A 115,343-nucleotide genomic window follows, 5' to 3' on the forward strand; every position below is an offset into this window, starting at 1 on the left:
TTTGACTTCTTCCGGTGTCATCCCTTTGACGGTGCCGTAAGTGCCGACCGGCATAAATGCCGGGGTCTCTACAACACCGCGTTCAAATACCAGGCGACCACGACGGGCGCGGCCATCCGTTTGTTGTAATTCGTACTTCACATAACCTCCAGCATCAGAGAAACAGTCTGGTGCGTGATTAAAAGGAGCGCATGATAGCAACTGATTCACCCGCGACACAAGCCAGCCAGCTCAAGTAGCACTTATCGTTATATGCATTATTCTATAATTTTGTGTGCCACTTTATTGATAATACTTAGTCGTCTTGCTGGATGGCATTAGCAGCGCGACATAGGCCGATATCGCCATAAAAAGTCATGCTTGAACTATACTTTTAATGAATCTGTGACACCGCAGATAGCCACCTATCCACCGACCTATTTTCATTATCCCTGCTGATAATACGGGGCAAAAAATGACAAAAAAACCGAATATCCTATTAGTACACGGCGCATGGGGCGACGGCTCTCACTGGCGTCATGTTATTCCTACGCTGCACAACAAAGATTATCCGGTATATGCAGTACAAAACCCACTGACATCGTTGGCGGATGACGTGGACCGAACAAGAAAGCTGGCAGCTTCATTGGCAGGCCCCACCATTTTGGTTGGTCATTCCTATGGGGGGATGGTTATTTCCCAACTTGGTGATTTACCTCATGTTGTTGGGCTGGTCTTTGTTGCCGCTTTTGCGCCGGATAAAGGCGAAAGTCTTGGCAGTATTTTCCAACTACGCGAGCCCCCTTCGGGGGCGGCCAATCTTGTTCCCGATGCGGATGGTTTTCTTTGGATTAAGCGGGACAAATTCCACGAAAGTTTCTGTCACGACTTAGACAAAAACGAAGCCATCATTATGACTGCCGCGCAAAAACCTACCTCAGGTCGTTGCTTTGAAGACACCTCGGCAGAACCGGCCTGGAAAACCATACCCAGTTGGTATCAGATTTCCAATCAGGACCATATGATACCGCCAGAAACTCAGCAGTGGTTTACAGAGCGGATGAAACCGAAGAAAACCATTCGTCTGGACTCCAGCCACGCCTCTTTGGCTTCCCATCCCAATGAAATCATTGCCTTGATTGAAGAAGCGGCCAAAGGCCATTAACCCACATTTACCCCGGAGACAGATGCAGCCTGGCTCCGGGTATTTCAGGGGGTAATCACCTATGCGGATTTAGGGGATATAATTCCCAGCAAAAAGGTCGGCATAAGGCTACTGATTACCCGCTTCCTCTTGGGATATCATTTCTGTGCTTGCCTGTGGATTACGGCTGATGAACATCGCATCGCCGTAACTGAAAAAGCGATATTGTTCTGCCACTGCCTGCTGATAAGCATTCATGGTATTTTTATAACCAGCGAAAGCAGAAACCAACATTATTAATGTTGATTCAGGTAAATGGAAGTTGGTTATTAATGCATCCACCACCTGATAGTGATAACCCGGATAAATAAAAATGCGAGTATCGCCAAAGAAGGGGGCAATCAGGCCGTCATCAGTGGCGTTAGCCGCACTTTCCAATGACCGGACTGATGTTGTGCCCACAGCAACAACGCGGTTGCCACGGGCTTTACAGGCCAATACTGCATCAACGACTTCTTGAGGCACTTCCGCATACTCAGAATGCATGATGTGGTCTTCAATGGTATCGACCCGCACCGGCTGGAATGTCCCTGCGCCAACATGCAAAGTCACAAAAGCCATCTCAATGCCTTTGTCCCGCAATGCCGCCAACATCGGCTCATCAAAATGCAACCCGGCAGTTGGGGCGGCTACCGCGCCTGGGCGCTGACTGTATACCGTTTGATATAACTCACGGTCAGCATCTTCATCAGGACGATCAATATAAGGAGGCAAAGGCATATGACCGACAGCATTCAAAATAGTCAAAACATCGCGCTCATCGTCAAAACGCAATTCAAACAGCGTGTCATGACGTGCCAACATGGTGGCCTGAATGCTCTCATCGTCGCCTAACAGCAACTCAGCACCCGGCTTGGGGGCTTTCGACGCTTTGACGTGAGCCAGAACACGGTGGTCATCCAACACGCGCTCCACTAATACTTCAAGTTTGCCGCCACTGGCTTTACGACCAAATAAACGCGCCGGAATAACCCGCGTGTTATTGAACACCAACAGATCACCGGGCACTAGCTTATCCAGCAAATCAGTGAAAATACCGTGCGTTAATGTTCCCGTCGGGCCATCCAGCGACAATAAGCGGCAACCGCTCCGCTGGGGCTGAGGATAATGGGCAATCAGAGATTCCGGGAGCTCAAAAGAAAAATCGGCAACACGCATGGTTTTCCACTTTATATCAGGACAGACCCGACCACCGAAAATGGTGGCCCGGTTCGCAAAAAATAGGCCGTTAGTCTAGAGCCCTCAAGGGCAGGCTGCAACTTAAAGTAATAAGGGTATATACTCAGCTGATGAATTTTCTTGCTCATCTCCATCTCGCCACCTTGGCTGACAGCTCTTTATTGGGCAATTTACTGGCTGACTTTGTCCGGGGTAATCCACAGGGTGAATACTCCCCTGAGATAGTCGCCGGTATCATGATGCATCGGCGCGTTGACGTCATGACCGATACTTTGCCGCTCGTGAAAGAGGCGCGAACTTATTTTAGTGCCGATTATCGCCGTGTTGCCCCTATCACACTGGATGTGCTGTGGGACCATTTTCTGGCGCGCCACTGGGATAAGCTGATGCCGGGCTGCACCCTGCCCGATTTTACTGAACACGCGCAACAGCAAATTTTGCCACATTTATCGCAAACACCGGCTCGTTTCCAGAACCTCAATGCTTATCTGTGGCCTGAGCGTTGGCTGGAACGTTATGCTGAACTACCCTTTATAGCTGATGTGTTACAAGGTATGGCAAATCGACGGCCCAAATTAGCCGCGCTTGCAGGCTCTTTTTACGATATAGAGCAACACTATCAGCCATTAGAACAACTGTTTTGGGCTTTTTATCCTGCCATGATGTTGCAGGCACAACAGAAACACATTTAGCTCAAAGCATCTCAATCTGTACGGTTATTGACACTAAGTCACTTGCGCTTTCTGCAATAATGGGTATCTTAGCAAGACTAAGAAACTAAAATCGCAATAACAATAGGTAAAAGCTATCACAGCGATTGGTATTTATCCCTTTATTCATTGCGCTTAAATACCTATGCTGTGCCGATACTTTTAAGACAACTGGTTAATCCATCCCTCATTAACAGGAGTAATTTATGGTTCTGGTCACTCGTCAAGCCCCTGATTTTACAGCAGCTGCTGTTCTTGGTAGCGGCGAAATCGTTGAAAACTTCAACCTGAAAAAACACCTGAACGGCCGCCCTGCCGTCCTGTTCTTTTGGCCAATGGACTTTACTTTCGTTTGTCCTTCAGAGTTGATCGCTTTCGACCACCGTTACGAAGAATTCCAGAAACGTGGTGTTGAAGTTGTTGGTGTTTCTTTCGACTCCGAGTTTGTACACAACGCATGGCGTAAAACTCCAGTAGATAAAGGCGGTATTGGTGAAGTTAAATACCCAATGGTTGCTGATATCAAACGTGAAATTCAGCAAGCTTACGGTATTGAACACCCAGACGCGGGTGTTGCACTGCGTGGTTCTTTCTTGATCGACAAAAACGGTGTTGTTCGTCACCAAGTGGTTAATGACCTGCCACTGGGCCGTAACATTGATGAAATGCTGCGTATGGTTGACGCCCTGCAATTCCACGAAGAACACGGCGATGTTTGCCCTGCTCAGTGGGAAAAAGGGAAAGCCGGTATGGGCGCATCTCCAGATGGCGTGGCTAAATACCTGTCTGAAAACGCCGCTAAACTGTAATAACCGCTTATGACGCCCCTGATTTGCTCAGGGGTCGCAAGCCCCCGGGTGTTTCGACGGGGAAAAGGCTGGCGTAATACTGTCGGGTATGACAAACAGCCCCGTATTAATTCACATTGATACGGGGCTTTTCTTTGCCGACTTCCTAAAGCAGACAACTTCAAACCCCCGCCACGAAATCTCTATAATTATTATTTCTAATCCTATCTTATCGCCCTTAAGCATATCGCTTTATTTTCAATCAGTTACTTTCATTTAACTTCATTTTAACTGAGCAAAAATCAGCCTATTAGCTCCCAAATAGCTGACTCCGCCACCTTCCGCCGCCAATTAATTAGCAGCCGCAAACATTTATTCTGCTATTAATTATTACTGATGTGTATTTTGTGCGCTCCATAAGCAGCACCTTTGCGCTATCAAACAAAAATGACCGGGTAATCCCTGGCGGGCAGGCAATAACAGGAGTGAGAATGAATTTGCAAAAATGGAACAGACCCTTGGCTGTATTGGCTTTTCTGGTCAGCGGGACACTGCATGCGGCCTCAACCCCGGCAGTAGAGGCGAAAAATGGCATGGTGGTGACATCCCAATATCTGGCGTCACAGGTTGGAACTGACATTTTAAAAATGGGTGGGAATGCGGTCGATGCTGCAGTAGCCGTGGGCTACGCGCAGGCGGTGGTGAATCCTTGCTGTGGCAATATCGGCGGCGGTGGTTTTATGACCATTCACCTTGCAGATGGAACGGACACATTTATAAATTTCCGTGAAACCGCGCCAGCCGCAGCCAGTGCCGATATGTATCTGGATAAAGCGGGCAAAGTGACCAAAGATGCCAGCTTGTATGGCTATTTGGCCGCGGGGGTGCCCGGCACGGTATTGGGGATGGACAGCGCGCAGAAGAAATACGGTAAATTGACGCGCCAGCAAGTGATGGCCCCGGCGATTAAATTGGCCCGTGAAGGTTTTGTGTTGACCCGCGCCGACACTGACATTCTGGATACAACCGTGAAGCGCTTTCGCCAAGACCCTGAATCTGCACGTATTTTCCTGCGCCAAAATGGGGAAGCGCTGCAACCGGGTGACCGCCTGATTCAAGCGGACCTGGCTGATACCCTGAGCGCAATATCCGCGCAAGGCCCGGATGCATTCTATCAGGGGAAAATACCTCAAGCTGTTGAAGCCGCAGCCAAAAAAGGTGGCGGCATTTTAACCGCAGCCGATTTTGCCAGCTATAAAATTACAGAAACTGCCCCCATCACCTGTAGCTATCGTGGCTATAAATTTGTCTCCGCCCCGCCCCCCAGCTCCGGTGGCGTGACTCTGTGTGAAACTTTGAATGTCCTTGAGGGTTATGACCTCAAAAATATGGGCTTTAACTCCGCCGCCTACATCCATACTCTGACGGAGGCGATGCGCCATGCTTATATGGACCGCAATACTTTCCTCGGTGATCCGGCGTTTGTTAAAAACCCAATAGACCGGCTGCTCAGCAAAAGTTATGCCGCTGATATTCGTAAGCAAATTGTCGCCAATAAAGCGACGCCTTCAGTAGAAGTGCAGCCGGGTATGCAGCCCCATGAAAAACCGGAAACCACCCACTACTCTATCGTCGACCATGAGGGCAATGCGGTTTCGACGACCTACACCGTGAACGGCCGCTTTGGCGCGGTAGTGATTGCACCCGGTACCGGTTTTTTCCTGAATGATGAAATGGATGATTTTACTGTCAAAGTGGGTGAACAAAACCTGTACGGTTTGGTACAGGGAGCCACCAATGCCATCGCCCCCGGTAAGCGCCCACTATCGTCGATGAGCCCAACATTGGTGACTAAAGACGGTAAGACATTTATGGTATTAGGATCACCGGGCGGCTCGCGGATCATCACCATTACCTTGCAAACAGCATTAAATATCATCGACCACGGCATGGCCCCTCAAGAGGCCGTGGATGCACCACGGGTTCATCATCAGTGGCTCCCGGATGAGGTCTACTACGAGCAGCGCGGCGTCTCAGCGGATAGTCTTAATCTACTGAAAACCATGGGATATAACATGGTTGAGCAGAATCCATGGGGGGCTGCTGAGTTGATTTTGGTCGGTTTAGCGGGTGTTGATGGGGTCAGCCCCGCCAACTCGGGTAATGATTCCGCGGTGTCAGGGAAAGTCCGTGAGGGCTATCTTTATGGGGCTAATGATGTTCGCCGCCCAGCAGGTGCCGCAGTCGGTTATTGAGAGTGATAATCTGGCATGATGCCAATCCCCCATCAATATAGCGATGGGGGAAATTAATTCGTGCTTTACATCACCACGGCAAGGTATGCCCTTGATAGTCAATAAAGCCGTGCCCTCCTTTGCCCGCAGCGCGTTCGATTTGGTCAACGACCCCTTTGACACTCGTCGCTATCGTCAGTGGGGCGGCGTCGCCGCCCATGTCGGTTTTTACCCAACCGGGATGAATAGATAACACGGTCAGCGACGGGTCGGCCACCTCAGCAACCAAATTGCGCGTCATCATATTTAATGCCGCTTTACTAGCGGAATACAACGGCTTATGTCCGGAAGCATTATGCCCCAGGCTGCCTAACTGTGAGGACATAAAAGCGAATACACTGTGGGCTGGATTGCGCTGTGGCAGCAGGCGCTGGGCAATACGGATAGGTGAAATCGCATTGGTTTGAAATAACTCGAGAATCTCCTCCGGTTTGGCATCAACCGCGGATTGATGCTCTGGCCCAGAGATACCGGCATTAACAAATACCAGGTCAAATATCTGGCCCTGCACCTGCGGTAAAAACGCGTTAATACTGTCAGGTTGGTTAATATCCAATGTTAACCAATGGGCGGCATGGGCGGCAGTATCTTTTGCGACACCACGAGTTGTCGCCGTCACTGACCATCCGCGGCGAGTAAGCTCATCAACTAACCCCAGACCCAATCCGCGAGAAGCCCCGATAATCAATGCCTGTCTTTTCGATGTGCTCATAATATTTTCCCTTCGGTGAATTTATCTGGTAACTGTCGATGTCCATCATATACATAGTATCTCAACCAAAGAAAAAGCGGCACTTAGCCGCTTTTAATATTGACAGTACCGCACCAATTCTTAAGTTAGCACTCACCAACACCACGCCATAGCGTCACACTTTCACCCGACAATTGCAGGTTAACACCCGCATCCGTGATATTCAGTTGGCCGCCCCCCGCCCAACATTGCCACTGTGCAACATTCAGTAAAGGAGAGCGCGGTAATAAAATATTGCTATCGCCGTGGCGCTGGATGGCCACCATCACCCGCTCACGCTGATAACTGCGAATGAATATTAGAGAATCACCATTGGCGTGAATAATCTGGCAGCCACCGCGCCGCAGTGCCAAACTTTGGTGCCGTAAAGCGGCCATTTGCTGACACAATTTCAGCAAATCATCATCCCACTGAGTCTCATCCCATGGGAAAGGTTTGCGGCAGAATGGGTCATTGCCCCCATCCAGGCCAATTTCATCGCCATAAAACAAGCAAGGCACACCAATCCAGCTAAACAGCCACACCAGCGCCATTTGCATGCGTTTTTTATCGCCATTGAGCAAAGTAATAAATCGGGCGGTATCGTGGCTATCCAACTGGTTAAATAAACGTAGCTGATGACCATGAGGTAAACCGGCACGGTATTCATCCATCCAATAAGCGCAATCCTCAGCACGGAGTTTTATTGGGTGATAAGCCACATCTTGCCCGGCTAGGAAGCTGCGCACTGGCAAGGCAAACCCCATATAATTCATTGCCGCATCCTCGACACCGGCATGCAGCCAATTCCGTGCATCGCCAAAGTGTTCGCCCAGAATATAGGCCGCTGGATTCTGGGCTTTTGCCGCCTGATAAATACCCGCCAGATGCTGTAAATTCCCTTGTGCGCCGCCCTCTTCTCCCAACATATGCACCACATCCAGCCGCCAGCCATCAATACTGTAAGGCGGTTTTAGCCAATGGCGCACTACACTGTCTTCAGCGCGGTAAATTTTATTGACCACCGCCGGATTGGCGAAATTGAGTTTTGGTAAGCTGGCATTGCCTTTCCAATCTAGCGCCCGCCCATCAGGGAAAAAATTAAACCAGCCGCGATAGGGGGAATCGGGGTGATGGCAGGCCCCATTCGCCCCTTGCTGATGGCGGTCAAACCAATGATGGGAATCCCCGGTATGATTAAACACCCCATCCAGCACCAATTTGATGCCCGCATCATGAGTTGCGCGACGTAATTGCAGGAAAGCCTGCTCGCCACCGAGGTAGGGATCAACCTGATAATAATCTTGCGTATCATATTTATGCACACTGGGCGCAGTAAAAATCGGGTTGAGATAGAGGGCGGTTACCCCCAACTGCTGCAAGTAAGGGAGTTTTTGACTGATACCGGCTAAGTCGCCGCCATAGAATGTCGACGCGGCATTCACATCATCAAGTGGTTGCTGCCAATCGCGGCGCGCAACCGGGTTACCGGCGGCATGATGGAAATAACTGCCATCCTGCACCCCATATTCTGCTTGGCTGCTAGCAAAACGATCAGGAAAGATTTGATAAAAAATCTGATCAGCCACCCAATCGGGGCCGCTATCAGGTAACTCAATAGCAAACTGAGCCAATTGTGCGGGCGGAACCACTGAAAAACCTAATGGGCCAAGCCACTGTTGATTGTCATTCCACAGCAATTTGAAACAATAACGCCGCACTGGCTGACCTTCATGTAATGGCAATGTCGCGCGATAACGCCAAAAACCATCGCGCCACTCACCCCGCATGGTCAGCAGCCACTCTTCATTATCTGGCTCACAGCGCAAAAAAACCTGGGTAGGCACATTTTCGCCCTGTAGCCAGAGTGTAATGTGTAATGCATTGCCCCGCTGACGGACGAAAGGCGCGACCGGTAGATGCCAACCACTCAGCATAAAATTCTCCTGCTTTAACCAAAACGATTGCTGTTAAGGCTATCTGGTGCAGGCATTAACGCCGCGACACATTCACCTGTATGAATATAACCGCTATCAACAATGCCACGTTATAAGCAGCAGCCCCTCATCTGTCAGCATAAATATGGGGGATGAGGCCAGGGGTGGAGAGAAGATTGTTCCATGGTAACGTGTCGAGCGAAATAAAAAAGCCGGGACATCTCCCGGCTTGATATGCGCTCTGGCGACACTTTTACTCTTCAGCGCTCGGCATAGCCGCTTTTTTCTTCTGATGGCTGACTTTGAAGTAATACCCCACCAGCAACAAGGCAATCCATACCAGCCCGACATACAATGAAACGCGGGTCGCCGGGAACCAACCAATCAGGCCGATGATAAATACCAAGAAAATGATAGCCAGCACGGAAGTCAAGGTGCCACCACGCAGCGGGAAATCCAACGCCTTAACTTGATCTTGGCTCAATGAGCGGCGGAAACCAATCTGGGAGAACAGGATCATAATCCACACCCAAACGGTGGCAAAGGTCGCCAGTGAGGCAATCACCAGGAACACATTTTCCGGCATGATGTAGTTCAGATACACGGCAATCAGCATGGCAAACATCATCACCAACACCGTGACCCACGGCACACCGCGCTTAGAAATAGCCGCGAAGGCTTTAGGTGCATGGCCCTGCTCAGCCATCCCGTTTAGCATTCGGCCCACCCCAAATACATCACTGTTAATAGCAGATAATGATGCGGTGATAACCACAAAGTTCAGAATACCCGCCGCCACAGTAATCCCCATGTGCTGGAAAGTCAGAACAAATGGGCTGCCGTTAGTGCCAACCTGATTCCATGGGTAAATCGACATAATGACAAACAGCGTGCCGACATAGAACATAAGAATACGCCATGGCACCGAGTTAATGGCCTTCGGAATAGATTTTTTCGGGTCTTCGGCCTCACCGGCAGTGATACCGATAATCTCAATCCCGCCATAAGCAAACATCACCAATTGCAATGACAGGATCATGCCGACAAAACCGTTACTGAAGAAACCGCCGTTGGTCCATAAATTATGGATGCCAGTCGGCTGCCCACCATTACCAATGCCCCAAACGATGATGCCAATACCGGCCAGAATCATGATAATAATGGTGGCGACTTTAAAGAATGAGAACCAGAATTCCAGCTCGCCGAACACCTTAACGCTCATCATATTGACTGCGCCAATGATAAGAACAACACTCAGCACCCATACCCAATGAGGCACATCAGGGAACCAGACCCCCATATAGATACCGAACGCGGTCACATCGGCAATAGCAACAATCAGGATTTCAAAGCAATAAGTCCAGCCGGTGATATAACCGGCCATTGGCCCGAGGTAATCTTGCGCATAGCGTGAGAATGAGCTGGCTTGCGGATTATTCACTGACATCTCACCCAAGGCGCGCATGATGATAAATGCCACCACGCCACCAATCAGGTACGCCAATAATACGCTTGGCCCAGCCAGTCTTATTGCATCAGCCGAACCATAGAATAAGCCGGTACCTATTGCTGACCCCAATGCCATAAAGCGAATGTGGCGCGTTGTCAGGCCGCGTTTTAGCTTATTTTTGACTGGTAATTCCATGAACTTTATCCCGTCTTTTTTCAGCAAAAAGCCACGGGGATGAGCCGTGGCTAAAAATATCCGATGACTGTGCAGTTATTGCTTAGCAGCAACTTCCTGACGACAGCACAGGCGATCGTACAACCCTACGACGACGAATACCAGTAGGGACGGCGATAACCATGCCAGACCTTGCTCAGCCAAGGGAAGATGCTGAGTCCATTCCGGCAGGAAATGGGCAAAAGTCGAGGCTTTTACCGCATCAAGGATACCGAACAGCAAACTGACCAACATGACTGGAGCCACGATACGGGAAGCATGATGCCACCAGCGCAAAGTGAAACTCATCAGCACCAGCACAATACAAGGTGGATAAATCGCCGTCAGCACTGGAATGGAAATCTGAATCAGGTGGCTTAGCCCCAAATTCGATACCATCATCGAGAAAATACCGAGGATAAACACCAATGTGCGGTATGACAGTGGCAAATACTGGGCGAAAAACTCTGCGCAAGCACAGGTTAGGCCGACGGCGGTCACCATACAGGCGATGAAAATCAAGGCGGCCAAGAACACACTGCCCAAACCACCAAAGGTGTGCTGAACATAAGCATGTAATACCACCGCACCATTTTGTGCCTCTGGCACCAGGCTACCACTGCTGGAACCCAGCTTAAACAAGCTCAGATAAACCAGAGTCAAACCAATACCGGCAATCAAACCCGCCCAGATGGTATAGCGCGTCAGTAACCCAGCAGAAACCACGCCACGTGAGCGGGCTGCATTAACAATGACAATACCGAACACCAAGGCCCCTAAGGTATCCATGGTCAGATAGCCATTGACGAAACCCGAAGAGAATGCGGCTTGTTGGTAAGCATCAGTGGCAGGAATCAACGGGCCGGCGGGCCAAATCAAGGCGGCAATACCCAAAATAGCCAGCGCCAGAATTTTCAGCGGCGCCAGAATATGCCCGACGGTATCCAGTAAACGCCCCGGATACAGCGAAATCCCGATGACCAGCGCAAAATAAACCACACTATAGATAAACAGTGGCAGCGGGCCATCACCGGTCAAAGGGGCAATACCCACTTCGAAAGAGACCGTGGCGGTGCGCGGGGTTGCAAACAGTGGCCCAACCGCCAGATAACAGACGGTAGCCAGAACTAGGCCCGCACCACGGCCGATTGGCGTACTCAGAGCATCAATACCGCCACCCACACGAGCCAGCGCGATAACGGTAATTACCGGTAATCCAACCGCAGTAATCAGGAAGCCCAAAGCGGCCCACCAAACATGTTCACCCGATTGTAAACCAACCATCGGTGGGAAGATGATGTTACCCGCGCCAACAAACAAGGCAAAGGTCATAAAACCTAATGCCATAATATCTTTAGATGATAAACGATGACTCATAGTGATGTGTGTTGCCTAGTTAAATGACCAAAAGAAAAAGTCCTAAGTTGTGGTCTTCCCGACGTGATGAAACGATACAAAGCTCTGATAAACGCAAACTCCGGCGGTTAATAAGCAATCAATTTCGTCAGTATGCAGTGTTTTTGAAGTTATTTGCAGGTGGAATAGGCCAACAACGGCGGTAAGTAGACCGTTTATAGCGGAGAAAGGCAAGTCTGGATCACAAAAGCAGAGCCTTCGTCCAGATAATTTAACCAAACCAGTCAATAATTCCAGATTTAGAAAAATACACGCCATATGATTTGTATCATTTATATCCAACTGTTAACAAATCAATCAGCAAAACCCAACTCTTTTCGAGTATGCTTCAGCATCTCAGGGGGCAGGGGCAAGTAGCCATCATGAGTCACACGTTTTTGCCCTTCTGGCGATAAAACACGCTCAAAAAAGGCCGCAGTCAGCGGCTCTAGCGGCTTACCCGGTACTTTATTGATATAAATATACAGATAGCGCGATAAGGGGTAGCGCCCATTTTTGACATTCTCGGCAGTCGGCATCACATAATCTTGGCCATTGGCAGCCAGTGAAAGTGATTTAACGCCGCTGTTTCGAAAGCCGATACTGGCATAGCCAATGGCATTTAATGAACCGGCGACCGCCTGCACCACGGAAGCCGACCCTGGCAATTCATTGATATTATTATCAAAATCACCATCACAGAGCACTCGCTGTTTGAAGAAACCATAGGTGCCAGAAGCTGAGTTTCGACTATAGCGCTGCAAAGATAGCGCCGCCCAACGTCCCGTCAACCCGAGTTCGCCAAAACGCTGAATACGCTGAGATTCGCCGCATCGGCGATTTTGCGAAAAAACAGCATCAAGTTGAGATAAAGTGATTTTATTCAGTGGGTTATCCTGATGAACAAAAACCACCAATGCATCTACCGCCACCGGGACAGCCAGCGGTGGATAACCATAACGTTGCGTAAATGCGGTGACTTCAGCAGCTTTCATTGGCCGGCTCATCGGGCCGAGTTGCGTCGCCCCTGCCGCCAATGCCGCCGGGGCGGTAGAGGAACCTGCTGCCTGTATTTGTAAGTTAACGCCGGGATAATGGCGATTGAAATCATCAGCCCATAAAAACATCAAGTTAGCTAAGGTATCGGAGCCGACACTGGAAAGATTACCGGACAAAGCATGAGGTTTTAGCGCCTGCACCTCTGCAACAGGCGAAACCGCGACAGGTAGTGCATAAGCCCCCCAGCAGCACCCGAGCAGAGCATGTAACAGTGCCAGTTTTCCCCATTTCATCAGCTTGGTGTCCATGCAATCTTAGGATTTGACTGCATTCTCGGTTAAAACCGGCGGAACAATCAACCGATTCGGCAAGGTAAAAATAAATCTCGTCCCCAAGCCGATTTCACTCATAATCTCCAAACGTGCCTCGTGATGGCTCAATGCATGCTTCACAATGGCCAACCCCAAGCCACTGCCCCCCGTCTGTCTTGAGCGGGCTTTATCCACCCGATAAAAGCGCTCGGTAAGACGCGGCAGATGCTCAGGGCCAATGCCCGGCCCATTATCACTTACCTGAAATTGTGCACCTTGTGCAGTGCGCTGCCAGCACACTTCAATCTTGGTGCCATTTGGTGTGTGATTGACCGCGTTATAGACCAGATTAGACACCGCGCTGCGCAGTTGATCTTCATTACCGAACACTTTGAGTTGCTCATTGATACGGAAAGTAATTTCATGACGCCCGTCGCTTAATGCTTGCACCTCATGCTGCAACATTTTCAGCATACGCGGAATATCGACCTGTTCATTCATATCTATACTTGGCGCAGCTTCAATTCGCGACAGCGTCAATAATTGTTTCACCAACCCATCCATACGTTTGGTCTGTTCCTGCATCGTCCCCAGAGCTTTATCCCGTAATGGCCCCGCCAACTCTTGATCGTGCATCATTTCCAGATAGCCCTGCAAGACGGTCAGAGGAGTGCGCAGCTCATGACTGACATTGGCAAAGAAATTACGCCGTGCCCCTTCGAGCTGGCGCATTTGGGTAACATCACGGGCCACCATCAGCAATTGCCCCTCAGAATATGGCATCACGCGGAACTCAACGTAATAACCATTATTCAGTTGCAGGGTCAATGGGCGGGAAAACTCTTGCTGCTGTAGGTACTGACTGAATTCAGGGTAGCGCAGCAAGTTAAGAATATGCTGGCCATTATCTTCCGGCCAACGGAACCCCAGCAATTGCTGCGCCAAACCATTACACCAGAAAATATTGCCATCAATTGTCGTCATAACGACTGCATCAGGTAATGATTCGGCACCGCTACGGAACCGCTTGATAAGTAAAGCCAATTCACGCCGCCGCCGCCGGTTGCGCAATTGCATCTGATATAAGCCGTAAAATAAAGGTTCCCAGCTCCAGCGCCCCGCAGGCGGAGTCATGCTGCGGTCTAACCACAGCCAATGAGATAATTTGAGTTGGTTATAGAAATTCCAGACCAGCGCCGCGATAACTGAAACCAATAATAGCCAAGGAAGGTGCCCGATAAAGGCACCTAACAATAATGCGGGCAGACAAAAAAGGGCCAGCTCTAACGCCAGCGTTTTCCATGATAAACGTTCTAACACAACGAATTCTCCGGCACTGAAAACTCAGTAGCGCGTTGAGAAACGGTATCCGGTTCCCCGGACAGTTTGTACCATTCTGTCATGGCCATCAATTTCAAGCGCCTTACGTAGCCGACGAATATGCACATCAACAGTGCGGTCTTCTACATAAACGTTAGTGCCCCAGACATAATTAAGCAACTGTTCCCGGCTGTAAACTCGCTCAGGATGGGTCATAAAGAAGTGCAATAACTTAAACTCGGTCGGCCCCATATCTAGCGCTTGCTCATTGGCCATCACTCTATGCGAGGAAGGATCTAAACTTAACCCTTGCATTTCAATCACTTCTTCAACTGCCATTGGTGAGATCCGGCGCATAACAGCTTTGATGCGCGCCACCAATTCTTTGGGTGAAAAAGGTTTGGTAATGTAGTCATCAGCTCCCACTTCCAAACCGCGCACTCGGTCTTCCTCTTCGCCACGGGCGGTCAACATCATCACTGGGATATCGCGGGTCAGCGCTTCACGTTTCATGTGTTTAATAAACTGAATACCTGAACCTCCAGGTAACATCCAGTCCAATAACACTAAATCGGGGAAAGGCTCCGATAAACGAGTCACTGCACTGTCATAGTCCTCGGCTTCTAACGGTTGGTAGCCATTCTGTTCCAACACAAAACACACCATCTCACGGATGGGGGCTTCATCTTCAACTACCAGTATGCGTCTTGCCATCATTAACCCTGCCAGTAAGTTAGTGGTCACTACTTGATTTCGGAAGCCATTATGCGTCACTTTTATGACATTTTTATGAAAAACATCGCGCTCTTGCAAGCAATAAGCATAGTGAAAAATTTCATGATAATTGTAAAATGCAGCACTCAAGTTTGCGAGGCGTCTCGGAGATTTCTCTCTCCCCCTGCTTTTGGCCGCGACATCCGGCGGGCAACGTTTATAATCAGCGCCATTATCTTAGAAAGACCACCTGCCATAGCGGGAGATTTATGCGCATTATTCACACCTCTGACTGGCATCTAGGCCAGCATTTCTTTACCAAAAGCCGTGCGCCTGAACATCAGGCCTTTTTGCACTGGCTTATTGAACAAATTGAAGAAAATCAGGTTGATGCGCTGATTGTAGCGGGTGATATTTTTGATACTGGCTCGCCACCCAGCTATGCCCGTGAGCTGTATAACCGTTTTGTCGCCGAACTCCAAGCAACAAGTTGCCAGTTGGTTGTGTTAGGGGGGAATCATGATTCAGTAGCAACACTGAATGAGTCTCGGGGTCTGCTTTCTTATTTGAATACCACCGTCATTTCTTGCGCTAATAGCAATCTGGATCAACAAGTTATTATTCTGAAAGACCGTCAAGGCCAACCAGCGGCCCTACTTTGCGCGATTCCTTTTTTGCGACCACGCGATTTAGTCACCAGTCAGGCCGGTGAATCCGGTGGGCAAAAACAACTGGCATTACAAGAAGCTATTGCCGCTCACTATCAGGCGCTTTATCAGCGGGCAGTGGTACAGCGCACTGAACTAGGGTTGCCCCTACCTATTATTGCCACCGGGCATTTAACCACCGTGGGGGTCACCACCACCGACTCGGTGCGTGATATTTACATCGGCACATTGGATGCTTTCCCGGCTCAAGCTTTCCCCCCGGCGGATTATATTGCGCTGGGCCATATCCATCGCGCTCAGCAAGTGGCAAAAACCGAGCATATCCGCTACAGCGGTTCCCCCATCGCGTTAAGTTTTGATGAGTTGGGCAGAGAAAAAAGTGTCTATTTGGTTGAGTTTGCTCAGCAAGCTTTAGCATCAGTGACCCCACTCTTCATCCCACAATTTCAACCAATGAAACTCGTCAAAGGCGATTTGGCGCAAATAGAGCAACAGCTAGCCGAATTTGCTCACCATCAGGGCTTACCGGTATGGCTAGATATCGAAGTCGTAACACAGGACTATCTCACTGATATTCAAAGGCGAATACAGGCACTGGCTGCGGAACTGCCAGTGGAAGTGGTACTACTACGGCGCAGTAAAGAGCAGCGCAATCACAGCATTGAACGCCAAGAAAAAGAAACTCTCAATGAGCTAAATGTCACGGATGTATTTGAGCGCCGGTTGGCGCAAGAGGCGGATTTAGCCGAGCCACGCCAAGAGCGCATGCGCCAAATGTTCAATCAAGTGGTGGAGGACATCACACAAGGTAAAGATGCTGCAGAGGAACAACTGACATGAGAATTTTAAGTTTACGGCTGAAAAATATTAATTCTCTACAAGGTGAATGGAAGATTGATTTCACTGCAGAGCCCTTTGCCAGCAGCGGATTATTCGCTATCACCGGCCCGACAGGGGCGGGTAAAACCACGCTGCTTGATGCCATTTGTCTCGCGCTATACCACCAAACTCCGCGTTTGAATGTCACTCCTAGCCAAAACGAACTGATGACTCGCCACACTGCGGAGTCGCTAGCTGAAGTTGAATTCGAGGTAAAAGGAACACGTTATCGCGCGTTCTGGAGCCAGCGCCGTGCCAAAAATAGCCCGGAGGGAAATCTACAAGCCCCTAAAGTTGAGCTGGCGCTGTGTGAAGATGGCAAAATCCTGGCGGATAAAGTGCGTGATAAGCTTGATATGATTGCTGCGATCACCGGACTGGATTTTGGCCGATTCACCAAATCGATGCTGCTATCTCAGGGGCAATTCGCCGCGTTCCTTAATGCCGATGCTAATGACCGCGCGGAATTATTGGAAGAATTAACCGGCACCGATATCTATGGGCGGTTATCTGAACATGTTTTTGAACAGCATAAGCAGGCCAAGCTCGCGCTAGATACATTGCACCAACGTGCCAGTGGTATTGAGCTTCTTAATGAAGAACAGCGTTTAGCTTTAGCACAACAATTAGATGCACTCAGTGAACAAGAAAAACAGTTCACCGCAGAGCAACACGTGAATCAAAACCAAATAAATTGGCTCACCCATTGGCAACAGCAGCAAAAAAATGTACTCGAATATCAACAACAACAGCAGCTCATTGAGCAAGAATATCAACAAGCACAGCCCGAACTGCAACGACTGGCCCGCAGTGAACCCGCTGAAAAGTTACGCCCCTTATTGCATGAGCGCGCACGTAGCCTACAGGATTTGCAGCAGATACAACTGCGTGTTACCACACTGACAGCACAACAAAAGCAACTTCAGACACAACTTACACCACTAGCCCACGCACTGGAACAGGCCAATCTTGCTCGCCAACAGCAAGCAGCTAGGCAGCATGAACAAGAAACACTGATCGAGCAAAAAGTCGTTCCACTGGATAACATTATTGCTCAACAGCAGCACGCATTAATGCTACTTGCCACACAACTACAGCAGTTACGCAGTAAAGAACAGCATGTTAAACAACAAGTTGAATTAAATGAGCAACAGTTAAAGCAAACCCACCAGCGCCAGCAGCAACTGACGGAGTATACCCACCAGCATGCTCATCATCAGCACTGGGAAAAAAATCTACCCTTGTGGCGAGAGCAATTTCGCCAATTACATATTCAGCAAAAACAATTGGTTGAAAGCGAGCAGCAATTACAGCAAGAAGTCGCATTGCTCAGCTCCTTACAACAGCAAATCGCCACACTAAATGAACAAGAAAAACAACAGCAAACCGCATTAGCCCAAGCCAATGCTCAGGCGGGCAGCATTCAGCAACAATTGTCAGCACTTGAACAGCAACAACCTTTAGCACAATTACACCAACAGCTGTCTGAACTCCAGCAACAGCGGCCAGTGCGACAGCAATTAGCCGCGTTATCACCGCTGGCACAACAAGTACAAGCGCTGCATGACAAACAACAGCAACAATTAGCAGGTCAACAACAGCAGCGACAACAACTCGAACAGCAGTTGGCAGAAAAACGTCAGTTATATAAACAACAAAAACAACATCTGACGGATCTGGAAGCTTTACTGGAGAGCGAAAAAAAAATAGTCAAGTTAGAGGCAGAGAGAGCCAAACTGCAACCGGGGAAGGCATGCCCATTATGTGGGGCATTGGATCACCCCGCTATTATTGAGTATCAATCTGTCAAACCCTCAGAAACGGCCATGCGAGTTGAAGAACTGCGACTTCAGGTTGAGCAGCTTTTCACTGTAGGAACAGAATTACGCACTCAGGTAGCAAATGCACAACAGCAGCAGTTACGCCTAGAGCAAGAGCTACAGTACAGCCAGCAGCAATTGACTGATTATCAACAACAATGGCAAACACTGACACAACCACTGGCGCTGACATTTGCCTTGAATGAACCTACGGCTTTAGCCGCCTGGCTACAGCAACAGGAACAATCAGAGCAAATCTGCCAACAGAGACGGACTGAATATGAACAGCTGAATCAGCAATATCAACAAGCTAAAGATATTCTGGCTCAGGTAGAACAGCAGCAGCAGAAGCATCAACAGCAATTAACATTCGTGATTCAGCGCCAACAAGATGCCCAGCAATCTCACCAGAAACTGCTTTTACAACAGCAACATCAACAAGCTGAGTGGGTAAAAACGCGCCAAGATTTTAGTCATACCCTGGCAGAACTATCACTATCGCTACCTGAAACAGACCAACAACAGAACTGGCTATCTCTGCGAGAAGAAGAAAATCAACACTGGCAGCAGTACCAACAAGAGCTGCAGCAGTTGGCTCTAGCCCAAAAAGCGCTGGAAACGCAGATTGAAAATGAGCGTCGCCATTTACAAGAATGCATTGACCAGCTCTCGGCGCTCAGCCAACAGCATCAACAAGCCGAAACCTTGTTCCAGCAACAACAGCAACAACGCCAGGCACTGTTTGGTGATATTCAGGTGACAGAGGCACGCCAGTTATTACGCCAACAGCAGCAACAGGCCGAGTTGACACAGCAGAATGCATCTCACGCGCTGCAACAGGCACAATCTCAACTTAACTTGCTATCCGGTGAGTTAGCGGCGCTGCTACAGCAAAAACAGCAAAGTCAGCTGCGCGCGGCTGCAGCCCAAACTGAATTACAACACGCATTGGCAGACAGTGAATTTAAGGATGAGGATGCCTTAACCAGCGCATTACTCAATGAAGAAGAAAGGCAACGTTTGCAGCAATTAAAGCAACAATTGAGCGAACGGCTGCAACAAGCACACATCCGCCAGCAGCAAGCCAGTGACGCGCTAGCACAACTTATACTCTCTTGCCCCGCAGGGGTCAGCCAAACCTCCGAATTGGCAATATTACAACAGCGGTCAGAGCAGTTACTGGCCCAACTGAAAGCCAATACATTACGGCAAGGCGAATTACGCAATCAGTTAGAAAGCGACACGGTTCGCCGTGGCAACCAACATACGTTATTTGAGCAAATTGAACGTAGTCAGCAACAATATGATGACTGGAGCTACCTCAATCATTTAATCGGTTCCAAAGAAGGCGATAAATTCCGCAAGTTTGCACAAGGTCTGACACTCGATCATTTAGTCTATCTGGCAAATAACCAACTCAGTCGGCTGCATGGCCGCTACCAACTGCAGCGTAAAACCAGCGATGCGCTGGAGCTGCAAGTGGTGGACACCTGGCAAGCAGACGCTATCCGTGATACCCGCACACTGTCAGGGGGAGAAAGCTTCTTAGTCAGTTTAGCCCTAGCCTTGGCGCTATCAGATTTGGTCAGCCATAAAACCAGTATTGACTCGCTATTCCTTGATGAAGGCTTTGGCACCTTGGATGCAGAGACGCTGGATACTGCACTGGATGCCCTTGATAGCCTGAATGCCTCAGGTAAAACCATTGGGGTTATCAGCCATGTCGAAGCAATGAAAGACCGAATTCCAGTGCAAATTAAAGTTAAGAAAGTCAATGGATTGGGGGTTAGCCGCTTAGATAATATCTTCCGAGTCAATCAAGACTGAAAATGGGGCGGTGCTGGGTAACAACACTCTCAACCACACCATAGTGTCAAGGCCGCAGGGCAGATGCTGGCCACAGCCAAGCGGCCCCTCGCACCCCACTAGAATCCCCGTGTAAAGCTTTACGAATTGGGGTTTCACACTCACCGCCAAATACCCAAGGGCTGATTAATGCAGGCAATGTTTTATACAGGCGGTCGACATTACTCATTCCGCCACCTAATACCACAACATCGGGGTCAAACAGGTTAATGACATGAGCTAATGACTTAGCTAGCCGCCGCTCATAATTCACGATGACCTGCTCAGCCTGTGCATCCCCCTGTGCAACCAACGCCATAATTTCATGCCCTTTGAGTAGCTGGCCACTTAAACGAAAATAGTCAGTAGCAAAACCAGTACCGGAGACAAAAGTCTCAATACAGCCTTTTTTACCGCAATAACAAGCGACCTCCTGCTGATAGCGGCGTTCTTCATCATCCTGCCACGGTAGCGGGTTATGCCCCCACTCACCGGAGATGCCATTACCGCCCGCATGCACACGCCCATCAATTGCAATACCAGAACCGCAACCTGTACCGATAATAGCGGCAAATACCAAGTGTTTGCCGGCACCTGCGCCATCTGTGGCCTCAGAAACAGCCAGACAGTTAGCATCATTTGCTAACCGTACCGGACGAGAAAGTAACGTTGCTAAGTCCTTATCCAACTCTTGCCCATTGAGCCATACCGAATTGGCATTTTTCACCTTGCCCGTAAAAGGAGAAAGTGTGCCGGGGATCCCCACGCCAACACTGCCCTGCTCCCCGGTAGCCTTTTCTGCATCCGCAACTAACGCGACCATCGCCTGTAAGGTTTGTTGATAATCGTGGCGCGGAGTATCAACTCGCTTGCGAAAAAGCTCCAGTCCATCATTAGCTAAAGCAATAACCTCTATTTTGGTTCCACCCAGATCTATACCAATGCGCATCGCGCTTTACCTCATCAACAGGATTATTCGTTGTATTGCGACGGTGTTAACTCACTTATCTCTACATCTATTGTGATATTTCAGGGCAATAATGATAATAAAAAGCGCTTTGTTTTATTCTGGACAACACATTGCCGCGACACAATCTTTGTCACTCGCAATTTTGCATTTTGCCTCGTTTTTCGCCCTTCAGATAAAAATCCGCCGCTGCGATTTGCCGGTCAGTTCGCTTTTTTTCTTATTCTTTTACTAGGGGACGACGCCTCAATTCGTTATCATGCCGCCCTGCGTTTGATTAACTCGCGCGCTCTGAGCGCGCCCGAGCCAGGGATAATACTATGCTGTGGTTTAAGAATTTAATGGTTTACCGTTTGAGCCGGGAAGTTTCACTGTCTGCGGATGAAATGGAGAAACAGTTAAGCGCCCTCAGTTTCACACCGTGTGGCAGTCAAGATATGGCAAAAACCGGTTGGGTATCACCGATGGGTTCACACAGCGATGCATTAACCCATACGGTTAATGGTCAAATCGTTATTTGTGCACGAAAAGAAGAGAAAATCTTGCCATCGCCAGTGATTAAGCAAGAGTTACAAGCCAAAATAGAGCGGTTGGAAGGTGAACAACATCGCAAACTGAAAAAAACTGAAAAAGACTCATTAAAAGATGAAGTTTTGCACAGTTTATTGCCACGTGCATTCAGTCGCTTTAACCAAACCTTCTTATGGATTGATACTGTCAATGACCTGATTATGGTCGATGCCGCCAGTGCCAAACGTGCTGAAGATACTTTGGCATTGCTGCGAAAAAGCCTGGGGTCTTTACCCGTGGTCCCTCTGACATTAGAAAATCCGATTGAACTGACTTTAACTGAGTGGGTTCGCAGCAAAGAATTGCCTGCCGGCTTTGCCCTGATGGATGAAGCTGAACTGAAAGCTATTCTGGAAGATGGTGGAGTGATCCGCTGTAAGAAACAGGATTTATTCAGTGATGAAATCGCAGTGCATATTGAAGCCGGTAAGTTGGTCACCAAGTTAGCGCTGGATTGGCAAGAACGTGTTCAGCTCGTTTTGTCTGATGACGGTTCATTGAAACGCTTGAAATTCTCAGATACCTTGCGTGAACAGAACGAAGATATTGATCGGGAAGATTTTGCACAACGTTTTGATGCTGATTTTATTCTGATGACCAGCGAGTTAGCGGCCCTGATTAAAAATCTGATTGAAGCCCTCGGCGGCGAAGCGCAGCATTAATATCTGCGGCGTCACGAACTAAGGGTATCGCCCTCTCTGCACGGAGAGGGCAAACTCAAAGAATAAATTAGCTCAAATACTTACACAAATACGAAGATGCTTCAGCAACTTGTAAATTAAATTCACTTTCCCCTGGGATATAGAAAGTCTCACCTGGCTTGAACACTTCCCAACCGGATGAACCAGGGATCAGCACTTTTAAGCTGCCGGTGATGACGGTCATCTCTTCCGGCTTAGCGGTACTGAATGTGTACTCGCCCTTTTCCATCACCCCAACGCTAGCCTGCCCAATGCTGTCACTGTCAAAACCAATAGATTTCACTTTCCCGGTAAAATACTCATTAAATTTCAGCATAGTTTTGCACCCGCGTCTTAATCAAAATTGAGCTTTCATATTAGAGTCACTACAAATGTTCTGTCACTGATTATTATGACGAAATGGGATCATAACCGGATTCACTGCAACAGTTGTGGAGAAAGCATACAATTTTGCCCTGCCGGGCCAATTTTCTGCTCGTAGCAAGTTGCTGTTAGGATAAAACGCCGCAACCAACCAATACCGCCACAGCATCAGAGTAAGGGTAAAGGTTGCTCAAGCGAAAAATCAGGAAGGATTAGAGATTGCGTAAAATGTATAGCGCCAGCGAGGTTTCAAAGATAACAATCAATATTGACCAAAATGCTGGCATAAAATTGGTATGTTGATGAATAAACGATTTGAAAGTTTTCATCGGCCTGCCTTGGTGGCCTTGCCTTGAGGGCATTAATTGACGTAAATAATTTACGTCAAAATGATTACGTAGGTGATAATTGTACGCTTCGTATAATTAACAGGCAATCAGGTCGGCAAGCTATTCACTCTATAAATAGCGTATCTTGCAATTTTACTGGCAGGCTGATTGAACCAACCCGCTACCTCACTTTTTCATCAACTAAAATCTGCAAAATATGCTCAACAACCTCTGCTGGCGGCTGAGTCGCATCTAGCACATGGTGGGCGACTTCCTGATATAACGGTTCCCGACTGGCCAAGACATCTAGCATTTCCTCAACAATCGGTTTACCCGTCAAACTTGGCCGCTGGGCATCTTCGGGATCTTCCGCCAGCCGCTCTGCCAATATCTTGGCTGATGCTCGCAGATAAATCACATTCCCGTGATGGCGCATAAATGTACGATTCTCATCAGATAAAACCGCCCCGCCCCCGGTCGCAACCACAGTTTTAGGTGCAGTAACTGTCTGTAGGGCCATGCTTTCCTGTAGACGAAAACCCGCCCACCCCTCACGGGCGACAATTTCGGCCACACTTGACTGCAAAGTTTGCTGCATAAATAAATCTGTATCAATAAAGCGATATCCCAACGCCTGTGCCAACGCTTTCCCTATTGTTGTCTTACCTGCACCGCGTGCGCCGACCATAAAGATAGTCTGTGTCATTACTTGAAAGTCCTTTCGCATCCGCTTTTGAGGATAAATTCTCGACATCAAAAAAACCGGCCACTCTTATTGACCGGATAAACTGGATTACACATCGCCCTGCATACAGGTGCAAATCATACCTATAATTGAGAGTAGTGCAAACGTTACAAGCATGTAAAATTAACTATACACCTAATAACAATGATATTTTATCATCACCCGATGCGCGCATTGATTCACATCAGGTGATGGCCGTAATTAAAAATCAATACTGGCACGTAATACAAACTGCCGGGGCTCGCCAACCGCTACCCGCAGATTACCACCACTGGATGGATAATAGGTTTTATCGAAGAAGTTTTTCACATTAAGCTGCCATTTCACGCGATAATGATTAATCGGTAATGAATAGGCAATAAATGCATCAGCCACTGTGTAATCATCCAAGGTAAAACTGTTTGCCGCATCACCAGCACGCCGCCCGACATAACGAGCCCCCGCACCAATTCTTAGGTCATCGCCACTTTGCCAGCCGGTAGCCCCCAATGCCTGCGTCAAGAACAGAGATGCACTGTTACGGGCAACATTGGCCATCTTATTACCTTTATTATCAGGATCTTGCGTTACTCTTGCATCAGTATAAGCATAAGTGGCAATGGCACTTAAATTATCCGTCAACTGCCCCGCAACATCTAATTCAACCCCCTGCGAGCGTACACGGCCAGCAGTGCGGGTGATGGTTTCACCATTCACTAATTCATTGACCATGACATTACGTTTGGCAATATCAAACAGAGCCAAAGTCCCCGTCACTCCATTAGTCCATTCCACTTTGCTGCCAATTTCCCAAGACTGACCTTGCTCCGGCGGCAATGAATCTATCTGGGTGGCGATGGATGAATTAGGTTTGAAAGATTCACTGTAACTACCATACAAAGAAACTTCTGGCGTCAGCTTGTAGACCACACCAGTGCGGGGCACTAATTTGCTGTCGGAGCTATCAGTATTGGTCATAAAAGGCCGACCTTTACCGGCAAAAACATCAAAATGATCGTAACGTAAACCTGCCAGTACAATCCATTTATCAGTCAATTCGATGGCGTCTTGCATAAACCAACCATAACTTTTCAGGTTTTCGCGCTGATCACTGTCTTTAGCACTGACTGCCGCCGAGGGTGGCATCAAACCATACACCGGATGATAGATATTAAAATTTGAATTCTTTTTACCCCGAATCATATCGCCACGATATGTGCGGTTATCCTCATAATCAAAACCAAAGAGCATCTGATGGCCAATGCTGGCTAGCGCAAAATCACCATTAAGTGTCATCTGTACGGCCTGAGCACGGCTAACTGCACTGGCCGTCGCATCCGCCTGACGACTTAATACGCCAGTAATGGGGTCTAACAATAATGCCCGAGCTTGATTATCACTATAACGATTACGGTTATAAGCGTAAGTCAGGGAACTCTTCCAGTTGTCATTGAGCAGCTGATCAATTTGCAGAGTGATATTATCCTGGTCACCACGAGTCGCATTATAGGCCTCATCAAAGCGGCGATCTCGTGGCGTATCCACCGGCTTGCCGGTGCGGCTATCAATAATGGTGCCGCGGTCAAAAGGCGTGAGATATTCCATATGTTCGTAAGCAACACGTACCGTGGTCATTTCACCAAACCACATGACTGAAGGTGCGACGACGGTTTGGCGATTCCGACCAAAATTGCGCCAATAATCAGTTTCATCATGATCAACAATCATCCGATAGGCAAAACCGGATTGGCCTAATGGGCCGGTGACATCTAACTGGCCACCGCCACCTTTGAAGCTACTGCCCCAACCCTCAATATGTGTTTGCTGCACTAACTGCGGCTTCTTGGTAATCATATTGATTACCCCACCCGGCTCCCCCATGCCATATAACATGGATGCCGGGCCTTTCAGAACCTCGACCCGCTCAGTGGTCGGCGTAAAATTACGCGCTTGTACCGAACGCACGCCATCTCGCAAGATGGAGCCATCGCGGTTATCACCGAACCCACGTTTGATGACAGCATCTTGCGTGCCACCTAATGTATTAGATTGGGTAATACCACTGACGTTATACAGCGCCTCATCAATGTTACGCACCGCCTGATCACGCAATACTTGTCGTGGAACCACATTAACCGCCTGTGGCACATTCAACAGGTTGGTTTCTGTACGTGTTCCAGTCACGTTCATGGTCGGCTGGTAACTTTGGGTGTCGGTGTCGCGTTGCTGGCCAATCACCACTATTTTAGTTTTTTCCTCGCCATTTTTAGCCGCTGTTTGAGTATCCGCAGCCTGGGTAGCAGGCCCCATAATCAGCAGCGGCAGGCCGCACCAGTGCAAATGCTGGCGCTTAATTATTTTCATTATCTCGCTGACTCCAATAAATCCCTGAAAAAGGTAATGGCAAAAATTGTTGGTATAATTGTTGGAAAGTACGTTGCGGATTAATATCGGAAAATAGCTCTGGATAGAAAGCGTTAGCGAACATTTCTACCGCCACAACATGGTAAGGACTGAGGTAGAAATTGTGCCAAATACTGTAGGCCCGGCCTTGGGTCACGGCATTAAGGTGGGAAAGAATCGGTTGTTCTGACAACACTTGCTGGAAGCTGTGTTGTGCCTGCTCAGCATTAACCAACGGCCCCAATTGTAAGCTAGAGAAGCGTTTTCCTGTTGGGCCTGCCATACCGGTAGCAATATAGATATCAGGATTAGCTTGCAGCACATTTTCTGGATTCAGTTCGCCGTAAACGCTATTAATACGAGAAGTGGCGATATTGTCGCCACCGGCAAAAGTAATCAAATCACCGAGACTGCCTTTAGAGGCAGTGGTGCAGCAACTTTCGCGTCGCCCGAGGTGCAAATGCAGCATGACAGTCGGTTTTCGCCCTGAATAATCAGCCAGGCGTTGCTGGATAAGCTGCATATGTTGCTGATAAAAATTGATAAATTGCTCTGCACGGGCCTGGCGATTCAGTACCTCGCCCAAAAGTTTAATGCTGGGGGCGGTGTGTTTTAACAAATCAACGCGTAAATCCACATAGATAACCGGGATACCGGCTTTTGTTAGGCCAGCCAACATCCCATCATCGTCTTCAGCACGAGCAAATCGCGGCAAAATAATCAGGTCGGGCTGTAATTGGATTAGACGCTCAATATTTATCTGACGAATGTTTCCGCTGCCGATTATTGGAATTTGCGCGATTTCAGGGAATTTTTGAGTATAAAGCTGCCAGCTTTGCGCATCGAAACGCTCAAGATCTGCGGGCCAACCAATCACACGTTGGGCCGGATTTCCCGGTTCTAATAACGCCAATGTATATAACATCCGGCTTTCACCCAAAATAATGCGCAGCGGGTTATCCGGCACAACCACCTGACGCCCGAGAATATCGGTGACACTTTTTGCCTGGCTACTGAAAGGAAGAATTAACAGGCAAAGAACCAATAAAGTTTGAAAATAGCGCATACATTTCACGTAATAATAAAAATCAAGCGCGCATGATAATTATTATCATTAGTATTTTCAATTTAATTGGCTGCAACATTAGCATATGGGCAAAAGTGGCTGAAAGTTACCCTCAATTTTACTCTTGGGAGAGAAAATTGTGCTTTGCACCTGATAATCCTCTGGTAAACCAGAGGGATGACACAGCACTGATGAGGGTAATATCAGGATTACGGCTCTAACGAGGCTGGCAAATATAGACCAAAGCAGGCGGAAAATTACGCACTACTCGTATTTTTTTCCAGGTGAAATAGCGGGATAATAAAGATTCGGAAAGATGGCTATATTGGAACAAAACCAAAACCCCCTTGTTTACCCGTAAACGCTGTTGGGCCTGCTGTAATATCCTGATACTTATCTTCGTGGGGATTGATAACAATGGCAGGCAGCAAAACACCACATCGTAATCTTGATCCAATTGTTCAGCGGATCGGAAAGCAATCTGCAAACGCGGATCGTTTATCTGATGTAACGCATGCACAAAATGTGGCTGAATTTCATAAGCCTGCAAGTGTGAGCTCGCTGACATATGCGACAAAATTCGCTTCGTGAGCACCCCGTCAGCAGCACCTAACTCAGCAATATTAAGGTTTTTTTTCCAATCAATCTGGTTCAGCATCGCCTGACATAACCAAGGCGAGGAAGGAGCCAACGTACCAACAGTACGTGGTGAGGCAATAAAACGCTGTAAATATGAAAACTGACTTTTAAAATTACGCCGGACAGTGTTTAACATAGCCGCTCCTCGGAAACCCGGATGGACTACAATAACATCTTATTTTCCTTAAGTTCTCATTAAGATTGTTCTAAGAGTTAACTATTTTCAGCATATAAATAGAAAAAATCTGGCTTTATGATTACGGCCAAGCACCAAAATAAATAAACCCGATATAACAATAAATCGCTATTGTCATATCGGGCTTATAACCAATACTGTATCTCTTCATTTCATTAACTATCACCTATGGTGAAAGATTAACGGTAAATCTCGGCACTGGCACTGTAATTACTTGAATCACCCGGGTTACTGATACCAATGATCCGGTAATGACTGGCACCATCAGCATCCGCTTTTGCATTCAGTGCCGATTCCACATCCATCGGTGAACCACTGACATTAGAAAGCGAAATAACTCCCATGCTTTGCAATTTCGTTGCTTGTTCTGAGCTGACTTCTTGCGCAGCCATAGTGGAGAATGAGGCGCTAGCAATAAGTACAGCGGCGATGACAGGTAATAATTTCATAATATGCTCCAACTACAGGTTATATGTCATTTCCTTGTGAGGTTAATTATGAGTGGGCCAATGCAAGGGGACGTAATGCTATGTAAAGAAGATCAATGATTGTGAGGGGAATAAGGAGGAAATAAATGAATATATGTCACATCAGAGAAGAAATGAACATAACAAAATGTGGACGTCGATATATTATACCGCCGCCCAAGGTTGTATTTACTTAACTGTGCCTGGCCACAATCATCATAATATCGCTGGTAAATGAGCCATCAGCTTGAATCTCATAATGATTAATCACGTTGTCAGATGCTAATTTTTGTAGCTCGCGGATTGCAGTCGTGAAATATGCCGGTGTACGCATTCTGGCAATCCAGCTACTGAACTCCAAATAGAGCCGATCAGCAGTCACTTCATTAATGACTAATCCTGCCTCGGTAAACAACGCTAGCCATTCACCCGGAGAGTAATTACGTACATGCGAAGTATCACGCAATACCTCCACAGTTTGCAGATAAATATCCAACACAGGATGACCGGGAGAGACCACATCCATAAATATCACTTTACCACCGGGGCGTAATACCCGCTTAACTTCGCGTAAAGCCCGGCCAACATCATGCCAGTGATGGGCTGAATATCGGCTGATAACAATATCAAAACTCTGATCATCAAAGGGTAACGACTCAGCTACTCCTTGTTTTACTTCAATATTGGCCAGATTGTTATCCGCTGCCGCCTGACTGACAACCGCCAACATTTGTGCGGAGAGGTCATAAGAAACTACCGATTTAACTGCCGCCGCCGCCGCAAAACTAGCATGCCCCGCACCACAACCGAGATCAAGCAGGCGGGCATTAGCATGGGGTTGCAGTAGTGTCGCCAGGCGCTGTAAATCTTTACCCTGAGCATGCACCACACTAGTCAAATAGGCATTTGCCTGATCACCAAACTGCCGCTCAACAGCATCTTTATGGCTATTTCGTGTTGTCATCACATCCCCATTTATAGTTTAACCATCTGATTTTATTTATATATATTAACACTCAAAAAGCGTTACTATGTTATTTCCAAATTAAATCTACTCTATAGCCAAAACCATGGGCAGTGTCTGTAGATTGAAGTTTCACAATAGCGCGTTCACATAGGAAAAACATCATGGTAGCACTCAGAGCAATGCAGGCTGACGAACTTCATGACTATCGGAATTTATTTATTACCGAATATGCACAAGACTTATCGTCTAATAGTGGCTATAGCATCGAACCGGCTGTGGCTCATGCCACACACATCTTTGACAGCTACTTACCAGACGGGGTTAATAGTTCTGGCGAGCATTTATATTGTATCGAGAATACTGGCAATATCAGCCATGATGACCGGATAGTGGGCTATTTATGGTATGGTTTAGGTGCAAATGACAGTGCGGCTTTTATTAAAGACTTCTATGTTTTGCCACAATATCAACGCAAAGGTTATGGCTCGACCTGTTTACAAGAGTTAGAAAAACTGTTGGTCGCTCAAAATATTTTTGAGATAAAGCTACGCGTTGCGGCTAATAATCCACAAGCGAAAAGATTATATGAGCAAATGGCATTTGTAGTGACAGGATTTAATATGTCTAAATCGCTGAAATAGAATGGGCAGTTCAACCAGTATTGAACCTGCTGTTGCCGTGATAAATCAGCCTATGCCCTAAATAATTCGAGTTGCAGGGAGGCGGTAAGCAAAAAAATCCCGGAGATCTTAGTGAGTAGGTTATTCGGATGATTAAGCATAGCCAACACATAGCTAGCTTGAAGTCGTCACAAGTATAATTGGCGTGTGAATATTGGATTAAACCATCTTGTCATTCCCCATCTGCTGCAATTGATCCTTGTAAGACTTCACTTTCTGGCGTTTTTTCATCCAGATCGAGAATGACACCAAAAAAATCCCACCCGCCAAGGTTAATACACCCAACTCATGTTGGTAAAACAGCATAATAATGAAATAGATAGCAGAAATAATTGCTACCCATTTAGCCGAATGACCAATAGAACTCTTCTCATCAGTCAAACGGCGAATGCTCTCTTCTTCGCTGATCCCCATACTTAATCCTCCTTATTGACAAGCTTATAATATTGGGGGAGTCGCATGATAATTCAACATATTTTTCAGATTTTATTTTGTTAAGTCGAGATAGCGCTGATTGACTCTCCCTGCAAATTGAAAATACTCATCTTGAAGGAGTGGCTAGTCACTATAAAAACTTGCCGCCGCCCAGCACCACTCGTAAGCCATAGGAATAATGGGAGATAGGTAAATCATTCAATATCGCCTAACTTATCCACTGACAGGGCTGTACCAAAATTTCAAACCAGATATCCGCCAGGTTAAAGGTTCAGAAATTAAATACCATCCTGAAATTTTCGGGCCTTGGCAGTTTGCTGTTTTTCCAGTTCAAAAATAGCCCGCTGCAAACCCTTTTCCTGGATTGGGCTTAAGCGAGAGAATTTAAAACTCAGGCGCTGCATGGTGAGGGTTTCACCCTTGTTATTCACAACTTGCTTATCGATAGCTCGGATAAACTGTAAATCCAGTTTAAAAATACCAAAACCACATAAATCAACTGAGACATCGCGCAGAATGCCACACCCTTGGAGCGGGAACTCTCCGCCTTTCACGGCATATACTCCCATCCCGCCCAAAGAAACATCGGCTAATGTGTAAGAGAACTTACTACCATCGGCGAACTTCCCTGCACAATAATAAGCAGGCCATTGAGGAATATTGACCCGAAAATATTCCCTGCGCTGAATAAAATAAAGGCTATCAGGAATAGAGGTGCTGAAAGCGGGTAGAGACAAATATTTTATTTCTTTTAGGGGGCTACAGGAAAATTCAATTTTTGCGCCAGTAGGTTCTGCAATGATTGTCAGTTGGTTGGCGGCAAGTGCTGCAATATTCTCATGGGTGACACTGCCAAAATCAAAAATAAACTGATTTGTTTCAGGAACGACATCCAGAATGCGGCTAATAAATTGCCCACGAGCATGCATAACCATCACCGCGGTGTCGTTCTTCCTTAAATCACGAAGAATTGCACAAATGGCTAATTTGTTGGTTTTTAAAAAATTCTCTTTAGACGCTTCGCTCACCTGCCATTCCCCATCATTAATTTATTGCTCTGGCTATCCAGATTATTAATAAGCATATAAATATCAGGGATAGTTATCGGCAAATATTGGGGAAACTTTAATTGTTATTGTTAAAATAAAATGTGATTTCTATCAACAACACACAGGTTGTGCTGCACCGTTACAGCCCAAATAGGCTATAACGGTATTTCACCAAAGCTAGCTCAAGCTCCAGTAAGCTGTATTTGCTTCAATTAAATCATCTAAAATCAGCTTCGCAACTTTTGCACTTGGGACAGTTTTAGATAAAGTCAGCGCTTGCCACAATTTTTGGTAGGATTTCTCAATCCAGGCATCGACCACCAATTTCTCTACCGCATGCTGCTGATACAATAAACCGCGCTGGAAAGTAGGAATATCTCCAATGGCCAGGGGTTCAACACCTTCAGCGCCCACCAGACAAGGCACTTCAACCATCGCATCATTATCAAAATTACTGATAGCACCTTTATTAGGTACAATCAATAACATACGGCGTTTAGTATTAAATGCAATGGCTTGCGCTAAATCAACAATATAAGACGCATGTTCATCAATTTTAAGTTGAGTATTGACCGCACTGCCTTCTGCAATAATCTTTCGGCACTCATCAAACACAAATTTTTCCCGGCCTTCCATCACTTCGTTCGCTCGGGAATGGTCTGGTGAGGTGTGCGCCACCATATCGTCACCATATAGATAATATTGCAAATAGGTATTTGGGAAGCTACTAGGATCTAATGCAAAACTATCACGAGCTTTAGCAAAAGTTTCATTCCAGCTTATTTCTTCTTTCCCCTCACCTTGCTCATCTGCATAACCATATTGCCTTACATGCTCGGCCAATTTTGGCATTAAATCCTCACCGGTGGCTTTATCACGCACAGAACTCCACCAGCCAAAATGGTTAAGCCCATAATAACGGGTTTCCAAATCTGCTGCAGAAGGGTAGTGCAGTATTTTTGCCATTGCCTCTTCAATACTGATGGGCATATCGCAAATATGATAAATACGCGCCGTTGGTCGTAAACGCTGTGTAGCTTCAGCCACAATAGCTGCCGGATTAGAATAATTTAGCATCCAAGCATTCGGGGAATATTCTGTCATATAATCAAGAATTTCCAGCACACCACTAATTGAACGCATTCCATAAGCAATTCCTCCCGCACCACAGGTTTCTTGCCCAACACAACCGTATTTCATCGGGATTTTTTCGTCTTTTTCGCGCATCGGAAGTTTGCCTTGCCGAATATGTGCCATTACGAAATCAACCCCGCTAAATGCGGTTTGAGGATCTGTTGTATAGGAAAACTTTATTCCGCTAGATTGTTCACGTAGAATAATTTCACAGGCTTTAGCCACAATTTCTTGGCGCGGGCCGTCATTGTCATACAATCTTATTTCTGCAATAGGGAAACGATGTAAATTATCCAACAGCATAAGAATAATACCATGGGTATAAGTCGAACCACCACCAGCAATCAAAATGGATGATTTCTTCATCTAAAAAACTCCTTAATTCATTAACTCTGAAAATTGTTCATAAATATGCGTCACATTGTTGCCAACAATCACCTGCACATCATTGCCATTTTTATAAACCTCAATCGCAGAAAAGGCTTTGAATGCTGAACTGGATTGAACACGGCTAATATCCTTTACAACTAATCTCAAACGAGTAAAGCAGTGGGTATAGCTCGCGATATTGTCTTTCCCGCCTGCGGCCTCTAAATAAGCACTGGCGCGCTGTTGAAACTCATTACCCTGACTCTCACCTTTTTGTTTGTAATCCTGTTTTGTATAAAGCTTTAGATCGCTATCTTCACGGCCTAATGTTTTGAAATTAAATTTAAGTATCAAAACACGGAATATCAGGAAGTAAATACTACTGAAAATAAGACCGACAATAATTTGAGTTATCATGACATTAGCGTGGTGACTGAACATCGGTATCCAGTTTTGTGTCGCCCATTCAAGGATTCCAGAACCAAAGTTCCCGACAACACCCAAGCTATACATCACGACGGTCATGGTGGCAGAAAGCATGGCATGTACTACAAATAGCGCCGGAGCAATAAATAAGAAGGTAAAGTCCAACGGCTCAGTAATACCAATAAACATGCTGGTAATTGTTGCCGGAATCAGCAGACCGGCGACTTTGGCCTTATTTTCCGGTTTTGCCGTACTGTATATCGCTAATGCCATTCCCAAACCACCAAATACCGCGCCATTTCCCTGCATAGCAAAACCACCTGCTGGGAAAAGCTGTTTTAAAGGTTCAGTGGATTGACTAAATTCTTGTAAGTGGGTTAACCAATACAATGTCGTCCCACCGGGTACCGCAACATCGGTATATTGGAAAGGACTATAAACAAAGTGATGCAAACCAGTAGGTAATAATATTTTCTCCAAGAAAATATAGCACCAGATTCCGAAATTACCGGCATGCAGAATAAAACCTTGTAATGAAATCATGCCTAACTGCACTTTTGGCCATAGCATTAAGGTAATAAAGGCCAGCGGCAGCATCACAATAAAGCCGAGGATATTAACAAAGGCCGCACCCTGAAAAATACTGATGTAATCAGGTAATTTAGTCGAATAATAATGGTTATGTATCCAGGTCACCAAACTGCCACACAAAATTGCACCAATCACACTGGTATCCAGTGTTTTAATACCACCAATCATCGCCAGGCCACTGGTGCCGCCTGTTTCATGGGCGAAATTAACTCCCCAATGTGCGCCCCAGACCTCACACATTGCCCCGAGAAAAGCATTAAAGGTCAGATAAGTAATTAAAGAGACTAAACAGGCTGAAGCTGGAGCTTTATTAGCTAACTTTATGGGCAAGCCAACAGCAAATAATAATCCCATATTGTTAAATACAGTCCAGCCACCAGACTCGATGATTTTCATTAATTGGAAAAATAAACTATCTGGGCTAGCAAAAGTAGGATTTTGCAGTACCAAGGATATGCCAACGACCATCCCTGCAAAAGGGAAGAGTAGCACCGCACCAAGCATTGCCCCGCCAAACCGATTAAACGAACTTAACATGATCGCTTCCCTTATGAGTATAAACAGTCATCACTCTATGGAATCGTCAGCTCATGATTTGGTGATTGATAAAAATATGTGATCACAATTGCATTAAATCGCCTGCCACACTTGTATATTATTTTCTAGAAAGTTAGACATTTAAACCGTTTTTTGTACAGACTGAATTTTAGGTCGTGACGCAAACTTAGTGTTGGTGTACTCTTTACCCTTTGGATGATTGATGGCAAAGATTGATGTGGTTTGTCCTCGCTGTTCTGAAACTCATGGGGTTATCCGAAACGGCCACTCCGGCTCAGGGGCGCAGCTCTATCGCTGTAACCAATGCCTGAAGACCTTCCAGCTCAGCTATCGCTACAACGGAGCTAAACCCGAAACCCATCAGGCCATCGTTGATATGGCGATGAACGGCTCCGGATGCCGCGATACAGCACGGGTTCTACGGATAAGCCTCAATACCGTTCTGCGTCATCTAAAAAACTTACGCCGCACCAGGTAGCGCAAAACGTAGAGCCTAGCGCAGAGGTGGTTATCTGCTGTGAAGCCGATGAGCAGTGGTCATATGTCCGCTGTAAAGGCAATCAACGCTGGCTGTTTTATGCCTATGACCGCATCCGAAAGCGCGTTATCGCCCATGTATTTGGCCCGCGAAATGCTTTGACATTAAAGCGTCTTCTGGTTTTGCTGAGCCAGTTTAGCATTGCCTTCTACATGACCGATGCCTGGCCGGTATACCGCACTTTATTGTCCTCAACCAGTCATGTTATCAGCAAGAAATACACCCAGAGGATAGAGCGACATAATCTGAACTTGCGAACCCATCTCAAACGGTTAGCCCGCAAGACTATCTGCTTCTCAAAATCAGAAGAAATGCACGATAAGATCATCGGATGGTATCTGACAATTAACCATTACCACTAAATCTGCGGCACGACCGAATTTTATTAATTGTTTATCAGTATGTTGAAAAAATATTCGTGATGGATATCGCCAATTAAATAGGTACAGAAATGGTATATAAAAATCTGGTCACCAATATCCGCAAGTTAATAAATCACCAAGATATTTCTGTCGGTGATTGCTTACCATCTGAAATTCAACTGGCTCAGCGTTTTGGGGCGTCACGAATGACAGTGAGAAAAGCATTGGATGTTTTAATTCAGGATGGTTTATTAGAACGTCAGCAAGGTCGGGGCACCTTTATTATCGGAAAAGATCTTAAACACGATAATAATCATCTGAACAGTTTTACTGAACATATGAAAATGCTCGGGAAAACACCGCATACAGAGGTCTCTGAGTTCAAAATCATCAGATCCCCACCAGCTATCGCTAGCCAGTTAAATATCCAACCGGATGATAAAGCTTATTATATAAAAAGATTACGCTATGCTGACAAACAGATTATCCAGATAGAGGAGAGTTATCTACCAGTCTCTCTGATGCCGGATTTAACCTACCATCATCTTGAATCATCAAAATATGACTTTATCGAAAAACACGCTAATTACCAGATTGAGGGATGTCGACAAACATTTTTACCTATTGTTGCCAACCAAGAATTCGCCTTACAACTCCATTGCGATCCACGCACACTATTATTGCAATTATTGGCCGTTTCTAATACCACGGATGGCGTTATTGTGGATTTTTCAGTGATTACCTTTAATCCCGTCGATTATAAAATCAGTTACTATCTTAAGCGCCACCCGCTAGATTAAATGCAAAATAAGTGCACTAATCCTTTATCAGCAGATTAATGCACTACGGATAATTTCAACCTATAATGCCAATCACTCTACCCCGGTAATAAGCTCCCCAGCCCAATAAACAAACCGGCAATAGTGGCACTCATCAAGTTAGATAATGTCGCCGCTAGTAATGCACGGAATCCTAGACGGGCAATTTCAGAGGCTCTTTCAGGTGCTACGGCACTAAAAGCCCCAACTACCACCGCGATCGAACCGAAATTAGCAAAGCCACACAGTGCAAATGAAATAACAGCGATAGTTTTTACATCTAGTGTTCCTATTGTTTCCTTTAGATAAGGAGAGAAACTCAGATAGGCGACAAACTCATTAATCGCTAATTTTTGACCAATAAAGCCACCGGCTAATGAAGCATGTTCCCACGACACCCCCATAATATAGGCCAAGGGTGAAAATACATAACCAAGGATACTTTCCAGACTCAGATGCTCAAATCCAAATACCCCGCCAATACCACCAATAATACCGTTAATTAAGGCTATCAAGGCCACAAATGCCATTACCACAGTAGCAACCCCGACTGCAATTTTCAGCCCCAGCATTGCACCATTGGCAGCAGCTTCGATAATGCTAGTAGGACGTTTATCACTGAAGGTCATTTCATTAAATTCTACTTTTGACTCTTCTGTTGCCGGGCTAATAATCCGGGCAAATAATATCCCGCCAGGGATAGCCATCAATGACGCAGCCAATAAATATTGAATTGGCACACCAAGGCCGGCATATCCCACTAGCATTGAACCCGCGATAGATGCCATACCGCTACAAATCACAGTAAATAACTCATTACTGTTCATCTTATTGATAAAAGGTTTGACCACGGCGGGAATTTCATTCTGCCCGAGAAATATAGTCGTCACCGCAGCAAATGATTCAACTTTGCTGATACCCAGTAATTTTTGAAATAGAGAGCCGAGAATATTGATCAACCAGCCCATAATGCCTAAATAATAGAGAATAGAAATTAGTGAAGTGATAAAAATAATAGCCGGTAACACATGGAATGCGAAAACAAATCCGGCACCATCAAATAGCTCATTCATTTTGGGGCTAACTAAGCCGCCAAAAATAAATGCGCTACCGGCATCACTATAAGAAATAACTCGATTCACAGCATTAGCGATAGAAGAGATAAACCATTTCCCAGCGGGGACATAAAGCATGACCGCACCTAAGGTGATTTGTAGTAATAATGCTGCCACCACTGTCCTTAAGCTTATTTTTCTTTTATTTACCGAGAAAATATAGGCAATAAGTAATAAAATGCACATCCCCGCAAAACTACGCAATAAATCCATAAATCCCCCGAAGTATTTATAATAAGCCCATGCTTGAAAAGGTGCCCCTTGGACAACAGATGTGTCAGGGCACCTCAAAGAAATGAGTTATTATTTAGCAACTGTAATAAGGACACTATTTAAGGCGTATTACCGTTCTATCTATTAAATAATACTCTGGTATGAGCAGGCTATTTTGGCTGCCAACTGCGCATTATTAAACACCAGTTGAATATTGGCATGTAGGCTGTCACCTCCAGTTAATTCAGCCACTCTGGCTAACAGGAATGGCGTACTTTCCTTGCCGATAACCCCCTGTTCTTCAGACTCTTTTACTGCCTGCTCAATAGCGACATTAATCATATTTTCTGATAGTGCATATTGTTCGGGAATTGGATTCGCAACAACCATTCCACCGCGAAGCCCTATACTCCATTTAGCATTCATGGCCGCAGCAATTTGCTCCGCACTGTTTAATGTAATACTGACCTCAAATGGGCTGGTGCGGCAAAAGAATGCCGGTAGTGAGCGAGTTTGATAACCAATAACCGGAACACCGTTAGTTTCCAGATATTCAGTGGTTAAGCCCAAGTCTAAAATAGATTTGGCACCGGCACACACCACGGTTACATTTGTTTTCGCCAGTTCTTGTAAATCTGCAGAAATATCAAATGTCGTCGCCGCCCCGCGGTGTACACCACCAATCCCCCCCGTCGCAAAGACTTTAATATTCGCCATTTCGGCAATAATCATAGTGGACGCGACTGTTGTTGCACCATGTTGCCCATTAGCCACCACAAAAGGTAAATCACGGCGACTGACTTTCATAATGCTATGACCCTCTTTCCCCAATAATTCTATTTCATCTCGCGATAAGCCCGCTTTCATTCGGCCATTTATGACGGCAATAGTGGCAGGAACTGCGCCATTCTCACGAATTTTCTGCTCGACAAGCAGAGCCGTTTCAACATTTTGTGGGTAGGGCATTCCATGAGAAATAATAGTGGACTCCAATGCCACGACGGCTTTATTTTGTGCCAAAGCTTGTGCAACTTCCGGTGAAATATCTAAATAAGATGGTGCCATTGCGTTATTTGTCATGGTTGTAATTCCAATAGTTTTTTGACACTGCCATTCGACAGATTGGGGTTATTGGTCAGTTCCGAAGAAAGTGTTAATGCTGAACACCCTTGAGCAAAGCGAATACTCTCAGCAAAGTCCATATCATCAAGCCAGCAACTTGCTAACCCTGACATCATGGCGTCTCCGGCACCGGTCACATTCACAATGTTAATATTCAGTGGCAGTGACCAGCCGGTCTGCCCCTCAATTTCACTGAAATAAACACCCTCCTTACCCATACTGAGTGCCAAGCGCTGCACACCCTGTTGGTGGAACCAATTCGCCACCACAGGAATATCATCGCGGCAGTTAATCTTCATGCCGCTCAATATTTCTGCTTCAAGGCGGTTAGGTTTTAATGTATGAATATGGGATAGCCAATTCTTAATTCTCGGGGCCTTAAACGCCGAAACTGTATCAACGAATACCGGTACATTACCGGCATTGGTAAATATCCATGAGAGGGATTCTTCTGTTAAATTACAATCCACCACGAGAATCCCAGCATGCTGAATTAATTCTCTAGTCGTTGCCAATAATGATGGAGTTAATTTTTCTAAAATGCGCATATCATTAATTGCCACCAGCATTTCGCCACTGTTATCAAGTAATGAAACATAAGTTGAGGTATTTTCCCCATGAAGACTATGGCAATTATTGACATTAACACCGGCTCGTTTAGCCTCATCAATCAATGTAGCACCATAAAAATCATCGCCCACCACTGAGATCAGCTGGCACTCTTTGCCTAATAATGCAATATTCTCCGCGATATTTCGCCCGACCCCACCAGGGGTACATTTTATTTTTCCTGGATTGGAGTCTTCATAAATAAGTTGATTAGCTGCATAGCCACAAACGTCCATATTGACAGAGCCTACCACCACTACATAGCTGTGCTCTGATAATATATATCCTTTCCCTTTGATATAGCCTTTTTGCATCAAATTCATAATGTGGCCGGCAACACCCGAGCGACTAATGCCTAGAATATCGGCAATTTCTTGCTGGGGGATCAATGGATCTCGTCTCAGAAGCTGCAATATTTGTTTTTCTCGGCTGGTCATGATGGACACTTATTTGTTTTTAAACATGTGTCTGTTTTATTATTTTGGTTAAATAGAGTAAAGCGGATTCTATTAATCTGTTGCAAAGTTGGGATAATGATCGTAAGCGTGTTTTCAATCGGTTACAGTCACAGATTTGTGAACTAACTCAAGTAATTCCGGTAATATAAATGAGATTAGGGCAGCATATTTTTGTTGGCAGGATATTTAGCTAAAAATACAGATAGATAATCAACGAGATAACAACTCACGGCTAAATAACCAAACACATGTTTGGTTGTCTATTTTTAGCGAAGGGAAATGATAAATAGTGATAAAGACGTTTCATCGAACAATGATCTGTTTCACACTTAATCAGATTTATTTCATTGATTTTTTTTCGAAGATAAATGGCAGAGTAAAAAATAAAGCGACATTCGCAATGTAAAATGTCGCTTTAAAATGCCAGTTCCTGTAGCCGATAAACGTCAAGATAACGGGTAATTTAGCTGCGGACTAAATCATCGCCATAACCAATCCATTTATAGGTCGTCAATGCATCTAATCCCATTGGGCCACGCGCATGAAGTTTTTGCGTGCTAACAGCAACTTCAGCGCCCAAACCAAATTGACCGCCATCTGTAAAACGCGTGCTGGCATTGACATAAACTGCTGATGAGTCCACCGCACGAACAAAATGTTCGGCGCTGCTCAGTGAGCGCGTCAAGATAGCATCAGAATGGCTGGTGCCATGTTCGCGAATATGATCAATGGCGGCATCGATATCCGCCACAATATCTACATTCAAATCCAGAGATAGCCATTCATCATCATAATCAGCAGCCTCTACTGCCACGACCTTGGCTTGACCTTCTACCAGATAGGGCATGGCCTGTGGGCTGGCATGCAGTGTCACACCAAACGCGTGCATTCTGGCACTTAACACGGGCAGAAAATGCTCAGCGATTGCCTGATGTACCAGCAAGGTTTCCAATGAGTTACAAGCACTTGGCCGCTGAATTTTAGCATTCTCGATGACCAGCAGCGCTTGCTCAAAATCAGCACTTTCATCGACAAAAGTATGGCAAACACCAATCCCACCGGTGATCACGGGAATAGTTGACTGCTCACGGCACAATTTATGTAAGCCTGCGCCACCGCGCGGAATCAACATATCAACGTATTTATCCATCCGCAGTAATTGCGTGACCAATTGGCGGTCCGGGCTTTCGATGGCTTGCACAGCCGCTGGCGGTAAACCACATTGCTCCAGCGCTTGCTGGATAACCTTCACTGTGGCCTGATTGGTGTGATGTGTCTCTTTACCGCCACGCAGAATAACCGCGTTGCCGGTCTTCAAACATAAACTTGCCACATCAATCGTCACATTGGGTCGGGCTTCATAAATGACGCCAATCACGCCCAAAGGTACCCGACGACGCTCCAGTTTTAAGCCGCTGTCGAGCAGGTTGCCGTCAATCACCCGGCCTACAGGGTCATTCAGGCGGCACACCTGGCGTACATCATGCGCAATAGCCGCTAAACGTGCGGGAGTCAGCAACAGCCTGTCCAGCAGTGCCTCGCTCATGCCACTGTCACGCGCAGCAGCCATATCTTGCTCGTTGGCCTGTAAAATGGCCTGACTTTCAGACTCCAGCAAATTCGCTATCACGGCCAAAGCCTGATTTTTCTTTGCCGTACTCAGCATCGCCAATTGCCAAGAAGCCTGTTTAGCGGCTTTCCCCATCTGTTCCAGCATGCTCATACTTGCTCCTTAGCTGACAATCATATCGTCACGATGAACAGCCACTGGGCCGTATTCATACCCGAGAATTTCACTGATTTGTTGCGAATGGTGCCCCGCTAACATGCGCAAAGCATCACTGTTGTAGCGCGATACGCCGTGAGCCAAATCACGCCCGCTGAGATTGCGAATACGGATAACTTCGCCGCGCGAGAAATTCCCCACCACGCTGCGAATGCCTTTTGGCAGCAGCGAACTGCCCCGCTCCATAATCGCGGTAACCGCACCATCATCGACGGTGATTTCACCGGCTGGCGGTGCGCCAAAAATCCAGCGTTTCCGATTTTCAAGGGGCGTTTCCAATGCATGGAATCGGGTGCCAACTGGCGTCCCCTCAATCACATTAGCAATAACCCCCACTTGGCTACCTGCCGCAATCACAACATCAATACCAGCACGACACGCGACATCGGCGGCTTGCAATTTTGTCGCCATACCGCCGGTGCCAAGGCCAGAGACGCTATCACCGGCAATCCCGCGCAAAGCATCATCAATACCATGCACTTCACGAATTAATTCAGCTTCTGGATTATTGCGCGGGTCGGCAGTATATAACCCAGCCTGATCAGTCAACAATAGCAGCTTATCCGCACCGGCCAGAATCGCTGCCAGCGCCGAGAGATTATCATTATCACCCACTTTGATTTCAGCAGTGGCCACGGCATCATTTTCATTGATTACCGGGACAATACGGTTATCCAGCAAAGCATTCATGGTGTCGCGCGCATTTAAGAAACGCTCGCGATCTTCTAAATCAGCACGGGTCAGCAACATCTGGCCCACATGAATACCATAGATTGAGAACAGCTGTTCCCAGAGCTGAATAAGCCGACTTTGCCCGACTGCGGCTAATAACTGCTTCGACGCAATAGTGGCGGGTAATTCTGGATAGCCCAGGTGTTCACGCCCGGCAGCAATGGCTCCGGAGGTGACAATAACAATACGATGACCTTTCGCGTGTTGCTGAGCGCATTGACGCACCAGTTCAACAATATGGGCACGGTTAAGACGACGAGAACCGCCCGTCAGAACACTTGTTCCCAATTTCACAACCAATGTCTGGCCGCCACTCATAATTTTTCTGCCGTTGGGATAAAGAATAAAAGAAATAATATACACCCAAAGTCATTGGAGTTGCAGCCAGCAGCAAACACACGACAAATCGATCGAAAACCGATTTGAGCAGCATTAATGCTAACCCAACGGGTGAGCCCCAAAAGTGAGGTTCATTCATCCGATGATTTTGAGTACAAAAGGGATAGGTCTTTGTAGCAGGCGCGGGGCATTATGCCAACAGGCAGAATAAAAAATTCCCCTTTTTATTGAGCTAAAAAGGGGAATGTTCTTTTATTCGGGGCTGAGTTGCTTATTTTTACGCAGACAGTTTAATGGGCTCATTGCTAAAATCTTGTGCGGGCTCTAAGCGCATCTCAATAGCCGTCAGCATCTCAGCTAGGCGTTTATGGAAATCGCGTAGTGTGGTCTCCAATTTCTCTTGTACTTCAGGATCTTTAATCTTTTCCACCTTCCAGTTACCCTCTTTATTAAACAGGCCAAACTGGTAAACATAGGTGAAATGGTCAGCCACCGGTTCCAGCTCAATCCACCATCCCCAGAACTCACGCCGCTCTGGAGCAAGCTTCACATTGACGCACACAGCCAAACAGTCAAAGAAAAATCGGTCGTTCTGGCACTGCCCTTCACGCAGGTATGGCCCTAAAGCGGCAAAACGTTTCATAAGCTTGCTTTTAGGATGAGCACTGGTTGACGCCATTCTTAAATCTCCTTATGTAGATTCACCTTTTTAGCAAACTGTTAAAAATTAGCAACTCATTAACGCATTTTATCTTCTAACCATTGGCTAGTTTGCAATAATGCGCGATGGAAATTGTCATACAGCGGGGTTGATGCTATGGGCAGTAATTTACCGTCAGCAGAAGAAGAGCAGATAAGTTTAGCTTCCTCTTTTGGGCTGAAAGGGTCATTTTCCCAGAAGCCTGCCAACATTGGCGTTTGACAGCGCCGGCCCAATAACCCTTGCATTTTCAATGAGTAGCGGTTCATTTCAGCTCTGAGTATTTCATCCGCCGCATCGGCCATCCCCAGGCGGCTGGCCATCACATCCATATACATATCTGGCATTTTGCGCTGACTATCGGCATTGCACAGCAGATGATGAACAATCGGCCCGAGGCATGCCACTGCGCGCACACGCTGAGGTTCAAGATAACCCAGTCGCACCGCCACATTAGCACCAAAACGGAAACCAAATACACTGACACGTTGGTGATCAATCCACGGAATATTTGGCAATGCCTGCAACACTTGTTGATGCAGGAAGCTGGTGTCCTGAGTCAATTTCCAGCGTGATGATGCCCCAACCGATGGCATGTCGATGGTCAACATCGCCATCCCTTTCGGCGCCAGATAGTCGCGGAACAGGCGATAATAGTCACTTTGCAATGTATCCAATCCACCACATATCAGCACGGTTGGGAAAGGTGCGCTGTCGACGGTTGGCATATGCAAGAACCCAGTCAGGGTGCCGCCATCTGAAATAGCAAAATTAAGTTCTTTGAGTGTGTAAGGCAGATGCTGGGCGGCAGCTTCATAAGCCCGGTTAGACAGCACCTCGACTTGCTCGGCTAACTCATCCCCTTTTAGATGCGGATAACCCGCAATACTGTATAAATTTGCCGCATTCAGCCAATACTGGCCAGCATTGACCGGATCCGCTTCTTCCATGGCTTTTTGCTGCCACTGCATCCCCTGATTGGCCCATTCATAAATCCAGTTACCATTACGATAGCCCACCACAGTGTCGAGCAGCTCGTTATCGCTGTGTTCCGCTTTCGAACAGGCAATTCGTGATAATACCTCTTCAATTTCAAGCGGATCCACACCACGCCATGCCCATATCAAGCGGTTGATCATCCGGTACCAATGCTGAGTGGTATCCCCATCCAGTGCTGAGTGAACATTCATCGCATGGTTACAATGGGCATGCCGCACTAAAGTTGAGGTTTCAGGATGTTTGAATTTTGGTTTGAACAGAATTTCAGAAAGGTTGGCTTGTGCCATGATAACAATAGCCTCCATAAGCCGTGATTCAAGCCCATTAAGGGCTGGTCAGATGGGGACAAGTGTACTCATACTGCGAGGAAAATGAAACGCCCGGTAGACACCGGGCATATATAGCGGGCTAAATTACTTGCCGCTCAGCGGTGCCACAAAAGTTACCGCCATATCCCATGGCTGTTCAATCCAAGTACCTTGTGGAATATCAACCACATAGTCATCAACCAATGGGCGGCCAGCGGGTTTAGCAAAGACAGTAACAAAATGTGCCTTTGGATACATTGCGCGGATAGCTTTCGCCGTGCCGCCAGTATCAACCAAATCATCAATCACGATAAACCCTTCACCATCACCCTCAGCACGTTTCAGGACTTTAAGCTCACCTTGGTTATCATGGTTATAGCTGGCGATGCAAACGGTGTCGACATAACGAATACCCAGCTCACGCGCCAGAATACCCGCCGGAACTAACCCACCACGGCTAACCGCAATGATGCCTTTCCATTGGTCGGCAGGCAGTAAACGCTGTGCCAATTTGCGGGCGTGAATTTGCAACATATCCCAGGTAACGACGTATTTTTCGCTCATAAAGTGTAATCCCAGCCAGTATAGAAGTGGCTTGCCATGGTTCAGAAGGGGAAAAAAGGTTGCGCGAGATTATAGAGAGCCAGCCGCATAAAAACCAGCAATTATCCGGCTAATTAATCAGATCTGTGGCAGTAATTATGCGGCGATACGCGCGCAATGCCACTGAAAGTGATATTCTCAAACTATCTCGCCATCTTGATGGCGGTTTGTCATCATCCTTAAAATCTTTAGTCATCAACCCAATAGCATCTCTGACCTCGCCGCGGTGAGGTTGCCGATACGAGAATGCTGTTACAGGAGACTTACAGTGTCTGAACTGTCTCAACTTTCGCCTCAGCCGTTGTGGGATATTTTCGCCAAAATCTGCTCAATCCCTCATCCGTCTTACCATGAAGAAGCACTGGCACAACATATTATGGCGTGGGCCAAGGAAAAAGGCCTGCATGCCGAGCGCGACCAGGTCGGTAATATCCTGCTGCGAAAACCCGCGACCAAGGGGATGGAAAACCGTAAGCCCGTGGCACTGCAAGCCCATCTCGATATGGTTCCGCAGAAGAATAATGATACGGTACATGACTTTACCAAAGACCCGATTCAACCTTATATCGATGGTGAATGGGTTAAAGCGCGTGGCACCACATTAGGTGCAGATAACGGCATTGGTATGGCCTCCGCCTTGGCGGTGCTGTCTGATGAGCGTGTCGAGCACGGCCCGCTGGAAGTCCTGCTCACGATGACCGAAGAAGCTGGCATGGACGGTGCGTTTGGTCTGCAACCTAACTGGTTAAAAGCCGATATTTTGATTAATACCGACTCCGAGCAGGAGGGTGAAATCTATATGGGTTGTGCCGGTGGCATTGATTTCATAACAACTTTAGCACTAAAACGAGAAGCGGTTCCCGCCGGTTACCAGACCTTGAAGCTGACCCTTAAAGGTTTAAAAGGCGGCCACTCAGGGGCTGATATCCATTTAGGGCTAGGGAATGCCAATAAACTGCTGGCCCGTTTCTTGTTTGAACAGGCCAAAGATTTAGATTTACGGATATTGGATTTGAATGGCGGCACACTGCGCAACGCCATCCCCCGCGAGGGTTCGGTGACCTTGGCGATCGCCGCAGATAAAGTCGATCAGCTGAAAAACCTGAGCCAAGAATATCTGGCGACGTTGAAAAACGAGCTGGCTGCCGTCGAAAAAAATCTGACAGTATTGCTGGAGCCGGTATCCACGGATGCCAAAGCGCTGACAAAAGAGACGCAACAGCGCCTGGTCGCTTTATTGAATGCCACACCAAACGGTGTCATTCGTATGAGTGATGCCGTAAAAGGTGTGGTTGAAACCTCACTGAATGTCGGTGTGGTTACCATGAATGAGAATGAGGCAGAAATCATTTGCCTGATTCGTTCCCTGATAGACAGCGGCAAAGATTACGTGGTGAGCATGCTGACGGCAATTGGTCAGTTGGCTGGCGCTGAAACCACCCCCAAAGGCGGCTACCCCGGCTGGCAACCTGACCCAAGCTCACCGGTGATGGCTCTCGTGCGGGAAACCTACCAAAAACTGTTTAACAAAACGCCAAACATCATGGTTATCCATGCTGGTCTGGAATGTGGTTTGTTCAAAAAACCTTACCCAGAAATGGATATGGTGTCGATTGGGCCAACCATGACCGGGCCACATTCACCGGATGAACAGGTGCATATCGAAAGTGTGGGCCAATATTGGCAATTGCTGACCGCACTGCTGAAAGCCATTCCTGAGCGCGCATAAGCAAGTTTAGTGACTTTTGCATGATAATGGTGGGTCTGACTGGCCCGCCATTTTTTATCTCCTTGGGCGCTATTCCCAGCTCAGCAGCAATTGTCGCTCGAGTTGCGGGTCAAGCAAAGTAACATGCAGCCCCACCAAGCGCACCCCCCGCCCGGCACGGCGCTCATCCCATGCGGCGCGCGCGACTTGCAATAAATCCACTTTATTTAGCTCGGGCCAAACATGCTCTTGTGTGGTTTGCTGAAAATCATGGAATTTCAATTTCACCCCCTGCCGAGCAATATGCAGGTCTGGCCGCACTTTGCGTAGCCGGGTTTCCAGCTCAATATAAAGTGACTCAATCAATGACTCACAACTATCCCAATCATGAATATCCTCGGCCAGTGTTCGCTCCACCCCGACAGATTTACGCAACCTCTCGGGCGAAACTTCGCGCTCATCAATACCGTGGCTGCGCTCCCACAGCACATGGCCAAACTTACCAAAGCGCTTTAATAATTCAGCCTGTGGATAGTTTTGAATATCACTACAGGTTATCAATCCTAACTCTTGCAGTTTGCTGGCGGTCACTTTGCCCACGCCGGGGATTTTGCTCAGCGGTAAATCACGCAAGAAGGGCAACACTTGTTCCGGGGTGATGACATATTGGCCATTGGGTTTATTTAAATCAGAGGCTATTTTGGCTAAAAACTTGATAGGGGCAATGCCCGCAGAGGCGGTTAAATTCAGTTCAGTTGCAATGGATTGGCGGATTTCTTGGGCAATTAAGGTGGCGGAACCGCTGCATGCTTGGCAATCCGATACATCCAGATAAGCTTCATCCAGTGATAGCGGCTCAATTAATGGTGTATAGCGCGCAAAAATTTCGCGGATATGCAGCGAGGCTTCTTTATAAGCCGCCATTCGCCCCGGGATCACTTTTAGCTGTGGACACAGTTTAAGTGCCATGGCGGTGGGCATCGCGCTACGGACACCATAACGCCGGGCCGGGTAATTGGCGGTGCTTATCACGCCACGCCGGTCCCGGCTGCCACCAATCGCAATAGGAATATCACGCAAGCTAGGGTCGTCACGCATTTCGACAGCCGCAAAGAAGCAATCCATATCGACGTGAATAATTTTTCGCATGTTTATCCCCCAACCAAACCACTGTATAAGAATACAGTTAAATGGGGAAAATTCAAGATTATCCTAGGCCCTGACCAGATACATTGTGTGATGGCAAATACATTGTGTGATGGCAAAATGCTAAGCAGGCAGCATCGCCACGGCTTCAATTTCTAAGGCTAAATCGTGGTGTAACGTGGGGACCGGTACAACACAACGCGCCGGTTTGTGTGGCCCCAACCACTCAGCATACAGCACATTAAACTGTGGCCAGAGTGCAATATCACACAGATAAACACGCACCTGAACCAAGCTGGTTAGATTGCAATGGCAGTCCGCTAAGATGCCCTCAATATTGGCAAAAACCTGTCTGACCTGAAAATCAAAAGGTTGCCGTGATAAAGCAACGCCCTGCGCCGTTACCGGCAGTTGGCCGGAAAGATAGACCATGCCGCCCGCACAGACTGCATGGCTGTAATGTCCGGCAGGGGGCTGGCCCGAGGTTGAATTTATTAAAACAAGCTCGGTCATTTTCACGACTTATCAATAAACTGTGCTAGCCGCGCTAAATCGACATTACCGCCCGAAATAATCACGCCGACCCGCTTGCCGCGCAGATCCAGTTGATCGCCAAACGCCACCGCCGCCCCTAAGCAACCGGTGGGTTCCACCACGATTTTCATTCGGCTGGTGAAAAACTGCATCGCCGCGATCAGTTGGTCATCCGTCGCGGTCAGAATATTATCAACTCGCTCCTGAATCACAGGGAAAGTGTAGTGCCCTAACGCCGAGGTTTGCGCGCCATCGGCAATGGTCACTGGGGTCGCAATTTTAACAATTTTACCGCTGCGAAAACTCTGCTGCCCATCATTACCGGCGGCGGGCTCCCCCCCAATAACCTGGCAATTTGGGTAGAGCGCCTTGGCGGCAGTGGCACAACCGGACAACAATCCCCCGCCGCCTAATGGCACCAGCAACACATCCAGCGCCCCGACTTCTTCAAATAATTCTTTAGCCGCCGTGCCCTGCCCGGCCATAACATCCGGGTGGTCATAAGGCGGAATTAACGTTAGCCCCTGATCTTGCGCCAATTTATGGCTAATGGCCTCGCGGTCTTCAAGATAGCGGTCATACAGCACTACTTCACCGCCATAACCCCGGGTGGCGGCAATTTTAGCCGCAGGCGCATCTTGCGGCATGACGATAATGGCGCGAATACCTAATTTACGGGCGGACAAAGCAATCGCTTGTGCATGATTTCCCGACGAAAAAGCAATAACCCCTTTAGCTTGCTGTTCCGGCGATAACTTCACTAATGCGTTATAGGCTCCCCGAAATTTAAATGCGCCCATATGTTGGAAATTTTCGCATTTAAAAAATAACTGCGCCCCGGTCAGCTCGTTAGCGGTGGATGAGGTCAACACCGGCGTGTTCAGCGCAAAACCCGCAATCCGCTGATGTGCTTGAATAATATCGTCATAACTGATTGCTAATGGGGCCATTTTTAGCTTCCTTCAGTGGGGAGATAGGTATAAACGGTCGAGCGGGCGACGCCCAGATTATTGGCAACCACGGTCTGAGCATTTTTCAAATCCATCAAACCTGCTTGCGCCAATTGGCGGACAATCTCGCGCCGCTGTGCCGGGTTCAGCGCGCGCGGGGTGGTATTGTGGGCGGCGGCAAATTGCTCCAGTTGCGTGCGCAGCATTTCAAGACGCGGTGATGCCAGCGACTCCTGAACATCTGCGGCGGTGGTTTGTGTCAGTTGCGACAAACTGGCACTGACCGCGGCAAATAGCGAGATGTCCATATTCAGGCACAGTGCGCCGATGAACTCCCCGTGGCTATTTTTCAGGCCAATTGAGGTACTTTTGGCTGGGCGGCCATCTGGAAATTGGTTCGGATAATTAAGAATGACCTCCGGAAAATCGGGGTCAGCAATACGGCTCAGCCCCAATTCAGTCGCCGGTTCTCCGACTTCACGGCCGGATAAGTTGTTTGATATCGCCGCAATGGCGTGTTCTGGTTGAGTGAGGTCGTGCAAGACAAATTCCACCAAGGGTGCAAATGTTTTGCCCAGTGCCTCAACGATTTTTTTGCTCTCCCGCAATAGGAGTTGATCTTCTGTTAGCTTCATTTTTGAATTATTGTCAATTACTGACAATTTGTCAAATTGATTGTGTGATAGTAAAATCTCAATCAAAGAGCGACATATCGCCGCTCTTTTTCATGACATAGCCGGAGTGGGAATTACTGCAGAATGGAGCTTTTCAATGATTTATCTTGCTGATGGCGCTCTAAAGCTAATTCAATCAGTGTAGTGATAAGTTCCGTCGAACCAATCCCAGTGGCACGCCACAACTTGGGGTACATGCTGATATTAGTAAACCCAGGTAGAGTATTTATCTCATTGATAATCACTGTGTTATCCGGGGTTAAAAAGACATCAACCCGCGCCATACCGCAGCATTCGAGGGTTCGAAATGCCGCTAATGCGACGGCACGAATATTGTCGCTGACGGCCGCGTCGATTTGCGCAGGAATAATGACCTGAGCACCGGTTTCACTGATGTATTTGGTATCATAGGAATAAAACTCGTCACTGACGACGACCTCGCCACACAAACTGGCTTGCGGATGGTCATTCCCCATCACCGCGCATTCTATCTCGCGCCCAACAATAGCTGATTCCACCAAAACTTTGTGGTCAAAATCAAATGCTAATGCCACCGCCTGTTCATATTCGTCCGCATGATGAACCTTACTCACCCCAACTGAGGAGCCTTGATTAGCGGGCTTAATAAAGAGAGGTAAACCGAGTATTTCCGTAACCTGCTCAAAACGGTATTGCTCTTTATTCGCCCGTGTCAGTGTGATAAATGGGGCGACATTCAGCCCGGCATCGCGCAGTAACCGCTTGGTGATGTCTTTATCCATACTGACCGCAGAACCCACGACACCAGAGCCGACAAACGGAATATTCGCCATGCGCAGCAGGCCCTGCAAGGAACCATCCTCCCCTAATGTCCCGTGTACTATCGGGAAGATGACATCCAATTGAGCCAAAGCCGCAGCATTATCCGCGGCAATAAGTTGCTGATGATTCTGACCTGGAATCAATGCCACATTTCTGTTTGAGTGATTCAGGGAAATTAATGCCGGGTTCTCGGCATTGAGTAAATAATTGGATGCATCATTAACATGCCATTGCCCCTGTTTATCAATACCGAGCAGCACCACATCGAATTTTTCTTTATCAATTGCCTCTACTATATTCTTTGCCGACTGCAATGACACTTCATGTTCGGCCGATTTACCACCAAAAATCACACCCACTCGCCATTTCGACACACGACATTCCTTCTTAAGCCCTAGCACTTAGGGGGCCCCCCCCAATAAAATCATGCATAACACTAATACAACTTTTACTTGCTTAACTAATGTTTTTTAACATTCTTACAGAATTTTCTGGTGACATAGATGATCAATCCACCTTACCCCTGCATATGATTTTAGTATCAGATATTCATCTCAATAACATAAGAAATTCAATCGCGACAGTTTCAGTCATAATCATCCTAATCAATATGCTAACAAATTGGTCGTGCCGCAGATTTAGTGGTAATGGTTAATTGTCAGATACCATCCGATGATCTTATCGTGCATTTCTTCTGATTTTGAGAAGCAGATAGTCTTGCGGGCTAACCGTTTGAGATGGGTTCGCAAGTTCAGATTATGTCGCTCTATCCTCTGGGTGTATTTCTTGCTGATAACATGACTGGTTGAGGACAATAAAGTGCGGTATACCGGCCAGGCATCGGTCATGTAGAAGGCAATGCTAAACTGGCTCAGCAAAACCAGAAGACGCTTTAATGTCAAAGCATTTCGCGGGCCAAATACATGGGCGATAACGCGCTTTCGGATGCGGTCATAGGCATAAAACAGCCAGCGTTGATTGCCTTTACAGCGGACATATGACCACTGCTCATCGGCTTCACAGCAGATAACCACCTCTGCGCTAGGCTCTACGTTTTGCGCTACCTGGTGCGGCGTAAGTTTTTTAGATGACGCAGAACGGTATTGAGGCTTATCCGTAGAACCCGTGCTGTATCGCGGCATCCGGAGCCGTTCATCGCCATATCAACGATGGCCTGATGGGTTTCGGGTTTAGCTCCGTTGTAGCGATAGCTGAGCTGGAAGGTCTTCAGGCATTGGTTACAGCGATAGAGCTGCGCCCCTGAGCCGGAGTGGCCGTTTCGGATAACCCCATGAGTTTCAGAACAGCGAGGACAAACCACATCAATCTTTGCCATCAATCATCCAAAGGGTAAAGAGTACACCAACACTAAGTTTGCGTCACGACCAACAAATTCAGGTAATAGCAGAATTGAATTCTGTTATGAGTCTTTTTATCCTTTTTGTCATTTATTTTTAATAAAAAACTATTAAATTAGACAAAACCGAAGAATATTGGCGATATAATTAACATCGCCCTGAAAAATTCATTATCAGTCAATGGATGGAAACTAAATATTATGCGAAATTATATAATGGCCACTTTATTACTCTCTGCTACTTTTTTAACAAATGCTAATTCAGTCAATTCAAGTACTCCTCACCCCGCACCACAAATTATTGCTCACCGTGGTGGCACTGCCGACGCGGCTGAAAATACCCTCCCCGCCATCAAAAAGGCCTTGGCAAATGGCGCGAATGCCATTTGGATAACACTACAGTTATCAAAAGATAATAAACTGGTGCTGTATCGCCCTTCCGACCTCAAAGAATTGACCGATATGTCGGGCAAAGTTTCTGCTTATACCGCCGAGCAACTCGCCCGAGCGAATGCCAGTTTTGCTTATAATCAACAACATGATATTCATCCTGCCCCAAAAACACAGGTTGGTATTCCTACGCTTGATGAAGTGTTAAAAACATTCCCAACAACAACGTTTTACCTTGATATTAAATCGCCGGATGCGGCCCCCGCCACACTCGCGCAAGCACTGCAAAAAACACTGAATGCGACCACCCGAGGTGAAAAAAACCGACTAAGCCGAACCCGAGTTTACTCAACTGATGATAATTATTTGAATGCACTGGATAAGGTAAACCAAACCAGCGATTCAGCCCATAAAATACAACGTTTTGAAAGCCGTAATGTGACTCGAACTCAGGTCGTGACGCAAACTTAGTGTTGGTGTACTCTTTACCCTTTGGATGATTGATGGCAAAGATTGATGTGGTTTGTCCTCGCTGTTCTGAAACTCATGGGGTTATCCGAAACGGCCACTCCGGCTCAGGGGCGCAGCTCTATCGCTGTAACCAATGCCTGAAGACCTTCCAGCTCAGCTATCGCTACAACGGAGCTAAACCCGAAACCCATCAGGCCATCGTTGATATGGCGATGAACGGCTCCGGATGCCGCGATACAGCACGGGTTCTACGGATAAGCCTCAATACCGTTCTGCGTCATCTAAAAAACTTACGCCGCACCAGGTAGCGCAAAACGTAGAGCCTAGCGCAGAGGTGGTTATCTGCTGTGAAGCCGATGAGCAGTGGTCATATGTCCGCTGTAAAGGCAATCAACGCTGGCTGTTTTATGCCTATGACCGCATCCGAAAGCGCGTTATCGCCCATGTATTTGGCCCGCGAAATGCTTTGACATTAAAGCGTCTTCTGGTTTTGCTGAGCCAGTTTAGCATTGCCTTCTACATGACCGATGCCTGGCCGGTATACCGCACTTTATTGTCCTCAACCAGTCATGTTATCAGCAAGAAATACACCCAGAGGATAGAGCGACATAATCTGAACTTGCGAACCCATCTCAAACGGTTAGCCCGCAAGACTATCTGCTTCTCAAAATCAGAAGAAATGCACGATAAGATCATCGGATGGTATCTGACAATTAACCATTACCACTAAATCTGCGGCACGACCCGAACTCAATTAGCCAATATCACGATGGACCATAAGTGCGAATTGCCGACGGATGATAAAGAGCGCTGGTATGGCCTAGAATTACATCGCAAAGTTGAGGTTGTGGAAAAGTATACGCTAGGGGAAGGGCGCTCTAATGCGGTATTAAGTTGGGATAAAGAAGCCGTTGATTGTTTCCGTAAAAATACCAATGCACATATTATTTTCTTTGGAATTAATACTCCTGAAGATTATAAGAAAGCAAAAAAATTAGGCGCTGATGGGGTTATGGTTGATTCTCCCATTTTGTTTAAAAAGATAATCAGTGAAAATAATTAATTAAAAAATATATACCCCCCCCAATCAACTTGTTATTAACTGGGGGGTGTCATTGCTATTTTGAACTTTTAAGATGCGGGCTACAGAATACGATACTGATCCCGTTCCTTTTGACGCGCGGCCTCTTTAGCCAATCGTTTCTTTCGCGCATCACAAGGTTCGGGGCAATCACATACTTTTTCCATCCCCAACGCCCCAATCCCCCCGCAACTGCCCTGTATGGCTTTACGTTTTACAATATAACCCAGCGACATCCCGGCGATGACCAACAGAAAAAACACGAAGGACGCGATAAAAACCGTCAACATAATTCTCTCCTATCAGGGCCGCTTTTGCAGATACGGCTTGAATGACTCAGAAGAGCGCTCCTCAAAGCCTTCATCGGTTTTCACTATCATAAACACCGGGATGCCCAGTAAATTAGCCAATGCCATCCCTCTCTCAGGGCCCAGCACCCCTAACCCCGTCGAGAGCCCGTCGGCCGTCATACAGCTGGGGTCTAAAACCGTGATTGAGACTAAACGATGATTTATGGGCCGGCCGGTCGCGGGGTCAATGGTGTGCGAATAGCGCACGCCATTCTGTTCAAAGTAATTGCGGTAGTCACCAGAAGTGGCGATAGCCATCCGACCGGGTTCGATAATCTCTTGTGCGCTTTGTTCTACCCCAGCCAGCGGCTTTTCGATAGCAATACGCCAAGGTTGATTCTCCCCGTTGTTGCCGCGCGTCCGGACTTCGCCACCAATATCAACCATATAGTTATTGATATTCTGCGCCTCCAAATATTCAGCAACGACATCGACTCCATATCCTTTAGCTATAGCTGAAAGATCAACATATAGCTCTGGAATATGTTTAATCAAAGAACCATTCTCTACCGCCAGTTTATCAATACCCACCCATTGCCGCCGCTTATCAATTTCCGCCGCAGTAGGCACCGCATTAGGCCGCCCTTCAGGACCGAAACCCCATAAATTAACCAAAGGCCCAACAGTGACATCCAGCGCACCGTCCGTCAGCCGGTTAATCCGAATAGCTTCGCGCACCACTTTGGCAGTAGCGAATGACACAGGAAAGGGCGTATCCACTAGCTGACTTTGGTTAAAACGACTCAATTCGGAGTTTGGCCGATAAGTCGACATTTGATCATTAACCTGCTGCAGCTCACGATCTATTTCCTGTTGCAGCTTTTCCGGGCTGGGAGTTGATGAGTCACTCACATACTTGATTGAGTATGAGGTCCCCATGGTTTTACCTTCAAGGTTGATTTGCTCAGGGCCACAGCCTGTCAGCAGCAAAATCCCCAGCACAGACATCAGCCAATGCGTTATATATCTTTGCATAATATTCCCAATTACAGTAAAAACGCGCATCGCGGTAAATCAGCCACCGAAGTCATCGAGCATAATGTTGTCATCTTCTACCCCAAGGTCTTTTAGCATCTTGATCACTGCGGCATTCATCATCGGTGGGCCACACATATAGAATTCGCAATCTTCAGGTGCCGGGTGATTTTTAAGGTAATTTTCTAATAATACGTTATGAATGAAGCCGGTATAGCCAGTCCAATTATCCTCTGGCTGTGGATCCGACAAAGCAACATACCAGCGGAAATTATCATTCTCGGCCTGCAACTGGTCAAAATCTTCCTCATAAAACATTTCACGCCGTGAGCGCGCGCCATACCAGAAGCTAATTTTGCGTTTTGAATGCAGCCGCTTGAGCTGATCAAAGATATGCGAACGCATCGGCGCCATACCTGCCCCGCCGCCAATAAAGACCATTTCAGCATCTGTATCTTTGGCAAAAAACTCCCCAAATGGCCCAGAGATAACCACTTTGTCACCCGGTTTCAGTGACCAAATATAGGAAGACATAATGCCTGGCGGTGCATCTGGCAATGAGGGCGGTGGCGTCGCAATCCGCACATTAAGCATGATAATACCGAGCTCTTGTGGGTAGTTTGCCATCGAATATGCACGCACTGTCGGCTCAGTCACCACCGACTCAAACCGGAACAAATTGAATTTATCCCAGTCGCCGCGATACTCCTCGGGCACATCGAAATCAGCATATTTCACGGTATGGGGTTCGGCCTCAATTTGAATAAAGCCGCCAGCCCGGAATGGCACCACTTCACCATCAGGAATTTTCAGTTTTAGCTCTTTGATAAATGTGGCTTTATTATCGTTAGAGATCACTTCACATTCCCATTTTTTCACCCCAAAAATCTCTTCCGGCAACTCAATTTTTAAGCTCTGCTTCACACTCACCTGACACGCCAGCCGACACCCCTCTTTGGCTTCGCGCTTAGAGATATGAGAAAGTTCGGTGGGCAGAATATCGCCCCCACCCTCGCTAATCTTCACCCGGCACTGCCCACAAGAGCCACCGCCACCACATGCCGAAGAAACAAAGATGCCATGACTGGACAGCATATTCAGTAGCTTGTCCCCCGCCGGGGCGGTAAAACTTTTATTCGCGTCTTCATTTATATCAATGGTGATATCGCCCGTATTCACCAGCTTTGATTTGGCAAATAAAATGATTACCGTCAATGCCAGAATAATAAGGGTGAACATCACTACGCCTAGAATTATTTCCATGAATTATTCCTGCCTTTATAAGCTTACGCCGGAGAAAGACATAAACCCTAAGGCCATCAATCCGGTGGTGATAAAGGTGATCCCTAACCCCTGTAAGCCCGCAGGCACATTGGCATATTTCATTTTTTCGCGAATACCTGCCAGTGCGACAATGGCGAGCATCCAACCAATGCCGGAACCAAAACCATAAACAATAGATTCAGGGAAGTTATAATCACGTTGTGCCATAAACGACACGCCGCCGAAAATGGCGCAGTTCACCGTAATCAGTGGCAAGAAAATGCCCAACGCGTTGTATAACGCCGGGAAATACCTATCAAGGATCATTTCCAGCACCTGCACAATGGCGGCGATAACGCCAATAAAGGTGATAAAGTTTAGGAAACTCAGATCCACACCTTCGACCAAAGCGCCGTCACGTAACACCAAGTTATAAACCAGATTGTTCGCAGGAACTGAAATACCTAATACCACGGTTACCGCAATACCCAGACCAAAGGCTGTCGAGACTTTCTTGGAAACGGCGAGGAAAGTACACATTCCCAAAAAGAAAGCTAACGCCATATTCTCGACAAACACTGCGCGGACAAACAGACTGATGTAGTGTTCCATCGTCAATTACTCCTTCTCAATCTGCGCAGGCTTCAGGGTTCGTAGGCCCCAAATCAGCAAACCAATGATAAAGAATGCGCTAGGCGCCAGCAGGAACAATCCATTAGGTTGATACCAACCGCCATTCTGAACCGTTGCCAAGACCGTCACACCGAACAATTTACCCGAGCCAATCAACTCGCGGACAAACCCCACCAGCACCAGCACCACGCCATAACCTAAACCGTTACCGATACCATCCATGAAGCTTTCAATCGGCGGGGATTTCATCGCATAAGCTTCTGCACGGCCCATCACGATACAGTTGGTAATAATCAGACCAACAAATACTGATAGTTGCCTGGATATCTCAAAGGCATAAGCACGCAGGATCTGGTCTACTACGATGACTAACGAAGCAATAATGACCATTTGCACAATAATACGGACACTATTGGGAATATGATTACGAATCAGAGAGATAAAGAAACTGGAGAACGCCGTCACCAAGGTTACCGCCAGTGTCATCACTAACGCGGTTTCCAATCGAGTTGTTACTGCCAGCGCTGAACACACCCCAAGGATTTGCAACGCAATCGGATTGTTATCAAATAACGGCCCGAGTAAAACCCGTTTAATCTCTTTGCTATCAGCCATTTTTTAACGCCCCTTCGCGCACTTTTCTCAGGAATGGACCAAAGCCATTTTCGCCGAGCCAAAAATCAAAGCTATTTTGTACTCCATTGGAGGTCAGTGTCGCACCCGACAAACCATCAATTGCATGAGGGTCATTAGCAGGCGCACGCCCTTTAACTATACGAATAGCTGGCTGCCCTTTGTCATCAAATAATCGCTGACCAATCCATTGATTACGCCAAATTGGATTCTCAATTTCTCCGCCCAGCCCCGGTGTCTCACCTTGATCGTAGTAGGTAATACCACGCACCGTGGTACCGTCAGTATCAATAGCAACAAAGGCATACATCATTGACCACAAACCAGAGCCATAAACCGGCAACACAATCTTGTCAATCTTCCCCTGTTCACTGCGCACCAGATAGATTTCAACAATGTTCGCACGGCGACGAATGTTGGCAACATCCTGGGCTGGCGTGAGCGCAATACTCATTTGATTATCACGCAGAGCTGCGGCACGATTAAATGTTGTCGGATCTTGCTGGACAAACTCTCCGCTTTGCAAATCGACCAGACGTGGTTCAATGCGCTGGGCAAATATCTGTTGTATTTCTTCTGCTGGCATTCTTGGTTGCAGTAAACCCGAAACCGACAAAATATTGCGCTGTTTATCTAACAGACGCTGCTCTTGCTGCCTAGCGTTTAAGCCCACCGCCGCGCCTGAAACCACGACTGAGCACACCAAGCACAACACAATCACCACCAACAGTGTTTTGCCAATGCTGTCATTATTTCTTGGTTTGTTATTTGCCACGGGCTTTCCTCCGCTTGATATTGGCCTGAACCACCACATAGTCGAACAGTGGCGCAAACAGGTTGGCAAACAGGATTGCCAGCATCATTCCCTCTGGATAAGCCGGATTGGCCACGCGGATCAACACACACATCGCGCCGATTAAGCCGCCATACCACCATTTTCCTTTATTAGTAAAGGAAGCCGATACCGGATCAGTCGCCATAAAAATCATGCCGAAAGCAAAGCCGCCGAGCACCAAATGCCAATACCATGGCATGGCGAATAAGGGATTGGTGGTGGAACCGACCCAATTAAACAGGTAAGCGGTCGCTATCATGCCAATCATGACGCCAGCCACAATGCGCCAAGAGGCCACCCGGCCAAACAGAATAATGGCCCCGCCAATCAGAATCATCAGTGTGGACACTTCACCGATTGAGCCGGGGATATTGCCGAGGAAAGCATCCATCCAGGTGATGGGTTGGCCAGAGATAGTATTGACCAAGCTGTGGCTGCCATTAACACTCCACTGCGATAAGGGGGTGGCACCGGAAAAACCATCGGCCGCAGTCCAGACCAAATCTCCCGATATTTGCGCCGGATAAGCAAAAAATAAGAAGGCGCGCCCAGCCAGAGCAGGGTTGAGGAAGTTGCGCCCAGTTCCGCCGAAGATCTCTTTACCAATAACCACGCCAAAAGAGATCCCCAGCGCCGCCTGCCATAATGGCAATGTGGGGGGCACAATCAGGGAAAACAGAATCGAGGTAACAAAGAAACCTTCGTTAATTTCATGTTTGCGAATAATGGAAAAGACCACTTCCCAAAAACCACCCACAATAAATACCACGGCATAAATCGGCAGGAAATACACCGCCCCGAGCACCATTTTGCTCACCCAACCGGCATCGGGTGCCAGTGATGCGCCCAACAGTTGCGCCAGCCGGTAATGCCAGTCACTGGCAATAATCTGTTGTAGCTCGCCCCCACTGTAGAGTTGGTTCAGCGCGGGAATAGCCTGACCACCGACGTTGTACATCCCCCAGAACATCGCCGGGAATACCGCCAGCCACACCAAAATCATCATCCGTTTCAGATCGATAGCATCGCGAACGTGAGAAGCCCCCGGAGTCACTTTGCCCTGAGTATAAAAAATGGTGGCCGCAGCTTCATACAGCGGATAATACTTCTCGAGCTTGCCACCAGCTTCAAAGTGGTGCTCTATTTTCTCAAGAAAACTTTTCAGGCCCATCAGTTATCCTTCCTGCTCAATCTTGGTCAGTATGTCGCGCAATACCGGCCCATATTCGTATTTACCGGGGCAGACAAAGGTACACAGAGCCAAATCTTCTTCATCCAACTCCAAACATCCCAGTGCTTGCGCGCTGTCAGTATCGCCAGAGAGCAGGTCACGCAGTAAATGAGTGGCCAAAATATCCAACGGCATCACGCGTTCATAGTTGCCAATCGGTACCATTGCCCGCTCCCCGCCATGCATATCAGTGGAGAAAGCAAATAATTTCCGTTTGAAGAAATGGCCTAATGTGGTGCGCGTAATTGAATATTTGTCGCGCCCTGGCATCACCCAACCGAATAGTTCTTTTTCTCGCCCTTCGCGGATGACGGACACTTGTTGATGGAAACGCCCCAAATAACCATGGCTGGCTGAGCAGGCGGTACCGCTGAGCACTGAGCCGGAAATAATGCGATTGTCGCCCTCGAGCAGTCGGCCTGCAGTCAATTCAGATAAACTGGCCCCAAGACGGGTTCGCAGTAGCAGCGGTTGCTTCACTTGGGGGCCGGCGACGGCGACGATACGATCACTCCACAACTCACCGCGCGTAAAAAGTTTGCCGATGGCAATGACATCCTGATAGCCCACATGCCAGACAACTTTGTTCAGGCTGACCGGCTCAAGGAAATGGATATGAGTCCCAACCAGACCGGCGGGGTGCGGGCCAGAGAACTCATTGTAAGTCACCTGGGCATTCGGGTGGCTGGCAACGACCTGCCCCGGAGCATGGCAAACATGCACTTTGCCCATGGTCAGCCGGGCCAATACGGTTAAACCGTGATTGAAAGCATCAGACTCGGTCGCCATGATGACTTGCGGGTCAGCCGCCAGCGGTTGGGTGTCCATGGCGCTAACAAAAATAGCCCGCGGGCGGCTACCGGGGGCCGGCGTTTTACTGAAAGGGCGGGTTCGCAGAGCCGTCCATAAGCCGGAGGCCAGCAAATTATTCTGGACTTGCTCATCACTAAGTTGGTTAAGGTCTGATGAATCATAATGCGCAAATGGAATTTGCTCATCGCCGTCAATATCAATCACCACCGATTGCAGAACCCGGCGCTCCCCCCGATTGATGGCGCTCACTTTGCCACTGGCGGGGGCGGTGAATATTACGCCGGGATTTTTTTTATCCTCAAACAGCGCCTGACCTTTCTTAACCCAATCCCCCTCTTGAACCAACATCGAGGGGCGCATACCAATATATTCTTCACCGAGCACAGCCACACGGTGAATAACTGGCCCCTCTTCTATAACTTGCGCAGGTGCCCCAGCGATGGGGAGATTTAGTCCTTTCTTTACTTTAATCATAGAGTTGAACTACTTTATTAGTGATATCAAATGCTGTACTGAGCCCAGCATGTACAGCCACACAAAGAGAAGATTCTTTCGTGGTTAGTTAAACGGCGGCTTAATACTGCGCCCATTAAACAAACATGAATATTGGCCGAAAGAGTCTTAGAAATTAATGCTGCTCCCCATATTGGCTGTTATCGTCGCGAAAATAGCCATTAATTGAGCAGGTCAGCAGCAGCCGGCAATCTTAGCATTTCCCACCCGCACTGTCTGACAAATGCAGTGACTTGAGTCAAGCAAATACAAATAATTTACTGCTAAATTTTGTATATATTCGGTAAAATCGTATCGTCAATTCATCTTTATCGACTTTGTATTTATTTTATACAAAACATATATTGCTAAAAAATTTCTGACTGATAATCTGCGCGTATATATTTCCCTAAAATAATTGGAATTTCGGCTGAGTAGTAAATGAATGAAATGGGTTAAAGACCCATTGACACAGCATTGAGACTCACGCGTAAGATAGGCCGGACAGTGGCCGCGGTTAACAAAACGGCAACTTCCGGTAACTAAGGGAAAATCAGAAAAGTCAGTGGCATCTATAAATATAAGCAGGAATAAGAATGAGTAAAGTCGCGCCAGTGTTTGCGATGATTATGTTGATGATAGCAATTTGCTTGTCTGCGGTCTCTTTCAGCAGCTCAGCCAGTGAGCCGGTGGCGGTGTCCAAAGAGCTAAAACAGCAATTATTGGGATCATCGGTCTATATTCAAATCTTCAAAGAAGAACGTACCCTGGAATTATATGCCAGATTACAAGGTGAGTATCGTTTGGTACAAAGCTATCGTATCTGTGAATTCTCCGGTGGACTTGGCCCCAAACGCCGTGAAGGGGATTTTAAGAGCCCGGAAGGTTTTTACACTATTGATATGCGCCATTTAAAACCCGACAGTAAGTTTTATCGGGCAATCAATATTGGCTTCCCAAATGATTATGATAAGTCGCAAGGTTATTCAGGGAAATATCTGATGATCCATGGCGCTTGCAAATCAATCGGCTGTTATGCCATGACTGATGCTTATATGGACGAGATTTTTAACTACGTCCAAACTGCATTTATCTTTGGTCAGGAAAAAGTGGATATCAGTATCTACCCCTTTCGCATGACTGAACAAAATATGCAACGCCACCGTAACTCTTCTGATTATAACTTCTGGCGTCAGCTACAACCGGGATATGCTTATTTTGCCAAGAATCGGATGCCGCCATCTGTTTCAGTGATAAATGGGCAGTATGTATTGAGCCGACCACCTGTTTCTAGTGCGCCGGCGTCGCAGTATGCCTCGACCCACTCGAGTTCAATGCTCCAATCAAATACGCTCGCCAAAACAGAATAATGCAAACTCGCCTGGTGCAATTTTGTGCCAGGTTTCATTTCCTGTCAGGGGCTGAGTCGCAATCACTGTGACCACATCGTTGGGTGTGGTCTGGCGCTGGAAATCAATTTCAACATCCTGATCCAACAACGTGGCTTTACCGAAAGGCGCGCGCCGCGTTATCCAATATAAATTGGTCGAACAGAACGCCATCACAAAACGCCCATCAGACAGCAACATATTAAACACCCCTTTGGCGCGTAATTGCTCGCACAAGGTGCCGATATAGCGAAATACTGCAGGCCAGTTACTCGGTGTGCGGGGGTAACGTTTTGCCAATTGATTCAGCAGCCAGCAGAATGCATATTCGCTATCTGTTTGGCCAATAGGCCGGAAAGTCCCGGTATCCAATTGGCGATAACCTTTCAGTTGGCCATTGTGGGCATAAGTCCAATTTCTTCCCCACATTTCGCGGGTAAAAGGATGGGTATTCTCTAATGCGACTTCACCCCGATTTGCCTGGCGAATATGGGAAATCACCGCACAGGATTTAATCGGATAATCTTGAACCAATCGAGCAATCGGCGAATTAAAACTGGGTTGGGGATCTTTAAACGTGCGGCAACCATTCCCTTCATAGAAAGTAATTCCCCAGCCATCTTTATGCGGGCCAGTTCCCCCGCCCCGTTGCACCAGGCCGGTAAAGCTAAAGCAAATATCCGTCGGAACATTTGCGCTCATCCCGAGCAGTTCGCACATATATTCCCCTCCCAATTCCTGTCATTCAAGGTGATCAACAATACTGCTGACCACCTTGCTACATCAGGCCTTTACCATCTCTTTTTCAATTAACTGAATCAAGATGTGAATGACTTTAATATGAATTTCCTGAATACGGTCTGCATAACCGAAATGAGGAACTCGAATTTCAATATCCGCAGAACCCGCCATTTTACCGCCATCCTTACCGGTAAGAGTGATAACTTTCATGCCCTTAGCACGCGCCGCATCAATCGCTTTAATGATATTACCTGAATTACCTGAAGTGGAAATACCCAGCAACACATCCCCTGCACGGCCAACAGCTTCCACATAGCGAGAGAAAACATAGTCATAACCAAAATCATTACTGACACAAGAAAGATGGCTGACATCTGAAATTGCAATGGCCGGATAACCAGGGCGGTTTTCACGATAACGGCCGGTCAGTTCTTCTGCAAAATGCATTGCATCACAATGGGAACCCCCATTGCCGCATGACAATACTTTACCGCCAGCTTTGAAAGAATCAGCCAGTAATACGGCCGCGCGCTGTATGGCATCGATGTTGTTATCATCTTTCAAAAATTTTGCCAGAGTATCGGCTGCTTCATTCAGTTCACTACGGATTAAATCGTGGTACATGGGAGCCTCTTTATTGTTCTATACCTAAATATTCGTCCTGTGCCAGTGTACCGGATAGCATAAACTGCGAGAAGCACTGTGATGAATTAGCCGGTAGAGTTTTCGCGCTTAGTGCCGCCAATTTGTGAAGTGAGTTGTAAATAATATGTAATGGTATTGCTAAAGATAATGAGATGAACTACAACAAATGTATCACTCAACAGGTCAGACCTCCTACATCTCAGGAGCTTCATTATGATGGTTCTTAGCATTGTTGCCTTGCTGGTTCTTATTGGTGTGTTGTTCTATCACCGGGTGAACCTGTACCTCAGTAGTTTGATTCTAGTGGTTTACACCGCCGCGATGGGGGCGACGCAGTTATGGTCATACTGGGCATTATTGCCGCTGGTGATTGTTCTGCTGCCACTGACACTCACACCACTGCGCCAATCCCTGTTTTCAGCCCCGGCATTGCGCATGTTCCGTAAAGTCATGCCAGCGATGTCTCGCACTGAAAAAGAAGCCATTGATGCGGGAACAACTTGGTGGGAAGGTGATTTGTTCCAGGGCCAGCCTGACTGGAAGAAATTGCACAACTATCCCAAACCGCAATTAACTGCCGAAGAACAAGCTTTTATCGATGGGCCGGTTGAAGAAGCCTGCCGTATGGCTGATGATTTCCAGATTACCCATGAATTGGCTGACTTGCCGCCAGAACTGTGGGCATATCTGAAAGAAAATCGCTTCTTCGCGATGATCATTAAGAAAGAGTATGGCGGCCTTGAGTTCTCCGCTTATGCCCAAGCTCGCGTATTGCAAAAACTTTCCGGCGTGTCTGGCATCTTGGCGATTACCGTCGGCGTACCAAACTCCCTCGGCCCGGGTGAACTCCTGCAACACTACGGCACTGAAGAGCAAAAAAATCATTACTTACCCGGCTTGGCCCGTGGCGATGAGATTCCTTGCTTTGCCCTGACCAGCCCGGAGGCCGGTTCAGATGCCGGTGCTATCCCGGATACCGGCACGGTTTGCATGGGGGAATGGCAAGGTAAACAGGTTTTGGGCATGCGCCTGACCTGGAACAAGCGCTATATTACCCTCGCGCCGATCGCCACGGTACTGGGGCTGGCATTCAAATTGTCTGACCCTGAGCATTTGCTGGGCGAAACTGTTGATTTGGGCATTACCTGCGCCCTTATCCCGACCAACACCCCAGGGGTAGAAATCGGCCGTCGCCACTTCCCGCTGAATGTGCCGTTCCAAAATGGCCCAACTCGCGGCAACGATATTTTTGTGCCGATTGATTACATTATCGGCGGGCCAAAAATGGCCGGTCAGGGCTGGCGGATGCTGGTGGAATGCCTGTCGGTTGGCCGCGGCATCACCCTGCCATCCAACGCCACTGGCAGCTTGAAAAGTGTGGCCATGGGGATTGGCGCATATGCTTATATTCGCCGCCAGTTCAAAATCTCTATCGGTAAAATGGAAGGGATTGAAGAACCCCTGGCGCGCATTGCCGGTAACGCCTATGTGATGGACGCCGCCGCGACCTTGATTACCAGCGGTATTATGTTGGGCGAGAAACCAGCGGTGTTATCCGCCATTGTGAAATATCACTGTACCCACCGTGGTCAACGCGCCGTTATGGATGCGATGGATATCGCGGGCGGTAAAGGTATCTGCCTTGGCCCGGCCAACTTTGTCGCCCGTGGCTATCAAGGCGCGCCCATTGGTATCACGGTCGAGGGGGCGAATATCCTGACCCGCAGTATGATTATCTTCGGTCAGGGCGCTATCCGTTGCCATCCATTTGTACTGGATGAAATGGCGGCGGCGCAATCTAATGATGTTGCCGCCTTTGATAAAGCGCTGTTTGGTCATCTCGGTCATGTGGGTAGCAGCAAAATCCGCAGCTTCTGGTTGGGGCTGACCAATGGCCGCACCAGTGCAACACCGGTCAAAGACAGCACTCGCCGTTATTACCAGCATCTGAACCGTCTGAGCGCCAATCTGGCCTTACTGTCTGATGTCTCCATGGGAGTCTTGGGCGGGAGCCTGAAACGTCGCGAACGAATCTCTGCCCGCTTGGGGGATATTCTCAGCCAAATGTATCTGGCTTCTGCAACATTGAAACGCTATGAAGATGAAGGCCGCCAGAAAGAAGATTTACCGCTGGTGCATTGGGGGGTGCAAGATGCACTGAATCAGGCGGAACAAGCACTGGATGATTTACTGCGCAACTTCCCGAATGGCTTGATTGCCGGATTAATGCGGTTTGTGGTCTTCCCATTTGGCCGCGTGCATCAAGCACCATCGGACCGTCTGGATCACCAGTTGGCGCAATTGCTGCAAATTCCATCTGCCACCCGCAGCCGTATTGGTCGTGGTCAATACCTGACACCGAGCGAATTTAACCCAGTGGGTTTGCTGGAGGCAGCACTGCAGGATGTGATTGCGGCAGAACCCATTCATAAACGCCTGAGTAAAGAAGCGGGCAAGAGCCTGCCATTTACCCGCTTAGATAAGCTGGCTAAACGCGCACTGGCTGAAGGGAAAATCAATGCCGAAGAAGCAGCGGTATTGACCAAAGCAGAACATAGCCGCCTGCGCTCTATTAATGTTGATGAATTCGAGGCTGATGCACTGGCCACCAAACCCGCAGTAAAGCCGGTAGCCAAACCACGGCATACTGAAGCCGCTTAATATTTTGCCTTATTGATGTAAGTGTCTAACTTATCACTCAGCCTCCAGTTACTGGAGGCTTTTTTTATCCGCTAATAAGTCACGCACAATCAACCCGAACTGTTCAGGTTTGCCGGTAAATAACACATGGTCGGGCTGAATCTGTAGCAAGCGCTGGCGCAAATCATTGCGCCATTTTTTATCCGAAATCAACCGCACTGTCACCGCGATATATTCAGCCAAAGTATGTGCGATCAGTGCTTCGTCCAATCCCAGCCGGCGGAATAACCCCTCATCTATATGCTCATGGACTTCGGCTCCAGTTAAACACACACCGGGAAGCCCCTGACGGACGGTATCGACAATGCCATTGGTGTTACCAAAAGGAAATGGATTGATAAACAGGTCACACTGATTAATAACCTGCAAATAATCCAGATAGTCCAAATGCTCATAAACTCTTGCTTGCGGGACAATCGCATTCACAGCTTTCTCCATCACCCGATGGGTTATTCCCCAACAAAACCCCACCAGAAAATGTAATACCACTGGGGTTGATGTTCGCTGGGTTATTTCGGCACAGGCCGCAAGGAATCGAGGGTTAATTTTCATTGCCGAAGCACAAACAGCAATATGTACGGCTGGCCGCTTATCAAAATGCAATATGGGCTGCGGCTGACTAATATTGGCGGGCGGCACATATGGCAGGCAGTCTTTGGGTAATGGGACCACTTTTTCAGAGAAGCATGCTATATCTCCCAGATAATCCTCCTCCACCAACACCGCATCAATATAATCAGAATGAGTGGTGGCCGGGTGCCCCAATGCCATGATTTGTAAGGGAGCCAGCCGCAAATTAGTCAACGCAATAGTGATAGGAAACATACCGACACTGGGAAAATAAATAACATCAGGGCACAGTTTCTGTGCCAGAGCAGTAATCGCCTCAACCGCCCCAACCCGGTTGACCTCGGTAAAATCATCAAAAACGGCGCGAGTTATGGTGTCAGTGGCTTCAACAATAGTGACCCCATGGGTAGCAAACTGATCCCGTGCGGCGCGTAGGGTGCTGGAATGGGTGCGATAAATAGAATGGCCGCTGTTAAACCACTCAAGAATAACCAGCATCAATGGCTTACGCCGTGCTGGCGGAGGGGAACAGTTATCAGTCAATCCATTGTGGAGCAGCGTATTACGTAAGTGGAAATTAATACTGCGTTTTATGGCGTGTTTCTCTGCCCTATCAGCATAACTGCAATGCATATAAACATCATGCAAGATACGTTCGGGTAGACCCTCAAGACTCGCGAGAGTTAATAGTTTCTCAGGTAACCACTCTAATAGCTGTTCACGTTTCGCATGGCCGGCTGCACTAGGTAAAATACGCGGTGACAGTAGCGCCAAAAATAGAGCCGCCGCCGCATGAGGATTAAATCGCCATAATATATCTGGCTGTAAAGGGATCCCTGATTCCGGTAAATACATCACACAGAACTTAAGGAAATTATTTCGCTCAAATCTAAGCGGGTGAGCACATCCCTCTCCCGCCTGATTAATATTAGTAATAACATGATCGGCGTGATAAAATGGGGAGGCCGCAAAAATTAATGCAATCCACCGATGAAAATTAATAAATTGTAAAAACCCCTTTTCTGACAGTGCAAACCCGGGGTCTGAAAATAGATTACCAATTGCCGCAGCTAGCCGATTACAATAATGCTCCTGTTGCTGTAATGGCTGTTTGTTAAGAGAAAAAACATCCCAACGGCCATACTGGATATCTAATTGCTCCAGCATCAGTATTAATATTCGCCCGGCATCTTCATAACGCCGGGTACAAACTAAAAACTCAAAATACGGCAATGAAAATACGTTTGATTTCTCGCCGGTTGGTACTGTTTCAATTGTTTTTTCCACCATAATCGGCTCTCCATGGCAATTTGATATTTCAACCCCTCATTGAAGTTAATAAGGCGCTCGTCAAGATAATCAAACGTAATGGCACTGGGCTATTTTTGACCTTTGCTGATGGAGTGCGGCTTCCAGCGGCCCACAGCATGTTCATCGCAAGCCCCTAGTGTGAGAGTGACAGCATCAGCAATGTGGCTAATTCCCCTTTCAGGGATACAAAGCGCAATATCAATATTTGTGGCGAAATCATGCATAGATTCGCTCACAATAGCTGGCGGTAATTGCTGCTCTTCGAGGGTGCTGAGAATGTTATCTCGCTTTATGAATAACGCCCCCAGGTGCTGAGGCGGCGTTATTTTCTCTGTGGTTAATGTCTCTGTGGTTATTTTCTCTGAGTTTGCTTTCCCTTCAAAGACAGGTTCAGCCCTGGTTTTACCTATATTCGGATGATTGACTTGATGCCCAACCTTATTGCTAAAACTATTCTTATCAACTAATTTGCCATTGATGGTCACATTGTTACCAATATTGCCCGGCAAGACTATAAACACCGATGATTTAAATTTTGAAGCGGTATGCCCGCCAAGCGCAAGTTCAGTTATCACAGCATCATCATCGAGGAAAATGCCGTGATGATGACCAGAACTGCCATTCACCGCGCCACCACTCATTGAGCCATCAATATAAACACCATGACCATCACCCACCGCATTGCCATGCATCGTAGTATTGCCGCTGTTAGAGACCGGGCCGGTGATTTCTACACCATGACCATCAGTGGCGTTACCCGCCAGCGCGGTGTTATTGAGAATGTTATTGCCGCCCAGTGCAACACCTCTCCCTACATTCCCACTGGCATCGCCACTGACCGCCAGTAGATCACCGATTCTAGCCCCGGTGAGATTGGCATTTTTAGCTACATCAACCCCGACACCACTGACTGAGTCGCCCAAAACTGAGCTACGCTGACTGCCGCTCAGTGAGGCCGCCATCTCGACCCCTTTACCATTGATGCTGTTACCATACAGCCTGGTGTTTTTGATGCGAGAGTCACCATCTACTTTGATGCCACTGCCATTTGCTGAAGTGCCAGTGACTCGACCACTGCTCATGGAGCCGTTGAGTTGTACGCCACTACCATTGCCCGCGTAGCCTGTCACCGTGCTATTGCCAATATTCGTTATAAGCCCATTGATATCGATACCTAAACCATCCGTCGCGTTACCATTTAGCGCAGTGTTATTTAGGGTATTATTGCCAATCAACATGACACCCGAGCCTTTCGGCCCGCTAGTGTTAGCGGTGACACGCAGCAAATCATCCTCATCACCACCAATCAGACTGAAAGTATGACCAAGATATACGCCAGTGCCGTTAACTGTCGCCCCCAGCACCGCGCTGCCATTATGCCCCGTGATATTCGCGGCTATCTCAACCCCTGTGCCGTCGCTACTGGAGCCATGTAAGGTGGCATTATCTAGCTCATTATCAGCATCTATCTTGATGCCACTGCCATTGGTGGAAATCCCATTAATCCTGCCACCATGAATTTTACCGTCCAACCGCACACCAACGCCGTTCGCCGCCAGGCCGGCAAGTCTAGTCGCCCCACTGTTCGTCAGCGGGCCAGTAATATTTACCCCAATGCCACGGGTGGCGTTGCCATTTAAGCTAGTGTTATCAAGGGTATTATTACCCCCTAGTTGAATGCCCGTCCCCCTATCGCCTGCTGCTTTCCCATTGATAACTAACAGATCGTCAGCGCTCCTCCCAGTGAGAATGGCATCTCTATCAATAGCGACTCCGGTGCCATTGACCACATCACCCAGCACGGCACTACCGTGGCTACCCGCCAAGTTGCCGACGATCCACACTCCTTTGCCATCAGGGCTATTGCCGGCCAACGCGCTGTTACTAAGTACCGTGTTACCCTCGATACCAACCCCAGCCCCCGTCGCCGAGATACCATTGATCCGGCTATCGTCAAGCACACCACTCATAACGTGAACACCAATGCCACTGGCCGCAACCCCATGCACCACACTGCCACTCAGTGGGCCATCAGCTTGCACCCCAATACCGCGGCCGGATGCTGTGCCATTTAATACCGTGTTACCTTTGTTGATAAGTGGGCCGGTGATATCTAATGCAACCCCATCCACAGCGAAGCCATTTAAGCTGGTATTACTTAAGTCGTTATTGCCATGGAGTTTTATCCCAGTGCTTGCATCACTTTTCGCCACACCATTCAGGGTCAGCAAGTCGGCTTCACTGGTGCCTGTAACATTCAAATTCGCTGCTATATCAATGCCATAGCCAACACCATCAGTCATGCCAGTAATCATACTGTGATGGATACCTTTGATATCATGGGTTAACTCCACACCTTTACCGCCGACACTGCGGCCATTCAGTGCGGCATTATCTAATACTGTATGGGTGATAACACTGGAACCCGGCAAGGAATCAACTTTGATGCCGATACCATTAATTGATTGCCCGCTCAGCGCGGTATCCATAATGGTGGCATTCCCGCTGATAAGCAGACCTTCGCCATGGGTTGAACTGCCAGTAATATTAATGCGATTAATATGATGCTCTGCACTGGAGAGCTGAACACCGGTGCTATCAGTACTGGTGCCTTCAATAGTGACCGGGCCGGAACTATTATTCACCAGCCTGGAAATAACCACCCCAATCTCCGCCACACTACTGCCTTGAATAAATGTGTCGCCCTCACCATTTAATACCACGGCATTATTACTGTCGGGGAAGTTAATACCGATACCGCGGGTTGCTCGCCCCTCCATGCTTAGAGAGCCATTATTATTGAGCACGAATGTTTGGGGGTTGGTATAAGTTATGCCATTCCCCCCCGTAGTCGCTTGTGTTCCTTTATTTTCACCCAAGAGAGATAATTGGCTGCCCTTAGCAATATTGAGTGTATTGGCACCACTAAATTCAATCCCTTTACGAGTTGCACCGCTACCTTCGGTCTCACCTTTAAAAGTAATATTCCCTTCAATCGACAAGGTATTATTGGCTCTAAAAATAAGTGCCGTGTCCTGCGTAGCATTCAGTGCTTTGCCGACAAATAACCCACTATTAGCCATTATGGCATTATTACCACCAAAGCTTAATACGCCACTTTGACTCGCCGTAAATGGCGTCACCGCCTCAGAATAAACAGCAACACTGCCTAGCGGAGCATTAAAATAAATGTTATCAAAATAAACATTTCCTGACCCAGCAGAAACCCCATTGATATTAATGTTCTTATTGGCCGATATCAGATTAACATTTTCCAGATCAACCGATGCAGCTTGAATACGCCCGCCACCATTCTTCCCTACAATAGTAACATTTCCTTGCGCGGCAATATTATTACGGGAGTCATCCGAAAGACCAGCAACATACACCCCCTCAGTTGAAATAAGTGACGTGCCATTCAAGGTAATATCTTTTTGTGCATTTAACGAGCTATTAGCTTTAACATAAACCCCTTTATTATTGGCCGCACTTACATTGGCATTAACATCACCTGTTATTGCTGTAACACTCGTATTATCCAATATCAACCCAATAGCACCATTAGTAATAGAGATAAACTCAACCTCATTTGCTGTAACATTACTATTGGTTAACGCCAAACTTTTTGAACCATTATTATTGACTGTAAAACTCCCGCTTTGAGCTTCAATATTAACGCCATCAATATTGACACCTGCCCCCCAAATATTACCGTAATTATCTGATGCTATTGATATCGATTTTCCAGCAGTGATGTTTATTCTATTAGATAAATCACCAGAAACTGTCACCACCTCCATATTGGGTGTCGAGTTATTACCCATTATGGAGATATTCCCACCCGCGACTATCGCACCATTACCTTTAAAAAAAAATCCTTTGTAATTGAGTGAACTTACATTAGCACTAATATCATTTTTAGCCGTAAGAACTGAATTATTCATCACAACCACATTATTATCAGTGATATTACCATTCAATGAAATATTATTAGCGCCAATGCTAACATTATTGAAAGGGCTTCCCTTATCACCCGTAACATTTAAATTAAAATCGCCATTCTCAGCTGTTATCGTGGCAAAATTCCCAGCGACGGTGCTACCAATTGCTGTTCCATTATTAAACGCCACCATAGATATATCGCCACCAGCAGTCATATTAACCAAAACACTACTGGAGTTACCGCTTATCTTTATTGCTTCAGCCCCTGCAGCAGTCGAGTTACTGGTCGTACTGTTCAAGTTGATATTGCCACTGGCGCTGATGTTAGCCTCACCTGAAAACCAAACGCCTTTTGCTGTGGTCGTGGCATTGGCAGTTATATCACCAGCGGTGGCGGTAATATTACCGTCTCTGAATAACAGACCACTCACCCCGGAGACATTAATGTTAAAGTTTACATTATTGCCACTGACATTGGAGTTCAGTATCTGCAACCCATAATTAGCCTGAGTGATAATTTTCCCATTGATATCAAATGAAACATTCCCCGACTTAGAAAAAACACGTCCATTAGTAAAATCAACACCTCCTGATGCCCCCCCATTGGCATTGGCCTGGAATATAATATTTTTATCACCGGTAATAGTTGCATTCGTGAACGTTCCCATCCACGAACTGTTAGAATTAGACTTCATACTGAATGACATATTACCCAAGCCAGTGAGGATGGAATCCTCAGAGACATCAATGCCACGCCACCCCTGCCCATTTAAATTACTACTTTCTCCCGTAATATGCATTTCACCTGCCGCGAAAACATTAGCAGAATTAGTGATATTCACCCCCATAAGGGAAGCAACGCCGGTATTACCTTCCAGAGTAAAATTACCGACTTCATATTTACCACCCATGATAACAATACGCGTTGCGCTTTTATCATCGACATGCTTTGTCAGGAAATCCCCTTTATTTAATAAAATATCAACATTATTTAAGGTAATAACAGAGTCTGCGGTGGAGTTCCCCGCTAATAAATTAAGATTCAGCTTTCCTGCATTAGATGAAATATTATTGTTCACAATAATATTTCCGTCGGCATATAACGTCAACGTAGCATCGCCACCGGCAGTTTTATTGATATCCGCATTTACCGTAATATCGCACCAACGGCAATTGGTTAAGTTATTATTACTGGTGGTGACTGTCACATTAGTGCCACGATCAAGTTGCGTATTAATGCTGGTATTCAGTATTTGTGCAACATTGGCGGTTGGTGTGAAAACCTGCGCATTCTCGACATATCCGGCAAGAATCCCCCCCGGCTGAACCAGCGCCCCACTCTCAGTACCGCTGCCAATAATGTTTACCTCGGCCGGATCAAGCAGCCAACGGCCCTTACTTCCGCGCACTGCACTCGCATCAACTTGACCAAAAGCTTGTAAATTTCGCCTGCTGGATGTTTCTACCCGCCCACCATTACCTGATTGCGGCCCACCACGGGCATGAATATCGCCATAAAAACCAGTGTAATGTTCAGACCATAATATGGCCGTACCGCCCGCCCCTTGCTGCGAAGCAGAGACATTAATATTCGCACCTTGGTCCATGACAATAGCGCGAGTGTTTTTTATCTGTTTATTTTTGCCGCGCCAATCGCCACCAACTAATACTTTGCCACCGCCAGTAGTGCCGTGTGCATCAATTTTGCTCGCCGTCACTAAGTGAATATTTTCACCTTGTAGGATAACATTCCCGCCACGGCCCTGCGGGTTACCAACATCAATAACTCCCTGCTGGCGCACCACTCCCTCACTGCCGCCATCAAGGAAAATAACACCATTCTTTGCAGATAAACTTTGCGCCTGCAAAATACCGGTATTATCAATCACGGTATTCATTAACATCTCTTTGCCGTGTGCTGTCAGTTGGACAACCCCACTATCCGCCTGAATCAGCCCACCATTTTGTAGCAAAGAACTGACCTGTTCGCCCTTAATTTGCACCCCAAGCAAACTACCCTGATCTAGATTAAGGATGACATTATCCCCATTGGCTAACGCCACTTTCCCTTCCGGCGATTGGATAATACCTGAATGCTGATTAATAACTTTCTGACCAATCAGTGCAATATAACCCCCTGCGGTAGTTCGTAAATTGGCCTGATTAATCAATTTACCCTCGTGTTGTGGACTGGTCAGCGTATAGCGCCCAGCAGCAAAGTCCGGATTAGAGATAACTTTTGTACTGGCGACCAATCCACCCACATCAACTTGTGCACCTTTACCAAACAAAATACCATTTGGATTAAGCAAAAATACCTGACCATTAGCTTTTAAGTTGCCATATATTTGCGATGCATCGCGGCCCAACACTCGGTTCAGCGCAATACTCTGCGGCCCCGGCTGGTGATAAATAACACTATTCCCCTGCGCAATATCATAACTGGCCCAATTGATCGCCAGTTTATCGCTGTGCTGAGTCACAGTAAGACTAGTGTGATTAATATCCAATTCTCCTTGACCAACAACAATATTGCCGTTAACCGGCAGTGCGGGATCGGCAAATACCAATAACGGCAATGTACCGAGAGCTAATCCCATTAGGATCGCCAGCCGGCTTAATATTCCAGCCGCTGTATAACTCTCATTAATAACTTTTTTGCCGGTAGCCGAAAACGAACGCCCATAAGCTCGAGTCCACTCCCCGACAGCAATTAAGCATCCCAACCGGCGGCAAAAGATAAGTTTGTATAATTGACTGTTCATTATTCACGTCCATTAAATCTGACAAATATGCCGATCAGCGCTAGAACATCTTATAAGCGCTCAGCCAAAGTTGGTTATTATCCGGTTGAGGCGTTGCTGCCTGTCCGGTTCGATGTGCCCAAGTCAAATTCAAGGAGTAATCTGCCTGGCGGGAGAGAGTGAAATAGGTGCCAAAACCAGACAGGTTGATATTATTCCCCATCATGCCCTCAATAGGCTGGCGATAATAAGAACCCCATCCTTGATCAAAGAATGCTGCAAAGGACATTTTATTCCCCGCCCCAGCCCAATCCGGAAATGGCGGTTGCCAATGGACACGTAATTCGGTGGTAAAAATGGTACCGTTATCCACCGCTCCTTCGCCAATACCATAAGCACGAACCGCCAGAGGGCCCCCCAATAATAACTTTTGTGAGCTATCAAGATTTTTACTGGCCATTTGACCGGTAAATTGATTGAAAAAAGAGAAATAGGGGCCGAAGCCCTGATCATGACCGGCGCGATAATTAGAACGAGCAAAAGTACCAGCAATACGGGTCACTGTATTAGCTCGCTGACTGAATTCATCATCCAATGACAGATGACCTGCTGTACCCAGCAAATAAAAATGACTCAACCCACGAGGGAGTACGGAAAAAGTGCCATTAATACCAAATTCACCGGCATTTAAATTGCGTTTTTGGTTCGGCAACATAATCAGTGAATCCTGCATTTTGCTCTGATAATAACCGGCATTCACATCAACTCTGGCTGCTGAATTACGGATCCACGGATGGCGTAAATTAACCCCCCACGTATTAGAATGACCGCGAGCATCCAATATTTTGAAAGGCCCCTGCAGGGTATAATCCAAGTAGCTATAATTGAGTGCTATACGGGTGCCATAAGTATTAATGGGAAAGTTGTAGTCCAGCAAACCGTTGAATACATCGCCAGAGCTAGATAAGATCAAATCTGTACGTAATTGATCGCCCCACCCTGTCATATTATTTAATGCCCCACCGGCGAATAACCGATTATGCCCTGAATAATCATTGCCTTGATTATCCGCACCGATATATCCCATCGCGGTTTGGCCTGGGGTAATATCAGCATAAATTCTTGTCATGCCCGGTTGGGTTCCTGGTTTTAATGCTAAAGAGGCATCAACCCCAGGTATTTCATTAAGAATAATGGCGGTTCGTTCCAAACGGGATAATTCAGCTGGAGAAGCAGAACAATCTTTGTCACCCAAAAAAACCACCTGTTTGCTGCAACTATTGCTTTCAATCACCACAGTAGCAAAGCCACTATTCAACCGGCTCTGATTGTCGACTTCCGGTTTATCTAATCTGCCTGCAAGAATTCTTACGACAACAATACCTTCATGGATTGTTTGTGGCGGCAATATTGCTTGTGCGGCAACGAACCCTTGCTGTCGATAAAAGCGAGTTACCGCTAACGTCATGGCTTGTAAATCATTAAAATTTAATCGCTGCCCTAACCAAGGCGTAATTACAAATCGTAATGTATTATTGTTGTCATTGCTGGGTATTAATAACAGGGTATCACCCTCGAATCTGACCTCTCGTAAAATAATTTTCTCCGCCGCAATAGAACCGCCGGATGATAAAGTGGGAACTATAGGAGGAAGCTTGAGTTCTGTTTCCTGTGGCGTGCCCAATGGCTCCTGTATTGTTTGCCGTATTTCATTACTAATCGCACCAGTATCCGGTACATTTATTACCTGAGGAACAGCGACTGCCTGTGAACAAAAAAAAAGTGTCAATATAATTACTCTGCTACTGAATTTAGTCTGATGCCGTAATTTTTCTGGATAATAAAAATGTTGCATAAAATACGCCTACTTAGCATGATGACAAAGCCAGTTTGAATAAAAATCTGAGTTATTTTTCACTGACCCATAGGATTCAATTTTAATTATCAAGTTAATATTTTTATCAATAAACATAAAATATAATAAATGCAACACCTGAATAAATAAAAGCATTGAAATACTCTCTGTTATTTCAGACTAATAGCCACTTCATATTTATAACAAATAGTTATTTGTGGTAGATATTTCATAATCAATATAGAATCATAATAACACCCTATTAAAATAAATCATGAAAATAGTTTTATTTTATATAGATAGAGTGGCAATTACACAAGCAGATGAAATGTGGACATTAAAATATACCGCCCCCATAAACTGAATGATAATAATTAAAAGCAACAAAATAATAAGTTACAAATAAAATCAATCACGACAATATAAAAATATCATTCGCACTGAGAATCTGCCTAGAAAATACTGATTCAGTAAAGTATTTTCGATACTATTTTTAATAGTTATAAATGCCATTCTTAATAGTCAGCAGACAATAGAAAACCCCGCATTACTTCACGGGGTTACTATATTGCAGTAATAATTAATCCACTGTATTAAAATATGTTATTTCATTATCCATTTTGTCGGATACGAGCAATTAAATCATCAACACTATCAATATGTGATGCCGCTAATATCAAAGTCCGTCCCAAATTCAAAGCATGGCGCTGGCATGCTCTGCGCATCTCATCATCAGCAATACTATCCAGATCAGCCACATGCGCTAACCCAATGGTGCGCCGGATTAATTCACTGCCACAATACCCCACGGCATCTTGCCAAACCTGCTGTAAAAACAGAGATGCATAACCGGTGGTTGCCAGAGCCAAATCTTGTGTTTTTTCCTCACTCAATGCCAGAAAACAGCTGGCAAAGGTGTCCCACAGAATATGGATATCTTTCAAGCGCTGTTCACGACCAGCCGCCGCATCTCGTGGGCCCGCTAATCCCGGTAAACCACAGTAGTTAAGCAGTAAATTACCCACAGCCGTACCGATATCAAAACCCATCGGGCCATAGAAGCCAAACTCGGCATCAATGGTTTTCAGTCGACCATCTGAAACAAAAATTGAACCGCTATGAATATCACCGTGAAGTAATGCTTCAGCTTTACTCAGGAAACGGTGCTTTAGCGAAGCGACTGCCAACTTGAGTGCATTATCCTGACGCAAAACCAACACATCCGGTAATAGCACTGGATCAAAGTTATTGCGTTCATGATCAATATAGGGGTCAGTAAAGAATAAATCTTCGGTGATTTGGCATAATTCCGGATTGGTATAGCGGCTGACTGCGGCCTTTTTATCCTGAGCCGATTGATAAAAATCCGAGGTGTGAAATAAGGTTTGTGCTAAATACTCTGCCAATTGCTCCGCAGCTTGGGGATAGTATTTCCCCTTGACCAATTCACTGCGCCAAATTTGGTGGTCAGATAAATCTTCCTGCACCATCACCGCTAATTCTGCATCGTGGTGCAGAACATTAACCGTATGTTGCGGGCAAAATTGGCGGTGTGTCAGCAGAGTTTCGGCTTCAATTCTGGCGCGATCCAATGTGAGTGGCCAGGATTCACCCACGCAGCGCACATAAGGCAGAGCTTGTTTGACAATCACTCGGCTAATCCCGGCAGCATCACGGATTTTAAAGACCAGATTGAGATTTCCATCGCCAATCTCATCGGCCGTCACTAAGGTTTGTGGATCAGCAACCTGACCAAATTGGCGAGCATATTCAACAGCATCTGCAGCAGTAAATGTATGGTAGCGCGACATCTTCAACCTCTTTGTTCTCTTTTTGATTCTGATTCACTCACCGCCAACCATATGCTTAGCCGTGAAATTATTCCCTGTTTGAGTAAAAAAATCCGTATTTAGGCGTAAAACCATATAGACGTCTACACATCCGTAAGATATGTTGGCAGAATAAGAAACCAGATGCAATAACGCAACATGGATTTAACTGACAATGAAGACGTTTAACACGCTCGACTTACAAACAATCCATTCACACATTACTCAGTTACAGACGACTAGCTTAAGAATTATAGATGGCCAGCTGTGGATACTGGACCAACAGGCCTTGCCACAGCGCCAGGAATGGCTGTCAGCCGATACGGTAGAATTGCTGATTGAGCATATTCAGGCGCTGCGGGTGCGCGGTGCGCCACTAATTGGGTTATCAGCCAGCCTGCTGCTGGCTTTACTGGCAGAGCGCGGCTTGCCGCAAGCTCAGCTTGAACAAGCCCTGATTGCACTGCGGGAATCGCGCCCAACGGCAGTGAATTTGATGAATAATTTGGCGCGGATGCAACAAGCATTACTGCAAGCCAATTGGGTTGAAGCTATGGCCCGCGAGGCATTGCGTCTGGTAGAGGAAGACCGCGAGTTATGTGAGCAGATTGCCCAGCATGGTGCTGAGTTGGTCAAACCCGGCAGCAATTTACTCACCCACTGCAACACTGGCGGGTTAGCCACCGCGGGCATTGGTACCGCCATCGGCGTATTACTGCGCGCTCATCAGCAAGGCAAAATAAAACAGGTGTGGGTCGATGAAACTCGCCCCTTGTTGCAAGGCGGGCGCTTAACCGCCTGGGAGCTGGGCGAACTGGGCATTCCTTATCAATTGATTTGTGATTCGATGGCTGCCAGCTTGATGGCCCAAGGCAAGGTCGATGCTATCTGGGTTGGGGCTGATCGCATTGCTGCTAATGGCGATGTTGCGAATAAAATTGGCACCTATAGCTTGGCAGTATTGGCGCATTATCACCGCATTCCATTTTACGTGGCTGCGCCACATACTACCTCTGACCCGGGCTGCCCAAATGGTGCGGCAATACCCATAGAGCAGCGAAATGCCAGTGAAGTCAAAGGGGTGTCCGGGAGTTTTGGTCATTGCCAATGGGCACCCGAAGCGGCCGCAGTGTATAACCCGGCCTTTGATGTCACCCCAGCCGCATTAATCACGGGCTGGGTATTAGACAGCGGCGTGGTCACGCCGGAACAAGTGGCTGCTGGCTTCTTTCAGCCCAAGAATTAGCGGTGCCTGATATTTGCTAGCCAAAGTCATGGGAGTCACAGGTAGGCAAGCCCGATGCGCTGACTATCGGGCGTAGCTCCTGTGGCTTCCAGTATCAGGGAAATCAATCTAAGCGCGGATAAACATCAGCAATCTTATCGCCGGTAAAATGCGCCACCCAACCCTCAGGGTTATCAAATACGCGAATGGCGGTAAAATTCGGTTTAGACCCCATATCAAACCAATGAGGAGTATTGGCTGGCACGGATAGCAAGTCATTCTTTTCGCAAAGAATTTGATAAATCTTGCCTTTCAAATGCAAGCAAAACAGCCCAAAACCTTCCACGAAGAAACGCACCTCATCTTCACCATGGGTATGCTCCGATAAAAATTTTTCGCGCAATACTTCCCGCTGCGCATTATCAGGGCGCATGCTGATCACATCCCAGCTCTGATAGCCTTTTTCCGCCACTAATCGGTCGATTTCATGCTGATAAGCTGCAATCACGGTATCTGGCTGCGGGTTTTCGCCTAGCTCGCAGTCTGCCTGCCAGCGCTCAAATCGCACGCCAATGGCGGCCAATTGCTGTTGAATTTCTTCAGCATCGCGGCTTTGCCACAGCGGCTGTTCTGGCTGTTCATCACTAAAAATGGTTAATCCGCTCATGCAGTAAAATCCTCGAGGTTTATCTCATCAAAACGGCTGACTTGGCGATGGCGGCTTTCACTATCGGGAAGGTCGCGAATCAACTGGCAAGTCTGCCAACCGGCAAGCTGGGCGGCATCCAATTCCTGGCGAATATCGGACAAAAAGAGTAATGCAGCCGGTGCAATGGCCAACTGATTAGCGATATTCCGGTAAGCGCTCACTTCGCGTTTCGCCCCAACATGGGTGTCAAAATAACCGCTGAACAGTGGCTGTAAATCACCGGCATCACTGTAGCCAAACAATAATTTTTGCGCATCAACCGAGCCGGATGAATAGACATACAGCCCCACCCCTTGTTGCTGCCAGGCCGCCAGTTGCGGAGCAACATCAGCATACAAATGCCCACGGAAATCCCCTTGCAGGTAGCCAGTGCGCCAAATAATCCCCTGAATAGCTTTCAATGCCGTAGATTTGCGGTCTTCATCCATAAAACGGTGCAAAGTGGTAATCAGCGTTTCAATATCTGCATGCGGTTGCTCAATCTCACGGCCTAACCCCAGCAAGGCGCTGGCAACATCGTCATCCTGTCGATGCTCATGTAAGAAAGCGGTCAGCCGCTCGCGGGCATAAGGAAAAAGCACTTGATGGACAAATCGGATGTCGGTCGTGGTGCCTTCAATATCAGTGACTATGGCCTGAATCATTTTGTCTCCGCTTTAAAGTTTGCGTCCAGCAGGCGGCGTTGCAGTTCGCACTGAAACAGGAACTCCAGCCCTTCCAAATGGCGGCGTGCTTCAGACACGCTGCTTCCCCAGCAGTACAAACCATGGCCGCGCACCAAGAAGCCGTAACGCAACGGGTTATTATCAGCCCATGCCGTAACTCGCAGTGCCAAAGCCGGGATATCTTGATCATTATCGAAAATAGGGATAACCACGCTATCAAGGTGGCTACGTTGCCCGGCAAGCGATTTCTGCATCTCATAGCCTTGCAGCACCAACCTATTGCTACGTTCTACTCGCGACAGCACAGTAGCATTCACCGAGTGAGTATGTAACACCGCATTAATTGCTGGATACAGACGATATAGCAAGGTATGCAGGCCGGTTTCCGCCGATGGTGTACGCCCGCTGGGCACATAATTATTCGCCGTCTCCACCAGCAAGAAATCATCGGCCGTCAGACTGCCTTTATCTTTGCCCGACTCGGTAACCAAACATTGCGTCGAGTCCAGCCGCAGGGACATATTACCGCCAGTCGCCGGGCACCAGCCCTTCTCACCAATCCAGTGGCAGGCGGCCAGCAGCGCGCCCAGTTGTACATTTTCTGTCATTGCATATCCCGGTTGTGGTGTTGGTGTGCCATGGCAATATTTGTTAGCGCAAGAAATTGTTAGCACAATTTTATCTATGCTTAGCCAATTACGTCATTTAGCCGTTTAAACATCTAAGCGTCTCGATTGCCAAATCTTAACATCGTGTTATGGTGAAATGAAGTTGGTTTTAATGGGATATTCTGAGTTGATGTGATTAAAACAAAGCCTTGCCGCAAGCGAACTCAATACACTTGGTGATAATGAGCTATCTTGCGGCAATTTTTTGCCCCATGGATGCCCCATTGAGCATTGTGACTATGCTTATTGATTTGCTCGGATTATCACTACCTGAGTTTGTATAGCCATTTTCTTAGTGTTACTTTAGTGATAACCTACGCCGCAAATTATTCAATAAACTTATTTTCTCAGAGTACCCTCATGAACAAGATCACTTCTCTTGATGGTTTGCGCGGTCTGGCTGCGTTACTTGTATTGATTGATCATGCTTTTCTCGCAGCGCTAGACCTTAGCGGCAACGATCAAGGAATAGTCTTCTATATTTTATCTTTTATCGGGTCATTCGCCATTGGCGTATTTTTTATTCTCAGCGGTTTTGTTATTTTTGCATCGATTGGTAAAGATACCACAGCAAGCTTTCTTGCTAAGCGCGCATTTAGACTTTACCCTGTAATAGTAGTGTCAACAATAATAACTTATATAATACAGATAAAATATGGTAAATTTGTTTTTGATGCTGAATCTTTAAAAAACCTAATACTTAACATGTCACTTTTTGGTGGGGCGTTAATATATAACGAGTCACTTGTTTTGCAGATAGTTTGGACTTTATCAATAGAAGTCCAGTTCTATATTATAGCAGCAATGATATTGTCCGTAACCAGAGGAAATGTTGATAAATACATATATTACATAATTGCATTCCTGATGGTTGCGTTTATAGCAATATCAATTCACGTGCTAAAAATGCAGGATAGTCCATTCAAGGTTTATATTGGCGTTGGGTCTTCAATATTGCCATTCATGTTTGTAGGAACATCAATATGCATGCTGAAGAAAAAAGCCATTAACAAAATGCAGTTTACAGGGCTCATTTTACTTATAATACTTGCTATAAGCTACGCGCCATACCCTATCTACTTCTCTCTAGATAAGGGTCTACCCTCTTTCATTCTGGCAGTTATTGTTTTTTGCTTATGTCTGGACTATAAGCAAATGTCGAACATAATGAGCAAAAAACCAATGCTATTCCTTGGGAGAATTTCATATCCGTTATATGCAATTCACATGTCGGTATTAATATTTGCATACTATTCAAGGGATGTCATCGGTGGTTCTGGAGTATTCATCGAGATAGTGATTTTGAGTCTCATTATGGCCTATATTATTCACGTAACGGTAGAATCTCCAATCCATGCGTGGAGCAAAAGAAAGGTGAAGAATAAATACCTATTAAAGTCCTAAGGATGATTTCTGCGGGGTGGCATTCAACACAATGTCACCCCGCAGGAGACTGTAATTAAAATTGTGTAATTGCCTGTTTTTGATATGTTCACTCCAACAACGGAGACAGGCAAATTATGGACGAGAAGAAACTTAAAGCTCTCGCTGCAGAACTGGCTAAAGGCCTCAAAACCGAGGCCGATCTCAATGCGTTTTCCCGTATGCTGACGAAGCTTACCGTCGAAACAGCGCTCAATGCAGAGCTGACTGAACACCTCGGACACGAGAAAAATGCCCCAAAAACCGGTTCAAATACCCGCAACGGCTATTCATCCAAAACGCTGCTGTGCGACGATGGCGAGATTGAACTGAGCACGCCTCGTGACCGTGAAAATACCTTCGAGCCACAGCTTATCAAGAAAAATCAGACGCGTATCACGCAGATGGACAGCCAGATTTTGTCCCTGTACGCCAAAGGCATGACAACCCGTGAAATCGTCGCCACATTCAAGGAAATGTACGATGCGGACGTGTCACCCACGCTGATATCTAAAGTCACCGATGCGGTTAAAGAACAGGTTGCTGAATGGCAAAGTCGGCCTCTGGATGCGCTGTATCCCATTGTTTATCTTGACTGTATCGTGGTGAAAGTTCGTCAAAGTGGTAGCGTGATAAACAAAGCGGTGTTCCTCGCTCTCGGCATTAATACTGAAGGTCAGAAAGAACTTCTGGGCATGTGGCTGGCTGAAAACGAAGGGGCGAAGTTCTGGCTCAGTGTGCTGACGGAGCTTAAAAACCGGGGCCTTCAGGATATTCTGATTGCCTGTGTGGACGGCCTGAAAGGCTTCCCGGATGCGATAAACAGCGTGTATCCACAGACGCATATCCAGCTTTGCATCATTCACATGGTGCGCAACAGCCTGAAATACGTGTCGTGGAAGGACTACAAAGCCGTCACCAGCGGACTGAAAACGGTGTATCAGGCTCCGACAGAAGCGGCGGCACTGATGGCGCTGGATAACTTCGCGGCAACCTGGGACGATAAATACCCGCAAATCAGCAAAAGCTGGCGTGCGCACTGGGGAAATCTCAATACGTTCTTTGGCTACCCGCCCGACATCCGCAAAGCCATCTACACCACTAATGCTATCGAATCGCTGAACAGCGTGATCCGTGCAGCTATCAAAAAGCGCAAAGTGTTCCCGACAGACGACTCAGTGAGAAAGGTTATTTATCTGGCGATCAAGGATGCTTCAAAAAAATGGAGTATGCCGATCCAGAACTGGCGGCTGGCGATGAGTCGTTTTATTATCGAGTTCGGTGACCGCCTGAGCGATCACCTTTAATATGGTGGCAGTTACACAGAATTATTTACAGGGTCCCCCGCAGTTGCATCTACATCATTTATCTTTAGGTGTTGGTATAGGCTCTGGTTGTTTAAACTCACCGTCAGAGTATGTCTAGTGAATCTCGGGCTTCGGTTCAATTTCGGTTATATCCACCATCTGGGCCACAAAATCTGGCGTAAAGCGATCATTGATATCAATTTCATTTCCATCAGGTCCAACCGCAGGGGGAATTATTTCAACAACTTCACCATCCTGAATAAAGGCATAGATTCTCATATTAGTACTCCAGAATGACAGCGCCATCTTTCCCATTTTCTCCACTTTGGGAGGTCAATGCATAACTTGCAGCCCCGCCGCCGCCTATAGAAAGAGAGTTTCTTCCTGATCCCCCGCTTCGAGTTGAACCACCAAGAACAGATCCACCGCCATCCCCGGCACCTACCTTGCCTGCCGTCAGTTCAGAAATTGCAACCATCTGCTCAGGCTTTAATTCGCTGGCATCTTTAAACGACCAGACCGACTGGATGATTGAGTTGCCGTCATCATCTTTACCAACAACGTGAGTGCCAAATGTAGCCAGGTCAGCAATCGACGTTCGTCCCATCACTGACAGGCGCTCCATCGCTTCCTCAAAGGTCATAATGGCTTCGTTAATCGCTTCATACTGAACTGACTGAAGAAAGGCTTGTACCTTACCATTTCTTACCATAGTGGCGGCCTTGGAGTGGATACCCTCCCATCCCAAATGCGACAGTCGTCTTCAAAAATGGCGTCAAGCAGCGCCTTTTCGAGATTGTCTTTATCAGGTTTGGTTTGGTGCGGTTTTCCATCCATTTCAGAGCGTTTCTTTTTGCTCCAACTTGGCGGCATCGGGATTACGAAAGTTACGTGGTAATGTGATTCGGGGAGGGATATTCGATTTAGCCTTACTTCGTCGCAGAATGCTCGGTATCGTAGAACTGGTGGTCTTTTCTTCCATTTATCACTCTGCGTCATCCTTGGCTTGGGTATGGGAGTTATGTGATATTCGGTCATATCTTCACCTTATTCTCCGACAGTAAGATTGCTTGTGTCCTGACCATTCCCTCCAGGTGAGCCAAGTGCGCACTCTCGATATCCATAATGTGCGTACGCCGGTCTATCTCGTCATGGCAAGCAGAGCAACACCATGCGCCGAATAGGTCAGGCGGCTTGATTCCAGTGCCACATATTCCCGATAGCCGGTAGTGGGCCAACACCACGGTTTCGTTATTGCCATTACAAATGCCCGGTAGCCTAACTTGGCACTCGCGGCCTTTAGCCTCTTTGCGTAAGTTCGCCATCTCTTTTCTCCTTCGCTGCTTTATCAATGCATTTCTGATGAGCGTAGGTTTCACCCTTGTTAAGCATCAGGAAGCAGAAGATACATATTGATTGGGGGAGTTCAGGCATGGCTAACCTCCGGTTTTGGAAAGCCATCGTAGACTTCAGACAAGTGACCTCTGATTTGCATTCTTCGCAGCGCGCTATACATAAAATCGCATTCAGCCTGCTTATTAGCCTTGAATGGCTTCGATGCTGTAGAGCACCACAGAGCGTTGCCGGGCCAGCCATGTACCTTGTAAACTCGTCCGTTCTTTACGTGCAATAACCCCCACCCTTGCGGCAGATCAGCGGCGTTAATGATTCCCGGCTCACAGATAAAGAACCGCCAGTCGCCCATACCTAGCTCTGGGTCAATACGAAAACGCTTTTTCTTGTCTGCCAAAAAATCAGATCGGGAGCACTTAGCTTCAATCAGGCATGACGCCAGATTTCTAAACCCTATTGCATCGGGCTGCTCTCCAGTTGATACGGCGGCAACAAAGCGATCATGAAATGCCACTTTAAATCCGTTGTTCCTGAGAAACTTTTCAACTATTAGACATAGTTCATCGTGAGTTAATGACTGCTCACCCATCGCTGCTCTCCCTGTCTTTCATCATCAGGAATACAATCATGGCGGCGCGGAGAGGATTCTTATCCGTATGCAAATGCTCAATATCGTCATTTAGAATTACTGGTGAAATAGCATCCCATTCATACCCCGTCACTTTTGGCGTCAGAGTTATTCGCTCTCTAAAAATAATCGGCCATGCGTCAGCGGGGGTGTTGCAATAGTCAGGCAATGGGTAAGTTTGAATTCCGCTTGAGCCATATAACCAGGCTCCTGTTGTGTTGCTTGGGTGTGATGGTTCAAGATGCCAAGTGCCGTTCATGGCGATATCTGCCACCGCCTTGTTAATTTCAAAATCGCTCATTGCTGAATAGTCTTTCATCGCGTTCTCCTTACTCTGTCGAATTTTTCTTGTAACAGCCCGTGGACATAATCAAATGTCTTTATCTGGCTGGCGGGGATTGGGGGTTTAGGCTTGGTTAAATCAGGCGAGATAACTTTTCACTTCTGGCGCGGTGCGTTTTCGCTTCATTCCTCAGCAAGAAATATATAAGCGTACCCCACGCCCAAAATGTGAATGGGTATGTTGATGCCACGATCAGTTTTAAGCACAAATACATGAACCATTCGCCAATCTCTCTGATTGTCATGTCAAAAAAATCGGTAATATCAAGTGCGTGTAAAAATAGTCCTTTGAATACTACGAATGTGACACTGGCAGATATAGCCCAGCAATCGAGAACAGACGGTTTGTAGCCTTGCCTGACTGCGGAGTATGGCTTATTTATAAAAGCCCTGATTCCAATATCCCAGTTATTCATGTTGCCACCTCAGAAGTAGCTATAAAGTTGGTTGATAATATTCTGGTCAGTCGTGCGACCGAACAGATGCTTTATTGCAGCGTTTACCATTGCGTTGTAGCAGCGCTCGAACTCGTCAGGCTCCATGTTCGCGTAAGCCAAGCTCTTTGCCTCCGTCCGGATATCACCGTTTAGCCTTACCGTTTGCTCATAAAATCCCGCCAGAATGGTTAAATCCTTTCTGAATCGGTCAAATTGAGTGGCTTCGTCTGCGTTGGCCAGTACTGTTTTATCAGCAGACCAGTGAGCAAAGCAGAAGTTGAAAAAGGCGAACATTTTTCGGTGAAAGGCGGGGTTGCGAGTTAGCTTAATGTCGGCAGTGTAAGTCTCGCCGTTCTTGAACTTGGTTAACCTGGGTAGTTCGGATGATGCAATGGAAGCAGTTATCAGGTGGGCCACGTGATTTCATCGGAGCGCCGCACTGGGCCAAGCGGCTATATGTGCAACGTGGAACTGGGCAGAAACTCTGGTGGAATGGCATGCAGAAATATCAAGACAAAGAGCAATTGCTCGATGCTTACACATCTGATTTCGATGAGTGTGTCGATATTTTGGCAGAGCGGCGACTGGTTCCTGTTGATACTGAAAACTGAAGGGGTGATATGTGACTCCTGAAGAGAAACAGAACGCGCTCCAATCGGCCGCAAGAAACTGTAACAACTAAATTAAAACCACCCTCGCCGCTCTGCCGGCCAACACCAACAAAGACTCCATCACCCGCCCTATCATCCTGCGCCATTACGAGAAGATAAAGCCACTTGGCTACAAGCTGGCTTGGCTTCTTTTCGCCATCGGCGTTCTGAATAGTCAGTTTAAGTGGAACAGGTGATGGGTTTGATAAAGAGATAAGAGGTCAAAATGGATAATGTTATTCAATTAGTACCAGCAGAGTGGGTTTCTGAGTCGGTATTAATGGCTGTTACCGGCCTAAAAAAGAACACGATTAAACACGCAAGAGACACTTCATGGATGGAGGGGAGAGAGTATCGGCATGTTTCTGGAAATAGTGAGCCGCATGAAACTGCCCCATGCTTCTATAAGCTAAAGCTAATTGAAGAGTGAATAGGGAAAATGCCGAAAGCGATACGCCGAGAAAGAAAATCTGCTTAAATAGCAATCCCTTTTCATTTAGGAAGGAGTTTATGATGAAGAAGCAATACCCAACAGGAACGGAGCCCCATGGAGGGATGCTCCGCATCTGGTTTATGTACAACGGGGAAAGGTGTAGAGAGTCACTTGGCGTTCCAGATACACCGAAAAACAGGAAGGTTGCCGGGGAACTTCGCCAATCAGTGATGTATGCGATCAGGACGGGAAACTTTAATTACGCCGATAGTTTCCCTAAGTCGTCAAGGGTGGTTAAGCCAGAGTCAGGGATGACAGTAGCTAGGTTGTTCAATGCCTGGTTGGAAATCAAGCGTTATGAAATATCTGATAACTCGCTGATCCGCTATAAAAGTTGTGTGGCTTCAATTGTTAGAGCAATTGGGCCAGACAGAAAGATAGCGGATATTAAAGCTCGCGATTTATCAGTAATGAGAAATGAGCTTATTGACGGCGATCACTTTTCTAAGCTTGATAAGAAAGGCAGAAGCGTAGTTACAGTAAATGGATATGTCTCAAGGGCAATGACTGTTTTCAGGTTTGCTAAAGAGAATGGCTATATGGACACGGATATAACTGCCTCGGTAAAGCTGCTCAAAACGGCCAGGCAACGGCCTGCCCCCCTGTCTATTGATGAGTTCGATAGGTTGATCTCTGCCTGCCATTGCCGACAGACTACGAATCTATGGACGTTGGCGGTATATACAGGGCTGAGACATGGGGAAATATGCTCTCTCGCATGGGAAGATATTGATTTAGTCGCCGGGACTTTATGTGTAAGACGCAACGTTACTACGGCAAAACAATTTACCCTGCCGAAAACCGAGTCAGGCACTAACCGGTTAGTACAGCTAAATGTAAATGCCATCCACGCATTGAAAGACCAGCTTGAGTTAACCAGGATGGGAAGGAAACATCAGATCACTGTGCTAACCAGGCAGCGTGGAAAAACAAAAGATGAGGAATGTACGTTTGTATTCAACCCAGCACTAACGACAATATCCGGCAGGGCCGGCATTTGCTACTCGGCGGCCTCACTCGGAGGAACATGGAACACAGCACTAAGGAAATCAGGCATTAGGCACAGGAACCCATACCAGTCACGACACACGTTTGCATGCTGGATGTTGTCTGCCGGCGCAAACCCTTACTTCATTGCAGCACAAATGGGGCACAGTAGTCCGCAGATGCTATATCAGGTTTACGGTGACTGGATGCCAAGCAATAACGTTGAACAGGTGGAGCTGATCAACGCTAAAATTAAACAAAATGTCCCACCCATGCCCCACAAAGCAGCATCCTTTCGGTAATATCCTTATTCTTCATTGATTTAAACCATCCTACTGGCATAGTGTTATATTGACGGCAACATACAGCGCCAGGAGTATTCACCTGCCATGAGCACTTTGTCCTTTATTCCCGACAGTAAATTACCCGCACAGGGCACCACAATTTTTACGCAAATGAGTGCATTGGCACAAAAACATCAAGCCATTAACCTGTCACAGGGCTTTCCGGATTTTGATGGCCCCGATTATCTAAAACAGCGATTAGCCCACCATGTGAGCCAAGGCGCAAACCAATATGCTCCCATGACTGGCGTTGCGCCGCTGCGCCATGCCATCGCCGAAAAAACGGCTAAAATCTATGGGTGGAAACCTGATGCTGACAGCGAAGTCACTGTCACCACCGGTGCCAGTGAAGCCTTATTTGCCGCGATTACCGCACTGGTTCGCCCAGGCGATGAAGTTATCTGCTTTGACCCCAGCTATGACAGCTATGCCCCAGTGGTGGAACTGGCCGGCGGCATACTCAAACGCATTGCGCTCAAACCCCCGGCATTCACGACTGACTGGGCTGAGTTTGCCCATCTGATTTCAGCGCGCACCCGGCTGGTGATTGTGAATACGCCACATAACCCCTCGGCGACCGTGTGGCGCACAGAAGATTTTGAACAATTATGGCAAGTCATTGCTGAGCGCAATATTTACGTCCTCAGTGATGAAGTATATGAACACATCTGCTTCAGCGCCGCCGGCCATGTCAGTGTATTAGCCCACCCCCAATTACGGCAGCGGGCCATTGCGGTTTCCTCTTTCGGCAAAACTTTTCATATGACTGGCTGGAAAGCGGGCTATTGCATCGCCCCTGCCGCCATCAGTGCTGAAGTGCGCAAAATTCACCAATATCTGACATTTTCAGTATGCACTCCGGTACAGTTTGCACTGGCGGATATGCTGAATGCCGAGCCAGAACACTGGCAGCAATTACCGCAATTTTATCGTGCTCGCCGTGATCGTTTCGTCAATGCCTTATCGGCCAGCCGCTTTAAGATTCTACCTAGCGAGGGAACTTACTTCTTACTGGCCGACTACAGTGCCATTTCAGATCTCAATGATGTTGAGTTCTGCCAATGGCTAACCGAACATGTCGGCGTGGCTGCAATACCTTTGTCAGTATTCTGCGAAGGCCCTTTCCCCCATAAACTTATCCGGCTGTGCTTCGCCAAACAAGATGCCACTCTGGACGCCGCCGCGGAGCGATTGTGTCAACTTTAAAACTGACGCTGCTGCAACAGCCACTGGTGTGGCTGGATGCACCGGCCAATCTACGCCACTTTGACATGCTGCTAGCGCCGATACAGCAGCGCGATGTCATTGTGCTGCCAGAAATGTTTACCACCGGTTTTGCGATGAATGCGGCGGAAAATGCCCTGCCAGCAGCCGACATTATCGACTGGCTACGCCATTGGTCGGCACGCACTGATGCCCTGATTGGCGGCAGCGTGGCACTCAAAACCCCCGACGGGGCGGTTAACCGTTTTCTGCTGGTGGAGCCGAGCGGGAAAGTTCATCACTATGACAAACGCCACTTATTCCGTATGGCGGGTGAGCATCATCACTATCAGGCGGGTAAAACACGTGAAATTGTGGCGTGGCGCGGCTGGCGAATTCTGCCGCAAGTTTGTTATGATTTGCGCTTTCCGGTGTGGTCACGCAACCTGCAAGACTATGATTTAGCACTGTATGTGGCTAACTGGCCTGCTGCTCGCGCCAAACATTGGCAAACATTACTGGCGGCGCGGGCCATCGAAAATCAAGCTTACGTCGCGGGTTGTAATCGCATCGGTGATGATGACAATGGCCATCATTATCAGGGTGACAGTGTGATTCTGGATGCCCAAGGTGAAATTCTGGCCCAAGCAGCCCCCGGGCAAGCGGCGCAATTGGATGCGCAATTATCTTTGGCAACCTTACAGACATATCGGGAAAAGTTCCCCGCGTTTCGTGATACCGACAAATTTTTGCTGGTGTAAGTTAGCCACAGCGCAAATTTACCTGTTGAGGAGCGGCAGAAGAGTAAAGTGCCCGCGCCAGAGATAGCGCGGCTCCAGCCTGGATGGGCACCGAAGCGGCATCTTGACTCTCTGTTGGCCCTCACTGCGGCTTATCCGCCCACGACAACACCGCCGCCAGATAAGCTTGAATGCCCATTGCCACATCACCGCAACTCACTAACTCATCAGGGTGATGGCTTACCCCCCCTTTGCAGCGCACAAATACCATGCCCACCGGCCAACACTCGCCCACCGCAATTGCGTCATGGCCCGCACCACTGGGCAGCGCCAGTGAGCGCCCCTGCACTTGGCGAACACTGTCATTAATACATTGCTGCAAGCTATCATCACATTTAGTGGCATTGATGCGGTAAAACTCTTGGGCGGAAAAAGTCAAACCGCGCCGCGCTGCTATCACCTGCGCTTGTGTCAATAAGTGCGTCAGTAATTTGTTGATGCCGCCGTCGTGCGGGCCACGAATATCCAGCGTCAATTTCACTTCGCCCGCAATCACATTCACCGCACCGGGTAAACATTCCAATGTCCCCACCGTCGCCACCAAATGTTGACCATAGCGCTCGGTCAACCACTCAACTGAATTAATCCAAGCCGCGGCCCCGGCTAATGCATCCTGGCGCTGGCCCATCGGCACTGTGCCGGCGTGGCCTGCGGCCCCGGTAAATTGGCAATTGAGGCGGCGGGCACCATTAATGGCGGTCACGACGCCCAATGCCAAATCGGCCTGTTCCAAACACGGGCCTTGTTCAATATGCAGTTCAAGATAAGCACAAAAATCACTCGCCGCCCGCTGCGCCTGTGCAATCGCGCTGGAGTCAAAACCCGCCTGCGCCATCGCCTGTGCGACACTGATTCCCTCGGCATCGGTTTTACTCAACCAATCTGCGGGCCAGCGCCCGGTAATCCCCTTGCTGCCGAGTAAAGTGATGCCAAACCGCGTTCCCTCTTCATCGGCAAAACCAATCACTTCAATGGCAAGCGGTAAGCGCCGCTGCTGGCGATGCAAATATCCCACCACCTCCAGCGCACTCAACACCCCCAACATGCCATCGTAACGGCCGGCATTGCGCACGGTATCAAGATGGGAACCCAGTAAGATGGCCGGCGCTCCGGATTGCAGCCCTTCATAGCGGCCACAAATATTCCCGACCGCATCCTGCCAAATATGCATTCCCGCCGCTTGCATCCATTCCCCCACTTGCTGATTTGCGCGCAAATGTTCAGGGGATAAATACACTCGGGTCAGCATATTGGGTGACTCACTGATTGCCGCCAGCACATCACAACGGGCCATGACCCGCAATGCTGCTTGCTCTGCCTCGGCATCTGGCAGGGTAGCGGCCATCAGTTGGCTCCATGCTGTTGAGCCAGATAAACATCCCACGCGGCTTGCGGCCCAGCGCCCTGGATGGTGGCAAATCCTAACCGATTCAACACGGCCTCCAGTGCCACCAATGTTTGCATGACACAATCTTTGCGCGCGTTATAGCCCATGGTTCCTATGCGCCAAATCTTGCCATTCAGCGGCCCGAACGATGTGCCAATCTCAATCGCAAAATCATTCAGCATCAATTGCCGCACTTGCTCACCGGGGATCCCAGCTGGAATAACCACGCCCAGCACATTGTTCATCCGGTGTTTCAGGTCACCAAAGACCGCAAGGCCCATGCCCTGAATCCCGGCCAGCAAGGCCGCGCCGTGTAGAGCATGGCGAGCAATCCCCTCGGCTAAACCCTCTTCCAATATCACTCGCGCGCACTCGCGGGCGGCAAACAACATACTGGTTGCTTCAGTATGGTGATTCAGGCGCTCCGGCCCCCAATAATCCATGATCATGCCCAAATCAAAGTAATTGGAATAGATAATCTCTTCGTCGCCGTCAGTGTGATCTTCGGTGCGGATCCCCTGCTCAATACATTTACGCCGCCGGATTTGCTCGGCAAATTGTGGGCTGAGGGTCACCGGAGCACTGCCGGATGGCCCACCAAGGCACTTTTGCAGCCCAGCCGAGACAGCATCCAGCCCCCAGGCATCCGTTTCCAGCACGTTGCCACCTAATGAGGCGGTGGCATCGGTATAAAACAGCACTTGGTGACGGCGGCAAATCTCGCCCAATGCGGCCAGCGGTTGCAACATGGTGGTGGACGTATCGCCCTGTACCGTCAACAACAGGCGCGGGCGCACTTTCTTGATGGCATCCTCAATCATATCTGGGGTGAATACTTCCCCCCACGGCACTTCAATAATATGCACCTCGGCGCGACAGCGGCGGGCAATTTCACATAATAAATGACCAAAACGACCAAAAACCGGCACCAGCACTTTATCGCCCGGGCGAATAGCAGACAGCAAAACGGCCTCAATACCCGCACGCGAAGTGCCATCGACCAGCATCGTCCACGGATTTTTAGTCCGGAAAACATCACGATACAGCGCCATAACTTGATTCATATAATCCGTCATCGCCGGGTCATATTGGCCAATCAACTGGCTAGACATTGCGCGCAATACGCGCGGATCGGCATTGATCGGCCCCGGCCCCATCAATAAGCGCGCTGGCGGGTTAATCTGACTAAACAACGGGTTAGGGTTTATTGCCGCCATAGAAAATCTCCATCCTTATATAAATCAGTAAAATGCTGTCTACAAACCGCGAACTGAGGATATAAATTGTTTTAATTCAGCTGTTTGTGGATCAGCAAGTACAGCACGGCTTTCGCCTTGCTCCCACACCCGGCCTTGATGCATAAACACCACGCGGTCACCGACTTCGCGCGCAAAAGTCATCTCATGAGTCACCAGAATCAAGGTCATGCCCTCTGCGGCTAACTGCTCCAGCACTTTTAGCACCTCCCCCACCAGCTCTGGGTCCAGTGCTGAGGTAATTTCATCACATAACAATACCTTAGGACGCATCGCCAGCGCGCGGGCAATCGCCACCCGCTGCTGCTGGCCCCCAGAAAGGTTGGCGGGGTAATAGTCCATTCGGTCTGCTAACCCAACTTTGCTCAACATTTCTGCGGCTAATGCACGGCACTCGACTGGATTTGTCTTCAATACCCGGCGCGGTGCCAGCATCACATTTTCAAGGGCCGTCATGTGAGGAAATAAATTAAAACTCTGAAATACCATGCCTATTGAGCGGCTAATTTCACGCGCTTGCGAATCACGATGAGTGACCGTCATCCCACCCAGTTTGATGCTGCCATCCTGATATCCTTCCAGCCCATTCATGCAGCGCAGCAATGTACTTTTACCTGAACCGCTGCGGCCAATGATTGAGATGACTTCGCCCATTTCGATATCCAGATCCACACCTTTCAGCACATGGTTCTGACCATAGTATTTTTGAACCTGATTAATGGTGATCAGCGGCATGGAATTTTCTCTCCAAATAATGGCTATAGCGCGACAGTGGGTAACACAGCAGGAAATAGCCCAGCGCCACTAACCCAAACACTTTAAATGGCTGATAAGTGACATTATTTAGCATAGTTCCCGCCTTGGTCAGCTCAACAAAACCGATAATTGATGCCAGCGCAGTACCTTTGATAACTTGCACTGAAAACCCCACAGTGGGCGCAATGGCAATCCGCAGCGCCTGGGGAGTGATAACTCGCAGTAATGTTTGGCTAAAACTCAGCCCTAAACAGCGGGAGGCTTCCCATTGACCTTTCGGCAAAGCATCAATACTGCCGCACCAGATATCCACCAAAAAAGCGCTGGTAAACAGTGTTAACGCCAGCGCAGCCGCGGCCCATGGGCTGACATCAATGCCAAATAGCGCCAAACCGAAGAAAGCCAAAAATAACTGCATCAGCAGCGGCGTGCCCTGAAACAGCTCGGTATAGCCGCGCACAAAACGAGCCAGCCAGCGCCAGCGGCTTAAGCGCATCAACATCAGCGGCAATGTCACTAAGGTGCCGCCTAAAAAAGCAGTTAATGACAGTAAGAGTGTCCAACGCGCCGCCAGTAACAGATTGCGGATGATATCCCAGTCAGTAAACATCATTAGGCACGGCTCCCAAAGAATCGACGCCCAGCCGCTAATAGCAACTGGCGCATCACAATCGACAGCAACAGATACAGCAGTGTGGTGACCAGATAGACCTCAAAACTGAGGAAGGTGCGCGACTGAATCAGGTTGGCGGCAAAGGTCAGTTCTTCAAACGATACCTGCGAAACCACCGCAGAACCGAGCATCACAATAATGCACTGACTGACCAGCGCCGGATAAATCCGCTGCAATGACGGCGGCAAAATCACCCGGAAAAAAGTCTGACTGCGGCTCAGCCCTAGCACGCGACCGGCCTCCCACTGGCCTTTGGCACTGGCTTGGATCCCGGCACGGATAATCTCGGTACTGTAAGCGCCTAAATTTATGGTCATCGCCAACACTGCCGCCTGCCCAGCACTTAATTTCAACCCCAGCGCCGGTAAACCAAAAACGATGAAAAATAGCTGCACCACAAAAGGGGTATTACGTACAATTTCGACATAACCGCCCCACATCCGCCGCAATATAACCCTATCAAGCCGATGATTATCACTACAGCGGATTGCCGCACCCACAACCCCCAATGCAATACCGCCGATTGTTGCCATCGCCGTTAGCTCCATGGTGATAAGCAGGCCCGAGAACAACTCGGGCAGATAGGGCCACAGAGCAGAAAAATTCAGCTGATAGGTCATCGCCCGCTCCTGTTATGCACCAAGGTCGGCAGGTAACGGAGCTTTCAGCCATTTTTCGGACAAACCATTAAGAGTTTTATCTTGCAAAGCTTCCGCGATCAGTGCGTCCACCTTAGCCTTCAGTGCTGGCTCGCCCTGACGCAGGCCAATGTAACAAGGTGAATCTTTCAACATAAATTTCGCGACCGGCGCCTGTGATGGGTTCTGGCGCGCCAAGGCACTGACCACCAGATTTCCGGTGGCCAAATAATCCACCTGACCTGACAAATACGCCGATAGCGTGGTGTTGTTATCCTCATAACGTTTTATTTGGGCATCTTTCGGCGCAATATCACTCAATACCATGTCTTCCACCGCGCCCCGCGTCACCCCGACAGTTTTACCCGCCAGTTGTTCCGGCTGTTTCAGCGCATCATCTTTGCCGCCAAAAACCCCAAGGAAAAACGGTGCATAAGCACGACTGAAAGCAATGGCTTTTTCCCGCTCAGGATTTTTACCCAAGCTGGAAATCACCAAATCCACTTTGTCGGTTTGCAGATAGGGCACCCGGTTAGCACTGGTCACCGGCACCAGTTGCAACTTTAGTTTCATCTTATCAGCCAAATAATGGGCCATATCGATGTCATACCCTTGTGGCTGAAGATCGGTTCCGACAGAACCAAATGGCGGAAAATCCTGTGGCACCGCGACGCGCAATACGCCACGTTGTTGAATTTGTTCTAATTGATCAGCTAATACTGCGGGAGTTTGAATCAATATCAGTGCCGCCCCCACTAACGCCAACATCCGCTTTTTCATGCTCATAGCTTATCTCCGACAATGCAGTAATGAAACAATGGATTCTTAAAACCAAAACACTGAAACCATCGTTGCAACAACTGTGCCAATAAGCCATTCGTCGGAAATCCCCATATTCAGAGGAATCAAGTGATATTCAGGCAGCCAATTGCTGAGATAAATTCACAGAAAAAGTGCAGGATGGACATTAAAATGCACCACTAATGTGCATATGTATTAACACGCTGGCATTCGCTATCAACACGTAGCGAGAATCGGTGAAGAATAAAACATTCGCACCAAGAATAGTTTGGGGTGAGCCTCCGGGCGCTTTTCTGCAATGGAAAGACCCGCTACCGGCGCTCTTTGTAACTGGCAACACCGCTGCTAGCGCGGTTCCAATTCGCCAAAAGAATCATATAAATCAGTTATTTGATGAATTCTCTGCCGCCCTTGCGCCAACATCCCATGTAACAGCGCATTGCTCAGTAAATTCGCCAGACTCATCGCGGAAGAGTAACTGTCAAAGGCAGACACACTATCGAGTGGCGTGGTCAAGCACCAGCGCGCCAATGGCAACAATGACTGGGCTTGAGGTTCACAAATCAATAAGGTCGGTGCGCCTTGCACCTGCATTTGCAACAAAATTTCACGAATCACTGGGGGACGACGACGAAATGCCACCACAATCACCACATCGCGCGGTGTGATATCCACCAACTCCTCGGCTAATGTCTGCCCCGCTTGCGGGATTAATTGCACCGATGGGCGCACCTGCAACAACTGCTGACGCAGGTGCAGCGCCACCGGATAACTGTTGCGCAATCCCAGTAACAAGATACGTGATGCGCGCACCATCGCAGTGATAATTTCACTAAATTGCTGGCTGTCTAATTGATTCACCCACTGGGTCAGGTTCGCCATCTCTTGCTTATAATGCCGCGCCAGCAGAGTATTTCCTTGCACCGCATCGCGGTTATCTGTTAGCGGCATTCCACTTTGGCGCAAGGTTCGCACCCCTTCTCGCACCTCGCGATAACTACTGTATCCCAGCCGTTTAAATAACCGGCTGACAGTCGCTTTAGATACCCCGCTCAACCGCGCCAACTCGGCACTGTTATAACTGATCAGATCATCAAAGTTCGCAAAAATAAAATCGGTAACACGCTGTTCTTGCGGGGTTAATTGTGCGTAATGTGCCCGCAAGCGCTCGTCAATCTGTCTCATACCTTTCTCCGGCCAATGAAACTATCGTTTCAGCATAGGCATTTTTTGCGGAACATAACACACAAGCCCCACCCCGAATATGAGAATTTCATTCTTCGCATAAATCTCGTCATTGTGGAACGCCTCTTGCTTAGCTACTGCAACCTCGGTTTTCTATTTCAATAAACGGGTGATAAGGACCGCAGAAATGATCAACAGCAACATGGCACCGCAGGGAATGGCGGTAACCCCACATCATTTAGCCAGCGAAAGTGCGCTGGCCATATTACGTGAGGGCGGCAATGCAATTGAAGCGATGGTCGCAGCCGCGGCAACTATCGCCGTGGTTTACCCGCATATGAATGGGTTGGGCGGCGATGGCTTCTGGCTGATTGTTCCCCCTGATGGCAACCCCATCACTATTGATGCCAGTGGGCCCGCAGGCCAGCTCGCCACTCTTGAGCGCTACCGCGATTATCAACACATTCCGCACCGTGGCCCACCAGCCGCATTGACCGTAGCTGGGACTGTCGGAGGGTGGGAGGAGGCGCTCAAGGTCGCGAGTGAACTGAGTCATAATGCCTTGCCCCTGCGCCGCTTACTGACAGATGCGATTCGCTATGCAACAAACGGGGCTCCGGTCACCCCCTCACAAGCTATAGCCACCCGGGCCAAAGCGCATGAATTGGCGAAATTTACTGATTTTGCCAATGTTTTTATGCCACAAGGCAACATCCCCCATGCTGGCGAACACTTTGTTCAACCGCAACTGGGGCAAACCCTCAACGCCTTGGCGGAACAGGGGCTAGGTAGCTTTTATCGCGGCCCTCTGGCAGAAAAAATCATGGCTGACATTACCGCCATAGAAATGCCGATCACCGCGCAAGACCTGGCTGAATATCACCCCAAGCGCCGAACGCCATTGCGGTTACAGCATCAGCATGGCGAAATATTCAACCTAGCCCCACCAACTCAAGGGCTAGTATCACTGGCGATCCTCGGGCTGGCTGACCGCCACTCGGTCGCCCAAATGAATGAAGGGCAAACCATCCATACTTTAGTGGAGGCGACCAAATTAGCCTTTGGTTTACGTGATCAAGTGATTACCGACCCACGGTGGATGGCGCATTGCCCACAATCACTGCTGGAAAAAGAGCCGCTCGACCAACTGGCCGCCAATCTCAACAGTGAGCAGGCCGCCGATTGGGGGGGTGGCCGTGGGCCTGGCGATACCGTGTGGATGGGAGTTATTGACCGCAATGGGCTGGCGGTTTCCTTTATTCAGAGCATTTACCATGAATTTGGCAGCGGAATATTACTGCCCGCAACCGGCATTGTTTGGCAAAACCGTGGCGCATCTTTCAGTCTTGCCCCCCATCATCTGTTAGCGTTAGCGCCGGGAAAACAGCCATTTCATACATTAAACCCTGCCGCCGCGCGCCTGAGGGATGGCCGAACACTGGTGTATGGCGCCATGGGCGGAGATGGCCAACCGCAAACCCAAGCTGCGGTGTTTATCCGCCATGTTGTGCAGGGATTGCCCTTACAGCAGGCTATCACCGCACCGCGCTGGTTGCTGGGCCGCACCTGGGGGCAAAGCTCCGACTCGCTGAAATTAGAAGCCCGTTTTGCGCTAGAAACCCTTAATGACCTGCGCCAGCGGGGGCATCAGATAGAATTGCTACCTGATTTCAGCGAGATAGTCGGCCATGCTGGGGCGATTGTTCGCCACCCGAACGGCATGCTGGAAGGGGCATTCGACCCACGCAGCAATGGCAGCGCCGCCGGTTATTGATGTCATCCATAATTTACTTATTCAGCACGGGAATTGTTATGAAAGAAACATCAGAAAAAAATGGCATGGATTGGGCGGGTTACATTCAGCACATGGAAATTTTATTAGCATTAGAGCTGGACGACACACGCCGCGCCGCATTACTGCTGCAATTTGAGCGTATCGCCGCCATGGCCGCCCCTTTGATGGCGGTGCCCCTAGATGAAAAACAAGAAATTGCTGGGGTATATCGGCTATGAAACAGATTGCAGCACTGACCATCACGCAGATTCAGCAAGCGCTGAATCAGGGGGAATTATCTGCACAAGAAATAGCATTACAAACGCTGGAGACCATCAACGCGGCCAATCCGGCCATCAATGCTTATACCCACATCACCGCAGACCGAATGCTCAGCGAGGCTTACCGTCTGGATACCTTGCGCGCCAAAGGCCAAGCCCTACCAGCACTGGCGGCCATCCCTTACGCGGTGAAAAATCTGTTTGATGTCGCGGGAGAAATAACCCTAGCCGGTGCCAGCTTATTTTGTGAACAGCCCCCCGCCAGACAAGATGCGCCCGTCATTTCGCGCCTCTCTCAGCAGGGAGCCATGCTGTCCGGCATGTTAAATATGGATGCCTACGCCTACGGTTTTACCACTGAAAATAGCCATTACGGCGCGACCCACAACCCGCAACAGTTGAGCCGAATTGCGGGCGGCTCTTCCGGCGGTTCGGCGGCGGCCGTCGCCGCAGGGCTGGTTAATTTCTCTCTTGGTAGTGACACCAACGGCTCTATTCGGGTTCCGGCCTCATTGTGCGGTATTTTCGGGCTGAAACCGACTTTCGGCCGATTATCACGCCGGGGCACTCATCCGTTTGTCGCCAGCTTGGATAGCATCGGTCCGATGGCGCGTTGCACCCAGGATTTAGCGGCGGTGTATGATGCAATGCAAGGTATGGATATTCAGGATAGTTTTCAGTCGGATAAACCGGTCACTCCCTGCTCAAACTTACTCACTCGCGGGCCACAAGGTTTGAGAAGTGCGGTTCTGGGCGGCTATTTCCAACAATGGTGTGATGATGATGCCAAAGCGGCGGTGCTGACCGTGGCCAAAAGTTTGGCGGCGGAGACAGAAGTCGAAATGGCGCAAAGTGATTTAGCCCGTTCAGCCGCATTTATTATTAGTGCCGCCGAGGGGGGCAACCAGTACCTCCCGGCGCTGAGGAAATCCCCCCAGCGCTTTGAGCCGCAGTCACGAGAACGGCTGTTAGCCGGGGCCATGCTGCCAGCAAGTTGGTATATTCAGGCGCAACGTTTTCGCCATCATTTCCGCCAACAAATTCTGCCGTTATTTGAACATTGGGATATCTTGATTGCGCCCGCAACCCCTTGCTGCGCCACACTGATTGGTCAGGAAATGATGCGGATTAATGACACCGACCTACCCATTCGAGCCAGTATGGGCATGTTGACTCAACCCATTTCATTCCTCGGTTTGCCGGTGGTCACCGTGCCACTGAAAACTGCGGGCGGCCTGCCGATAGGCATTCAATTGATTGCCGCACCGTGGCGAGAGGATCTCTGTTTGCGCGCCGCTTATGTATTGGAACAGCAAGGGGTCGTTAGCGCCCCCGTGAGCCCGGTCATTGGATGAGAACTTTTTGAGAATAATAAAATGAAAAGTGAATTTATCGATCGCCCCGCCATTCTGGCGCAAGTAAACGAGGCATTTTATCGCTATGAAAAAGCATTGATTAATAACGACATTCCAGTATTGGACGAGCTATTTTGGCACGATGACCGCACTATCCGTTTTGGCGCGGGGGAGAGTCTGTTTGGCATTGATGCTATTAGGGAATTTCGCCAGCAGCGCCCATCAAAAGGATTAGGACGTACTTTAGAAAATACGGTGATCACAACTTTTGGTGAGGATATGGCCGTTGCCAGCACCGAATTTTATCGTGAAGACAACTCGCGCATCGGTCGGCAGATGCAGACCTGGGTCAAATTGCCATGCGGATGGCGGATTGTGGCCGCACATGTGAGTGTGATTTCAGAATAGAGCGCAATTTAATTGTCATAACTAAATCTCTCTATCCAGCGGTTAACTCATTGAGTTTATCTAGATTTTGATTGAAATATCAGCCGCCCCCAGCGCGGGGCGCGCTTATTTTTATTCGTGATGCTATTTTCTCAAAAAAAGAAGATATATTATTAATAGATAATTAACTTATTTCGTTGCAGCATATTCACTTGCCGGGCTTATTTTTTAAAAGCAGAATTTGTGAATAATCGCTCGCAAGTGGTGAAAATAGCCTCTGATTCAGCAGGGTATCTTCTTGCCTTAATGGATAAATCCTAGATGATAGAAAAAAATATAACTTTAGATGAGCATGATAATGAATCTCATGAACGTTTTCATGCTGCTCGAAAAAGTACTTGGGTGAGTGTGATTGTAAATTGCTTTTTAAGTCTGGGGCAGATAATCACCGGGCTATTTTCAGGTTCACAAGGATTGATTGCGGATGGTATTCATTCACTTTCTGATCTGGTTGCCGATTTTGTGGTGCTGATAGCAAATAATAAAAGCAGAAAAGCCGTCGATGCCGATCACCATTATGGCCATTACCGCTATGAAAATGGGGCATCATTAATTCTGGGGATTTTATTATTATTAGTGGGCACCGGAATGTTGTGGTCGGCAATAAATAAAATCCACAATCCAGAATCTATTGCTCAAGTACATATTATAGCTCTCTGGGTTGCACTATCTGCGTTAATTTTCAAAGAGTTGCTTTTTCGTTATATGCTGGCTGTTGCCATTAGAGTCAAATCCAGCATGTTAGTTGCAAATGCCTGGCATGCCCGATCCGATGCAGCCTCTTCATTAGTTGTCGCACTGGGGATTATTGGTAATCTATTAGGGTTTAAATTTCTCGACCCGGTGGCTGCTCTTATTGTCGGATTGATAGTCATTAAGATGGGATACTCATTTACATCAGAAGCCTTGCACGACTTAATGGATAGAGCAGCTGACAGTGAAATTGAAGATAAAATAAAATCAACATTACTCTCTACTGAAGGTGTGATAGGAATTCATGATTTAAAAACAAGGAAAATGGGTGATTTCATTATTGTTGATGTTCATTTAGATGTTAATAGCCACTTATCTGTTAAAGAGGGTCATGATATCGCCGTTTTGGCCAGAAATAGAGTGTTAAAAAACTTTAATGTCTTAAATGTTATGACACATATAGATCCCTATGAGAGTGACGACAATATTTCATCGCCTTAATATCACGCCGCATGGCAATATGATGTTGTTTATTTTTTGAGTCAATATTGCCATGTCATATTAATACTAATTATTGTCAACGATATTGAAGTCACCACGGAGAAATATTAGGCCATGCTTCCACTCCCCGGCGGGCTGGAGTGCTCGCCCCGCCTGAGTAAAGCTTCGCGTTCCGCCGCCAGTGCCTGACAAATCGGTGCGAAATTCATTTATCAATCTCGAAATAAGATTAATCAGATGAAAATTATACATTTGTTTATCATTCTTATTTATCTAATACTGTCACTCTTATCCATGCAGAATACTTCCTTATGACACAAAAAACCGAAAACGCCGGTTTAAGCCCAGCATTGATTGTATTGATGTCGGCCGCCACCGGACTGGCGGTTGCCAGTAACTATTATGCCCAGCCACTGCTGGAAACTATCGCCCAAGCCTTTAATCTTTCAGTCAATCAAGCCGGTTTTATCGTCACCGCCGCCCAGCTAGGTTATGCAGTTGGATTAATGTTTTTGGTTCCGTTAGGGGACATGTTTGAGCGGCGCGGGTTGATTGTTGGCATGACGCTGTTGGCCGCGGGCGGGATGTTAATTACCGCCATGTCACAAAATCTCACCATGATGATTGTCGGTACCGCCCTCACGGGTTTGTTTTCTGTCGTGGCGCAATTGCTGGTGCCCTTAGCTGCCACACTGGCGGCTCCAGAAAAACGTGGCAAAGTCGTCGGCATTATCATGAGCGGTCTATTGCTGGGTATTTTGCTGGCACGAACGGTGGCGGGTGCTTTGGCATCTATTGGGGGCTGGCGCACCATTTATTGGGTTGCCAGCGTATTGATGATAATGATGGCGCTCACTCTATGGCGCTATCTGCCCCGCTATAAGCTGCATACTGGCCTGAATTATGGTCAATTGCTCCGCTCAATATTTTCTCTGTTTATTCGGACTCCGGTGCTGCGCACTCGCGCCTTACTGGGGGCACTGTCATTTGCCAACTTCAGTGTCTTGTGGACGTCAATGGCTTTCCTGCTCGCGGCCCCACCTTTTAGCTACTCAGAGGCAACTATCGGGCTATTTGGTCTGGTCGGGGCTGCCGGGGCATTAATGGCCACCAAAGCAGGCCAATTGGCCGATAAAGGAAAAGCCCGCATCACCACCAGTGTCGGCTTGGTATTATTGTTATTGTCATGGATACCCATTGCGTTGGGGCAGCATTCCATTATTGCGCTGATTATCGGAATTATCGTGTTAGACCTTGCGGTGCAAGGGGTGCATGTGACCAATCAGAGTGTGATATACCGCATGATGCCGGAAGCCAGAAACCGCTTAACCGCGGGCTATATGACCACCTACTTTATTGGCGGTGCCTTAGGCTCCCTTATTTCTGCCGCTGCCTATCAACATGCCGGCTGGTATGGCGTGGCCACGGCCGGGCTGGTGCTGTGTATCTTGAACATGGCCACTTGGCTCGCGGGTAAACGATTTGATCCCCCGGCAAATCTCCCAGTAGAGTGACCTTTATTAATTAGCTAACTAATAATCAATTGATATATAAATTTGGGTTATAGGGTGTTAAGAAAATTCCCACTCTGGTAATGTTACTTAACTTTTATCCTGTAACCCCAATTATCAATAGCTGACTCTATGCAAAGCCAAATCACCAACGCGCCCGCAACGACTCAATCGACAGCTACATTCACTGAGGGAATAACTGACAGCCTCCCCATTGTTATCGGTTATTTACCGGTAGCTTTCGCCTTCGGTTTGAGTTCGGTAAAACTTGGCTTTACCCCGTGGGAGGGTATCTTCTTCTCCTGCATCATTTATGCTGGAGCCAGCCAATTTGTTATTACCGCCCTGCTCAGTGCCGGAATGTCGCTGTGGGTTTCCGCATTGACGGTGATGGCAATGGATATCCGCCATATCTTGTACGGGCCAGCACTGAAACACCGCATTGTCACTAAGATGTCCGGTAAAAAAACCGCCCTGTGGGCCTTTGGCTTGACGGATGAAGTGTTTGCCGCCGCGACAACTAAGCTGATGAAAGATCAACGGCGCTGGAGCGAGAATTGGATGCTCGGCATCGCATTCACCTCTTGGCTATCCTGGGTGGCAGGCACCGCTATCGGGGCCATGTTTGGCAATGGCCCGCTGGAGAATTACCCGGCTATTGAAGCTTCTTTGTCCTTTATGTTACCCGCGCTGTTCCTCAGCTTCCTGTTGGCGGCATTTAAACGCCAATACAGCCTAACCGTTATTGCTTCGCTGACGGGTGCTTTGCTCGGCGTGTTGTTGTTCTCTATTCCGGTGGCGATTTTGGCCGGTATTGGGGGCGGATGTCTGGCGGCCTTACTCCAACCGGCTCGCGATGACGTCATCGAACACCAAGAGACTGATACCGAGGAGCCGAAGTGATGAATATGGATGTTCTAATTATTGGTTTGGTGGTGGGAACGGTCAATTATCTGTTTCGTTATTTGCCGCTGCGTCTTGGGCCAGCACGCAAACAAGCGGGCCTGCAACGCGGTAAGCTCTCCCTATTGCTCGACAGTATCGGGATCGCCTCTATTTGTGCTTTATTAGTGGTTTCCAGCACACCGGAAATTATGCATAACCCACACAAATTAATTCCCACACTTATTGGTTTTTTGGTTATCTGCGGGTGCTTTTATAAGACCAACAGTATTATCTTCGCCACGTTACTGGGCGCACTCAGCTATGGCCTGACATTCAAATTACTAATGCTTTTGGCGTAACAATTTGCCTGAATTGTTAACCGACACACAATACCCTTACAATTAATAATACTAATTACTCACAGACAGTGACTGAATAACACGAATTGCTAAATTTTTCTCTGGTTAACCCGTTTACATTATTAGTCACTACCGTTACTGTACCACTTGAAACTAATGAGGTTCCTTATAATGGAAAGTTCGTTTAGTCCTATAGAACAGATGCTTAATTCCCGTGCCAAACGTCAGAAAGATTTCCCTTATCAGGAAATTCTGCTGACTCGCCTGTGTATGCATATGCACAGTAAGTTGCTGGAAAATCGCAACAAAATGCTAAAAGCGCAAGGTATTAATGAAACCCTGTTTATGGCACTAATTACGCTGGAAGCACAAGAGAGCCACAGTATTCAACCGTCAGAGTTAAGTGCTGCATTGGGATCCTCACGAACCAATGCCACCCGCATCGCTGATGAGTTGGAGAAGAAAGGCTGGATTGAACGCCGTGAAAGCCATAATGACCGCCGTTGTTTGCACTTGCATCTGACCGAGGCGGGCGTGGAGTTTTTAAATCAACTGCTGCCGCCACAACATAAGTGTCTGCATTTTCTTTGGTCAACACTCGACGCCGATGAACAGCAACAGCTTGAAACGCTAACGCGAAAGTTACTGACTCGGCTAGACCAAATGGAAATACCAGAACAGTAATTCCAACACTGCTATCCAAGTACATTAATTTATCCAGGTAAATAACTATGCTATCCCCACATAGCTGGAGACTCACGCCTTTGTTCGCCGTTTTCGTCCTGGCGGGCTGCGCCTCAAGCGATAATATTGCTCCTCAGTCTCAAATGCTGGATAACCAACAACTGCAATTGGCGCAACCTAAAGTCAGTTCGTTGGCGCTAAGCTCCCAGTGGTGGCGGGTACTAGAAGACTCCCAACTTGATGCTTTAATCACTCAAAGCTTGCAAACTTCTCCCTCGCTCAAACAAGCGGCGGCGCGAGTACGTGAAGCACAAAGCGTGATGGGCCAAGCGGATTCCGCTAATGGCCCTAAGCTGGATCTCTACGGCAGCAGTAATCGAGAAAAAATATCGCAGAATACACTGCAACCATTCTTACAGTCTTATCCCGATAAACCATTATATGAAACCGCCAATACTCTTGGCCTGAATCTTAGTTACGAGTTTGATTGGTGGGGTAAATACCGCAACCGGGTCAATGCCGCCAATGCGCAGGTGAATGCGGCTCGTGCAGAACAGCAGCAAGCAGCTCTGACACTGACCAGCTCAGTGGCATCTGTTTATTACCAGCTACAAAGCAATTTTGCCCTGCAAAACGTATTGCAGCAGGAAGTCGATAACAATGAACAACTGGCCCAGTTGCGTACTAAGCAATATCAAGCAGGCATCTATGGCATTGAAATTCCGCAGCAAACACAAGTTCAGGCAGATACAGCTAAGCAGCAGATTATCCAACTGAAATCACAAGGTGAGCAGCTAAAACATCAGTTGGCGGCATTGATGGGCCAAGGCCCGAGAGCAACGCAAAACCTGCGCCCGGTGCCCTTACCAGATATTACCCGCCTGACGCCTAAAGGTGAGCTGACCACTGATTTACTGGGCCAGCGACCGGATATCACGGCGCAACGCCAACTGGTTGAATCTTATGACCAGCGGGTTAAAGCGGCGCGCAAAGAATTTTATCCCAGCTTATCAATTACGGGTTTTGCCGGTTTCTCGACCACTAACTTCCAGGGCACAAACCCCAATCTGTTAGAGGCCGCCAGTCAAGCATGGAACTTTGCACCGGCAATCTCATTGCCTATTTTCCACGCAGGTGCACTGCGCAGTAAATTAGGCGAAGAATCAGCCATTTATGACGAAGCGGTTGAATCTTACAACCAAACTATCCTCAATGCTGTGCGAGAAACGGCGGATGCCATCACCCTCCAACAAAGCAGCCAGCGCCAACTGCAACAAGCTATATCAGCATCGCAATCGATGCAGAAAGTTTATGGTGTTGCCGATGCACGTTACAAAACGGGGATTATTGGCCGGGATGAACTCTTGATTAGCCAGTCGCAATATCTACAACAGCAGCAATCAGAACTTAGCGCCAGCAACAACTTATTGCAGGCCAAGATTGGTTTGATCCGTTCACTCGGTGGTGGCTATCAAGCTCCTGTCAGTAATGGTTCACAAAATAAAACAATATAAAATTAAGCGTGGAGAACACCATGAGTGCAAGCGCGGAAGCTCAAGTGCCGCAACAACCGCAGAATAAAAAGAAGCAACGTAAACGTGTGCTGCTCTTACTGACGGTTATTTTTATTATTATTGGGGTGGCTTATCTTATCTATTGGTTCTTGGTGCTGCGCCATCACCAAGAGACTGATAATGCTTATGTATCTGGTAATCAGGTGCAGATAATGTCTCAGGTTCCCGGCAGTGTCGTCAGTGTCAATTTTGAAAATACTGATTTTGTCAAAAGTGGTGATGTCCTGCTGGCTCTTGACCCGACGGACGCCGAACAAGCCTATGAGCAAGCCAAAACGGCATTGGCAAACACTGTGCGCCAAACCCACCAGCTCATGGTTAACAGCACACAGTATCAGGCCAATATCGCCCTGAAAAAAATAGAACTGAGTAAAGCACAGAATGACCTGAAGCGCCGTGTGGTGCTGGGTTCTGTTGATGCGATTGGCCGTGAAGAACTGCAACACGCCCGTGATGCAGCAGAAGCCGCGGCAGCATCATTGGATGTGGCGATTGCACAGTATAATGCCAATCAGGCGCTGGTTCTTAATACCCCGCTGGAGAAGCAACCGGCGGTTGAACAAGCGGCTGCCAAGCTGCGCGATGCCTGGCTCGCCCTGCAACGCACCAAAGTTGTCAGTCCAATTACCGGCTATGTATCACGTCGAAGTGTGCAAGTCGGGGCTGAAATAGCCAACGGCGCACCACTGATGGCGGTGATTCCGGCAAATGAGATGTGGATTGACGCCAACTTTAAAGAAACACAGTTAGCCAATATGCGCATTGGTCAACCGGTGACTATAGTGACCGATTTCTATGGCGATGATATTGTTTTCCAAGGAAAAGTTGTTGGTCTGGATATGGGAACGGGCAGCGCCTTCTCACTGTTACCCGCCCAAAACGCCACCGGTAACTGGATCAAAGTGGTTCAGCGCTTGCCGGTTCGTATTGAACTTGATGCCAAGCAACTGGCTGAACATCCGCTGCGCATTGGTTTATCTAGCACAGTGCGGGTGGATACCGCCAATACCGACGGCCCAGTATTAGCGCAAAATGTGCGCAAAGAACCTGCATTTGTCACCAACGCGCTGTCTTTGGATTTAGCGCCGGTTAATCAAATGATTCGCGATATTACTCATGCAAATGCAGGTTAAACGCGCCGGAGGCTACTGTGGCACAAAAACCGCTTGAAGGTGCCCAACTCGCCTGGATGACGGTCGCGCTATCATTAGCGACCTTCATGCAAGTGCTGGACTCCACCATTGCTAACGTGGCTATTCCGACTATTGCCGGGGATCTTGGCTCGTCCAACTCCCAAGGCACATGGGTCATCACCTCGTTTGGGGTGGCAAATGCTATCTCCATCCCCATCACCGGCTGGTTGGCAAAGCGTGTCGGCGAAGTGCGATTATTCCTGTGGGCAATAGGTTTATTTGCGCTGGCCTCATGGCTGTGCGGCATTTCAAACAGTTTAGGGATGCTTATCTTCTTCCGGGTGATTCAAGGGCTGGTCGCCGGCCCATTGATTCCATTGTCACAAAGTTTGCTACTGAATAACTACCCGCCAGCGAAGCGGAGTATGGCCCTGGCATTATGGTCGATGACCATTGTTGTCGCCCCCATTTTTGGGCCGATCCTCGGCGGTTATATCAGTGACAACTATCACTGGGGCTGGATCTTCTTTATTAATATCCCTATTGGGATAGTGGTTGTTTTAATTGCAGGCAGCACCCTGAAAGGGCGAGAGACCAAAACGGAGATCCGGCCGATTGATACCGTGGGATTGGTATTATTGGTCGTCGGTATTGGTGCTTTGCAAATCATGCTCGACCAAGGTAAGGAGCTGGATTGGTTTAACTCGACCGAGATTATCGTCCTGACGGTTATTGCCGTGATTGCGATTTCCTTCCTGATCGTGTGGGAGCTTACCGACGATCATCCGGTGATTGATTTGTCATTATTCAAATCGAGAAACTTTACCATTGGTTGTCTGTGTATCAGCCTGGCCTATATGTTGTACTTTGGCGCGATTGTGTTGCTACCACAGCTACTGCAGGAGGTATATGGCTATACCGCCACCTGGGCCGGCTTGGCCTCTGCGCCTGTCGGGATATTACCGGTGCTGCTGTCGCCAATCATTGGGCGCTTTTCACATCGCATTGATATGCGGCAGTTAGTCACATTCAGCTTCATTATGTATGCAGTTTGTTTCTACTGGAGAGCATATACATTCGAACCAGGAATGGATTTTGGTGCCTCGGCATGGCCACAGTTTGTGCAAGGTTTTGCGATTGCTTGCTTCTTTATGCCACTGACGGCCATCACTTTATCCGGTTTACCGCCGGAGCGCATGGCGGCCGCATCCAGTTTATCTAACTTCCTGCGAACACTGGCCGGGTCAATTGGGACCTCAATCACCACCACGTTATGGACGCAAAGAGAGTCGATGCATCATTCGCAATTAACCGAGTTTGTTAACCCGTTTAATCCGAATGCCACACAGATGTATCAGGATCTGGAAAAACTGGGGATGAATCAGCAGCAAGCATCGGCTTATCTGGCGCGGGAGATTACCAATCAGGGGCTGATTATCTCGGCCAATGAAATATTCTGGCTCTCGGCGGGCGTGTTCTTGCTGCTACTGGCGCTAGTATGGTTTGCTAAACCCCCCTTTACCTCTGGTGGCGGAGGCGGTGGCGCGCATTAGCGGCTACAGCTGAGCAACAAAAAGGGCGCTGACTTATCATCAGCGCCCTTTTTTATACTGTGGCACACTCAAGTATGTAATTCGGGTACCTGAATGCAGCCCCCTGCAAGGTCAAAGACGCAGGGGATTATTGGGCGCTATTTTGACGCCACCACTCAGCTAACAAAATCCCCGTCGCCACCGAAACATTCAGGCTTTCGACTTTGCCAGTACCGCCGATAGACACACTCACATCGCCCTGCTGCCAAGCGCTGTCAGTCAAACCATCACTCTCTTGCCCTAACACCAGCACCATTTTGGCTGGCAGTTCCGCTTTCGCCAGACTGACACCTTTATGGCTTGAGGTTGTCACTATGGTGTAACCCGCTTTACGGAAGGTATCCAGCACCGAGAGGAAATCATCGGCATTGATGGCTTTGATATGCTCAGCACCGCCTTCTGCTGTGCGCACTGCCGCACCTGACTCCAGCATGGCCGGGTCTTGCAGCAACACGCCGTTAATACCGAAGTGGGCACAAGTCCGCATGATGCCGCCCAGATTATGTGGGTTACCCACATCTTCCAGTGCCAGCACACAATCTTTCGCCCGAGTCTGCTGTTGCAGATAGGTTTCTGCATCCAGACCCTGACGTTTTTTAATTAAGAAGCACACGCCACCATGGTGTTCAGTGCCAGACGCCTTCGCCAGCTCATCTTCTTCAACCACATGGTAAGCCTTGCGGTTAGCCGCCATCCATTTCAGTGCTTCGCGAAAACGTGGGGTCACTGACTGTACAAACCAGGCGCGCACGATAGCATCAGGGCGGCTTTCAAACAGTGCTTTACAGGCATTTTCACCATAAACACGTGTTTCTTCAGCCCGTTGACGGCGCAACTGTGCTGGATCCACATGGCTTTTGCCGCTGATACCGCCATGATCAAACTCTGGCTCTTCAGAGGGCGCACGAGACACCGTCTTCCACGGTGAATCATATGGGCCACTGCTATCTGATCGCGCCGGACGGCTAGGACTCACGCGTTCATTACGGCCAGAATCATTACGACGTGAGTCATTATTCCGCGGTGAACTGCCCCGACCCGCATTATCCCCCGGACGACCTTTACCTGCAGGACGCTGGTTTTTACCCCGGTTATTGCTGTTACGGTCGTCGCTGCTGTTTTCGTCACTGCGGACGTACATCACTTTAACTTTGCCGTTTTTGCCACTAAATGAATCGTTCATTGTCTTCTCCACCAACGCGCAGGGCGCGAAGATTACCTGATGTCTGCCCGGTAAGCCATAAGCAAGCGCTAAAAGCTAGCAACTATCGTATTCATCGAATAAACCATTTTGGCACTTCTTTCATTTATCTTCATAATAGATAACAACCAAGAAACAATTCAGCGCGGTGTGACTGTATCGTTTCTCTTCTATTTATTGAGATACATAATAAAGGCTCATTTATGAATACGGTATGTACAGCTTGTATGGCGACCAACCGCCTACCGGAAGAACGTATTGATGACGGCGCTAAATGTGGGCGTTGTGGCCACTCTTTATTTGATGGCGAAGTCATTAACGCCACCGCCGACACACTGGATAAATTGCTGCAAGATGACCTGCCTGTTGTCATCGATTTCTGGGCACCATGGTGCGGCCCTTGCCGCAACTTTGCCCCCATTTTTGCAGAGGTTGCCGCAGAACGCGCCGGAAAAGTCCGCTTCGTTAAAATCAACACCGAAGCTGAACCCGCACTCAGTACTCGCTTTCGTATCCGCAGCATTCCCACCATTATGCTGTATCGCAACGGCAAAATGGTCGACATGCTTAGCGGCGCTATGCCAAAGGCACCTTTTGATCAATGGCTTGATGAACAATTAGCCGTAGAGCCAGCGGCTCGCTAAGCTAGTTTACTTCATTTATTGCTCATTTGGCGGCATTCCCCTGCCAAATTAAATCTACGCCCTTGATAGCTTTCTGTCAGGGGCGTTAGTTTATCTATAATTCAGGCCATAGGTTCATTAGAATAACGCTATTTCTTCAGGAGTCCGTCGTGACGGAGACATTGACCAACGAGCAGCTATTGCCCGTAAATATAACGACGGAAAATGCGGTATTGCGCCTGCGCCGCCAGCGGCTAGCACTCTCTACCCGCCCTTACCGCGCCCGCGGTTGCCGCGCAATTCGCTGCCAAGGCTGCCTGCTGACCGAGCGCTTTTGTCTGTGTGACACCATTAAAGTGCAACCGGCCAACAGCCGCTTTTGCCTGCTGATGTTTGACACTGAACCCCTCAAACCCAGTAATACCGGCCGCCTGATTGCTGATATTTTACCAAACACTCAAGCTTTTCTCTGGGCACGAACTGAAGTTGCCCCTGAGTTATTAGCCGCACTACGCGACCCGCAGCGCCAGCCTTATGTGGTTTTCCCGGAAAAGTACGCCGAACCTGAGCGGCAGGTATTCAATCAATTACCCGTCAGTGATAAGCCACCGCTATTTATCCTGCTGGATGGCACCTGGACTGAAGCCAAAAAAATGTTCCGTAAAAGTCCTTATCTCGCCGGGTTACCAATGTTGTCACTTAATGTCACTAACACCTCAGATTATTTGCTGCGTGAATCACCACGCCCGGAGCAACACTGCACCGTGGAAGTGGCGGCAGCCCTGCTCCTGCAAGCTGGCGATATTCAGGCGGCTGATGGGTTAACTGCACATTTTCACTACTTTCGGCAGCAATATTTAGCGGGAAAACCTCATCATCCAGTGGGCCGAGTCACAGCAAGTCGGGAAGAAATCGCATAAAATCAAGCCAGCAACTTTCCCTTTAAGGAATACCCTATGAGCCAACGT

105 protein-coding genes and 2 pseudogenes (2 of these 107 running past the window's edge) are annotated in these 115,343 nt (G+C 47.8%); 39 read left to right on the forward strand and 68 right to left on the reverse strand.

Annotation, left to right across the window (positions count from 1 at the left end):
- A protein-coding gene (gene tgt / locus D5F51_RS13900; RefSeq protein ID WP_025377395.1) for a tRNA guanosine(34) transglycosylase Tgt crosses the window boundary here: on the reverse strand, positions 1-141 show its 5' end (the start). 996 nt of this gene lie to the left of the window's left edge; 141 of the gene's 1,137 nt are visible here — the first part of the coding sequence; it begins with the start codon at positions 139-141; the stop codon falls past the left edge of the window.
- Positions 142-454: 313 nt separating this feature from the next.
- Between tgt and D5F51_RS13905 the strand changes: the two genes are divergently transcribed.
- Positions 455-1,144, forward strand: coding sequence for an alpha/beta hydrolase (locus tag D5F51_RS13905; protein WP_087769385.1), 690 nt, complete (start codon positions 455-457; stop codon positions 1,142-1,144).
- A gap of 108 nt (positions 1,145-1,252) precedes the next feature.
- On the opposite strand, the gene queA is transcribed toward D5F51_RS13905, so the two are convergent.
- Positions 1,253-2,341 carry a tRNA preQ1(34) S-adenosylmethionine ribosyltransferase-isomerase QueA gene (gene queA, locus D5F51_RS13910; protein WP_129197370.1) on the reverse strand — a complete coding sequence of 363 codons (1,089 nt, stop codon included), beginning with the start codon at positions 2,339-2,341 and terminating at the stop codon, positions 1,253-1,255.
- A gap of 131 nt (positions 2,342-2,472) precedes the next feature.
- Between queA and D5F51_RS13915 the strand changes: the two genes are divergently transcribed.
- From D5F51_RS13915 to ggt, 3 genes are all read left to right on the forward strand, one after another.
- On the forward strand, positions 2,473-3,054 hold the full coding sequence (locus D5F51_RS13915; RefSeq protein ID WP_025377391.1) for an acyl carrier protein phosphodiesterase: 582 nt from the start codon (positions 2,473-2,475) through the stop codon (positions 3,052-3,054).
- 224 nt (positions 3,055-3,278) lie between these two features.
- The gene (locus D5F51_RS13920) at positions 3,279-3,881 is read left to right on the forward strand and encodes a peroxiredoxin C (protein WP_025377390.1); all 603 of its coding nucleotides are present in this window, start codon (positions 3,279-3,281) and stop codon (positions 3,879-3,881) included.
- 470 nt (positions 3,882-4,351) lie between these two features.
- Positions 4,352-6,115: a gamma-glutamyltransferase gene (ggt, locus tag D5F51_RS13925; protein WP_129197372.1), complete on the forward strand. Its 1,764-nt coding sequence runs from the start codon at positions 4,352-4,354 to the stop codon at positions 6,113-6,115.
- A gap of 70 nt (positions 6,116-6,185) precedes the next feature.
- Here ggt and D5F51_RS13930 read toward each other — a convergent pair whose 3' ends face one another.
- The 7 genes from D5F51_RS13930 to phoB form a co-directional block, all read right to left on the reverse strand.
- Positions 6,186-6,866 carry an SDR family oxidoreductase gene (locus D5F51_RS13930; protein ID WP_129197374.1) on the reverse strand — a complete coding sequence of 227 codons (681 nt, stop codon included), beginning with the start codon at positions 6,864-6,866 and terminating at the stop codon, positions 6,186-6,188.
- Between the two features lie 125 nt (positions 6,867-6,991).
- A complete protein-coding gene (gene malZ, locus D5F51_RS13935) occupies positions 6,992-8,821 on the reverse strand; it encodes a maltodextrin glucosidase (protein ID WP_129197376.1) in 1,830 nt (609 codons plus the stop codon).
- 253 nt (positions 8,822-9,074) lie between these two features.
- Entirely contained in the window at positions 9,075-10,466 is a 1,392-nt protein-coding gene (gene proY / locus D5F51_RS13940; RefSeq protein WP_129197378.1) for a proline-specific permease ProY, read from the reverse strand.
- A gap of 75 nt (positions 10,467-10,541) precedes the next feature.
- A complete protein-coding gene (brnQ, locus tag D5F51_RS13945) occupies positions 10,542-11,861 on the reverse strand; it encodes a branched-chain amino acid transport system II carrier protein (protein ID WP_129197380.1) in 1,320 nt (439 codons plus the stop codon).
- A 332-nt stretch (positions 11,862-12,193) separates the two neighbouring features.
- Positions 12,194-13,171 (reverse strand): PstS family phosphate ABC transporter substrate-binding protein, encoded by a 978-nt coding sequence (locus D5F51_RS13950; protein WP_129197382.1) that lies wholly within the window; start codon positions 13,169-13,171, stop codon positions 12,194-12,196.
- Between the two features lie 21 nt (positions 13,172-13,192).
- Positions 13,193-14,509 (reverse strand): phosphate regulon sensor histidine kinase PhoR, encoded by a 1,317-nt coding sequence (gene phoR / locus D5F51_RS13955; RefSeq protein WP_129197384.1) that lies wholly within the window; start codon positions 14,507-14,509, stop codon positions 13,193-13,195.
- Between the two features lie 24 nt (positions 14,510-14,533).
- Positions 14,534-15,223: a phosphate response regulator transcription factor PhoB gene (gene phoB, locus D5F51_RS13960; RefSeq protein ID WP_025377384.1), complete on the reverse strand. Its 690-nt coding sequence runs from the start codon at positions 15,221-15,223 to the stop codon at positions 14,534-14,536.
- Positions 15,224-15,492: 269 nt separating this feature from the next.
- On the opposite strand from phoB, the gene sbcD reads away from it, so the two are divergent.
- Both sbcD and D5F51_RS13970 read left to right on the forward strand, forming a co-directional pair.
- Positions 15,493-16,731 carry an exonuclease subunit SbcD gene (gene sbcD / locus D5F51_RS13965; RefSeq protein WP_129197386.1) on the forward strand — a complete coding sequence of 413 codons (1,239 nt, stop codon included), beginning with the start codon at positions 15,493-15,495 and terminating at the stop codon, positions 16,729-16,731.
- Complete coding sequence (locus D5F51_RS13970; protein WP_129197388.1) at positions 16,728-20,417, forward strand: SbcC/MukB-like Walker B domain-containing protein; 3,690 nt, start codon at positions 16,728-16,730, stop codon at positions 20,415-20,417. The genes sbcD and D5F51_RS13970 overlap by 4 nt, the downstream gene beginning before the upstream one ends.
- Positions 20,418-20,463: 46 nt before the next feature.
- Here D5F51_RS13970 and mak read toward each other — a convergent pair whose 3' ends face one another.
- Positions 20,464-21,384: a fructokinase gene (gene mak / locus D5F51_RS13975; RefSeq protein WP_129197390.1), complete on the reverse strand. Its 921-nt coding sequence runs from the start codon at positions 21,382-21,384 to the stop codon at positions 20,464-20,466.
- Between the two features lie 338 nt (positions 21,385-21,722).
- Between mak and rdgC the strand changes: the two genes are divergently transcribed.
- Positions 21,723-22,634, forward strand: coding sequence for a recombination-associated protein RdgC (gene rdgC, locus D5F51_RS13980; protein ID WP_004392281.1), 912 nt, complete (start codon positions 21,723-21,725; stop codon positions 22,632-22,634).
- Positions 22,635-22,701: 67 nt separating this feature from the next.
- On the opposite strand, the gene ppnP is transcribed toward rdgC, so the two are convergent.
- From ppnP to D5F51_RS14015, 7 genes are all read right to left on the reverse strand, one after another.
- Positions 22,702-22,989 (reverse strand): pyrimidine/purine nucleoside phosphorylase, encoded by a 288-nt coding sequence (gene ppnP / locus D5F51_RS13985; RefSeq protein WP_025377381.1) that lies wholly within the window; start codon positions 22,987-22,989, stop codon positions 22,702-22,704.
- Between the two features lie 557 nt (positions 22,990-23,546).
- Positions 23,547-24,071 carry a shikimate kinase AroL gene (gene aroL, locus D5F51_RS13990; protein WP_025377380.1) on the reverse strand — a complete coding sequence of 175 codons (525 nt, stop codon included), beginning with the start codon at positions 24,069-24,071 and terminating at the stop codon, positions 23,547-23,549.
- A 240-nt stretch (positions 24,072-24,311) separates the two neighbouring features.
- Positions 24,312-26,453, reverse strand: coding sequence for a TonB-dependent siderophore receptor (locus tag D5F51_RS13995; protein ID WP_129197392.1), 2,142 nt, complete (start codon positions 26,451-26,453; stop codon positions 24,312-24,314).
- On the reverse strand, positions 26,440-27,558 hold the full coding sequence (locus D5F51_RS14000) for an ABC transporter substrate-binding protein (RefSeq protein WP_129197394.1): 1,119 nt from the start codon (positions 27,556-27,558) through the stop codon (positions 26,440-26,442). Before D5F51_RS14000 ends, D5F51_RS13995 begins: the two co-directional genes overlap by 14 nt.
- 217 nt (positions 27,559-27,775) lie before the next feature.
- Positions 27,776-28,333 carry a class I SAM-dependent methyltransferase gene (locus D5F51_RS14005; protein WP_025377377.1) on the reverse strand — a complete coding sequence of 186 codons (558 nt, stop codon included), beginning with the start codon at positions 28,331-28,333 and terminating at the stop codon, positions 27,776-27,778.
- Positions 28,334-28,572: 239 nt separating this feature from the next.
- Entirely contained in the window at positions 28,573-28,842 is a 270-nt protein-coding gene (locus tag D5F51_RS14010) for a YdgH/BhsA/McbA-like domain containing protein (RefSeq protein ID WP_025377376.1), read from the reverse strand.
- Positions 28,843-29,053: 211 nt separating this feature from the next.
- On the reverse strand, positions 29,054-29,824 hold the full coding sequence (locus D5F51_RS14015; RefSeq protein WP_129197396.1) for a class I SAM-dependent methyltransferase: 771 nt from the start codon (positions 29,822-29,824) through the stop codon (positions 29,054-29,056).
- 164 nt (positions 29,825-29,988) lie between these two features.
- On the opposite strand from D5F51_RS14015, the gene D5F51_RS14020 reads away from it, so the two are divergent.
- Positions 29,989-30,468 (forward strand): GNAT family N-acetyltransferase, encoded by a 480-nt coding sequence (locus D5F51_RS14020; RefSeq protein ID WP_129197398.1) that lies wholly within the window; start codon positions 29,989-29,991, stop codon positions 30,466-30,468.
- Between the two features lie 198 nt (positions 30,469-30,666).
- On the opposite strand, the gene D5F51_RS14025 is transcribed toward D5F51_RS14020, so the two are convergent.
- The 4 genes from D5F51_RS14025 to D5F51_RS14040 all read right to left on the reverse strand — a co-directional run bounded on the left by D5F51_RS14025 (position 30,667) and on the right by D5F51_RS14040 (position 35,048).
- The gene (locus D5F51_RS14025; RefSeq protein ID WP_025377373.1) at positions 30,667-30,921 is read right to left on the reverse strand and encodes a hypothetical protein; all 255 of its coding nucleotides are present in this window, start codon (positions 30,919-30,921) and stop codon (positions 30,667-30,669) included.
- A gap of 299 nt (positions 30,922-31,220) precedes the next feature.
- Positions 31,221-31,970 carry a flagellar brake protein gene (locus tag D5F51_RS14030; protein ID WP_129197400.1) on the reverse strand — a complete coding sequence of 250 codons (750 nt, stop codon included), beginning with the start codon at positions 31,968-31,970 and terminating at the stop codon, positions 31,221-31,223.
- A gap of 198 nt (positions 31,971-32,168) precedes the next feature.
- Positions 32,169-33,491: a 6-phospho-alpha-glucosidase gene (locus tag D5F51_RS14035; RefSeq protein WP_025377371.1), complete on the reverse strand. Its 1,323-nt coding sequence runs from the start codon at positions 33,489-33,491 to the stop codon at positions 32,169-32,171.
- A gap of 12 nt (positions 33,492-33,503) precedes the next feature.
- Entirely contained in the window at positions 33,504-35,048 is a 1,545-nt protein-coding gene (locus tag D5F51_RS14040; RefSeq protein ID WP_129197402.1) for an alpha-glucoside-specific PTS transporter subunit IIBC, read from the reverse strand.
- A 223-nt stretch (positions 35,049-35,271) separates the two neighbouring features.
- Here D5F51_RS14040 and D5F51_RS14045 point away from each other — a divergent pair.
- Positions 35,272-35,969, forward strand: a protein-coding gene (locus D5F51_RS14045) for an IS1 family transposase (protein WP_100273935.1) whose coding sequence is annotated in 2 segments (ribosomal slippage) — positions 35,272-35,530 and positions 35,530-35,969 — 699 coding nt in all. Because the reading frame shifts where the segments join, the coding sequence is not laid out codon by codon here.
- 89 nt (positions 35,970-36,058) lie between these two features.
- Positions 36,059-36,769 carry a GntR family transcriptional regulator gene (locus tag D5F51_RS14050; protein ID WP_025377369.1) on the forward strand — a complete coding sequence of 237 codons (711 nt, stop codon included), beginning with the start codon at positions 36,059-36,061 and terminating at the stop codon, positions 36,767-36,769.
- Between the two features lie 77 nt (positions 36,770-36,846).
- Here the strand turns inward: D5F51_RS14050 and D5F51_RS14055 are convergent, their stop codons facing one another.
- The 8 genes from D5F51_RS14055 to gpt form a co-directional block, all read right to left on the reverse strand.
- Positions 36,847-38,115, reverse strand: a complete 1,269-nt coding sequence (locus D5F51_RS14055; protein WP_129197404.1) for a NupC/NupG family nucleoside CNT transporter — start codon at positions 38,113-38,115, stop codon at positions 36,847-36,849.
- A gap of 144 nt (positions 38,116-38,259) precedes the next feature.
- Entirely contained in the window at positions 38,260-39,195 is a 936-nt protein-coding gene (locus D5F51_RS14060) for a pseudouridine-5'-phosphate glycosidase (RefSeq protein ID WP_167480527.1), read from the reverse strand.
- Complete coding sequence (locus D5F51_RS14065) at positions 39,192-40,283, reverse strand: PfkB family carbohydrate kinase (RefSeq protein ID WP_129197406.1); 1,092 nt, start codon at positions 40,281-40,283, stop codon at positions 39,192-39,194. Before D5F51_RS14065 ends, D5F51_RS14060 begins: the two co-directional genes overlap by 4 nt.
- 484 nt (positions 40,284-40,767) lie before the next feature.
- The gene (gene proA / locus D5F51_RS14070; RefSeq protein ID WP_162301848.1) at positions 40,768-42,021 is read right to left on the reverse strand and encodes a glutamate-5-semialdehyde dehydrogenase; all 1,254 of its coding nucleotides are present in this window, start codon (positions 42,019-42,021) and stop codon (positions 40,768-40,770) included.
- A 15-nt stretch (positions 42,022-42,036) separates the two neighbouring features.
- Complete coding sequence (gene proB, locus D5F51_RS14075) at positions 42,037-43,140, reverse strand: glutamate 5-kinase (RefSeq protein WP_129197410.1); 1,104 nt, start codon at positions 43,138-43,140, stop codon at positions 42,037-42,039.
- A 298-nt stretch (positions 43,141-43,438) separates the two neighbouring features.
- The gene (gene crl / locus D5F51_RS14080; RefSeq protein WP_129197412.1) at positions 43,439-43,840 is read right to left on the reverse strand and encodes a sigma factor-binding protein Crl; all 402 of its coding nucleotides are present in this window, start codon (positions 43,838-43,840) and stop codon (positions 43,439-43,441) included.
- A gap of 59 nt (positions 43,841-43,899) precedes the next feature.
- On the reverse strand, positions 43,900-45,147 hold the full coding sequence (frsA, locus tag D5F51_RS14085; protein WP_025377363.1) for an esterase FrsA: 1,248 nt from the start codon (positions 45,145-45,147) through the stop codon (positions 43,900-43,902).
- 126 nt (positions 45,148-45,273) lie between these two features.
- A complete protein-coding gene (gpt, locus tag D5F51_RS14090) occupies positions 45,274-45,732 on the reverse strand; it encodes a xanthine phosphoribosyltransferase (RefSeq protein ID WP_025377362.1) in 459 nt (152 codons plus the stop codon).
- A gap of 307 nt (positions 45,733-46,039) precedes the next feature.
- Here gpt and pepD point away from each other — a divergent pair, with 307 nt between their 5' ends.
- Positions 46,040-47,500 (forward strand): beta-Ala-His dipeptidase, encoded by a 1,461-nt coding sequence (gene pepD / locus D5F51_RS14095; protein ID WP_025377361.1) that lies wholly within the window; start codon positions 46,040-46,042, stop codon positions 47,498-47,500.
- A gap of 69 nt (positions 47,501-47,569) precedes the next feature.
- Here the strand turns inward: pepD and dinB are convergent, their stop codons facing one another.
- The 6 genes from dinB to D5F51_RS14125 form a co-directional block, all read right to left on the reverse strand.
- Positions 47,570-48,628, reverse strand: coding sequence for a DNA polymerase IV (gene dinB, locus D5F51_RS14100; RefSeq protein ID WP_087768959.1), 1,059 nt, complete (start codon positions 48,626-48,628; stop codon positions 47,570-47,572).
- Between the two features lie 120 nt (positions 48,629-48,748).
- Entirely contained in the window at positions 48,749-49,138 is a 390-nt protein-coding gene (locus D5F51_RS14105; protein WP_129197414.1) for a RidA family protein, read from the reverse strand.
- Positions 49,139-49,140: 2 nt separating this feature from the next.
- Positions 49,141-50,109, reverse strand: coding sequence for a threo-3-hydroxy-L-aspartate ammonia-lyase (locus tag D5F51_RS14110; RefSeq protein ID WP_129197416.1), 969 nt, complete (start codon positions 50,107-50,109; stop codon positions 49,141-49,143).
- Between the two features lie 2 nt (positions 50,110-50,111).
- Complete coding sequence (locus D5F51_RS14115; RefSeq protein ID WP_025377357.1) at positions 50,112-50,744, reverse strand: helix-turn-helix transcriptional regulator; 633 nt, start codon at positions 50,742-50,744, stop codon at positions 50,112-50,114.
- Positions 50,745-50,857: 113 nt separating this feature from the next.
- A complete protein-coding gene (gene ddlA / locus D5F51_RS14120; protein WP_025377356.1) occupies positions 50,858-51,958 on the reverse strand; it encodes a D-alanine--D-alanine ligase in 1,101 nt (366 codons plus the stop codon).
- A gap of 264 nt (positions 51,959-52,222) precedes the next feature.
- A protein-coding gene (locus D5F51_RS14125; RefSeq protein ID WP_100273935.1) for an IS1 family transposase occupies positions 52,223-52,920 on the reverse strand; the annotation gives its coding sequence in 2 pieces (ribosomal slippage) (positions 52,223-52,662 and positions 52,662-52,920; 699 coding nt in all).
- 222 nt (positions 52,921-53,142) lie between these two features.
- On the opposite strand from D5F51_RS14125, the pseudogene D5F51_RS14130 reads away from it, so the two are divergent.
- From D5F51_RS14130 to D5F51_RS14140, 3 genes and pseudogenes are all read left to right on the forward strand, one after another.
- Positions 53,143-53,799 (forward strand): annotated as a pseudogene (locus D5F51_RS14130) (glycerophosphodiester phosphodiesterase family protein); the annotation flags it as partial.
- Between the two features lie 35 nt (positions 53,800-53,834).
- Positions 53,835-54,532, forward strand: a protein-coding gene (locus tag D5F51_RS14135) for an IS1 family transposase (protein WP_100273935.1) whose coding sequence is annotated in 2 segments (ribosomal slippage) — positions 53,835-54,093 and positions 54,093-54,532 — 699 coding nt in all. Because the reading frame shifts where the segments join, the coding sequence is not laid out codon by codon here.
- Between the two features lie 9 nt (positions 54,533-54,541).
- Positions 54,542-54,865 (forward strand): annotated as a pseudogene (locus tag D5F51_RS14140) (alpha-hydroxy-acid oxidizing protein); the annotation flags it as partial.
- Between the two features lie 80 nt (positions 54,866-54,945).
- Here the strand turns inward: D5F51_RS14140 and nqrM are convergent.
- From nqrM to D5F51_RS14180, 8 genes are read right to left on the reverse strand one after another with little or no spacing between them, the layout of a single operon-like run.
- A complete protein-coding gene (nqrM, locus tag D5F51_RS14145) occupies positions 54,946-55,173 on the reverse strand; it encodes a (Na+)-NQR maturation NqrM (RefSeq protein ID WP_129197420.1) in 228 nt (75 codons plus the stop codon).
- A 12-nt stretch (positions 55,174-55,185) separates the two neighbouring features.
- Positions 55,186-56,208 carry an FAD:protein FMN transferase gene (locus tag D5F51_RS14150; protein ID WP_129197422.1) on the reverse strand — a complete coding sequence of 341 codons (1,023 nt, stop codon included), beginning with the start codon at positions 56,206-56,208 and terminating at the stop codon, positions 55,186-55,188.
- Positions 56,209-56,247: 39 nt separating this feature from the next.
- Positions 56,248-57,471 (reverse strand): NADH:ubiquinone reductase (Na(+)-transporting) subunit F, encoded by a 1,224-nt coding sequence (gene nqrF, locus D5F51_RS14155; RefSeq protein WP_129197424.1) that lies wholly within the window; start codon positions 57,469-57,471, stop codon positions 56,248-56,250.
- Positions 57,472-57,486: 15 nt separating this feature from the next.
- Entirely contained in the window at positions 57,487-58,083 is a 597-nt protein-coding gene (nqrE, locus tag D5F51_RS14160; protein ID WP_129197426.1) for an NADH:ubiquinone reductase (Na(+)-transporting) subunit E, read from the reverse strand.
- Between the two features lie 6 nt (positions 58,084-58,089).
- Positions 58,090-58,719: an NADH:ubiquinone reductase (Na(+)-transporting) subunit D gene (locus D5F51_RS14165; RefSeq protein ID WP_129197428.1), complete on the reverse strand. Its 630-nt coding sequence runs from the start codon at positions 58,717-58,719 to the stop codon at positions 58,090-58,092.
- On the reverse strand, positions 58,712-59,512 hold the full coding sequence (locus D5F51_RS14170) for a Na(+)-translocating NADH-quinone reductase subunit C (protein ID WP_129197430.1): 801 nt from the start codon (positions 59,510-59,512) through the stop codon (positions 58,712-58,714). Before D5F51_RS14170 ends, D5F51_RS14165 begins: the two co-directional genes overlap by 8 nt.
- Positions 59,502-60,743 (reverse strand): NADH:ubiquinone reductase (Na(+)-transporting) subunit B, encoded by a 1,242-nt coding sequence (locus tag D5F51_RS14175; RefSeq protein WP_129197432.1) that lies wholly within the window; start codon positions 60,741-60,743, stop codon positions 59,502-59,504. The genes D5F51_RS14170 and D5F51_RS14175 overlap by 11 nt, the downstream gene beginning before the upstream one ends.
- A gap of 3 nt (positions 60,744-60,746) precedes the next feature.
- On the reverse strand, positions 60,747-62,090 hold the full coding sequence (locus D5F51_RS14180; protein ID WP_129197434.1) for a Na(+)-translocating NADH-quinone reductase subunit A: 1,344 nt from the start codon (positions 62,088-62,090) through the stop codon (positions 60,747-60,749).
- Positions 62,091-62,704: 614 nt separating this feature from the next.
- On the opposite strand from D5F51_RS14180, the gene dpaA reads away from it, so the two are divergent.
- On the forward strand, positions 62,705-63,478 hold the full coding sequence (dpaA, locus tag D5F51_RS14185) for a peptidoglycan meso-diaminopimelic acid protein amidase (RefSeq protein ID WP_129197436.1): 774 nt from the start codon (positions 62,705-62,707) through the stop codon (positions 63,476-63,478).
- Here the strand turns inward: dpaA and D5F51_RS14190 are convergent.
- Positions 63,452-64,216: a class II glutamine amidotransferase gene (locus tag D5F51_RS14190; protein ID WP_025377346.1), complete on the reverse strand. Its 765-nt coding sequence runs from the start codon at positions 64,214-64,216 to the stop codon at positions 63,452-63,454. The genes dpaA and D5F51_RS14190 overlap by 27 nt on opposite strands.
- 63 nt (positions 64,217-64,279) lie before the next feature.
- On the reverse strand, positions 64,280-64,861 hold the full coding sequence (gene lpcA, locus D5F51_RS14195) for a D-sedoheptulose 7-phosphate isomerase (RefSeq protein ID WP_129197438.1): 582 nt from the start codon (positions 64,859-64,861) through the stop codon (positions 64,280-64,282).
- Positions 64,862-65,095: 234 nt separating this feature from the next.
- Between lpcA and fadE the strand changes: the two genes are divergently transcribed.
- Positions 65,096-67,543, forward strand: coding sequence for an acyl-CoA dehydrogenase FadE (fadE, locus tag D5F51_RS14200; RefSeq protein WP_129197440.1), 2,448 nt, complete (start codon positions 65,096-65,098; stop codon positions 67,541-67,543).
- Positions 67,544-67,591: 48 nt separating this feature from the next.
- On the opposite strand, the gene D5F51_RS14205 is transcribed toward fadE, so the two are convergent.
- The 4 genes from D5F51_RS14205 to mtnK form a co-directional block, all read right to left on the reverse strand.
- Complete coding sequence (locus tag D5F51_RS14205; protein ID WP_129197441.1) at positions 67,592-69,442, reverse strand: glycosyltransferase; 1,851 nt, start codon at positions 69,440-69,442, stop codon at positions 67,592-67,594.
- Positions 69,443-69,531: 89 nt separating this feature from the next.
- Positions 69,532-76,170 (reverse strand): two-partner secretion domain-containing protein, encoded by a 6,639-nt coding sequence (locus D5F51_RS14210; RefSeq protein WP_129197443.1) that lies wholly within the window; start codon positions 76,168-76,170, stop codon positions 69,532-69,534.
- Positions 76,171-76,210: 40 nt separating this feature from the next.
- Positions 76,211-78,004 (reverse strand): ShlB/FhaC/HecB family hemolysin secretion/activation protein, encoded by a 1,794-nt coding sequence (locus tag D5F51_RS14215; protein ID WP_129197445.1) that lies wholly within the window; start codon positions 78,002-78,004, stop codon positions 76,211-76,213.
- Between the two features lie 611 nt (positions 78,005-78,615).
- Entirely contained in the window at positions 78,616-79,815 is a 1,200-nt protein-coding gene (gene mtnK, locus D5F51_RS14220; RefSeq protein ID WP_129197447.1) for an S-methyl-5-thioribose kinase, read from the reverse strand.
- A gap of 193 nt (positions 79,816-80,008) precedes the next feature.
- On the opposite strand from mtnK, the gene mtnA reads away from it, so the two are divergent.
- On the forward strand, positions 80,009-81,079 hold the full coding sequence (mtnA, locus tag D5F51_RS14225) for an S-methyl-5-thioribose-1-phosphate isomerase (protein WP_129197449.1): 1,071 nt from the start codon (positions 80,009-80,011) through the stop codon (positions 81,077-81,079).
- Positions 81,080-81,182: 103 nt separating this feature from the next.
- Here mtnA and D5F51_RS14230 read toward each other — a convergent pair whose 3' ends face one another.
- From D5F51_RS14230 to D5F51_RS14240, 3 genes are read right to left on the reverse strand one after another with little or no spacing between them, the layout of a single operon-like run.
- Complete coding sequence (locus D5F51_RS14230; RefSeq protein ID WP_025377339.1) at positions 81,183-81,725, reverse strand: 1,2-dihydroxy-3-keto-5-methylthiopentene dioxygenase; 543 nt, start codon at positions 81,723-81,725, stop codon at positions 81,183-81,185.
- A complete protein-coding gene (mtnC, locus tag D5F51_RS14235; protein ID WP_129197451.1) occupies positions 81,722-82,411 on the reverse strand; it encodes an acireductone synthase in 690 nt (229 codons plus the stop codon). The genes D5F51_RS14230 and mtnC overlap by 4 nt, the downstream gene beginning before the upstream one ends.
- Positions 82,408-83,040 carry a methylthioribulose 1-phosphate dehydratase gene (locus D5F51_RS14240; protein WP_129197454.1) on the reverse strand — a complete coding sequence of 211 codons (633 nt, stop codon included), beginning with the start codon at positions 83,038-83,040 and terminating at the stop codon, positions 82,408-82,410. Before D5F51_RS14240 ends, mtnC begins: the two co-directional genes overlap by 4 nt.
- Before the next feature lie 420 nt (positions 83,041-83,460).
- Here D5F51_RS14240 and D5F51_RS14245 point away from each other — a divergent pair, with 420 nt between their 5' ends.
- Both D5F51_RS14245 and D5F51_RS14250 read left to right on the forward strand, forming a co-directional pair.
- The gene (locus D5F51_RS14245; protein WP_129197456.1) at positions 83,461-84,504 is read left to right on the forward strand and encodes an acyltransferase family protein; all 1,044 of its coding nucleotides are present in this window, start codon (positions 83,461-83,463) and stop codon (positions 84,502-84,504) included.
- 116 nt (positions 84,505-84,620) lie between these two features.
- Positions 84,621-85,829 carry an IS256 family transposase gene (locus tag D5F51_RS14250; RefSeq protein WP_129195537.1) on the forward strand — a complete coding sequence of 403 codons (1,209 nt, stop codon included), beginning with the start codon at positions 84,621-84,623 and terminating at the stop codon, positions 85,827-85,829.
- A 114-nt stretch (positions 85,830-85,943) separates the two neighbouring features.
- Here the strand turns inward: D5F51_RS14250 and D5F51_RS22505 are convergent, their stop codons facing one another.
- The 8 genes from D5F51_RS22505 to D5F51_RS14285 all read right to left on the reverse strand — a co-directional run bounded on the left by D5F51_RS22505 (position 85,944) and on the right by D5F51_RS14285 (position 89,006).
- Positions 85,944-86,108 (reverse strand): hypothetical protein, encoded by a 165-nt coding sequence (locus tag D5F51_RS22505; protein WP_162301745.1) that lies wholly within the window; start codon positions 86,106-86,108, stop codon positions 85,944-85,946.
- Between the two features lies 1 nt (position 86,109).
- Positions 86,110-86,541 (reverse strand): hypothetical protein, encoded by a 432-nt coding sequence (locus D5F51_RS14255; RefSeq protein WP_129197458.1) that lies wholly within the window; start codon positions 86,539-86,541, stop codon positions 86,110-86,112.
- On the reverse strand, positions 86,535-86,867 hold the full coding sequence (locus D5F51_RS14260) for a RusA family crossover junction endodeoxyribonuclease (RefSeq protein WP_129197460.1): 333 nt from the start codon (positions 86,865-86,867) through the stop codon (positions 86,535-86,537). Before D5F51_RS14260 ends, D5F51_RS14255 begins: the two co-directional genes overlap by 7 nt.
- Positions 86,864-87,154, reverse strand: a complete 291-nt coding sequence (locus D5F51_RS14265; protein ID WP_049526784.1) for a DUF1364 domain-containing protein — start codon at positions 87,152-87,154, stop codon at positions 86,864-86,866. The genes D5F51_RS14260 and D5F51_RS14265 overlap by 4 nt, the downstream gene beginning before the upstream one ends.
- A 101-nt stretch (positions 87,155-87,255) precedes the next feature.
- Positions 87,256-87,771, reverse strand: a complete 516-nt coding sequence (locus D5F51_RS14270) for a hypothetical protein (RefSeq protein WP_129197462.1) — start codon at positions 87,769-87,771, stop codon at positions 87,256-87,258.
- Entirely contained in the window at positions 87,764-88,129 is a 366-nt protein-coding gene (locus D5F51_RS14275) for a phage protein NinX family protein (protein WP_129197464.1), read from the reverse strand. The genes D5F51_RS14270 and D5F51_RS14275 overlap by 8 nt, the downstream gene beginning before the upstream one ends.
- Positions 88,130-88,226: 97 nt before the next feature.
- On the reverse strand, positions 88,227-88,568 hold the full coding sequence (locus D5F51_RS14280) for a hypothetical protein (protein WP_129197466.1): 342 nt from the start codon (positions 88,566-88,568) through the stop codon (positions 88,227-88,229).
- Between the two features lie 9 nt (positions 88,569-88,577).
- Positions 88,578-89,006 carry a DUF1367 family protein gene (locus D5F51_RS14285; protein WP_129197468.1) on the reverse strand — a complete coding sequence of 143 codons (429 nt, stop codon included), beginning with the start codon at positions 89,004-89,006 and terminating at the stop codon, positions 88,578-88,580.
- Between D5F51_RS14285 and D5F51_RS22510 the strand changes: the two genes are divergently transcribed.
- The 5 genes from D5F51_RS22510 (at position 88,973) to D5F51_RS14310 (ending at position 93,027) form a co-directional block, all read left to right on the forward strand.
- Complete coding sequence (locus tag D5F51_RS22510) at positions 88,973-89,200, forward strand: hypothetical protein (protein ID WP_162301653.1); 228 nt, start codon at positions 88,973-88,975, stop codon at positions 89,198-89,200. The genes D5F51_RS14285 and D5F51_RS22510 overlap by 34 nt on opposite strands.
- A gap of 265 nt (positions 89,201-89,465) precedes the next feature.
- Positions 89,466-89,669: an excisionase family protein gene (xisR, locus tag D5F51_RS14295; RefSeq protein WP_129197470.1), complete on the forward strand. Its 204-nt coding sequence runs from the start codon at positions 89,466-89,468 to the stop codon at positions 89,667-89,669.
- A gap of 80 nt (positions 89,670-89,749) precedes the next feature.
- Positions 89,750-91,021 (forward strand): site-specific integrase, encoded by a 1,272-nt coding sequence (locus D5F51_RS14300; RefSeq protein ID WP_129197472.1) that lies wholly within the window; start codon positions 89,750-89,752, stop codon positions 91,019-91,021.
- 87 nt (positions 91,022-91,108) lie between these two features.
- Positions 91,109-92,269 carry a pyridoxal phosphate-dependent aminotransferase gene (locus tag D5F51_RS14305; RefSeq protein WP_129197474.1) on the forward strand — a complete coding sequence of 387 codons (1,161 nt, stop codon included), beginning with the start codon at positions 91,109-91,111 and terminating at the stop codon, positions 92,267-92,269.
- Positions 92,257-93,027: an amidohydrolase gene (locus D5F51_RS14310; protein ID WP_025377335.1), complete on the forward strand. Its 771-nt coding sequence runs from the start codon at positions 92,257-92,259 to the stop codon at positions 93,025-93,027. Before D5F51_RS14305 ends, D5F51_RS14310 begins: the two co-directional genes overlap by 13 nt.
- A 121-nt stretch (positions 93,028-93,148) precedes the next feature.
- On the opposite strand, the gene hpxK is transcribed toward D5F51_RS14310, so the two are convergent.
- The 7 genes from hpxK to D5F51_RS14345 all read right to left on the reverse strand — a co-directional run bounded on the left by hpxK (position 93,149) and on the right by D5F51_RS14345 (position 99,762).
- Positions 93,149-94,411 (reverse strand): allantoate amidohydrolase, encoded by a 1,263-nt coding sequence (gene hpxK, locus D5F51_RS14315; protein ID WP_129197476.1) that lies wholly within the window; start codon positions 94,409-94,411, stop codon positions 93,149-93,151.
- The gene (locus D5F51_RS14320) at positions 94,411-95,670 is read right to left on the reverse strand and encodes a pyridoxal-phosphate-dependent aminotransferase family protein (protein ID WP_129197478.1); all 1,260 of its coding nucleotides are present in this window, start codon (positions 95,668-95,670) and stop codon (positions 94,411-94,413) included. Before D5F51_RS14320 ends, hpxK begins: the two co-directional genes overlap by 1 nt.
- 39 nt (positions 95,671-95,709) lie before the next feature.
- Entirely contained in the window at positions 95,710-96,444 is a 735-nt protein-coding gene (locus D5F51_RS14325) for an amino acid ABC transporter ATP-binding protein (protein ID WP_129197480.1), read from the reverse strand.
- The gene (locus D5F51_RS14330; RefSeq protein ID WP_025377332.1) at positions 96,425-97,078 is read right to left on the reverse strand and encodes an amino acid ABC transporter permease; all 654 of its coding nucleotides are present in this window, start codon (positions 97,076-97,078) and stop codon (positions 96,425-96,427) included. The genes D5F51_RS14325 and D5F51_RS14330 overlap by 20 nt, the downstream gene beginning before the upstream one ends.
- Positions 97,078-97,758, reverse strand: coding sequence for an amino acid ABC transporter permease (locus D5F51_RS14335; RefSeq protein WP_100273862.1), 681 nt, complete (start codon positions 97,756-97,758; stop codon positions 97,078-97,080). Before D5F51_RS14335 ends, D5F51_RS14330 begins: the two co-directional genes overlap by 1 nt.
- Positions 97,759-97,770: 12 nt before the next feature.
- Positions 97,771-98,562, reverse strand: coding sequence for a transporter substrate-binding domain-containing protein (locus D5F51_RS14340; protein ID WP_025377331.1), 792 nt, complete (start codon positions 98,560-98,562; stop codon positions 97,771-97,773).
- Between the two features lie 360 nt (positions 98,563-98,922).
- Positions 98,923-99,762: a MurR/RpiR family transcriptional regulator gene (locus tag D5F51_RS14345; RefSeq protein ID WP_129197482.1), complete on the reverse strand. Its 840-nt coding sequence runs from the start codon at positions 99,760-99,762 to the stop codon at positions 98,923-98,925.
- 187 nt (positions 99,763-99,949) lie between these two features.
- Between D5F51_RS14345 and D5F51_RS14350 the strand changes: the two genes are divergently transcribed.
- From D5F51_RS14350 to emrB, 12 genes are all read left to right on the forward strand, one after another.
- Entirely contained in the window at positions 99,950-101,536 is a 1,587-nt protein-coding gene (locus tag D5F51_RS14350; RefSeq protein ID WP_129197484.1) for a gamma-glutamyltransferase family protein, read from the forward strand.
- Between the two features lie 38 nt (positions 101,537-101,574).
- Positions 101,575-101,775, forward strand: coding sequence for an oxalurate catabolism protein HpxX (gene hpxX / locus D5F51_RS14355; protein ID WP_129197486.1), 201 nt, complete (start codon positions 101,575-101,577; stop codon positions 101,773-101,775).
- Positions 101,772-103,172, forward strand: a complete 1,401-nt coding sequence (locus D5F51_RS14360; protein ID WP_129197488.1) for an AtzE family amidohydrolase — start codon at positions 101,772-101,774, stop codon at positions 103,170-103,172. Before hpxX ends, D5F51_RS14360 begins: the two co-directional genes overlap by 4 nt.
- A gap of 21 nt (positions 103,173-103,193) precedes the next feature.
- Complete coding sequence (hpxZ, locus tag D5F51_RS14365; RefSeq protein WP_129197490.1) at positions 103,194-103,580, forward strand: oxalurate catabolism protein HpxZ; 387 nt, start codon at positions 103,194-103,196, stop codon at positions 103,578-103,580.
- 300 nt (positions 103,581-103,880) lie between these two features.
- Positions 103,881-104,813 carry a cation diffusion facilitator family transporter gene (locus D5F51_RS14370; protein WP_129197492.1) on the forward strand — a complete coding sequence of 311 codons (933 nt, stop codon included), beginning with the start codon at positions 103,881-103,883 and terminating at the stop codon, positions 104,811-104,813.
- A 311-nt stretch (positions 104,814-105,124) separates the two neighbouring features.
- Positions 105,125-106,327, forward strand: coding sequence for an MFS transporter (locus D5F51_RS14375; RefSeq protein ID WP_162301746.1), 1,203 nt, complete (start codon positions 105,125-105,127; stop codon positions 106,325-106,327).
- A 129-nt stretch (positions 106,328-106,456) separates the two neighbouring features.
- Positions 106,457-107,227: an AzlC family ABC transporter permease gene (locus D5F51_RS14380; RefSeq protein WP_025377323.1), complete on the forward strand. Its 771-nt coding sequence runs from the start codon at positions 106,457-106,459 to the stop codon at positions 107,225-107,227.
- Complete coding sequence (ygaH, locus tag D5F51_RS14385; protein ID WP_129197494.1) at positions 107,227-107,568, forward strand: L-valine transporter subunit YgaH; 342 nt, start codon at positions 107,227-107,229, stop codon at positions 107,566-107,568. The genes D5F51_RS14380 and ygaH overlap by 1 nt, the downstream gene beginning before the upstream one ends.
- Before the next feature lie 171 nt (positions 107,569-107,739).
- Complete coding sequence (gene mprA / locus D5F51_RS14390) at positions 107,740-108,252, forward strand: transcriptional repressor MprA (RefSeq protein ID WP_005165011.1); 513 nt, start codon at positions 107,740-107,742, stop codon at positions 108,250-108,252.
- Between the two features lie 47 nt (positions 108,253-108,299).
- Positions 108,300-109,766: an efflux transporter outer membrane subunit gene (locus tag D5F51_RS14395; protein WP_129197496.1), complete on the forward strand. Its 1,467-nt coding sequence runs from the start codon at positions 108,300-108,302 to the stop codon at positions 109,764-109,766.
- A 20-nt stretch (positions 109,767-109,786) separates the two neighbouring features.
- A complete protein-coding gene (gene emrA / locus D5F51_RS14400; RefSeq protein WP_129197498.1) occupies positions 109,787-110,959 on the forward strand; it encodes a multidrug efflux MFS transporter periplasmic adaptor subunit EmrA in 1,173 nt (390 codons plus the stop codon).
- A 17-nt stretch (positions 110,960-110,976) separates the two neighbouring features.
- The gene (gene emrB, locus D5F51_RS14405) at positions 110,977-112,512 is read left to right on the forward strand and encodes a multidrug efflux MFS transporter permease subunit EmrB (RefSeq protein ID WP_025377319.1); all 1,536 of its coding nucleotides are present in this window, start codon (positions 110,977-110,979) and stop codon (positions 112,510-112,512) included.
- Between the two features lie 127 nt (positions 112,513-112,639).
- Here emrB and D5F51_RS14410 read toward each other — a convergent pair whose 3' ends face one another.
- Positions 112,640-113,734 (reverse strand): tRNA/rRNA methyltransferase, encoded by a 1,095-nt coding sequence (locus tag D5F51_RS14410; protein WP_129197500.1) that lies wholly within the window; start codon positions 113,732-113,734, stop codon positions 112,640-112,642.
- A gap of 221 nt (positions 113,735-113,955) precedes the next feature.
- On the opposite strand from D5F51_RS14410, the gene trxC reads away from it, so the two are divergent.
- The 3 genes from trxC to D5F51_RS14425 form a co-directional block, all read left to right on the forward strand.
- Positions 113,956-114,396, forward strand: a complete 441-nt coding sequence (gene trxC, locus D5F51_RS14415; protein ID WP_025377317.1) for a thioredoxin TrxC — start codon at positions 113,956-113,958, stop codon at positions 114,394-114,396.
- Between the two features lie 149 nt (positions 114,397-114,545).
- Positions 114,546-115,295, forward strand: coding sequence for a tRNA-uridine aminocarboxypropyltransferase (locus D5F51_RS14420; RefSeq protein WP_129197502.1), 750 nt, complete (start codon positions 114,546-114,548; stop codon positions 115,293-115,295).
- 36 nt (positions 115,296-115,331) lie between these two features.
- Positions 115,332-115,343: the beginning of a bifunctional acetate--CoA ligase family protein/GNAT family N-acetyltransferase gene (locus D5F51_RS14425; protein WP_129197504.1), read on the forward strand. The gene runs 2,631 nt beyond the window's last position; 12 of the gene's 2,643 nt are visible here — the first part of the coding sequence; its start codon is at positions 115,332-115,334; its stop codon lies off the right edge, out of view.

It is taken from the genome of Yersinia hibernica (assembly GCF_004124235.1).
Lineage (GTDB): Bacteria > Pseudomonadota > Gammaproteobacteria > Enterobacterales > Enterobacteriaceae > Yersinia > Yersinia hibernica.

Coding starts and splice junctions, on each gene's coding strand:
- D5F51_RS13905 (WP_087769385.1), top strand. CDS start 455: ATGACAAAAAAACCGAATATCCTATTAGTACACGGCGCATGGGGCGAC.
- queA (WP_129197370.1), bottom strand. CDS start 2,341: ATGCGTGTTGCCGATTTTTCTTTTGAGCTCCCGGAATCTCTGATTGCC.
- D5F51_RS13915 (WP_025377391.1), top strand. CDS start 2,473: ATGAATTTTCTTGCTCATCTCCATCTCGCCACCTTGGCTGACAGCTCT.
- D5F51_RS13920 (WP_025377390.1), top strand. CDS start 3,279: ATGGTTCTGGTCACTCGTCAAGCCCCTGATTTTACAGCAGCTGCTGTT.
- ggt (WP_129197372.1), top strand. CDS start 4,352: ATGAATTTGCAAAAATGGAACAGACCCTTGGCTGTATTGGCTTTTCTG.
- D5F51_RS13930 (WP_129197374.1), bottom strand. CDS start 6,866: ATGAGCACATCGAAAAGACAGGCATTGATTATCGGGGCTTCTCGCGGA.
- malZ (WP_129197376.1), bottom strand. CDS start 8,821: ATGCTGAGTGGTTGGCATCTACCGGTCGCGCCTTTCGTCCGTCAGCGG.
- proY (WP_129197378.1), bottom strand. CDS start 10,466: ATGGAATTACCAGTCAAAAATAAGCTAAAACGCGGCCTGACAACGCGC.
- brnQ (WP_129197380.1), bottom strand. CDS start 11,861: ATGAGTCATCGTTTATCATCTAAAGATATTATGGCATTAGGTTTTATG.
- D5F51_RS13950 (WP_129197382.1), bottom strand. CDS start 13,171: ATGAAATGGGGAAAACTGGCACTGTTACATGCTCTGCTCGGGTGCTGC.
- phoB (WP_025377384.1), bottom strand. CDS start 15,223: ATGGCAAGACGCATACTGGTAGTTGAAGATGAAGCCCCCATCCGTGAG.
- sbcD (WP_129197386.1), top strand. CDS start 15,493: ATGCGCATTATTCACACCTCTGACTGGCATCTAGGCCAGCATTTCTTT.
- D5F51_RS13970 (WP_129197388.1), top strand. CDS start 16,728: ATGAGAATTTTAAGTTTACGGCTGAAAAATATTAATTCTCTACAAGGT.
- mak (WP_129197390.1), bottom strand. CDS start 21,384: ATGCGCATTGGTATAGATCTGGGTGGAACCAAAATAGAGGTTATTGCT.
- rdgC (WP_004392281.1), top strand. CDS start 21,723: ATGCTGTGGTTTAAGAATTTAATGGTTTACCGTTTGAGCCGGGAAGTT.
- ppnP (WP_025377381.1), bottom strand. CDS start 22,989: ATGCTGAAATTTAATGAGTATTTTACCGGGAAAGTGAAATCTATTGGT.
- aroL (WP_025377380.1), bottom strand. CDS start 24,071: ATGACACAGACTATCTTTATGGTCGGCGCACGCGGTGCAGGTAAGACA.
- D5F51_RS13995 (WP_129197392.1), bottom strand. CDS start 26,453: ATGAAAATAATTAAGCGCCAGCATTTGCACTGGTGCGGCCTGCCGCTG.
- D5F51_RS14000 (WP_129197394.1), bottom strand. CDS start 27,558: ATGCGCTATTTTCAAACTTTATTGGTTCTTTGCCTGTTAATTCTTCCT.
- D5F51_RS14005 (WP_025377377.1), bottom strand. CDS start 28,333: ATGTTAAACACTGTCCGGCGTAATTTTAAAAGTCAGTTTTCATATTTA.
- D5F51_RS14010 (WP_025377376.1), bottom strand. CDS start 28,842: ATGAAATTATTACCTGTCATCGCCGCTGTACTTATTGCTAGCGCCTCA.
- D5F51_RS14015 (WP_129197396.1), bottom strand. CDS start 29,824: ATGACAACACGAAATAGCCATAAAGATGCTGTTGAGCGGCAGTTTGGT.
- D5F51_RS14020 (WP_129197398.1), top strand. CDS start 29,989: ATGGTAGCACTCAGAGCAATGCAGGCTGACGAACTTCATGACTATCGG.
- D5F51_RS14025 (WP_025377373.1), bottom strand. CDS start 30,921: ATGGGGATCAGCGAAGAAGAGAGCATTCGCCGTTTGACTGATGAGAAG.
- D5F51_RS14035 (WP_025377371.1), bottom strand. CDS start 33,491: ATGAAGAAATCATCCATTTTGATTGCTGGTGGTGGTTCGACTTATACC.
- D5F51_RS14040 (WP_129197402.1), bottom strand. CDS start 35,048: ATGTTAAGTTCGTTTAATCGGTTTGGCGGGGCAATGCTTGGTGCGGTG.
- D5F51_RS14050 (WP_025377369.1), top strand. CDS start 36,059: ATGGTATATAAAAATCTGGTCACCAATATCCGCAAGTTAATAAATCAC.
- D5F51_RS14055 (WP_129197404.1), bottom strand. CDS start 38,115: ATGGATTTATTGCGTAGTTTTGCGGGGATGTGCATTTTATTACTTATT.
- D5F51_RS14060 (WP_167480527.1), bottom strand. CDS start 39,195: ATGACAAATAACGCAATGGCACCATCTTATTTAGATATTTCACCGGAA.
- D5F51_RS14065 (WP_129197406.1), bottom strand. CDS start 40,283: ATGACCAGCCGAGAAAAACAAATATTGCAGCTTCTGAGACGAGATCCA.
- proA (WP_162301848.1), bottom strand. CDS start 42,021: ATGCTGGAACAGATGGGGAAAGCCGCTAAACAGGCTTCTTGGCAATTG.
- proB (WP_129197410.1), bottom strand. CDS start 43,140: ATGAGTGGCGGCCAGACATTGGTTGTGAAATTGGGAACAAGTGTTCTG.
- crl (WP_129197412.1), bottom strand. CDS start 43,840: ATGGCGTCAACCAGTGCTCATCCTAAAAGCAAGCTTATGAAACGTTTT.
- frsA (WP_025377363.1), bottom strand. CDS start 45,147: ATGGCACAAGCCAACCTTTCTGAAATTCTGTTCAAACCAAAATTCAAA.
- gpt (WP_025377362.1), bottom strand. CDS start 45,732: ATGAGCGAAAAATACGTCGTTACCTGGGATATGTTGCAAATTCACGCC.
- dinB (WP_087768959.1), bottom strand. CDS start 48,628: ATGCGAAAAATTATTCACGTCGATATGGATTGCTTCTTTGCGGCTGTC.
- D5F51_RS14105 (WP_129197414.1), bottom strand. CDS start 49,138: ATGACCGAGCTTGTTTTAATAAATTCAACCTCGGGCCAGCCCCCTGCC.
- D5F51_RS14110 (WP_129197416.1), bottom strand. CDS start 50,109: ATGGCCCCATTAGCAATCAGTTATGACGATATTATTCAAGCACATCAG.
- D5F51_RS14115 (WP_025377357.1), bottom strand. CDS start 50,744: ATGAAGCTAACAGAAGATCAACTCCTATTGCGGGAGAGCAAAAAAATC.
- nqrM (WP_129197420.1), bottom strand. CDS start 55,173: ATGTTGACGGTTTTTATCGCGTCCTTCGTGTTTTTTCTGTTGGTCATC.
- D5F51_RS14150 (WP_129197422.1), bottom strand. CDS start 56,208: ATGCAAAGATATATAACGCATTGGCTGATGTCTGTGCTGGGGATTTTG.
- nqrF (WP_129197424.1), bottom strand. CDS start 57,471: ATGGAAATAATTCTAGGCGTAGTGATGTTCACCCTTATTATTCTGGCA.
- nqrE (WP_129197426.1), bottom strand. CDS start 58,083: ATGGAACACTACATCAGTCTGTTTGTCCGCGCAGTGTTTGTCGAGAAT.
- D5F51_RS14165 (WP_129197428.1), bottom strand. CDS start 58,719: ATGGCTGATAGCAAAGAGATTAAACGGGTTTTACTCGGGCCGTTATTT.
- D5F51_RS14175 (WP_129197432.1), bottom strand. CDS start 60,743: ATGGGCCTGAAAAGTTTTCTTGAGAAAATAGAGCACCACTTTGAAGCT.
- D5F51_RS14180 (WP_129197434.1), bottom strand. CDS start 62,090: ATGATTAAAGTAAAGAAAGGACTAAATCTCCCCATCGCTGGGGCACCT.
- dpaA (WP_129197436.1), top strand. CDS start 62,705: ATGAGTAAAGTCGCGCCAGTGTTTGCGATGATTATGTTGATGATAGCA.
- D5F51_RS14190 (WP_025377346.1), bottom strand. CDS start 64,216: ATGTGCGAACTGCTCGGGATGAGCGCAAATGTTCCGACGGATATTTGC.
- lpcA (WP_129197438.1), bottom strand. CDS start 64,861: ATGTACCACGATTTAATCCGTAGTGAACTGAATGAAGCAGCCGATACT.
- fadE (WP_129197440.1), top strand. CDS start 65,096: ATGATGGTTCTTAGCATTGTTGCCTTGCTGGTTCTTATTGGTGTGTTG.
- D5F51_RS14205 (WP_129197441.1), bottom strand. CDS start 69,442: ATGGTGGAAAAAACAATTGAAACAGTACCAACCGGCGAGAAATCAAAC.
- D5F51_RS14210 (WP_129197443.1), bottom strand. CDS start 76,170: ATGAACAGTCAATTATACAAACTTATCTTTTGCCGCCGGTTGGGATGC.
- D5F51_RS14215 (WP_129197445.1), bottom strand. CDS start 78,004: ATGCAACATTTTTATTATCCAGAAAAATTACGGCATCAGACTAAATTC.
- mtnK (WP_129197447.1), bottom strand. CDS start 79,815: ATGTCGCGCTACCATACATTTACTGCTGCAGATGCTGTTGAATATGCT.
- mtnA (WP_129197449.1), top strand. CDS start 80,009: ATGAAGACGTTTAACACGCTCGACTTACAAACAATCCATTCACACATT.
- D5F51_RS14230 (WP_025377339.1), bottom strand. CDS start 81,725: ATGAGCGGATTAACCATTTTTAGTGATGAACAGCCAGAACAGCCGCTG.
- mtnC (WP_129197451.1), bottom strand. CDS start 82,411: ATGATTCAGGCCATAGTCACTGATATTGAAGGCACCACGACCGACATC.
- D5F51_RS14240 (WP_129197454.1), bottom strand. CDS start 83,040: ATGACAGAAAATGTACAACTGGGCGCGCTGCTGGCCGCCTGCCACTGG.
- D5F51_RS14245 (WP_129197456.1), top strand. CDS start 83,461: ATGAACAAGATCACTTCTCTTGATGGTTTGCGCGGTCTGGCTGCGTTA.
- D5F51_RS14250 (WP_129195537.1), top strand. CDS start 84,621: ATGGACGAGAAGAAACTTAAAGCTCTCGCTGCAGAACTGGCTAAAGGC.
- D5F51_RS22505 (WP_162301745.1), bottom strand. CDS start 86,108: ATGAGAATCTATGCCTTTATTCAGGATGGTGAAGTTGTTGAAATAATT.
- D5F51_RS14255 (WP_129197458.1), bottom strand. CDS start 86,541: ATGGTAAGAAATGGTAAGGTACAAGCCTTTCTTCAGTCAGTTCAGTAT.
- D5F51_RS14260 (WP_129197460.1), bottom strand. CDS start 86,867: ATGACCGAATATCACATAACTCCCATACCCAAGCCAAGGATGACGCAG.
- D5F51_RS14265 (WP_049526784.1), bottom strand. CDS start 87,154: ATGGCGAACTTACGCAAAGAGGCTAAAGGCCGCGAGTGCCAAGTTAGG.
- D5F51_RS14270 (WP_129197462.1), bottom strand. CDS start 87,771: ATGGGTGAGCAGTCATTAACTCACGATGAACTATGTCTAATAGTTGAA.
- D5F51_RS14275 (WP_129197464.1), bottom strand. CDS start 88,129: ATGAAAGACTATTCAGCAATGAGCGATTTTGAAATTAACAAGGCGGTG.
- D5F51_RS14280 (WP_129197466.1), bottom strand. CDS start 88,568: ATGAATAACTGGGATATTGGAATCAGGGCTTTTATAAATAAGCCATAC.
- D5F51_RS22510 (WP_162301653.1), top strand. CDS start 88,973: ATGATGCAATGGAAGCAGTTATCAGGTGGGCCACGTGATTTCATCGGA.
- xisR (WP_129197470.1), top strand. CDS start 89,466: ATGGATAATGTTATTCAATTAGTACCAGCAGAGTGGGTTTCTGAGTCG.
- D5F51_RS14300 (WP_129197472.1), top strand. CDS start 89,750: ATGATGAAGAAGCAATACCCAACAGGAACGGAGCCCCATGGAGGGATG.
- D5F51_RS14305 (WP_129197474.1), top strand. CDS start 91,109: ATGAGCACTTTGTCCTTTATTCCCGACAGTAAATTACCCGCACAGGGC.
- hpxK (WP_129197476.1), bottom strand. CDS start 94,411: ATGGCCGCTACCCTGCCAGATGCCGAGGCAGAGCAAGCAGCATTGCGG.
- D5F51_RS14320 (WP_129197478.1), bottom strand. CDS start 95,670: ATGGCGGCAATAAACCCTAACCCGTTGTTTAGTCAGATTAACCCGCCA.
- D5F51_RS14325 (WP_129197480.1), bottom strand. CDS start 96,444: ATGCCGCTGATCACCATTAATCAGGTTCAAAAATACTATGGTCAGAAC.
- D5F51_RS14330 (WP_025377332.1), bottom strand. CDS start 97,078: ATGATGTTTACTGACTGGGATATCATCCGCAATCTGTTACTGGCGGCG.
- D5F51_RS14335 (WP_100273862.1), bottom strand. CDS start 97,758: ATGACCTATCAGCTGAATTTTTCTGCTCTGTGGCCCTATCTGCCCGAG.
- D5F51_RS14340 (WP_025377331.1), bottom strand. CDS start 98,562: ATGAGCATGAAAAAGCGGATGTTGGCGTTAGTGGGGGCGGCACTGATA.
- D5F51_RS14345 (WP_129197482.1), bottom strand. CDS start 99,762: ATGAGACAGATTGACGAGCGCTTGCGGGCACATTACGCACAATTAACC.
- D5F51_RS14350 (WP_129197484.1), top strand. CDS start 99,950: ATGATCAACAGCAACATGGCACCGCAGGGAATGGCGGTAACCCCACAT.
- hpxX (WP_129197486.1), top strand. CDS start 101,575: ATGAAAGAAACATCAGAAAAAAATGGCATGGATTGGGCGGGTTACATT.
- D5F51_RS14360 (WP_129197488.1), top strand. CDS start 101,772: ATGAAACAGATTGCAGCACTGACCATCACGCAGATTCAGCAAGCGCTG.
- hpxZ (WP_129197490.1), top strand. CDS start 103,194: ATGAAAAGTGAATTTATCGATCGCCCCGCCATTCTGGCGCAAGTAAAC.
- D5F51_RS14370 (WP_129197492.1), top strand. CDS start 103,881: ATGATAGAAAAAAATATAACTTTAGATGAGCATGATAATGAATCTCAT.
- D5F51_RS14375 (WP_162301746.1), top strand. CDS start 105,125: ATGACACAAAAAACCGAAAACGCCGGTTTAAGCCCAGCATTGATTGTA.
- D5F51_RS14380 (WP_025377323.1), top strand. CDS start 106,457: ATGCAAAGCCAAATCACCAACGCGCCCGCAACGACTCAATCGACAGCT.
- ygaH (WP_129197494.1), top strand. CDS start 107,227: ATGAATATGGATGTTCTAATTATTGGTTTGGTGGTGGGAACGGTCAAT.
- mprA (WP_005165011.1), top strand. CDS start 107,740: ATGGAAAGTTCGTTTAGTCCTATAGAACAGATGCTTAATTCCCGTGCC.
- D5F51_RS14395 (WP_129197496.1), top strand. CDS start 108,300: ATGCTATCCCCACATAGCTGGAGACTCACGCCTTTGTTCGCCGTTTTC.
- emrA (WP_129197498.1), top strand. CDS start 109,787: ATGAGTGCAAGCGCGGAAGCTCAAGTGCCGCAACAACCGCAGAATAAA.
- D5F51_RS14410 (WP_129197500.1), bottom strand. CDS start 113,734: ATGAACGATTCATTTAGTGGCAAAAACGGCAAAGTTAAAGTGATGTAC.
- trxC (WP_025377317.1), top strand. CDS start 113,956: ATGAATACGGTATGTACAGCTTGTATGGCGACCAACCGCCTACCGGAA.